General features: G+C 70.3%; 105 protein-coding genes and 2 pseudogenes (2 of these 107 cut by a window edge). 57 read left to right on the top strand and 50 right to left on the bottom strand.

From position 1 onward, the window contains the following. From ABIE45_RS00570 to ABIE45_RS00515, 12 genes are all read left to right on the top strand, one after another. Positions 1-4, top strand: the 3' portion of a protein-coding gene (locus tag ABIE45_RS00570; RefSeq protein WP_192709889.1) for a sensor histidine kinase. It extends 1,415 nt beyond the left edge of the window; the window shows 4 of its 1,419 coding nt (coding positions 1,416-1,419); its start codon lies off the left edge, out of view; the stop codon is at positions 2-4. Positions 5-227: 223 nt separating this feature from the next. Next, positions 228-1,709, top strand: coding sequence for a c-type cytochrome biogenesis protein CcmI (gene ccmI / locus ABIE45_RS00565; protein WP_192709890.1), 1,482 nt, complete (start codon positions 228-230; stop codon positions 1,707-1,709). 181 nt (positions 1,710-1,890) lie between these two features. After that, a complete protein-coding gene (gene ccmE, locus ABIE45_RS00560) occupies positions 1,891-2,403 on the top strand; it encodes a cytochrome c maturation protein CcmE (RefSeq protein ID WP_192709891.1) in 513 nt (170 codons plus the stop codon). Between the two features lie 10 nt (positions 2,404-2,413). Further along, positions 2,414-4,414, top strand: coding sequence for a heme lyase CcmF/NrfE family subunit (locus ABIE45_RS00555; RefSeq protein ID WP_192709892.1), 2,001 nt, complete (start codon positions 2,414-2,416; stop codon positions 4,412-4,414). Further along, positions 4,414-4,878 (top strand): cytochrome c-type biogenesis protein, encoded by a 465-nt coding sequence (locus tag ABIE45_RS00550; protein WP_192709893.1) that lies wholly within the window; start codon positions 4,414-4,416, stop codon positions 4,876-4,878. The genes ABIE45_RS00555 and ABIE45_RS00550 overlap by 1 nt, the downstream gene beginning before the upstream one ends. Before the next feature lie 96 nt (positions 4,879-4,974). After that, the gene (locus ABIE45_RS00545; protein ID WP_192709894.1) at positions 4,975-5,631 is read left to right on the top strand and encodes a glutathione S-transferase family protein; all 657 of its coding nucleotides are present in this window, start codon (positions 4,975-4,977) and stop codon (positions 5,629-5,631) included. 323 nt (positions 5,632-5,954) lie between these two features. Continuing rightward, positions 5,955-6,428: a formate dehydrogenase subunit gamma gene (locus ABIE45_RS00540; protein WP_192709895.1), complete on the top strand. Its 474-nt coding sequence runs from the start codon at positions 5,955-5,957 to the stop codon at positions 6,426-6,428. Continuing rightward, positions 6,425-7,984, top strand: coding sequence for a formate dehydrogenase beta subunit (locus tag ABIE45_RS00535; protein WP_192709896.1), 1,560 nt, complete (start codon positions 6,425-6,427; stop codon positions 7,982-7,984). The genes ABIE45_RS00540 and ABIE45_RS00535 overlap by 4 nt, the downstream gene beginning before the upstream one ends. A gap of 10 nt (positions 7,985-7,994) precedes the next feature. After that, the gene (fdhF, locus tag ABIE45_RS00530) at positions 7,995-10,856 is read left to right on the top strand and encodes a formate dehydrogenase subunit alpha (RefSeq protein ID WP_192709897.1); all 2,862 of its coding nucleotides are present in this window, start codon (positions 7,995-7,997) and stop codon (positions 10,854-10,856) included. 9 nt (positions 10,857-10,865) lie between these two features. After that, complete coding sequence (locus ABIE45_RS00525; protein WP_192709898.1) at positions 10,866-11,159, top strand: formate dehydrogenase subunit delta; 294 nt, start codon at positions 10,866-10,868, stop codon at positions 11,157-11,159. A 200-nt stretch (positions 11,160-11,359) separates the two neighbouring features. Beyond that, positions 11,360-13,021, top strand: coding sequence for an OFA family MFS transporter (locus ABIE45_RS00520; RefSeq protein ID WP_192709899.1), 1,662 nt, complete (start codon positions 11,360-11,362; stop codon positions 13,019-13,021). Positions 13,022-13,100: 79 nt separating this feature from the next. Beyond that, entirely contained in the window at positions 13,101-14,018 is a 918-nt protein-coding gene (locus ABIE45_RS00515) for a LysR family transcriptional regulator (RefSeq protein ID WP_192709900.1), read from the top strand. A 137-nt stretch (positions 14,019-14,155) separates the two neighbouring features. On the opposite strand, the gene rpmG is transcribed toward ABIE45_RS00515, so the two are convergent. The 6 genes from rpmG to ABIE45_RS00485 all read right to left on the bottom strand — a co-directional run bounded on the left by rpmG (position 14,156) and on the right by ABIE45_RS00485 (position 19,829). After that, positions 14,156-14,323 (bottom strand): 50S ribosomal protein L33, encoded by a 168-nt coding sequence (gene rpmG, locus ABIE45_RS00510; protein WP_010684598.1) that lies wholly within the window; start codon positions 14,321-14,323, stop codon positions 14,156-14,158. A gap of 329 nt (positions 14,324-14,652) precedes the next feature. Further along, positions 14,653-15,792: an MFS transporter gene (locus ABIE45_RS00505; RefSeq protein WP_192709901.1), complete on the bottom strand. Its 1,140-nt coding sequence runs from the start codon at positions 15,790-15,792 to the stop codon at positions 14,653-14,655. A 53-nt stretch (positions 15,793-15,845) separates the two neighbouring features. Next, on the bottom strand, positions 15,846-16,589 hold the full coding sequence (locus ABIE45_RS00500; RefSeq protein ID WP_192709902.1) for an NUDIX domain-containing protein: 744 nt from the start codon (positions 16,587-16,589) through the stop codon (positions 15,846-15,848). Further along, positions 16,546-17,010 (bottom strand): DUF983 domain-containing protein, encoded by a 465-nt coding sequence (locus ABIE45_RS00495; protein ID WP_192709959.1) that lies wholly within the window; start codon positions 17,008-17,010, stop codon positions 16,546-16,548. The genes ABIE45_RS00500 and ABIE45_RS00495 overlap by 44 nt, the downstream gene beginning before the upstream one ends. A 23-nt stretch (positions 17,011-17,033) precedes the next feature. Further along, positions 17,034-19,355, bottom strand: coding sequence for a ribonuclease R (gene rnr, locus ABIE45_RS00490; protein WP_192709903.1), 2,322 nt, complete (start codon positions 19,353-19,355; stop codon positions 17,034-17,036). Positions 19,356-19,490: 135 nt separating this feature from the next. Continuing rightward, entirely contained in the window at positions 19,491-19,829 is a 339-nt protein-coding gene (locus ABIE45_RS00485) for a hypothetical protein (protein ID WP_192709904.1), read from the bottom strand. A gap of 116 nt (positions 19,830-19,945) precedes the next feature. Between ABIE45_RS00485 and ABIE45_RS00480 the strand changes: the two genes are divergently transcribed. Together ABIE45_RS00480 and ABIE45_RS00475 are read left to right on the top strand one after the other, a co-directional pair. Further along, positions 19,946-23,032 (top strand): FAD-binding and (Fe-S)-binding domain-containing protein, encoded by a 3,087-nt coding sequence (locus ABIE45_RS00480; RefSeq protein ID WP_192709905.1) that lies wholly within the window; start codon positions 19,946-19,948, stop codon positions 23,030-23,032. Positions 23,033-23,043: 11 nt separating this feature from the next. Further along, positions 23,044-23,935 (top strand): annotated as a pseudogene (locus tag ABIE45_RS00475) (ketopantoate reductase family protein). Positions 23,936-23,956: 21 nt separating this feature from the next. Here the strand turns inward: ABIE45_RS00475 and ABIE45_RS00470 are convergent. The 4 genes from ABIE45_RS00470 to ABIE45_RS00455 all read right to left on the bottom strand — a co-directional run bounded on the left by ABIE45_RS00470 (position 23,957) and on the right by ABIE45_RS00455 (position 28,495). Next, a complete protein-coding gene (locus ABIE45_RS00470; protein ID WP_192709906.1) occupies positions 23,957-24,271 on the bottom strand; it encodes a plasmid stabilization protein in 315 nt (104 codons plus the stop codon). An 18-nt stretch (positions 24,272-24,289) separates the two neighbouring features. After that, entirely contained in the window at positions 24,290-25,906 is a 1,617-nt protein-coding gene (locus ABIE45_RS00465) for a hybrid sensor histidine kinase/response regulator (protein ID WP_192709907.1), read from the bottom strand. Between the two features lie 153 nt (positions 25,907-26,059). After that, the gene (locus ABIE45_RS00460) at positions 26,060-28,033 is read right to left on the bottom strand and encodes an AI-2E family transporter (RefSeq protein ID WP_192709908.1); all 1,974 of its coding nucleotides are present in this window, start codon (positions 28,031-28,033) and stop codon (positions 26,060-26,062) included. Positions 28,034-28,114: 81 nt separating this feature from the next. Continuing rightward, a complete protein-coding gene (locus tag ABIE45_RS00455; RefSeq protein ID WP_192709909.1) occupies positions 28,115-28,495 on the bottom strand; it encodes a response regulator in 381 nt (126 codons plus the stop codon). Positions 28,496-28,681: 186 nt separating this feature from the next. On the opposite strand from ABIE45_RS00455, the gene ABIE45_RS00450 reads away from it, so the two are divergent. After that, positions 28,682-29,329, top strand: coding sequence for a glutathione S-transferase family protein (locus tag ABIE45_RS00450; RefSeq protein ID WP_373622039.1), 648 nt, complete (start codon positions 28,682-28,684; stop codon positions 29,327-29,329). A 7-nt stretch (positions 29,330-29,336) separates the two neighbouring features. Here ABIE45_RS00450 and ABIE45_RS00445 read toward each other — a convergent pair whose 3' ends face one another. Together ABIE45_RS00445 and ABIE45_RS00440 are read right to left on the bottom strand one after the other, a co-directional pair. Continuing rightward, on the bottom strand, positions 29,337-30,254 hold the full coding sequence (locus tag ABIE45_RS00445; protein ID WP_192709911.1) for a pyridoxamine 5'-phosphate oxidase family protein: 918 nt from the start codon (positions 30,252-30,254) through the stop codon (positions 29,337-29,339). An 8-nt stretch (positions 30,255-30,262) separates the two neighbouring features. Then, positions 30,263-30,889 carry a glutathione S-transferase gene (locus ABIE45_RS00440; RefSeq protein WP_192709912.1) on the bottom strand — a complete coding sequence of 209 codons (627 nt, stop codon included), beginning with the start codon at positions 30,887-30,889 and terminating at the stop codon, positions 30,263-30,265. A 97-nt stretch (positions 30,890-30,986) separates the two neighbouring features. Here ABIE45_RS00440 and ABIE45_RS00435 point away from each other — a divergent pair, with 97 nt between their 5' ends. From ABIE45_RS00435 to ABIE45_RS00425, 3 genes are all read left to right on the top strand, one after another. Then, a complete protein-coding gene (locus ABIE45_RS00435) occupies positions 30,987-31,898 on the top strand; it encodes a LysR family transcriptional regulator (protein WP_192709913.1) in 912 nt (303 codons plus the stop codon). Positions 31,899-32,196: 298 nt separating this feature from the next. Then, entirely contained in the window at positions 32,197-33,114 is a 918-nt protein-coding gene (locus ABIE45_RS00430) for an amino acid ABC transporter substrate-binding protein (RefSeq protein ID WP_192709914.1), read from the top strand. 82 nt (positions 33,115-33,196) lie between these two features. After that, positions 33,197-34,438, top strand: coding sequence for an MFS transporter (locus ABIE45_RS00425; protein ID WP_192709915.1), 1,242 nt, complete (start codon positions 33,197-33,199; stop codon positions 34,436-34,438). Between the two features lie 2 nt (positions 34,439-34,440). Here ABIE45_RS00425 and ABIE45_RS00420 read toward each other — a convergent pair whose 3' ends face one another. Beyond that, positions 34,441-35,679 (bottom strand): FAD-dependent oxidoreductase, encoded by a 1,239-nt coding sequence (locus ABIE45_RS00420; RefSeq protein ID WP_192709916.1) that lies wholly within the window; start codon positions 35,677-35,679, stop codon positions 34,441-34,443. Continuing rightward, entirely contained in the window at positions 35,676-36,623 is a 948-nt protein-coding gene (locus tag ABIE45_RS00415) for a LysR family transcriptional regulator (protein ID WP_192709917.1), read from the bottom strand. Before ABIE45_RS00415 ends, ABIE45_RS00420 begins: the two co-directional genes overlap by 4 nt. A 182-nt stretch (positions 36,624-36,805) precedes the next feature. Here ABIE45_RS00415 and ABIE45_RS00410 point away from each other — a divergent pair, with 182 nt between their 5' ends. The 4 genes from ABIE45_RS00410 to ABIE45_RS00395 all read left to right on the top strand — a co-directional run bounded on the left by ABIE45_RS00410 (position 36,806) and on the right by ABIE45_RS00395 (position 40,376). Beyond that, positions 36,806-37,861: a class 1 fructose-bisphosphatase gene (locus tag ABIE45_RS00410; protein WP_192709918.1), complete on the top strand. Its 1,056-nt coding sequence runs from the start codon at positions 36,806-36,808 to the stop codon at positions 37,859-37,861. Positions 37,862-37,884: 23 nt separating this feature from the next. Next, the gene (locus ABIE45_RS00405) at positions 37,885-38,745 is read left to right on the top strand and encodes a phosphoribulokinase (protein WP_192709919.1); all 861 of its coding nucleotides are present in this window, start codon (positions 37,885-37,887) and stop codon (positions 38,743-38,745) included. A gap of 162 nt (positions 38,746-38,907) precedes the next feature. Further along, positions 38,908-39,594 (top strand): ribulose-phosphate 3-epimerase, encoded by a 687-nt coding sequence (gene rpe, locus ABIE45_RS00400; RefSeq protein ID WP_192709961.1) that lies wholly within the window; start codon positions 38,908-38,910, stop codon positions 39,592-39,594. Beyond that, complete coding sequence (locus tag ABIE45_RS00395; protein WP_192709920.1) at positions 39,588-40,376, top strand: HAD-IA family hydrolase; 789 nt, start codon at positions 39,588-39,590, stop codon at positions 40,374-40,376. The genes rpe and ABIE45_RS00395 overlap by 7 nt, the downstream gene beginning before the upstream one ends. Here ABIE45_RS00395 and ABIE45_RS00390 read toward each other — a convergent pair. Both ABIE45_RS00390 and ABIE45_RS00385 read right to left on the bottom strand, forming a co-directional pair. Continuing rightward, positions 40,337-41,311 (bottom strand): MBL fold metallo-hydrolase, encoded by a 975-nt coding sequence (locus tag ABIE45_RS00390; protein ID WP_192709921.1) that lies wholly within the window; start codon positions 41,309-41,311, stop codon positions 40,337-40,339. The genes ABIE45_RS00395 and ABIE45_RS00390 overlap by 40 nt on opposite strands. Positions 41,312-41,415: 104 nt before the next feature. Next, positions 41,416-42,456 carry an SDR family oxidoreductase gene (locus ABIE45_RS00385; RefSeq protein WP_192709922.1) on the bottom strand — a complete coding sequence of 347 codons (1,041 nt, stop codon included), beginning with the start codon at positions 42,454-42,456 and terminating at the stop codon, positions 41,416-41,418. A gap of 195 nt (positions 42,457-42,651) precedes the next feature. Between ABIE45_RS00385 and ABIE45_RS00380 the strand changes: the two genes are divergently transcribed. After that, positions 42,652-43,398 (top strand): YebC/PmpR family DNA-binding transcriptional regulator, encoded by a 747-nt coding sequence (locus ABIE45_RS00380; protein ID WP_192709923.1) that lies wholly within the window; start codon positions 42,652-42,654, stop codon positions 43,396-43,398. 234 nt (positions 43,399-43,632) lie between these two features. Here ABIE45_RS00380 and ABIE45_RS00375 read toward each other — a convergent pair whose 3' ends face one another. Further along, positions 43,633-44,619 carry a hypothetical protein gene (locus ABIE45_RS00375; RefSeq protein WP_192709924.1) on the bottom strand — a complete coding sequence of 329 codons (987 nt, stop codon included), beginning with the start codon at positions 44,617-44,619 and terminating at the stop codon, positions 43,633-43,635. Between the two features lie 184 nt (positions 44,620-44,803). On the opposite strand from ABIE45_RS00375, the gene ada reads away from it, so the two are divergent. Continuing rightward, positions 44,804-45,871, top strand: a complete 1,068-nt coding sequence (gene ada, locus ABIE45_RS00370) for a bifunctional DNA-binding transcriptional regulator/O6-methylguanine-DNA methyltransferase Ada (protein ID WP_373622831.1) — start codon at positions 44,804-44,806, stop codon at positions 45,869-45,871. Positions 45,872-45,974: 103 nt separating this feature from the next. Here the strand turns inward: ada and ABIE45_RS00365 are convergent, their stop codons facing one another. Together ABIE45_RS00365 and ABIE45_RS00360 are read right to left on the bottom strand one after the other, a co-directional pair. Continuing rightward, positions 45,975-47,291, bottom strand: a complete 1,317-nt coding sequence (locus ABIE45_RS00365) for a DUF5666 domain-containing protein (protein ID WP_192709926.1) — start codon at positions 47,289-47,291, stop codon at positions 45,975-45,977. 11 nt (positions 47,292-47,302) lie between these two features. After that, positions 47,303-48,148, bottom strand: coding sequence for a DUF6502 family protein (locus tag ABIE45_RS00360; protein ID WP_192709927.1), 846 nt, complete (start codon positions 48,146-48,148; stop codon positions 47,303-47,305). Between the two features lie 473 nt (positions 48,149-48,621). On the opposite strand from ABIE45_RS00360, the gene ABIE45_RS00355 reads away from it, so the two are divergent. The 3 genes from ABIE45_RS00355 (at position 48,622) to ABIE45_RS00345 (ending at position 50,086) form a co-directional block, all read left to right on the top strand. Next, the gene (locus tag ABIE45_RS00355) at positions 48,622-48,756 is read left to right on the top strand and encodes a hypothetical protein (protein ID WP_373622035.1); all 135 of its coding nucleotides are present in this window, start codon (positions 48,622-48,624) and stop codon (positions 48,754-48,756) included. A 35-nt stretch (positions 48,757-48,791) separates the two neighbouring features. Beyond that, positions 48,792-49,529 carry an outer membrane beta-barrel protein gene (locus ABIE45_RS00350; protein ID WP_192709928.1) on the top strand — a complete coding sequence of 246 codons (738 nt, stop codon included), beginning with the start codon at positions 48,792-48,794 and terminating at the stop codon, positions 49,527-49,529. A 179-nt stretch (positions 49,530-49,708) separates the two neighbouring features. After that, positions 49,709-50,086 carry a hypothetical protein gene (locus ABIE45_RS00345; protein ID WP_192709929.1) on the top strand — a complete coding sequence of 126 codons (378 nt, stop codon included), beginning with the start codon at positions 49,709-49,711 and terminating at the stop codon, positions 50,084-50,086. A 32-nt stretch (positions 50,087-50,118) separates the two neighbouring features. Here the strand turns inward: ABIE45_RS00345 and grpE are convergent, their stop codons facing one another. The 3 genes from grpE to ABIE45_RS00330 form a co-directional block, all read right to left on the bottom strand. Next, entirely contained in the window at positions 50,119-50,733 is a 615-nt protein-coding gene (gene grpE / locus ABIE45_RS00340; RefSeq protein WP_192709930.1) for a nucleotide exchange factor GrpE, read from the bottom strand. A 103-nt stretch (positions 50,734-50,836) separates the two neighbouring features. Next, entirely contained in the window at positions 50,837-53,644 is a 2,808-nt protein-coding gene (locus tag ABIE45_RS00335) for a [protein-PII] uridylyltransferase (RefSeq protein WP_192709931.1), read from the bottom strand. A 61-nt stretch (positions 53,645-53,705) separates the two neighbouring features. After that, entirely contained in the window at positions 53,706-55,124 is a 1,419-nt protein-coding gene (locus ABIE45_RS00330) for a TAXI family TRAP transporter solute-binding subunit (protein ID WP_192709932.1), read from the bottom strand. A gap of 224 nt (positions 55,125-55,348) precedes the next feature. Here ABIE45_RS00330 and ABIE45_RS00325 point away from each other — a divergent pair, with 224 nt between their 5' ends. From ABIE45_RS00325 to ABIE45_RS00295, 7 genes are all read left to right on the top strand, one after another. Continuing rightward, positions 55,349-55,888, top strand: coding sequence for a RecX family transcriptional regulator (locus ABIE45_RS00325; protein ID WP_192709962.1), 540 nt, complete (start codon positions 55,349-55,351; stop codon positions 55,886-55,888). Positions 55,889-55,964: 76 nt separating this feature from the next. After that, on the top strand, positions 55,965-57,176 hold the full coding sequence (locus tag ABIE45_RS00320; protein WP_192709933.1) for a putative DNA modification/repair radical SAM protein: 1,212 nt from the start codon (positions 55,965-55,967) through the stop codon (positions 57,174-57,176). Further along, a complete protein-coding gene (locus ABIE45_RS00315) occupies positions 57,176-58,657 on the top strand; it encodes a UdgX family uracil-DNA binding protein (protein ID WP_192709934.1) in 1,482 nt (493 codons plus the stop codon). Before ABIE45_RS00320 ends, ABIE45_RS00315 begins: the two co-directional genes overlap by 1 nt. Before the next feature lie 213 nt (positions 58,658-58,870). Next, complete coding sequence (gene polA, locus ABIE45_RS00310) at positions 58,871-62,029, top strand: DNA polymerase I (protein WP_192709935.1); 3,159 nt, start codon at positions 58,871-58,873, stop codon at positions 62,027-62,029. Positions 62,030-62,391: 362 nt separating this feature from the next. Beyond that, positions 62,392-64,479 (top strand): PAS domain-containing sensor histidine kinase, encoded by a 2,088-nt coding sequence (locus tag ABIE45_RS00305; RefSeq protein WP_192709936.1) that lies wholly within the window; start codon positions 62,392-62,394, stop codon positions 64,477-64,479. Between the two features lie 53 nt (positions 64,480-64,532). Further along, positions 64,533-65,504: an NADPH:quinone oxidoreductase family protein gene (locus ABIE45_RS00300; protein WP_192709937.1), complete on the top strand. Its 972-nt coding sequence runs from the start codon at positions 64,533-64,535 to the stop codon at positions 65,502-65,504. A 109-nt stretch (positions 65,505-65,613) separates the two neighbouring features. Continuing rightward, complete coding sequence (locus tag ABIE45_RS00295; RefSeq protein WP_373622031.1) at positions 65,614-67,299, top strand: methyl-accepting chemotaxis protein; 1,686 nt, start codon at positions 65,614-65,616, stop codon at positions 67,297-67,299. A 56-nt stretch (positions 67,300-67,355) separates the two neighbouring features. Here ABIE45_RS00295 and ABIE45_RS00290 read toward each other — a convergent pair whose 3' ends face one another. From ABIE45_RS00290 to ABIE45_RS00260, 7 genes are all read right to left on the bottom strand, one after another. Then, positions 67,356-68,369 carry an adenosine kinase gene (locus ABIE45_RS00290; protein WP_192709939.1) on the bottom strand — a complete coding sequence of 338 codons (1,014 nt, stop codon included), beginning with the start codon at positions 68,367-68,369 and terminating at the stop codon, positions 67,356-67,358. Positions 68,370-68,421: 52 nt separating this feature from the next. Next, complete coding sequence (locus ABIE45_RS00285) at positions 68,422-68,997, bottom strand: Uma2 family endonuclease (protein ID WP_192709940.1); 576 nt, start codon at positions 68,995-68,997, stop codon at positions 68,422-68,424. A gap of 349 nt (positions 68,998-69,346) precedes the next feature. Next, the gene (locus ABIE45_RS00280; protein WP_192709941.1) at positions 69,347-70,756 is read right to left on the bottom strand and encodes an MFS transporter; all 1,410 of its coding nucleotides are present in this window, start codon (positions 70,754-70,756) and stop codon (positions 69,347-69,349) included. A gap of 78 nt (positions 70,757-70,834) precedes the next feature. Beyond that, positions 70,835-71,764 (bottom strand): glutaminase, encoded by a 930-nt coding sequence (locus ABIE45_RS00275; RefSeq protein ID WP_192709942.1) that lies wholly within the window; start codon positions 71,762-71,764, stop codon positions 70,835-70,837. 306 nt (positions 71,765-72,070) lie between these two features. After that, positions 72,071-73,840: an ABC transporter ATP-binding protein gene (locus ABIE45_RS00270; RefSeq protein ID WP_192709943.1), complete on the bottom strand. Its 1,770-nt coding sequence runs from the start codon at positions 73,838-73,840 to the stop codon at positions 72,071-72,073. Between the two features lie 205 nt (positions 73,841-74,045). Next, positions 74,046-75,416, bottom strand: a complete 1,371-nt coding sequence (locus tag ABIE45_RS00265; protein WP_192709944.1) for an MFS transporter — start codon at positions 75,414-75,416, stop codon at positions 74,046-74,048. Beyond that, positions 75,413-76,144, bottom strand: coding sequence for a PRC-barrel domain-containing protein (locus tag ABIE45_RS00260; protein WP_192709963.1), 732 nt, complete (start codon positions 76,142-76,144; stop codon positions 75,413-75,415). The genes ABIE45_RS00265 and ABIE45_RS00260 overlap by 4 nt, the downstream gene beginning before the upstream one ends. A gap of 327 nt (positions 76,145-76,471) precedes the next feature. Between ABIE45_RS00260 and ABIE45_RS00255 the strand changes: the two genes are divergently transcribed. Beyond that, entirely contained in the window at positions 76,472-76,879 is a 408-nt protein-coding gene (locus tag ABIE45_RS00255) for a hypothetical protein (RefSeq protein ID WP_192709945.1), read from the top strand. A 31-nt stretch (positions 76,880-76,910) separates the two neighbouring features. Here the strand turns inward: ABIE45_RS00255 and ABIE45_RS00250 are convergent, their stop codons facing one another. The 3 genes from ABIE45_RS00250 to ABIE45_RS00240 form a co-directional block, all read right to left on the bottom strand. Further along, positions 76,911-77,345: a PRC-barrel domain-containing protein gene (locus ABIE45_RS00250; protein ID WP_192709964.1), complete on the bottom strand. Its 435-nt coding sequence runs from the start codon at positions 77,343-77,345 to the stop codon at positions 76,911-76,913. Between the two features lie 148 nt (positions 77,346-77,493). Next, positions 77,494-77,979, bottom strand: coding sequence for a DUF2721 domain-containing protein (locus ABIE45_RS00245; RefSeq protein WP_192709946.1), 486 nt, complete (start codon positions 77,977-77,979; stop codon positions 77,494-77,496). Between the two features lie 59 nt (positions 77,980-78,038). Next, positions 78,039-78,161 (bottom strand): hypothetical protein, encoded by a 123-nt coding sequence (locus ABIE45_RS00240; RefSeq protein WP_283214847.1) that lies wholly within the window; start codon positions 78,159-78,161, stop codon positions 78,039-78,041. A gap of 243 nt (positions 78,162-78,404) precedes the next feature. On the opposite strand from ABIE45_RS00240, the gene ABIE45_RS00235 reads away from it, so the two are divergent. Next, positions 78,405-78,764: an SWIB/MDM2 domain-containing protein gene (locus ABIE45_RS00235; RefSeq protein ID WP_192709947.1), complete on the top strand. Its 360-nt coding sequence runs from the start codon at positions 78,405-78,407 to the stop codon at positions 78,762-78,764. A gap of 289 nt (positions 78,765-79,053) precedes the next feature. On the opposite strand, the gene ABIE45_RS00230 is transcribed toward ABIE45_RS00235, so the two are convergent. The 5 genes and pseudogenes from ABIE45_RS00230 to ABIE45_RS00210 all read right to left on the bottom strand — a co-directional run bounded on the left by ABIE45_RS00230 (position 79,054) and on the right by ABIE45_RS00210 (position 84,852). Further along, on the bottom strand, positions 79,054-79,851 hold the full coding sequence (locus ABIE45_RS00230) for an SDR family oxidoreductase (RefSeq protein WP_192709948.1): 798 nt from the start codon (positions 79,849-79,851) through the stop codon (positions 79,054-79,056). A gap of 83 nt (positions 79,852-79,934) precedes the next feature. Next, positions 79,935-81,340 (bottom strand): annotated as a pseudogene (locus ABIE45_RS00225) (MFS transporter). 208 nt (positions 81,341-81,548) lie between these two features. Then, a complete protein-coding gene (locus ABIE45_RS00220; protein WP_192709950.1) occupies positions 81,549-82,895 on the bottom strand; it encodes a hybrid sensor histidine kinase/response regulator in 1,347 nt (448 codons plus the stop codon). Next, the gene (locus ABIE45_RS00215; RefSeq protein ID WP_192709951.1) at positions 82,892-84,112 is read right to left on the bottom strand and encodes an FIST N-terminal domain-containing protein; all 1,221 of its coding nucleotides are present in this window, start codon (positions 84,110-84,112) and stop codon (positions 82,892-82,894) included. The genes ABIE45_RS00220 and ABIE45_RS00215 overlap by 4 nt, the downstream gene beginning before the upstream one ends. A gap of 155 nt (positions 84,113-84,267) precedes the next feature. Further along, the gene (locus ABIE45_RS00210; RefSeq protein WP_192709952.1) at positions 84,268-84,852 is read right to left on the bottom strand and encodes a c-type cytochrome, methanol metabolism-related; all 585 of its coding nucleotides are present in this window, start codon (positions 84,850-84,852) and stop codon (positions 84,268-84,270) included. A 252-nt stretch (positions 84,853-85,104) separates the two neighbouring features. Between ABIE45_RS00210 and ABIE45_RS00205 the strand changes: the two genes are divergently transcribed. The 4 genes from ABIE45_RS00205 to ABIE45_RS00190 all read left to right on the top strand — a co-directional run bounded on the left by ABIE45_RS00205 (position 85,105) and on the right by ABIE45_RS00190 (position 87,408). Continuing rightward, positions 85,105-85,791, top strand: coding sequence for a transglutaminase-like cysteine peptidase (locus tag ABIE45_RS00205; RefSeq protein WP_373622028.1), 687 nt, complete (start codon positions 85,105-85,107; stop codon positions 85,789-85,791). A gap of 110 nt (positions 85,792-85,901) precedes the next feature. Then, positions 85,902-86,225 (top strand): hypothetical protein, encoded by a 324-nt coding sequence (locus tag ABIE45_RS00200; RefSeq protein WP_192711517.1) that lies wholly within the window; start codon positions 85,902-85,904, stop codon positions 86,223-86,225. Between the two features lie 266 nt (positions 86,226-86,491). Further along, positions 86,492-87,136 (top strand): methyl-accepting chemotaxis protein, encoded by a 645-nt coding sequence (locus ABIE45_RS00195; protein WP_373622828.1) that lies wholly within the window; start codon positions 86,492-86,494, stop codon positions 87,134-87,136. A 35-nt stretch (positions 87,137-87,171) separates the two neighbouring features. Beyond that, positions 87,172-87,408 (top strand): hypothetical protein, encoded by a 237-nt coding sequence (locus tag ABIE45_RS00190; protein ID WP_192711515.1) that lies wholly within the window; start codon positions 87,172-87,174, stop codon positions 87,406-87,408. A 65-nt stretch (positions 87,409-87,473) separates the two neighbouring features. Here ABIE45_RS00190 and ABIE45_RS00185 read toward each other — a convergent pair whose 3' ends face one another. The 5 genes from ABIE45_RS00185 to ABIE45_RS00165 all read right to left on the bottom strand — a co-directional run bounded on the left by ABIE45_RS00185 (position 87,474) and on the right by ABIE45_RS00165 (position 90,834). Continuing rightward, a complete protein-coding gene (locus ABIE45_RS00185) occupies positions 87,474-87,917 on the bottom strand; it encodes a hypothetical protein (protein WP_192711514.1) in 444 nt (147 codons plus the stop codon). Positions 87,918-88,080: 163 nt separating this feature from the next. Beyond that, positions 88,081-88,551, bottom strand: a complete 471-nt coding sequence (locus tag ABIE45_RS00180; RefSeq protein ID WP_192711513.1) for a low molecular weight phosphatase family protein — start codon at positions 88,549-88,551, stop codon at positions 88,081-88,083. A gap of 23 nt (positions 88,552-88,574) precedes the next feature. Further along, positions 88,575-89,072 carry a UPF0262 family protein gene (locus ABIE45_RS00175; RefSeq protein ID WP_373622027.1) on the bottom strand — a complete coding sequence of 166 codons (498 nt, stop codon included), beginning with the start codon at positions 89,070-89,072 and terminating at the stop codon, positions 88,575-88,577. Then, positions 89,069-90,364 (bottom strand): histidinol dehydrogenase, encoded by a 1,296-nt coding sequence (hisD, locus tag ABIE45_RS00170; protein ID WP_192711511.1) that lies wholly within the window; start codon positions 90,362-90,364, stop codon positions 89,069-89,071. Before hisD ends, ABIE45_RS00175 begins: the two co-directional genes overlap by 4 nt. Before the next feature lie 20 nt (positions 90,365-90,384). Then, positions 90,385-90,834, bottom strand: a complete 450-nt coding sequence (locus ABIE45_RS00165; RefSeq protein ID WP_192711510.1) for a DUF2948 family protein — start codon at positions 90,832-90,834, stop codon at positions 90,385-90,387. 221 nt (positions 90,835-91,055) lie between these two features. On the opposite strand from ABIE45_RS00165, the gene ABIE45_RS00160 reads away from it, so the two are divergent. Further along, entirely contained in the window at positions 91,056-91,415 is a 360-nt protein-coding gene (locus ABIE45_RS00160; protein WP_373622026.1) for a hypothetical protein, read from the top strand. A 148-nt stretch (positions 91,416-91,563) separates the two neighbouring features. Here ABIE45_RS00160 and murA read toward each other — a convergent pair whose 3' ends face one another. Both murA and ABIE45_RS00150 read right to left on the bottom strand, forming a co-directional pair. Continuing rightward, positions 91,564-92,853: a UDP-N-acetylglucosamine 1-carboxyvinyltransferase gene (gene murA, locus ABIE45_RS00155; protein WP_192711509.1), complete on the bottom strand. Its 1,290-nt coding sequence runs from the start codon at positions 92,851-92,853 to the stop codon at positions 91,564-91,566. A gap of 86 nt (positions 92,854-92,939) precedes the next feature. Further along, positions 92,940-93,119, bottom strand: a complete 180-nt coding sequence (locus tag ABIE45_RS00150; RefSeq protein WP_373622025.1) for a hypothetical protein — start codon at positions 93,117-93,119, stop codon at positions 92,940-92,942. Between the two features lie 342 nt (positions 93,120-93,461). Here ABIE45_RS00150 and hemA point away from each other — a divergent pair, with 342 nt between their 5' ends. From hemA to ABIE45_RS00110, 8 genes are all read left to right on the top strand, one after another. After that, positions 93,462-94,730 (top strand): 5-aminolevulinate synthase, encoded by a 1,269-nt coding sequence (hemA, locus tag ABIE45_RS00145; protein WP_373622826.1) that lies wholly within the window; start codon positions 93,462-93,464, stop codon positions 94,728-94,730. Positions 94,731-95,039: 309 nt separating this feature from the next. Next, a complete protein-coding gene (locus tag ABIE45_RS00140) occupies positions 95,040-95,837 on the top strand; it encodes an inositol monophosphatase family protein (RefSeq protein WP_192711507.1) in 798 nt (265 codons plus the stop codon). A gap of 229 nt (positions 95,838-96,066) precedes the next feature. After that, positions 96,067-96,612 carry an adenine phosphoribosyltransferase gene (locus ABIE45_RS00135; protein WP_192711506.1) on the top strand — a complete coding sequence of 182 codons (546 nt, stop codon included), beginning with the start codon at positions 96,067-96,069 and terminating at the stop codon, positions 96,610-96,612. A 169-nt stretch (positions 96,613-96,781) separates the two neighbouring features. Beyond that, the gene (gene rpmH, locus ABIE45_RS00130; protein ID WP_039893469.1) at positions 96,782-96,916 is read left to right on the top strand and encodes a 50S ribosomal protein L34; all 135 of its coding nucleotides are present in this window, start codon (positions 96,782-96,784) and stop codon (positions 96,914-96,916) included. A 78-nt stretch (positions 96,917-96,994) separates the two neighbouring features. Next, positions 96,995-97,600, top strand: coding sequence for a ribonuclease P protein component (rnpA, locus tag ABIE45_RS00125; protein ID WP_192711505.1), 606 nt, complete (start codon positions 96,995-96,997; stop codon positions 97,598-97,600). After that, positions 97,590-99,449 (top strand): membrane protein insertase YidC, encoded by a 1,860-nt coding sequence (gene yidC, locus ABIE45_RS00120; RefSeq protein ID WP_192711504.1) that lies wholly within the window; start codon positions 97,590-97,592, stop codon positions 99,447-99,449. Before rnpA ends, yidC begins: the two co-directional genes overlap by 11 nt. 13 nt (positions 99,450-99,462) lie before the next feature. Further along, on the top strand, positions 99,463-100,116 hold the full coding sequence (gene yihA / locus ABIE45_RS00115; protein WP_192711503.1) for a ribosome biogenesis GTP-binding protein YihA/YsxC: 654 nt from the start codon (positions 99,463-99,465) through the stop codon (positions 100,114-100,116). Beyond that, positions 100,113-100,496 carry a DUF423 domain-containing protein gene (locus tag ABIE45_RS00110; RefSeq protein WP_192711502.1) on the top strand — a complete coding sequence of 128 codons (384 nt, stop codon included), beginning with the start codon at positions 100,113-100,115 and terminating at the stop codon, positions 100,494-100,496. The genes yihA and ABIE45_RS00110 overlap by 4 nt, the downstream gene beginning before the upstream one ends. A gap of 125 nt (positions 100,497-100,621) precedes the next feature. Here ABIE45_RS00110 and ABIE45_RS00105 read toward each other — a convergent pair whose 3' ends face one another. After that, a complete protein-coding gene (locus ABIE45_RS00105; protein ID WP_192711501.1) occupies positions 100,622-101,296 on the bottom strand; it encodes a metallophosphoesterase family protein in 675 nt (224 codons plus the stop codon). 55 nt (positions 101,297-101,351) lie between these two features. Further along, the gene (locus tag ABIE45_RS00100) at positions 101,352-102,515 is read right to left on the bottom strand and encodes a mandelate racemase/muconate lactonizing enzyme family protein (RefSeq protein ID WP_192711500.1); all 1,164 of its coding nucleotides are present in this window, start codon (positions 102,513-102,515) and stop codon (positions 101,352-101,354) included. 125 nt (positions 102,516-102,640) lie between these two features. Here ABIE45_RS00100 and ABIE45_RS00095 point away from each other — a divergent pair, with 125 nt between their 5' ends. Further along, positions 102,641-103,561, top strand: a complete 921-nt coding sequence (locus ABIE45_RS00095; protein WP_192711499.1) for a LysR family transcriptional regulator — start codon at positions 102,641-102,643, stop codon at positions 103,559-103,561. Here the strand turns inward: ABIE45_RS00095 and ABIE45_RS00090 are convergent. Both ABIE45_RS00090 and ABIE45_RS00085 read right to left on the bottom strand, forming a co-directional pair. Then, the gene (locus ABIE45_RS00090; protein WP_192711498.1) at positions 103,537-104,184 is read right to left on the bottom strand and encodes an RraA family protein; all 648 of its coding nucleotides are present in this window, start codon (positions 104,182-104,184) and stop codon (positions 103,537-103,539) included. The genes ABIE45_RS00095 and ABIE45_RS00090 overlap by 25 nt on opposite strands. Positions 104,185-104,296: 112 nt before the next feature. After that, on the bottom strand, positions 104,297-104,791 hold the full coding sequence (locus tag ABIE45_RS00085; protein WP_192711497.1) for a pilus assembly protein N-terminal domain-containing protein: 495 nt from the start codon (positions 104,789-104,791) through the stop codon (positions 104,297-104,299). A gap of 300 nt (positions 104,792-105,091) precedes the next feature. On the opposite strand from ABIE45_RS00085, the gene ABIE45_RS00080 reads away from it, so the two are divergent. The 3 genes from ABIE45_RS00080 (at position 105,092) to ABIE45_RS00070 (ending at position 106,849) form a co-directional block, all read left to right on the top strand. Beyond that, the gene (locus tag ABIE45_RS00080; protein WP_192711496.1) at positions 105,092-105,256 is read left to right on the top strand and encodes a Flp family type IVb pilin; all 165 of its coding nucleotides are present in this window, start codon (positions 105,092-105,094) and stop codon (positions 105,254-105,256) included. Positions 105,257-105,453: 197 nt separating this feature from the next. Then, positions 105,454-106,002 carry a prepilin peptidase gene (locus ABIE45_RS00075; RefSeq protein WP_373323743.1) on the top strand — a complete coding sequence of 183 codons (549 nt, stop codon included), beginning with the start codon at positions 105,454-105,456 and terminating at the stop codon, positions 106,000-106,002. A 112-nt stretch (positions 106,003-106,114) separates the two neighbouring features. Continuing rightward, positions 106,115-106,849, top strand: a complete 735-nt coding sequence (locus tag ABIE45_RS00070; RefSeq protein ID WP_192711494.1) for a SprT family zinc-dependent metalloprotease — start codon at positions 106,115-106,117, stop codon at positions 106,847-106,849. Between the two features lie 41 nt (positions 106,850-106,890). Here the strand turns inward: ABIE45_RS00070 and ABIE45_RS00065 are convergent, their stop codons facing one another. Further along, positions 106,891-107,265 (bottom strand): hypothetical protein, encoded by a 375-nt coding sequence (locus ABIE45_RS00065; RefSeq protein ID WP_192711520.1) that lies wholly within the window; start codon positions 107,263-107,265, stop codon positions 106,891-106,893. Between the two features lie 189 nt (positions 107,266-107,454). On the opposite strand from ABIE45_RS00065, the gene ABIE45_RS00060 reads away from it, so the two are divergent. From ABIE45_RS00060 to ABIE45_RS00045, 4 genes are all read left to right on the top strand, one after another. Beyond that, the gene (locus tag ABIE45_RS00060) at positions 107,455-107,997 is read left to right on the top strand and encodes an invasion associated locus B family protein (RefSeq protein WP_238196318.1); all 543 of its coding nucleotides are present in this window, start codon (positions 107,455-107,457) and stop codon (positions 107,995-107,997) included. Positions 107,998-108,077: 80 nt separating this feature from the next. Beyond that, positions 108,078-108,710, top strand: coding sequence for a hypothetical protein (locus ABIE45_RS00055; protein WP_192711493.1), 633 nt, complete (start codon positions 108,078-108,080; stop codon positions 108,708-108,710). Then, complete coding sequence (locus ABIE45_RS00050) at positions 108,685-110,754, top strand: glycosyltransferase family 2 protein (protein ID WP_192711492.1); 2,070 nt, start codon at positions 108,685-108,687, stop codon at positions 110,752-110,754. Before ABIE45_RS00055 ends, ABIE45_RS00050 begins: the two co-directional genes overlap by 26 nt. Beyond that, positions 110,751-112,346, top strand: coding sequence for a glycosyltransferase (locus ABIE45_RS00045; protein WP_192711491.1), 1,596 nt, complete (start codon positions 110,751-110,753; stop codon positions 112,344-112,346). The genes ABIE45_RS00050 and ABIE45_RS00045 overlap by 4 nt, the downstream gene beginning before the upstream one ends. Positions 112,347-112,352: 6 nt before the next feature. Here the strand turns inward: ABIE45_RS00045 and purC are convergent, their stop codons facing one another. Continuing rightward, positions 112,353-113,034: the 3' portion of a phosphoribosylaminoimidazolesuccinocarboxamide synthase gene (gene purC / locus ABIE45_RS00040; RefSeq protein ID WP_010684691.1), read on the bottom strand. It continues 113 nt past the right edge of the window; only the last 682 of its 795 coding nucleotides appear in the window; its start codon lies off the right edge, out of view — the gene reads right to left on this strand; it ends in the stop codon at positions 112,353-112,355.

Raw genomic sequence — 113,034 nt, 5'->3', positions numbered from 1 at the left:
TTGAGAGCGGATGCTCGGCCGCTCCGGTGGCCGGGGTCCGCCGTGTTCAACAAGCTTTGACCGGGGCCGTCGGCGCGCACGCCGAGGGGTGGTTCCCCCTCGGCCCTTGTCATCGCGGTGAAGTTGCGTGACACCGTGCCGCCGCCGGGGGGCGTCGTGGCGTCACGCTGTCGGCTCCACATGGTGTGGAGAGGTGCGGGCCGGTCCGGCCTGCTGGCGAAGGTTCGATGACGGCGATCTGGTTCATCCTGGCGGCCATGACCGCGGCGGCCGTGCTCGGCCTGCTCTGGCCGATGTCGCGGCGCGCCTCCGTGCCGACCGGAGAGGCCGGCGGAAGCGCCATCGCCACCGAGACCGCCTTCTACGAGGACCAGATCGCCGAGATCGGGCGCGACCTGGAGCGCGGGCTGATCGCCCCGGAGGAGGCCGAGTCGGCCAAGGCCGAGGCGGCGCGCCGCCTGCTGCGGGCGAGCCGCGAGTCGCAGCTCGAGGCCGAGGATGCCGGCGTGGTCGAGGCGGCACGCCCGGCCGAGCCGCGGCTGCGCCGTCGCCGGGCGGCCTCGGCCTTCGCGCTCTCGACCATCCCGCTCGTGGCGCTGATCGCTTACGGCCTCTACGGCTCCCCGGAATTGCCCGCCCAGACCGCCGCCGACCGCGCGGCGGCCCGCGGCGGCACCGACGAGCTGATGAAGGCGGTGGGCCAGATCGAGGCACGCCTCGCCCGCGACCCGAACGACGCCCGGGGCTGGGCGGTGCTGGCGCCGGTCTACATGCGCACCGGTCGCTTCGACGATGCCGCCCGCGCCTACGCAAACATCGCGCGGCTGAAAGGCGAGACCGCCGACATCCTCGCCGATCAGGCCGAGGCCCTCACGGCGGCCGGCGACGGCACCGTCACGCCCGAGGCCAAGGCCCTGTTCGAGAAGGCGCAGGCCAAGGATCCGAACGCGCCGAAGCCGCGCTTCTACCTCGCGCGGGCGGCCGAGCAGGCCGGCGATACCGGCGAGGCGATCCGCCAGCTCACGACCCTCGAAGCCGCGAGCCCGTCGGAGGCCCCCTGGCTCGGGGTGGTCCGCCAGACGCTCGCCCGCCTGAAGGGAGAGCCGCCTCCGCCCGCCGCAGAACCCAAGGCGGCCCCCCAGATTCCGGCGGAGCAGCAGGCGGCGATCCGCGGCATGGTCGACGGCCTCGATGCCCGGCTGAAGGCCAGCGGCGGCACGCCCGACGAGTGGCTGCGGCTGATCCGGTCCCGGACTGTGCTGGGCGACCGCGATCAGGCCGTCGCGGCCCTGGCCCGCGCCCGCACCGCACTGGCGAACGATCCACAGGGACTTGCTCAGGTGGAGCAGGGCGCCCGCGATCTCGGCCTTGAGGCCGGTGCATCCGCGGGGGCGCCGGCCGCGTCCGGACCGGTTGCCCAGGCCGAGACGGGGGCCGCGATGGCGGCTGTGCGCGACATGCCGCCCGCCGAGCGCGACGCCGCCATCCGCGGCATGGTCGAGAGCCTCGACCGGCGCCTCGCGGCCCGGGGCGGCACGCCGGACGATTGGCTGCGCCTCGTGCGCTCCTACACCGTCCTTGGCGAGCGCGATCAGGCGACGAAGGCCCTCAACCGCGCGCGGATGGCGCTCGCCGCCAACAGCGAGGCGGTGGCGCGGCTCGACGGGCTCGCCCGGGAGCTCGACTTGCCCGCCAAGGCCAGTCCCTGACCCTGCAACCCCCGGTGCCACAAGGTCGCGCGGTGTCCGCAGCGGCGTCGGCTGTACGACAATCGGTCTCGACGCCTGCCCTTGACCCGCGCCCGTGCGGGGCCGACACCCTGGAGTGTAGAATGAGAACGGTTCGGACCTGGGCGGATCCTCGCCCGCCGAATCGCGGGGTGGACGCATCGTGACGCGTAAGAAACGCCGCCTGATCCTGATCGCCGCCTGCGGCAGCGTGCTGGCGCTCGCCGTGGGGCTGATCCTGTACGCCATGAGCGGGTCGATCGTGTTCTTCCGCTCGCCGTCCGACATCGCCCTGCAGGGCATCACGCCCGGCACCCGCCTGCGTCTCGGCGGCCTCGTGAAGGACGGATCGGTGAAGCGCGGGCCAGACCAGGTCGTGGACTTCGCCGTGACCGACACCAACGCCACCGTCGAGGTCCAGTACAAGGGCCTGCTGCCGGACCTGTTCCGCGAGGGACAGGGCGTGGTCACCGAAGGTGTCTTAGAGCCGGGCGGTCGGTTCCGCGCCGACACGGTGCTCGCCAAGCACGACGAATCCTACATGCCCCGCGAGGTCGCCGACGCCCTGAAGGCGCAGGGGCGCTGGCAGGAGGGCGGCCCGAACAAGGGCGGGCCCGCCCCGAAGCCGGCGACCGCCTCGGCCGACGGGACGCTCGGTCCCCGCAGCGAGCGGTGAGGAAGCCGGCATGATCGTTGAGACCGGCCATTTCGCGCTCGCGCTCGCGCTCGCGATCTCTCTCGTCCAGATGGTGATGCCCATCTGGGCGGCGCGCACCGGCGACCCAGCCCTGCGCCAGACCGCCTCGCAGGCGGCTCTGGGCGCCTTCGGCTGCGTGCTCTTCGCCTTCGCGGCGCTGACCTGGGCGCATGTGACGTCCGACTTCTCGGTCCAGAACGTCGTCGAGAACTCGCACACCCAGAAGCCGCTGATCTACAAGATCTCCGGCGTCTGGGGGAACCACGAGGGCTCGATGCTCCTCTGGGTCCTGATCCTCACGCTGTTCGGCGCCTGCGTGGCGGCGGCCAGGAATTCCGTGCCGCCGCGGCTGCGGGCCAGCACGCTGGGCGTGCAGGGGCTCATCACCTTCGTCTTCCTGCTGTTCATCATCACGACCTCGAACCCGTTCAGCCGCGTGATCCCGGCGCCGGTCGAGGGCAACGACCTCAATCCGCTGCTGCAGGATCCGGGCCTCGCGATCCACCCGCCGCTCCTCTACGTCGGCTATGTCGGCTTCTCGATCAGCTTCGCCTTCGCGGTGGCCGCGCTAATCGACGGGCGCATCGACGCCGTCTGGGCGCGGGCGGTGCGGCCCTGGACGCTGACGGCGTGGTGCTTCCTGACCCTCGGCATCGCGATGGGCTCCTACTGGGCCTATTACGAACTGGGCTGGGGCGGCTGGTGGTTCTGGGATCCGGTGGAGAACGCTTCCCTGATGCCGTGGATCGCCGGAACCGCGCTGCTGCACTCCACCGTGGTGATGGAGAAGCGCGACGCCCTGAAGGTCTGGACGGTTCTGCTCGCCATCCTGACATTCTCGCTCTCGCTGATCGGCACCTTCCTGGTCCGATCGGGCGTGATCACCTCGGTGCATTCCTTCGCCACCGACCCGACGCGCGGCGTGTTCATCCTGGCGATCCTGGTGCTGTTCATCGGCGGCTCGCTGACGCTGTTCGCGTGGCGGGCGCCGCTGCTCCGGCAGGGCGGCCTGTTCGCGCCGATCTCCCGCGAGGGCTCGCTCGTCCTCAACAACCTGTTCCTGGTGGCCGCTTGCGCCACCGTGCTGGTCGGCACCCTCTACCCGCTGGTGCTGGAGATGCTGACCGGCGAGAAGATCACGGTTGGGCCGCCCTTCTTCAACTCCACCTTCGTGCCGCTCGCGATCCCGCTCCTCCTGATCGTGCCCTTCGGGCAGGCGCTCGCCTGGAAGCGCGGCGATGTGCTCGCCGCCGCCCAGCGCCTGTTCGCCGCGCTCGCGGTGGCCCTGGTCGTCGGCTTCGCGGTGCTGGCCCTGACCTGGGGCGGCCCGGTCATGGCGCCGGTGGGAATCGGGCTCGGTGCCTACCTGCTGATCGGCTCCGCGCTGGAGATCGTGTCGCGGGCCCGCGGCTACGGCGCCAGCCGGGCGCGCTCGCTCGGACAGATCGGACGCCGCGCCGTCGGCCTGCCGCGCTCGGCCTGGGGCACCGCGCTCGCCCATGCCGGTGTCGGCGTCGTGGTGCTGGGCATCGCCGCCCAGGGCTGGGCTACCGAAGGGCTGGCGACCCTCAAGCCCGGCCAGAGCCTTGCGACCGGACCCTACGTGGCGACCCTGGACAGCGTCGGTCCACGCCAGGGTCCCAACTACGAGGAGGCCGCCGCCAGCCTGACGATCCGGACCCGCTCCGGTGACGAGGTCGGGCACGTGGACACCGGCAAGCGCTTCTACCCGAGCCGCAAGATGGCGGTGACGGAATCCGGGCTGCTGACGATCGGTGCAAGCCAGGTCTACGCCAGCCTCGGCGAGATGAGCCAGGACGGCGGCGTCGGCCTGCGGCTGTATTACAAGCCGCTGGTGCTGCTGATCTGGCTCGGGGCCGTGGTGATGGCGCTGGGCGGCGGGCTCTCGCTCACCGATCGTCGGATGCGCGTGGGCGTCCCCGCCAAGGCGAAGGCCCGGCCGCTCCCGGCCGCGGTGCCGGCTGAGTGATGGCGAGCCGCTCGATCCGACTCACGGTGCTGGCGCTCGCCCTGCTGGCATCGCTTCCCGCCCACGCCGTCCAGCCTGACGAAGTGCTGAAGGATCCGGCCCTGGAGCACCGCGCCCGGGAGATCTCGGCCGAGCTGCGCTGCCTGGTCTGCCAGAACCAGTCGATCGATGATTCCGACGCGCCCCTCGCCAAGGATCTGCGCCTGATCGTCCGCGAGCGGCTGGAGAAGGGCGACAGCGACACGGCGGTGCGCGACTACGTCGTGGCTCGCTACGGCGAGTTCGTGCTGCTGCGTCCGGTCTTCGCCCTGCACACTTTGCTGCTGTGGCTGACGCCTGTTCTGGCGGTGCTGCTCGGCGGGTTGGGGATCTGGCGCCTTGCGCGCCGTCGGCCGGCGGCGCCGGTCCGGACCCTGTCGCCCTCCGAGGAGGCGGAGGTCGCGGCGCTGCTGCGACGGGAGTAGAAACGGGCGAAATCGTGATGCGCCTGCTCTACTCGGCACGAGTCTTGGATCGGGCTCCGCAGACCGCATGATCGGCGACGCGCCCGGGGTTGGACGATGACGGCCGCTACGCTCACCATTTCGAGCCGCAACTATTCCTCCTGGTCCCTGCGAGGCTGGCTGATCTGCCGGATGGCGGGTCTCGATTTCGAGACCGAGGTCCTGTCCGGCACCGACGCCACCAGCCGGGCCGAGCTGCTGCACCTGTCGCCGTCCTTCCTGGTGCCGCGCCTGCGCCACGGCGACGTGGTCGTCTGGGATACGCTGGCCATCGCCGAGTATCTCGCCGAGACGTTCCCGGAAGCCGGCTTCCTGCCCGGCAACGTCGCGGAGCGCGCCCATTGCCGGTCGATCTCCGGCGAGATGCATGCCGGCTTCGTCAACCTGCGCTCGGCCCTGCCGATGAACCTGCGCGCCTTCCATCCCGATTTCCGGGTGTTCAACGGCGCGAAGGCCGATATCGAGCGCATCATCACGATCTTCGACGATTGCCTCGACCGGTACGAGGGACCGTTCCTGTTCGGCGCCAAGCCGTGCCTGGCCGACGCCATGTACGCGCCGGTCTGCACGCGCTTTCGCACCTACGACATCACGCTGCCGCCCCGGGCCGCCGCCTACCGCGACACGATCCTGCACTGGCCGCTCATGGTCGAGTGGGCCGAGGCCGCCGCCGACGAGCCGGATGAGATCGAGGAACTGGAGATGGAATTCTGACGCGGCCGAGGCTTCGGTCTCGGAGCGCGCCTCCGCTCGCAAGGACGGCAGGCTCAGCCCGGACGGTGAGAACCCGATGCAGAGGAATGCAGTTTCTTGCAGGGCAAAAATTTATGCTGCAATGCACGCAAGAAATTCTGAGGGCTGAGGAGATTTGAAAAACCGCGTTACGGCAACACGTTAACGGAACGTGCCCGTCGCCGACGCCGGCGGGTTACAGCTCGACAAACGTCCTTTGTCGCCCAACCGGACAGCTCGATTGAAGCCATTCGGCATTTCTGTTCCTCTTCGCATTAGAACAGGAACAGACTGGGCTGGGAACCATGGCGCGTCACGAGCCCTGGAGCGCGGAACGCGCCACCGGGATCATCGCCGAACATACGCATCTCGAAGGGGCCACGCTGCCGATCTTGCACGCACTGCAGGAAACCTTCGGCTACGTGGATTCCGGCGCCGTTCCGCTGATCGCGGACGCTCTGAACCTGTCGCGCGCCGAGGTGCACGGCTGCATCACCTTCTACCACGACTTCCGCGCCCACCCCGCCGGCCGCCACGAGGTGAAGCTGTGCCGGGCCGAAGCCTGCCAGGCCATGGGCTCCGACAGGCTGCACCGCGAGATCCTCAGCCGCCTCGGCTGCGGCTGGCACGAGACCACCGCCGACGGCAGCACCACGGTCGAGCCGGTCTACTGCCTGGGCCTCTGCGCCAACGGTCCCGCCGCGCTGGTCGACGGTGAGCCGGTCGCGCACCTGACCGCCGACGCCCTCGAAGCTGCCCTGACGGAGGTGCGCCAGTGAGCGTCACGCTCTACGTTCCGCGCGACGCCGTCGCCCTCGGCCTCGGCGCCAACAAGGTCGCCCGCGCCCTCTTCGCCGGCGCCGAGCGCCGCGGTCTGGACGTCACCATCGTCCGGACCGGCTCCCGCGGCCTGTTCTGGCTGGAGCCGATGGTCGAGGTCGGCACGCCTGAGGGGCGCGTCGCCTACGGGCCGGTGACGGTCAAGGATGTCGACGCCCTGCTGGATGCCGGCCTGACCACGGGCGGCGACCACGCCCTGCGCCTCGGCGATCCGGAGAAGATCCCCTACCTCGCCCGGCAGCAGCGCCTGACCTTCCACCGCTGCGGCGTGATCGACCCGGTTTCCGTCGAGGATTACCGGGCCCACGGCGGCTATCGCGGCCTGGAGGCCGCCCTGAAGCTCGATGCCGAGGGCATCGTGGCGGCGGTGCGCGATTCCGGCCTGCGCGGCCGGGGTGGTGCCGGCTTCCCGGCCGGCATCAAGTGGAACACCGTGATGCTCGCCAAGGCGGACCAGAAATACGTGGTCTGCAACGCCGACGAGGGCGATTCCGGCACCTTCGCCGATCGGATGATGATGGAGGGCGACCCCTTCAACCTCATCGAGGGCATGACCATCGCGGGCGTCGCGACCGGCGCCACCCGCGGCTACATCTATCTCCGCTCCGAGTACCCGCAGGCCTTCGCCACCCTCAAGGAGGCGATCGCCAACGGCGTCACGGCGGGCGTGCTCGGCGACAACATCCTGGGCTCGGACAAGAGCTTCCACCTGGAAGTGCGCCTCGGCGCCGGCGCCTACATCTGCGGTGAGGAGACCTCGCTGCTGGAGAGCCTCGAGGGCAAGCGCGGCATCGTGCGGGCCAAGCCGCCGATCCCGGCGCTCAAGGGCTTCCTCGGCAAGCCGACGCTGGTCAACAACGTCATGACCTTCACGGCCGTGCCGTGGATCCTGGAGAACGGCGCCAGGGCCTACGCCGATTACGGCATGGGCCGGTCGCTCGGCACCCTGCCGATCCAGCTCGCCGGCAACATCAAGCACGGCGGCCTGATCGAGATGGCCTTCGGCATCACCCTCCGGCAGGTCATCGAGGATTTCGGCGGCGGCACCCGCTCGGGCCGGCCGGTCCGGGCCGTGCAGGTCGGCGGGCCGCTCGGGGCCTACTTCCCCGACCATCTCCTCGACACGCCCCTCGATTACGAGGCGATGGCGGCCAAGAAGGGCCTCGTCGGCCACGGCGGCATCGTGGTGTTCGACGACACCGTCGACATGGCCGCCCAGGCCCGCTTCGCCTTCGAGTTCTGCGCCACCGAATCGTGCGGCAAGTGCACCCCCTGCCGCATCGGCGCGACCCGCGGCGTCGAGACCATGGACAAGGTGATCGCCGGCATCCGGCCGGACGCGAACCTGAAGCTGGTCGAGGACCTCTGCGAGGTCATGACCGACGGGTCGCTCTGCGCCATGGGCGGGCTCACGCCGATGCCCGTCATGAGCGCGATCACGCACTTTCCCGAGGATTTCAGGCGCGCCGGCGATCTGCCGGCCGCGGCCGAGTGAGGAGACGTCGATGGGCCTGATCAAGGAGATCGACTACGGCACGCCGATCCGCGTCAGCGAGCAGACGGTGACGCTGACGATCGACGGCATGTCGGTGACGGTGCCGGCCGGCACCTCGGTGATGGCGGCAGCGATGCATGCCGGGACGCAGATCCCGAAGCTCTGCGCCACCGACTCGCTGGAGCCGTTCGGCTCCTGCCGGCTCTGCCTCGTGGAGATCGAGGGACGACGCGGCACGCCGGCCTCCTGCACGACCCCGGCCGAGAACGGCATGGTGGTGCACACGCAGAACGAGAAGCTCGCCAAGCTCCGCAAGGGCGTGATGGAGCTCTACATCTCCGATCACCCGCTGACCTGCCTCACCTGCGCGGCCAACGGCGATTGCGAACTGCAGGACATGGCCGGAATCGTGGGCCTGCGCGACGTGCGCTACGGCTACGAGGGCGATAATCACGTCGCGCCGACGGCGGAAAAGTACCTGCCGAAGGACGAGTCGAACCCGTACTTCACCTACGACCCGTCGAAGTGCATCGTCTGCAACCGCTGCGTCCGCGCCTGCGAGGAGGTGCAGGGCACCTTCGCGCTGACCATCGCGGGCCGCGGCTTCGACAGCCGCGTGGCGGCCGGCCCGACCAACTTCTTCGAGTCCGAGTGCGTGTCCTGCGGCGCCTGCGTGCAGGCCTGCCCGACCGCGACCCTCCAGGAGAAGTCGATCCACGAGTTCGGCCAGCCCGAGCACGCGGAGGTGACGACCTGCGCGTATTGCGGCGTCGGCTGCTCGTTCAAGGCCGAGATGCAGGGGGAGCGCGTCGTCCGCATGGTTCCGTACAAGGGCGGCAAGGCCAACGAGGGCCATAGCTGCGTGAAGGGCCGCTTCGCCTACGGCTACGCCACCCACAAGGACCGCATCACCAAGCCGATGATCCGCGAGAAGATCACGGATCCGTGGCGCGAGGTGTCGTGGGAAGAGGCGATCGACCGCGCGGCCTCCGAGTTCAAGCGGATCCAGGCCAAGTACGGCAAGGATTCGGTTGGCGGCATCACCTCGTCGCGCTGCACCAACGAGGAGGCCTACCTCGTCCAGAAGCTCGTGCGCGCCGCCCTCGGCAACAACAACGTCGATACCTGCGCCCGCGTCTGCCACTCGCCGACCGGCTATGGCCTGATGTCGACGCTCGGCACCTCGGCCGGTACCCAGGACTTCAAGTCGGTCGAGCATTCCGACGTGATCCTGGTGATCGGCGCCAACCCGACCGACGGCCATCCGGTCTTCGGGTCGCGCATGAAGAAGCGCCTGCGTGAGGGCGCCAAGCTGATCGTCGCCGATCCGCGCAAGATCGACCTGGTGAAGTCGGCCCACATCAAGGCCGATTACCATCTGCCGCTGAAGCCCGGCTCCAACGTCGCCTTCATCAACTCGCTGGCGCACGTGATCGTCACCGAGGGGCTGATCGACGAGGCCTATGTCCGCGAGCGCTGCGACCTCGCCGAGTTCGAGTCCTGGGCCCGGTTCATCGCCGACGAGCGGCACTCCCCGGAGGCGCAGCAGCAGTTCACCGGCCTCAACCCGGCGGATGTCCGCGGCGCGGCCCGGCTCTACGCCAAGGGCGGTGCGGCCGGCATCTACTATGGCCTCGGCGTCACCGAGCACAGCCAGGGCTCGACCATGGTGATGGGCATGGCCAACATCGCCATGGCCACCGGCAACATCGGCAAGCTCGGCGCCGGCGTGAACCCGTTGCGCGGCCAGAACAACGTGCAGGGCTCCTGCGACATGGGCTCGTTCCCGCACGAGCTCACGGGCTACCGCCACGTCTCGGACGACGCCACCCGCGAGAGCTTCGAGGCGATCTGGGGTGCCAAGCTCGACAACGCCCCGGGCCTGCGCATCACCAACATGCTCGACGAGGCCGTCGAGGGCAGCTTCAAGGGCATGTACATCCAGGGCGAGGACATCGCGCAGTCCGACCCCGACACGCACCACGTGACCTCGGGCCTGATGGCGATGGAATGCATCGTCGTCCAGGACCTGTTCCTGAACGAGACCGCCAAGTACGCCCACGTCTTCCTGCCGGGCGCCTCGTTCCTCGAGAAAGACGGAACCTTCACCAACGCCGAGCGCCGCATCTCGCGGGTCCGCAAGGTCATGGCCCCGATGGGTGGCTACGGCGACTGGGAGGGCACGGTGCTGCTCTCCAACGCGCTCGGCTACCCGATGAACTACAGCCACCCGTCCGAGATCATGGACGAGATCGCCCGGCTCACCCCGAGCTTCACCAACGTCTCCTACGCCAAGCTCGACGAGCTCGGCTCGGTGCAGTGGCCCTGCAACGAGAAGGCGCCGCTCGGCACACCGATGATGCACGTGGACCGGTTCGTCCGCGGCAAGGGCCGGTTCATGATCACCGAGTTCGTGGCCACCGAGGAGCGGACGGGGGCGAAGTTCCCGCTGATCCTCACCACGGGCCGGATCCTGTCCCAGTACAATGTCGGCGCGCAGACCCGGCGCACCGAGAATTCGCGCTGGCACGAGGAGGACGTGCTGGAGATCCACCCGTTCGACGCGGAGCTGCGCGGCATCGTCGACGGCGATCTCGTCGCCCTGGAGAGCCGCTCGGGCGACATCGCCCTGAAGGCCAAGATCTCCGAGCGGATGCAGCCGGGCGTGGTCTACACGACCTTCCACCATGCCAAGACCGGCGCCAACGTCATCACCACCGACTACTCGGACTGGGCGACCAACTGCCCCGAGTACAAGGTGACGGCGGTGCAGGTCCGGCGGACCAACCGGCCCTCCGACTGGCAGGCGAAGTTCTACGAGGAGGACTTCTCCCTGACCCGGATCGCCCAGACCCTGGATGCGGCAGAGTAAGAGTACCCGATGAGTGCCGTGACACAGGCGGACAAGCTCGTCCGCATGGCCAACCAGATCGCCACCTTCTTCCGGTCCTACCCGGAGGAGGAGGCGGTGGCCGGAATCCAGAAGCACATCAAGGCGTTCTGGACGCCCAAGATGATCGCGCATCTTGAGGCCGCCCTGCCGGAACAGGGCGACCGGGTCGACAGCTACGTGCGGCGGGCGTTGCACGGCGCGGAGCCGGCGGCCGACAGCCCGGTGCGCCCGGCCACCCGGGATCCGCAACTCGCCGGAGCCGGCGCCAGCGACGCGGGCTGAGACCGGAGCCGAAGTACGTAGAGTTCGAGACTTGGGCCCCTCCGCGGGGCCCTTTTCGTTCGCCGCCGTGCATACAAAAGGTTGCAATCAGGATTAAAACTGTCGGCTCAGCGTAGTGCGGCGCTGGTGCCCTGCACACAGATCGCGCATCATCCATTCACGCGCGGCCCATCCACGTGGCTGCCGGAGAGGATGACGTCATGAGTCTTGGGGTTACGGGCGCGGTCGCGCCCGATGTCGCACCGGGTCTGCTCTCGCGCGAGCGTATCGTGGCCCAACCGGGGTTCAACCGATGGTTGGTCCCGCCAGCCGCTCTGGCGATCCATCTCTGCATCGGCATGGCCTACGGCTTGTCGGTGTTCTGGCTACCGCTCACCCGGGCGCTCTCAGTCGGAAAGCCGGCACCCGCCGCCTGTGCGGATATGGGCGTGATGACGGCCCTGTTCACCACCACCTGCGATTGGCGCGTCAGCGACCTCGTCACGGTCTTCTCGATCGGCATCGTCGTGCTCGGCCTCTCGGCCGCCCTGTTCGGCGGCTGGCTGGAGCGCGCGGGCCCGCGCAAGGCCGGCATCGTGGCCGCCCTGTGCTGGGGCGGCGGCTTCCTGATCGGCGCCTTCGGAGTCTACGTCCACCAGCTCTGGCTGATCTGGCTCGGCATGGGCCTGATCGGCGGCATCGGGCTCGGCCTCGGCTACATCTCCCCGGTCTCGACGCTGATCAAGTGGTTCCCGGACCGGCGCGGCATGGCCACCGGCATGGCGATCATGGGCTTCGGCGGCGGCGCGATGATCGGCTCGCCCCTGGCCGACAGCCTGATCAAGAGCTTCCGGACCGTCGACTCGGCCGGCGTCTGGCAGACGCTCGCCGTGATGGGCGTCGGCTACATCCTGTTCATGCTCGGCGGCGCCTTCGGCTACCGGGTTCCGCCGGCCGGCTGGCGTCCGGACGGCTGGACGGCTCCGGCTGCCAAGAACGCCATGATCGCCTCCGGCCACGTCCATCTGCGGGACGCGCACAAGACCTTCCAGTTCTGGATGATCTGGCTCGTGCTGTTCCTCAACGTGTCCGCCGGCATCGGCGTGCTGGCGCTGGCCTCGCCGATGCTTCAGGAGATCTTCGGCGGTGAGCTGATCGGCCTGCCGGGCACCGGCTTCTCGGCCCTCGATGCCGGCCAGAAGGCGCAGGTCGCGGCGATCGCCGCCGGCTTCGTCGGCCTGCTCTCCCTGTTCAACATCCTCGGCCGGTTCTTCTGGGCTTCGATGTCGGATCGGATCGGGCGGAAGGTCACCTACGCGATCTTCTTCGCGCTGGGTGGCGTGCTCTACGCGGCCGCGCCCTGGGCGGCCGGCATCGGCTCGCAGGCGCTGTTCGTCGCCTTCTTCTGTGTGATCCTGTCGATGTATGGCGGCGGTTTCGCGACGGTGCCGGCCTACCTCGCCGACGTGTTCGGCACGCAGTTCGTGGGCGCCATCCACGGGCGGCTGCTCACCGCCTGGTCGATGGCCGGCATCGTCGGGCCCTTCGTGATCACCAAGATCCGCGAGGCGCAGATCGCCGCGGGCGTGCAGGGTGCGGAACTCTACGGCCGGACCATGTACGTGCTCGCTGGCTTCCTGGTGGCCGGGTTCGTCTGCAATCTGCTGGTACGTCCGCTGGCCCAGCGCTGGTTCATGTCGGATTCCGAGCGTGCCTCCCTCGACGTCCGCACGGGTGCGACCGCCTCCGGGCCGTCCGGCTCCTTCGGCATCGGTCGCGGCGGGTTCAGCCCGGGCGCGGCCGTGGCGTGGGCGGTGGTCGGCATCCCGATCGTCTGGGGTATCGGCATCACCCTGTCGAAGGCCTTCATCCTGTTCCGGTGATGGCCCGGAGCCGCCGGTTGTGGCGGGCACGGCGGGTCGCTAGGTTTCGAGCGCCTCGCCGTGCCGGGATGCCTCCGTCGTGATCGACAAGCTGGACTTCCTGCTCGCGCTCGCGCGCGAGCAGCATTTCGGCCACGCGGCCGAAGCCTGCGGGGTGACGCAGCAGACGCTCTCGGCCGGCGTGAAGCAGCTGGAGAACCGGTTCGGCGTCCAGCTCGTGCTGCGCGGCTCGCGCTTCCAGGGCTTCACCCCGGAGGGCGAGCGGGTGCTGGAATGGGCGCGGCGGATCGTGGCCGATGCCCGGGCCATGCACGAGGAGGTCACGGGCCTGCGCCGGGGCCTGACCGGGCATCTGCGCATCGCCGCGATCCCCACGGCGCTGCCGATGATCGTGAACCTCACCACGCCCTACCGCGAGCGGCACCCGGACGTGCGGCTCACGGTCGAATCCGCCACCTCGGCCGACATCTTCTCGCTGATCGAGAACCTGGAGGCGGATGCGGGCCTGACCTATCTCGACAACGAGCCCCTCGGGCGAGTTGTCTCCGTGCCGCTCTACCGGGAACGCTACCGTCTGGTGACGGCGATCGACGGCCCGTTCGACGGCCGGGCCAGCGTCACCTGGGCCGAGACCGGCAGCCTGCCGCTCTGCCTGCTGACGCCGAACATGCAGAACCGGCGGATCATCGACCAGCAGATCCGGGAATCGGGTGCGGACCCAGCCGCCACCCTCGAATCGAATTCGATGATCGTGTTGCTGACCCATGTGCGCACCCTGCGCTGGGCCTCGATCATGCCGGAGATCCTAGTCGATGCCCTGGGGCCGATCGAGGGCGTGCGCACCATCCCGATCACCGCCCCGGATCTGGAGCACACGATCGGCCTCGTCGCCCCGCGGCGCGAGCCCTCGACGCCGATGGTGACGGCTCTGGTCGCCATCGCGCGGTCGCTGGCGCGGACGCTCGATCCCGATCTGGCCGCGTCGACCCCCGCCTGACGGGCCGGGACCGGGGCGTCCCGCTCGAAGCCTCCGCCTTTGCTTCGCTCCGCTCGCTAAGACGAGAGCTCAACAAAAAAGCCGCCCCGTCTCCGGAGCGGCTTCGCACGGGCGAGGCCGGAACGCGGCCTGCGCGCTTACTTGATCTTGGATTCCTTGAACTCGACGTGCTTGCGCGCGACCGGGTCGTACTTGCGCATCGACAGCTTCTCGGTCTGCGTCCGGGAGTTCTTCTTGGTAACGTAGAAGTAGCCCGTGTCGGCGGTGGAGACGAGCTTGATCTTGACGGTGACGGCCTTGGCCATGGCGCGGCGCTCCTGCAGGGTGCGGCATTCCGCGTGAGCGAAACGCAAATGGCCGGGAGGACCCGGCCGAATACGGGCGGGTGAATGCCCGATCGGGCCCGGCAGGTCAAGTGTGAGCGGTCCGCCAGCGGGTCAGGCTTGGGTCGTGTCTTGGCAGCGTCGACGCGGTTTAGGACATCCCTCCGTCGTTCCGGGGCGCCGAAGGCGAGCCCGGAACCCAGAGCCGCCGACGGCGATAAGCCGGACACCCGGTGCGGATCTGGATTCCGGGCCCTGCTGCGCAGTCCCGGAATGCCGGGTTTGGCAGATCCTGGGACCAGACTACCTTTTCACCCAGCGCCTGAAGTCCGCCGCGGCCTCTCCGCCGCGGCGAGCCATCCGGCGAATGCCAGGAACAGGGCAAGCAGCGCCAGCGCGAAGCCGTGCGGCGGCACGAGGTCGAGACCGCCGCCGATTACCGGCGGCCCGAGCATCAGCCCGACATTGTAGAGCACCACGAAGGCCGCGTTGGCGCCTGCGAGGTCGTTTGCCGGCGTGCGGTCGCCGAGCATCGCGAGGCCGACCGTGTAGAGGGTGCCGGCGATGCCGCCCCAGACCAGGAGCAGCAGACCGAGCGCCATCGGGCTGCCGGCCGCGAGCGGGATCAGGGCCGAGCCCGCGGCGCCCGCGAGGCTTGCGCCGAGCAGAACCGCGCTGCGGTCGAGGCGGTCGGCGAGCCAGCCGAACGGAATCTGGAACAGCACGTTGCCCAGCGCGATCAGGCTCACGAGCCCCGCCGCGCCCTGCGCGTCGTAGCCCAGCCGCAAGCCGTAGAGAGGCAGGATCGCGAAGATCCCGGTCTCCACCGCCCCGTAGGCGAGGGCGGCCGCCAGCGCGCCGGGGGCGAGCCGGACATAACCGAGGATGCCGCGGCCGGAGCCCGGCTCGATCGTCGGCGACAGCCCGCGCGCCAGCACGATCGGCAGGCCGCCGGCCAGCATCAGCACGGCGCCGGTCGCGTAGGGCGCCAGCCCCTCGGTGCCGACGAGCGCCAGCAGGAGCGGTCCGACCGCGAAGCCCGCCGCCAGGACGGTGGCGTAGATGCCCATCACCAGGCCGCGGCGCTCCGGCGGGGCGGCGGCATTGATCCAGTACTCGGAGAGGACGAAGAGCGCGCCCAGCGTCGCCGAGAAGACGAAGCGCAGGGGAAACCACAGGGCGATGCCCGGCAGGATCGGAAACAGCGCGAGGCTGATCGCCCCGATGACGAGCGCTAGGCCGAGCAGCGGGGCGACACCGATCCGCGCGGCGAGCCGCGGCACGAACGGCACCGTGCAGATGCTGGCGATGCCCGCCACCGCAGTGTTGAGGCCGATCAGCGTGCTCGACGCGCCGCGCCGCTCCATCTCGATCGACAGGAGCGGGATCGACAGACTCAACCCGATGCCGACAACGGTGACGCAGGTCACGGCCGCCGCGATCGCCGCCACATCCTCCGACCTGATCCCCCGCCGCGCGTCCCGTGCCCGTTCCTCCGGGCGGCTCACAAGGCCACCCGCTCGCGGCGGCCGTAGCGTTCGTAGTGGTAGGGAATCATCCGGTACGGCGCGAAATCAACGGTGATCTGCGCCTCCAGGTCGTCTAGGATGGCGCGGGTTATGTACGGCAGGTCGAGCTTGCGCGCGGCGTCGAGCCGGACCCAGGCGAGTTCCGTGAACTCGGCGTCGGCAGAGATCCGCCCCGGCTCCTCGGCTGCCACCATCCGGCGGTCGATCGCGAAGAAGCGCGTATCGAAGCGGCGCACGCGCTTGGGCGGTGTGATCGCGCGGGCGACGAGGTGCAGCGCCTCGAGATCCGGCAGCACGCCGTGCCGGGCGAAACCCTCCCAGCCCGCCGGGACGTCCTCCGGGGCGCCGTGCTCGGTGGTGCCGAGGAGCAGGCCGGTCTCCTCGTAGGTCTCGCGGATCGCGGCCAGCGCCAGCGCGCGGCCGAGATGGTGCGGCGGCCGGGAGACCTGCCGGGTCAGCGCCGCCTCGGCATAGTCGGGGAGCGCCCCGGCCACCGGCATGTGGCGATCGCCGAGCTCGATCCGGCCGCCCGGGAAGACGAACTTGCCCGGCATGAAGGCGAGCTTCGGGTTGCGCCGCCCCATCAGGACCTTCGGGCCGGCCTTCCCGCGCCGGTCGATCACGATCAGGGTTGCCGCGTCCCGCGGCCGCAGACGCGCCGCAGCGGGCGTCCGCTCAGGAGCTGTGGCGATCTGTGGCTCCTGCTGCGGCAGCGGCAAGGCGTGTCTCCTCTGACCCCGAGGCAGGGCGGCTCCGCGGTAGCGTGGCGAAGCCGTGCATGCCAAGGGCGTATTGCAGCCCGACGACGGCCCCCTTGACCGGCTGGAGGAGGACCAGCGCGAACAGGAGCGTGAAGACCGGCCAGACCCCCATCTCGATCCAGAGAGGCACCTCGTAGGCGCTCTCGGTCTCTAGGATCAGGTAGCCCACGATGTGGGCGACGATGAAGATTACCACGTAGGGGGGCAGGTCGTCGGCCCGATGGTGGTGCAGCTCGAGGCCGCACGCGTCGCATTCCGGCCGGACCTTGAGGAAGCGGCCGAAGATCCGGCCCTGGCCGCAATGCGGGCAGCGGCCGATAAAGCCCCTGGCCATCGCGGGGATCAGGCGGGTGCGGGCCGGGATCGCGTCGGCATTCATGCCAGGGGTGTACATCGGCCCGGTCATCGGCGCGAGCCGCGGTGGCGCGACCCGGTGTTGCGGATGCCGGCGGGGCGGCCGGGCGGCGCGGCCTTGAAGGGGCGTCCGCCGGGCTTCTTGCCCGCACCGGTCTTGCGGGCGCCGGAGCGGGTCCGACCCTCGCTGAGGAGTTCGAAGCGCAGCGCCCCGGCCACCGGCGCGGCCTCCACGAGCCGCACCTCGACCCGGTCGCCCAGGCGGAAGGTCTCTCCGGTCCGCTCGCCCACCAGGGCGTGGCGCCCCTCCTCGTGGCGGAAATAGTCGGCGCCGAGCTGCGAGACCGGCACGAAGCCGTCCGCCCCGGTCTCGTCGAGCTTGATGAACAGGCCGGCCCGGGTGACGCCCGCGATCTGGCCCTCGAAGGTGGCCCCGACCTGATCGGCGAGGTGGTGGGCGATCAGCCGGTCGATGGTCTCGCGCTCGGCCGCCATGGCGCGGCGCTCGGCCGCCGAGATCTGCTCGCCGATCTGCGCCAGCTCACCCATCGAGATCTCGGGCGCGAGCCCGTCGGTGCCCAGCCTGCACGCGGTGATCAGCGCCCGATGGACGATCAGGTCGGCGTAGCGCCGGATCGGCGAGGTGAAGTGCGCGTAGCGACGCAGGTTCAAGCCGAAATGCCCGAGATTCTCGGCGGCATAGACAGCCTGGGCCTGGCTGCGCAGGATCACCTCGTTGAGGAAGACGCCGTGCTCGGTCTCGGCCGCGGTGTCGAGGATCCGGTTGAACAGGGCGGGGCGCAACGCCCCTTCCTTCGGCAGCTTGATCCCGACCGAGGCCAGCACCTCGCCCAGCGCCCGCATCTTCTCCAGCGCGGGCTCGTCATGGACGCGGTAGATCAGCGGCTGGCGCGCCTGCTCCAGGGTCTCGGCGGCGGCGACGTTCGCCTGGATCATGAACTCCTCGATCAGCCGGTGCGCGTCGAGGCGCTCCGGCACGATGACCCGGTCGACGGAGCCCTCCGGGCTGAGCAGGACCTTCCGTTCGGGCAGGTCCAGGGCGAGCGGCCCGCGCCGGTCCCGGGCCGCGCGCAGGGCCGCGTAGGCCGCCCAGAGCGGGCGGAGGGCGCTATCCAGCAGCGGCAGGGTCGCGGCATCCGGCTGTCCGTCGATCGCGCCTTGCGCCTGCGCATAGGCGAGCTTGGCCCGCGAGCGCATCATCACCCGGTGGAAGCTGTGGCGGCGCTTCTCGCCGTCGGCGGAGATGACCATCCGCACGGCGAGTGCCGGCCGGTCCTCGCCCTCGCGGAGCGAGCAGAGGTCGTTGGAGATCCGCTCCGGCAGCATCGGCACGACGCGGTCCGGGAAGTAGACCGAGTTGCCGCGCTCCAGCGCCTCCCGGTCGAGGCTCGATCCTGTCCGCACGTAGGCCGCGACGTCGGCGATCGCGACGGTGAGGATGAATCCGCCGGGATTGGCCGGGTCGGGATCGGCCTCGGCCATGACGGCGTCGTCGTGGTCCTTGGCGTCCGGCGGGTCGATGGTCAGGAGCGGCCGGTCGCGCCAATCCTCACGGCCCTTCAGGGTCGCGGGCTTCGCAGAATCAGCCTCCGCCAGGGTCGCGTCCGCGAAGACATGCGGGATGTTGTGCAGGTGCAGCGCGATCAGGCTCACCGCCTTCTCGGAGCCCAGCGAGCCGAGCCGCTCCCGCACCCGGCCACGCGGCAGGCCGAACCGGGTCTCGCGCTCCAGGGAGACGCTGACGAGGTCGCCGTCCCGGGCCTGACCCTCCTCGCCGGGCGGGATCAGGATCTCGCGGCCCTGCGAGCGCTTCTCGACGGGCACGATCCGGCCACCCTGCGCGCCGACGCGATAGACGCCGATGATCTCGGCCTTGTTCTTTCCGATGACCTTGATGACCCGGCCGGTATAGCCGCCCTCGGCGTCACGCTCGACGCGCACCAGAGCGCGGTCGCCAATGCCTGCCGCGGGACGATTGCCCTTGCGGGGGCCGCGCGGCTGCGTCAGCACGACGGACGGCGGCTTGCCCGCGCCGGTCCACTCCACTGGAACGGCCAGGAAGTCGCCGTGCCGGTCCCGGGAGCGGATATCGGCCAGCACGACCGGCGATAGATGCCCGGCGGGAGCGAGTCCGCCGCGCCCGCGGTCGAGGCCGCCGTCCTCCTCGATCTCCTTCAGGATGCGCTTCAGCTCGATTTTGGCGGCGCCCTTGATGCCGAAGGCCTGGGCGATCTCGCGCTTGCCGACGCGCTCCTTCGACTCGGCGACGAAGGCGAGGATCTGCTCACGGGTGGGGAAGGGCGGCGGAGCGGCGGGCTCGGCCGCCGGGGCGGTGGTGCGTCGTGCCAAACGATGGTGCCGGACAGTTCTCGGAAGACGGAGCCCGCACGCGGGCCTCGGACCGAGGGTTCGGTCCTGTGATCCTAAGATGGGTGCCGGGCCCGCCCGCGGCAACGCCGCGGCAGCCGTCCTCAACAGTCGCGATCAGCCGGTGGAGGCGATCTTCCGGATGTGATCGACCGCTCGATCGACGTCGAAGCCGGGTGCGGTAATCTCCTTCAGGGTGAAGGGGCAGGCCCGCGGCAGCGTCAGGTTTACCTGCCCCTCCAGCGGCGCCAGATCCGGAGCCTCGGCATCGTGGACCGCCAGGGTCCAGGCGCCGTCCATGCGCAGGGTCGCCGGATCGGGCGGGTCGCCGGCGAGCGCCGCGAGCTTCGCGCGGCCGGCTGTGCGGCAGGCGAGGCTTGTCTCGTCGTCCGAGATCAGCGCCGCCTTGATCATCTCGGCCAGGGCGTCCCTGACCCGCTCCACGCTCGCGTTCATGAGGCTTCCGTTCCGAATGTCCCCGCCGCGTGGCAAGCCGGATGCCAGCCGTGACGGCATCCGTGTGACAGAACCGCCGACCTTTCCTCCCGATCCACCGGGTGTAGAAGGCTGAGATGATCCCGGTCCTGACCCGCCATACCGAGGCCGTGCCGCTCTACGAGGCGGCCTGCGCGGAACTGCGCCTGCGCGGTTTCGAGGGCGACCTGACGCTCTCGGATGCCGACCGCACGGTCTTTGCCACCGACAACTCGATCTACCAAGTGGAACCGGGGGCCGTGGCCTTTCCGCGCACGCGCGACGATCTCGTGCGCATCGCCAAGCTCCTGGATGACCCGCGCTTCGCCGAGATCGTGATCCAACCCCGGGGCGGAGCGACGGGCACCAACGGCCAGTCGCTCGGCCACGGCCTCGTGGTCGATACCTCGCGGCACATGACCCGCATCCTGGAGATCGATGTCGCCAACCGCACGGTTCGGGTCGAGCCGGGGGTGGTGAAGGACCAGCTCAATCGGGAACTCGCCAAGCACGGTCTGTTCTTCGCGCCCGAGCTCTCGACCTCGAACCGCGCGACCCTCGGGGGCATGATCTCGACCGATGCTTGCGGGCAGGGCTCGTGCCTCTACGGCAAGACCCGGGACCATGTCCTGGCGCTGACCTGCGTGCTCGTCGACGGCACGGTCTGGACCGCCGAACCGCTGGACGCGGAAGGCCTCGAAGCCGCCAAGGGGCGCAACGACCGGATCGGCGAGATCCACCGGACCGTCGATGCCGTCGTCACCGAGAATGCGGCGCTCATCGCCGAGCGCTTTCCGAAGCTCAACCGTTGCCTCACCGGCTACGATCTCGCGCATCTGCGCGACCCGGAGGGCCGCTTCGACCTCAAGAGTGTGATCTGCGGTTCCGAGGGGACGCTGGCGCTGATCGCCGAGGCGCGGCTCAACGTGCTGCCGATCCCGAAGGCCGCCGTCCTGGTGGCACTGTCCTACGTCGATTTCGACGCGGCGCTCCGCGACGCACAGGCGCTGCTGCCGTTCGGGGCCGCCTCGGTGGAGACCATCGACTCGACCGTGCTGGCACTCGCCCGCAAGGACCCGATCTGGGCCGAGGTGCGGGCCTTCTTCCCCGACGATCCGGCGGGGCGACCGGTGGACGGGATCAACCTCGTGGAGTTCGTCGGCGGCGACGAAGCCGGCGTCGAGGCTGCCCTCGATCGGCTCACCGGGATGCTTGAGGCCGAGCGCGGCACCGACACGAGGCGCCTCGGCTTCACGATCGCCCGGGGCGCCGCGATTGAGCGGCTCTGGACCATGCGCAAGAAGGCGGTGGGCCTCCTCGGCGCGGCCAAGGGCGATGCCCGCCCGATCCCCTTCGTGGAAGATACGGCGGTCCCGCCCGACCGCCTCGCCGATTTCATCGCGGAGTTCCGGGCGCTCCTCGACGCCAAGGGCCTGCGCTACGGCATGTTCGGCCATGTCGATGCCGGCGTGCTGCACGTGCGGCCGGCCATTGACCTGAAGGACCCGGACCAGAACCGGCTGATCCGAGAGGTGACGGAGGGCGTGGTCGCGCTGACCGCCAAGTATGGCGGTTTGCTCTGGGGCGAGCACGGCAAGGGCTTTCGCTCCGAGTTCGTGCCCGAGACCTTCGGGCCGCTGATGCCGGCTCTGGAGGCGATCAAGCGCGCCTTCGACCCGGGCGACCGGATGAACCCCGGCAAGATCGCCTCGGCGAAGGGGCAGGGCCTGACCCGGATCGACGGCGTGCCGCGCCGGGGCGAGCAGGATCGCACCATTCCGGCGCCGGTCCGCCGGGAATTCGACGAGGCGCTCCACTGCAACGGCAACGGTGCGTGTTTCAGCTTCGATGCGGACGAGGCCATGTGCCCGTCCTGGAAGGCGACCCGGGAGCGGCGCCACTCGCCCAAGGGCCGCGCCTCGCTGATGCGCGAGTGGCTGCGGCGCGCTGCGGCGGAGGGCGTCGATCCGGCGGCCGCGCTGGCGCGTCAGCGCGCCGGCTGGCTGCGCGACGTGGCCGCCACCCTGCGGAGCGCCCTTCGGCCACGGGACGATTCGGAGGACTTCTCGCACGCCGTGAAGGAGGCGATGGACGGCTGCCTCGCCTGCAAGTCGTGCACGGGCTCCTGCCCGATCAAGGTCGACGTGCCGACCTTCCGGGCCAAGTTCCTGGCGCTCTACCACACGCGCTACGCCCGGCCCTTCAAGGACCACCTCGTGGCGGCCCTTGAGCCGCTGCTGCCGCTGGCGGCCCGGGCGCCGCGCTTGAGCAACGCGCTCCTGACCAATCCGGTCGTCCGCCTTCTCCTGGCGAAGGCCGGATTGGTGGGGATCCCGGGCCTGTCGCCCGTCAGTCTCAAGGCGCGGTTGGCACATCTCGGCGTGCCCGTGGCGACGCCGGAGGCTCTGACCCGGCTGGACCCTCAGGATCGGGCGTCGGCGGTGCTCATCGTGCAGGACGCCTTCACCAGCCACTTCGACGCGGATGTCGTCGCCGATGCTTGCGCGCTGCTCGTCGCCCTCGGCTTCAAGCCCTGGCTCGTGCCGTACCGGCCGAACGGCAAGCCGCTGCACGTGCACGGCTTCCTGGCCCGGTTCGCGGCCGTCGCCGGGTCGAACGCCGCGATGCTCCGGGACTTGGCGCGGCAGGGCGTGCCCCTCGTCGGGATCGACCCGTCGATGACGCTGACCTACCGCTCCGAATACGCGCAGGCGCTCGGCGGCGGCGACCTGCCGAAGGTCCATCTCCTCCAGGAATGGCTGGCGACCCGGCTCGACCGGATCGCGCCGCGCCAGGGCGGCGGGACGATGCGGCTGCTGCCCCATTGCACCGAGCGCACCAATGCGCCTGGCGCGGTCCGCGACTGGCAGGCCCTGTTCGCCCATCTCGGGCTGCGTCTCGACGTGCCGGCCTCCGGATGCTGCGGCATGGCCGGGACCTACGGTCATGAGGCCCGTCACCGCGCCACCTCGGAGACGATCTACAACGCGAGCTGGGCCCGCCACGTGTCCGAGGCCCCCGGCTGCACCCTCCTGGCCGACGGCTATTCCTGCCGGTCGCAGGCTAAGCTCGTCGACGGCGTGCGGCTGCGCCACCCGGCCCAGGCGCTGCTCGACCATGTCCGCCGGAGCGCCGTGGGTGCGGCGCCGTTCCATCCCGAGCAAGCGGCGGCCGCAGCGCGATGAGCGATGCCGTCATGAACGTGGCCGTCGTGGGGGCCGGCGCGGTCGGGTGCTATTACGGGTTCCTCCTGGCGAAGGCCGGACACGCGGTCACGTTGATCGGCCGTCCCGCGCTGGTCGAGGCGGTGCGGGCGGACGGTCTGGTTCTGGAGAGCGCGGCGGGCGTCGGCTCCGCGCCCGTGCAGGCGACGACCGACGGCAACGGCGTCGCGGGAGCCGACCTCGTGCTGGTCTGCGTCAAGTCCGGCGACACCGAAGCAGCCGGCGCGGTGATTGCGCCGCATCTCGGCCGGTCCGCCACGATCCTCAGCCTCCAGAACGGTGTCGACAATGCCGAGCGTCTCGCCGCTTTCCTCGGGCGGCCGGTCGTGCCGGTGGCGGTCTACGTCGCCACCGCGATGGCCGGGCCGGGTCGTGTGCGGCACAACGGCCGGGGCGACCTGATCCTCGGCGCATCCGAGACGAGCGAGCGGATTGCCACCGCCCTCACGGCGGCCGGCGCCCCCCACGACCGTCTCGGCGCGTGCCCTGGACGCGCTGTGGGGCAAGCTCATCGTGAACTGCGCCTACAATGCTCTCTCGGCCCTGACGCAGCTGCCCTACGGCCGCTTGATCCAGGACGCGGGCGTCGTGGGGTCGATGACCGACGTGGTGCAGGAATGCGTGGCCGTCGCCAAGGCGGCCGGCGTATCGGTGCCGCCCGACATCTTCGACAGCGTCATCGCGCTGAGCAGGACGATGGCCGGCCAGCTTTCGTCCACCGCCCAGGATCTCGCCCGGGGCCGCCCCAGCGAGATCGACCACCTCAACGGCTACGTGGTGCGCAAGGGTGCGGCGCTCGGCGTCCCGACGCCGGCCAACCGGATGCTGCACACGCTCGTCAAGCTCGCCGAGCAGGCGCGCTGAGCTTGTCTCGGGTGTAGGCCGTCACGCCCGCGCCGCGGCGTTGGCCTTCCGGGTCGCCGCAGCCTTCTTGGCGGAGGCGGAGCGCTCGGCGGCCGTCCGTCCGGCGGAGGCCTTGCCGCCGGTTGCGCCACCCTTGTGGGCCGCCGGATGGCCGGTGGACTTTCCCCGGCCCGATCCGCCCGGCTTCTTGCCTCCGCCATCATCCTTGTTGACGGTGGCCCAGGCGCGGGCTTCGGCTTCCTGCTCCGGCACGCCGCGGGCCTCGTAGGAATCCGCGATGTGCTCGGCCTTGCGCTTCTGCTTATCGGTGTATTTCGACTTGTCGCCCTGAGACATCGCCCGTCTCCCGTGAGATCAGCCCACGCCGGTCGGACCGTCGAGGATGGCCCGCACCCGGCGGACCAGCTCCGTGCGCCGGTACGGCTTGTTGAGGAGATCAAACTCCGAGCCGCCGATATCGGTTCGCTCCAGGCTCGCCTCGGCGTAGCCGGTGGCGAGCAGGACCTTGAGCCGCGGCTGGCGACGACGGGCCTCCCGGGCGAGCAGCACCCCGTTCATACCCCCCGGCATGATCAGGTCGGTGAACAGGAGGTCGACCCGCCCGCTGGAATCCAGGATCTCCAGCGCCTCGCGGGCATTGCTGGCCGTCAGGGTCGTGTAGCCGAAGTCCCGCAGGATGGTCCTGGCGAGTTCGGCCACGTCCTCGCGGTCGTCGACGATCAGGATCGTCTCGGTGCCTTGCCGGTCCACGGCCCGAAGCGAGACCTTGGCGGGTGCCTTCACGTCGCCGTCCGTCGCCGGGAAGGACAGGCGCACGGTCGTCCCCTCGCCGAGGGTCGACTCGATCTGCGCCGCCCCGCCCGACTGCTTGGCGAAGCCGTAGACCATCGACAGCCCGAGGCCGGTCCCCTTGCCCTCTTCCTTCGTGGTGAAGAACGGGTCCATCACCCGCGCCAGCACGGCGGGCGGGATACCGGTGCCGGAATCCCGGATGGCGATGCTGACGTAGCGGCCGTCGCGCAGCGGCCCGACCTCGCCGCCCGAGGCGACCTCGCTGTTCTCGGTGGTGATCCGCACGGTACCGCCGTCCGGCATGGCATCGCGGGCGTTGATCAGCACGTTGAGGATCGCGACCTCGGCCTGGGTCGGGTCGACGCGGCAGTTCCAGAGGTCCTCCGCGAGATCGAGCTCGATCTTTACCGCCTCGCCGACGGAGCGGGTGACCATCTCGCCCATGCCCTCGACCAGGGTGTTCAGGTTGACCGCGCGTCCATCCAGCCGCTGCTTGCGGGCGAAGGCCAGCAATTGCTGCGTCAGCGTCGTCGCGCGATCCGCGGCTTGCCGGATGTTCTCGGTGGCGCGTCCCAGCCGGGCGCGGTCGGCATCCGGTTTCTCCAGGCCGGCCGCCAGGATGTCGACGTAGCCGACGATCACCTGCAGCAGGTTGTTGAAATCGTGCGCGATGCCGCCGGTGAGCTGGCCGAGCGCCTCCATCTTCTGGGCCTGGCCCAGCGCATCCTCGGCATCCCGCCGGCGCGAGACGTCGAGCTGCGAGCCGAAATAGTAAACCAGCTCGCCGTCGGCGTTGTAGACCGGGGAGACGAACAGGGCGTTCCAGAACGTCGAGCCGTTCTTGCGGTAGTTCAGGATTTCGGTGGCGAATTCGCGCTTGTCGGCGATCGCCGCGCGGACCTGCGCGATGCTCTCGCGGTCGGTCTCAGGCCCCTGCAGGAACCGGCAATTGCGCCCGATCAGCTCCTCGGGCGTGTAGCCCGTCATCGCCAGGAAGGCGCGGTTGGCGAAGATGATCGGGTTGTCCGGCTGGCGCGGATCGGTGACGATCATCGGCATCCGCGTGGTCTCGACCGCGGCGAAGAAGATGTCGCTCTTGCGGTCGGTGAGGTCGCTCGGGGCGCTGTCCCGGATCGGGGGACTCGGTCCGGAGGGTGGCGTTTCTGGCGTCTCAGACATGCGAGGCGGTCTTCATTCCCCGGGCCGTAGAAGCCGGCCACGTCGGGCCGCTGCCGCTTGGCGCGCGCGACTGTAGTGGTCTGGAACGCGATGTCGACCGCACGGCCTCGTCGGCCGCATCGCGCCTGTTGAGGCGGGGAGAGGTCCGGCCTCTCACGCGGCCGCCGTCCGGGCCGGCGCGGGCAGTGCTGTGGCGGGCGCCGGAGCGACCCGCGCGGGACTTGGCTCGCGGCAGGCATTCAGGACCGCTGAGAGTGCCTCGTTGAGCGACGTCACCAGGAAGTCCGCGGAGGTCGCGCGGCGCAGACGATCCAGGGTGGCCGGATCGCGCTCGCGCCAGAAGCCCACGAGGATCCGGACCCCCGGCACCGCGGCACGGGCCTGCCGAACCGTGAAGCGGATCTGCGACAGGCTCACCGGCTCCAGGTACGAGAAGCAGATTAGCGCCAAGCCCTCCGGGTTCTCGGGCCGCTCGCCGGCGCGGATCGCGGCCATCGACAGGATCTGCGAGGCCAGACCGTGGCGGGCGAGGATCTGGCTCAGCATCAGCGTCGCCGCCTCGTCGAACGGGCCGCGGCTCGACACGCATAGGACCGGTGTCTCGCTCCGCCAGTTGGGTGCAAGATCCTCGCGGGCGAGGACGATGCCCGCGACCTGCCGGTCGGGCCCGATGGCGGCCAGCGCTGCCGCGGTCTCGATGTCCGGCGCCCGCGCCGATCCCCGCCGGCTCCGCCGCGCGACCGGGGCGGTCCCGAGGCGGTCGACCACCGTGCGGATCGCCGCGCCGACCTCCTCCTGCCGCTCGCGATCGAGCGTTCCGCGCGAGAGATCCTCCTGGGCGAGCAGCAGACCCGCCAGGGCGACCTCGTCGTAATAGGTGACGAGGGCGCGTTCCTTGAGGAACTGCCAGCCCTGATCGATCGCCTCGATCGGATCCCCCGCCAGCATGCGCTGGTAGAAGATCTCGGGCGGCGACAGGGCCGGCTGGTCGCCCAGCAGCACGTCGAGATACCAGAGCCGCTCCACGTGCCGCCCGAGCACCACGAGGCAGACCGTGAGCGGCGTAGCGAGCACGAGGCCGATCGGACCCCACAGGAACGTCCAGATCGTCGCCGCCAGGATGACGGCGACCGGCGAGAGGCCCGTCGAGTGGCCGTAGAGCAGCGGCTCGACCACGTGGCCGCAGATGGGCTCAACTACGAGGAACAGGGCGGCCGTGGCGATCACCATGGTCCAGCCCGGATCGACCGCGGCGGCCAGGATCAGCGGCAGCAGCGCGCTGATCGCGGCGCCGATATAGGGCACAAAGCGCAGGATCGCCGCCAGCACGCCGAATAGCGTCGGGCTCGGCACACCGATGATCCAGAGACCGAAGCCGATCACCACGCCGAAGGCGATGTTGAGGGCGAGCTGGGCCAGGAAGAACCGGCTGAGGCGGCTCGTGGCATCGTCGATCGCGGCCGTCGTGCGGCGCAGGTCGCCCGAGCCGCCGGCGAGCTTGATCGCGCGATTCCGGAGATCCTCGCGCTGGAGCAGGATGAAGATCGTGAAGATCAGGATCAGGCCGGTCGTGGCCAACGGATGGACGAGAGGGCCCGCGAACGTCTGGAGCGTCTCGACGACGCTGGCGCGGGCGGGCGTGATCTCCACCGTGAGGGGATGCGTGCGCGTGCCGGGCTCGCCGCGGAGTTCCGCCGCCGGCGGCGGCTGCAGGGTCGCGCTCAGATCCTGGACCATGTCGACGATCCGCGACAGGGTCCCAGTCCCGGCAGTCGCCCCGCGTAGATCCTTGATCTTGGTGCGCATCACCTGCGTGTAGCGCGGCAGGTCGGAGGCGAGCTGGGAAGCCTCGCTGGCGATCAGGCTGCCGATCCCGAACAGGGCCCCGAACACGATCACCACGACCAGGAGCACCGCCGGGGCCCGCGGGACGTGGATCCGCCTGAGCACCCGGACCGCCGGCACCAGGACGAAGCTCAGGAGGATCGCCAGCGTCACCGGCACGAGGATCTCCCGCCCGAGATACAGCGCCGCCAGCGTCGCCACGACGAGGAGGATCGAGGCCAGCGCCACGAAGACCGGCAGCCCCTGACGCAGGCGCTGGGCGGTGACGGGATCCTCGCTCACGGACAGGCTCCACTCTACTCAGGTCAGGAGACGGCCGCGGCTGCGGCGTCGGAAGGGGCGGCTCGCGTGTCCGGAGCCGCGTCAGCCCGCCTGTGCGGTCTCGCCCAGGGCGGCGCTGATCTGGCTGAGCAGCTTCGAGAAATCGACCGGCTTCGGGTGGTAGTCGTCGCAACCGGCCTGGATCGCCTTGTCCCGGTCCCCCGACATGGCGTGGGCGGTGAGCGCGATGATCGGGATCGCCCGGGTGTCGGTTCCGGATTTCAGGGTGCGGGCGACCGACCAGCCGTCGAGAATGGGGAGGTTCATGTCGAGGAGGATCACGTCGGGCTGTGCCGAACGGGCCTGGCGGACACCGGCCTCGCCGTCATGGGCCAGAACGACCTCGTAGCCGCGGCGCTTGAGGCGCCGGGACAGAAAATCCCAGATCTCTTCGTGGTCCTCGACCAGCAAAATCTTCGCCATCAGAACTCGCACCCCCGGCCCGCGTGGTGCCGGACGGCATCCCAACGCGCGGCAACGCACAATCGCCCAACGTTCCTGCCGCGATTCCGGTCCGTGGAGAAATGGCGGCCGGGCGCACGGTTGACCCGGGCGCCCCGCGGTATGAGCGTGCCGCCGCGCGAATCGACAATCCCGGAGCGGAACACAGTGGCGGATAACGCTGACATCGAGTTCTATCATTCGCCCAATACCCGGTCGTCTGGGGTGCGCGTGCTCCTCGAGGAGCTGGGCGTTCCCTACCGGCTCCACGCGCTCAACATGCGCGCCGGCGAGCATCTCCAGGACGCCTACCGCGCCATCAACCCGATGGCGAAGGTGCCGGCGATCCGCCACGGCGAGGCCCTGGTGACCGAGCAGGCGGCCGTCTACCTCTACCTCGCCGATCTCTTCCCCGAGGCCGGCCTCGCCCCGGCGGCAAGCGACCCGGCCCGGGCCGCCTACCTGCGCTGGATGGTGTTTTACGGATCCTGCTTCGAGCCCGCCATCATCGACCGCCACCTGAAGCGGGAGCCGGGGCCGCGCGCCCTGTCGGCCTACGCCGATTATGACAGCGTGATCGCGCGGGTCGTCGAGGCGCTGACGCCGGGCCCCTACTTGCTTGGTGACCGCTTCAGCGCCGCCGATGTCCTGTGGGGCGGTGCGCTCGGATGGACGATGGGCTTCGGGATCGTCGCGCCGGATCCGGTGCTGAATGCCTATGTCGAGCGGATCCGAGCCCGGCCGGCCTCCCAAAAGGTCGCGGCCGCGGACGCGCAGCTCGCCGCGGAGCACGCCGCCGCAGCCGGAGCGGCCTGAGCGCGCCTCAGACCGTCGGCTCCCAGGTGCCGGTGCGCACGAGTTGCGGCGCCGGTTCCGGAGCGCTCCAGCGCAGGGGGATCACGGCCCGGCGGCGCCAGCCGCCCTCGACCGTGAAGGTCCAGGCGCGCTGCGCTCCCATGAGGCCGGTCGCTGCCGTACCGGCCCAATCGATCGCGGTTCGTCCCTGCAGAACCAGGAGATCGCCGCGGTCGAAGTCGAGGAACAGCAACGCCGCCCGTGGTTCGCCGATCAGGTTGCCCAACGTGTTGAAGTAGCGGTTGCCGGAGAAGTCCGGCACCGTCAGCACGTCGCCCTCGAGCCGGACGAAGCCCGGTCGGCCGCCCCGGTGCGAGATGTCGGCGCCGCCATCGGCCAGACCCTCCCGGGCGCGGCTCGCCACGAACAGCGTGTCGGCGCCTCGGATCAGCGCCGCGGCCTCGGGATCGAGGGCCGCGAGGGGTTCGATCGGCCCGACCGTGCGCTGGAACGGCTCGGCGACGCGGCGCTGGATATATTGCGGGCAGTTGCCGAAGCTCTGCGCGACGGCGATCGTCAGGCCGTTCCCGCCACGGCGGACGACACGGCCGTTGGCCCTGTTGCGCCGCCGCGTCGCGAGGTCGAGGCCCAGGATCCCCACCTCTGCACCGGGTATCAAAGCCTGGGCCGCCGGATCGGCGGGATCGAGGGCCGCGGCAATGTCGAGATGAATCGCGTCGGGGGCCTGCACGAAGCCGGGCTGTCCTGTCAGCAGAGTGGCGACCGGCGCGCCGGCCGCGTCGACGGTGCCGACGAACAGGTAGGACAGACCCGCGAAGAAGGTGCGGTGCTGCTCGGGCATCAACGGGCGGATCGCCGGGGTCTCACCGAGGACGTGGCCGGCCCGCGCCTGGGCCACGCGTTCGTCGGCATGGAAGCTGGCCATGATGCACCTCACACCGTTTCGGGGATGGGAGAAGCTGGCATCGGGATGAAGCCCGGCAGCGCCTCGACCCGCGCGATCCAGGCCCGGACGGCCGCGTAGGGCGTCAGCGACACGCCGCCCTCGGGCGCGTGCGCCACGTAGGAATAGCAGGCGATGTCGGCGAGCGTCGGCCGGTCTGCCGCGAGATAGGTGCGGTCGGCCAGATGCGTGTCCATGAAAGTGAGGATCCGGGCCGCCGCGGCATGAACAATCGTCCGATCGCCCGGCGCCCCGAACACCACCATCAGCCGGGCCTGGCCCGGCCCGTGCCGCACCTCGCCGGCCGCGATCGACAGCCAGCGCTGCACTTGCGCGGCCCCGGGCGGATCCGTCGGCATCCAGCCTCCGTCGGGCGCGTAGCGCGCCGCGAGGTAGACCAGGATGGCGTTGCTGTCGGGGATCACGGCCGCGCCGTCGGTCAGCACCGGGATCTGGCCGAGCGGGTTGAGCCGCCGGAACGCGTCCGCGCCCCGCTGGGCGGCGCTCCCAACTTCGACGAAGCGGTATGGCAGTCCCAGCAGGGACAGGAACAGCTCCGCCCGGTGCGAATGGCCCGAGAGGCGCAGGCCGTAGAGGGTCAGGTCGGCATCGGTCATCTGCATGTCTCCTGTGGTGCGTCCGATATCGCCCTTGCGCGGCTCGGGGAAAATCCGGAGACATTGACAGTCAGAATTTCAGTCTCTGCAACAATCGATGGATCGTCTGGACGAGCTCGCCACCTTCGTCGCGATCATCGAGGCCGGGAGCCTCGCGGGCGCGGCGCGCCGGCTGCGCCGCTCCTCCGCTGCCGTGACCCGGGCGCTCGCCAGCCTCGAGACCCGCGCCGGCAGCCGGCTCGTCGAGCGCACGACCCGGCAACTGGCGCCCACTCCCGCCGGGCTGGAACTCGCCGAGCGCGCTCGCGGCCTGCTGTCGGGCTACGACACGGCCGTCTCGGGCGCAGCGCGCGACGCCGTCCGCGGCCTCGTGCGGGTCACGGCCCCGGTCCTGTTCGGGCGCAAGCATATCGCACCGGTCGTGTCAGGCTTCCTCGATGGCTATCCGGAGACGCAGGTCGAGCTGGTGCTCGCCGACCGCAACCTCGATCTCGTGGAGGAGGGCATCGACGTCGCCCTGCGGATCGGGCAGCTCGCGGAGTCGCGGCTCGTCGCACGCCGGGTCGGGCAGGTGCGCCGGATCGTGGTGGCGAGCCCGGATTACCTCGCCGTCCGGGGGACACCGCGCAGGCCCGCGGATCTCGCCGCACACGATGCCATCCTGGGCGCTGTGAATTCGGGGCTCCGGGAATGGCGCTTCGGGACGAACCGCGTGCGCCTCGCGCCGCGGCTCATCGTCAACGAGGTGGAGGCCGCCCTGATCGCCGCCCGCAGCGGGCGCGGCATCGCGCGGGTTCTCTCCTATCAGGCGGCGGAGGACATCGCCGCCGGCCGCCTCATACGGCTGCTCGCCGCCCACGAGCCGCCGCCGGTCCCGGTCCAGCTGGTGACGCCGAGCCAGGACTTCCGGCCGGCGCGGGTGAACGCCTTCCTCGATTATGCCACCGCGGCCCTGCGGGCGCTGGCCGTCCTGCGCCCCGCCGCTGTCGAGGGTGGGACGGTCTCATAGCGGTTCCGCGCTCCGTCATCACGAGCGAAGCGAGGTAACCCAGGGCAGCGCGACATCAGGCGTCGTCGCGCTGACTGGATTGCTTCGCTCCGCTCGCAAAGACGGTGGGCCCGAAGCACGCAACGGAACCGGTCTTACTGCGCACATCGCCATCCGAGGCGGTCTCCGGTCCGGTGAACGCGCCGCGGCCGGACTCTTGCTGATGGGCTTGCCGGGGCACGATCCGGCGCGCGGTCGGGCCCTCGCCGGTCCGGACGGGCCGGGCGCCCTCCGCGCGACGATCGGGACCCGTCAGCCCATGCGTCTTCTCACCCCGCTCCTCGGTGCCCTCGTCCTCATCGTGTCCCAGCTGGCATCGGCGCAGGCCGCCGAACGCACCGGCACCCTCAAGAAGATCCAGGACAGCAACCGGCTGGTGCTCGGCGTCCGCGATACCGCGCCCCCGTTCAGCTACCTCGACCAGAACCAGAAGGTCGTCGGCTTCGCGGTCGACATCTGCCTGAAGGTCGCCGAGGCGGTGAAACGCGAGCTGAACATGCCCGGTCTCGAAGTCGGGATGGAGTTCGTCAATTCGTCGTCGCGGATCCCGCTGGTCACCAACGGAACCGTCGATCTCGAATGCGGGACGACCACCAACAACGCCGACCGCAAGAAGCAGGTCGGCTTCACCAACACGCACTTCCTGACGGCGACCCGCTTCGTGTCGAAGAAGGATCAGAATATCGCCAGCCTCGACGACCTGCGCGGCAAGACGGTCGCGTCGGTGGCCGGCTCGACCAACATCCTGATGCTGATCAAGGCCAACAATGACCGCAAGCTCGGCATCACGGTGATCGCCGCCAAGGACGTGCCCGAGGCCTTCCTCCTGGTCGAGACCGGACGGGCGGCGGCTTTCGTGATGGACGACGTGCAGCTCAGCGTGGTCGCGGCCCAGTCCAAGGATCCGGCGGCCTATGTGGTCAGCCAGGAAACCCTGTCGAACCCGGAGCCCTATGGGATCATGCTGCGCCGGGACGATCCGGCCTTCAAGGCGGTGGTCGACCGCGCGACCGCCGATCTCTACCGGAGCCCCGAGATCATGACGATCTACGATCGCTGGTTCCTGAAACCGGTCCCGCCGCGCGGCCTCAACTACAACGTGCCGCTCTCCTCGGCCCTGCGCTGGGCCTTCGCACATCCGAGCGACGATTCGGATCCGGCGTTCTACGCGCACTGATCTGTCGCCCGGCGGGGTTCCGCTCGGGCGAGGGAGATGCGATGGCGCGGGTCTGGATCAGCCCGCGTCGCGAAGCGTCCCCATGACCGACAGCACAGAGCCGGCTCTCACACCCGCTGCGACGCGTGCGGCGCCGCCGGCCACGTCGATCCCGCGCCTGATCGTGGTGCTGGCCTGCGCGGGGTTCGGCAGCACCTTCGCGCTCCGCTCGGTCGAGCCCCTGGTCGGCGTGCTCGCCCGGGACCTCGCCAGCGACGCGCACACGGTGGCGCTGCTCTCCACCGCCTTCGCGCTGCCCTACGCGTTCATCCAGCCCGTGCTCGGCCCGATCGGCGACGCGCTCGGCAAGGAGCGGGTGATGAGCACCTGCCTGGCGGTGCTCGCCGTCGCGCTCACGCTGTGCTGCGTCGCCCCCGACATCGGCAGCCTGTTCGGCCTGCGCATGCTGGCCGGCGCGGCGGCCGGCGGTTGCATTCCCCTCTCGCTGGCGCTGCTGGGCGACCGCGTGCCGATGGAGAGCCGGCAGGTGGCGATCGGGCGCTTCCTCGTGGCAGTGATCCTCGGCCAGCTCTCGGGCTCGACCTTCGCAGGCCTGATCGAGGCGGCGATCGGCTGGCGCGGCGTGTTCGCGGTCACGGCGGCGGTGGCGGCGTTTGCCTGCGCGGCCACCGTGTTCGGCTTCGACCGGGCCGGCCGACCCGCCGCCCGCCGCCCGGCCTTCGGCGAGGCGGTGACGCGCTACCGGACGATCCTGCGCAATCCCCGGGCGCGGGTGCTGTTCTCGGCGGTGTTCATCGAGGCCATCGCGATCTTCGGCGTGTTCCCGCACCTCGCCCCCCTGATCGAGGCCCGCGGGGAGGGCGGACCGCGCGAGGCCGGGCTCGTGCTGGCGGGGTTCGCGATCGGCGGCCTGGCCTATTCGGCGCTGGTCGGGCTGCTGGTGCGGCTGCTCGGCCTGCCCCGCATGCTCATCGGCGGCGGCCTGATCTGCGGCGCGTCGCTCACGGTGGTCGGGCTCGCCGGAACGTGGCAGGTCGATTGCGCAGCGCTCACCGCCATGGGGCTCGGCTTCTACATGCTGCACAACACCTACCAGACCCAGGTCACCGAGGTCGCGCCGACGGCCCGCGCCTCCGCGGTGGCGCTCCACGCCTTCTCGTTCTTCTGCGGGCAGGCGCTCGGCGTCGCGGTGATCGGGCAGGCGCTGCTCCGGTTCGGCCAGCTCGGGGCGCTCGCCGGCTGCGCCGTCACCATCCTGGCACTCGGGATCGGCACCGCTCTGGCCCTGCGGCAGAAGCCGGCGCCGGTCGCGTTCCCGGGCTGAGGTCAGGGCCGCTGCAGCGCCAGGGCCTTGAGGTCGAAACCCGGATCGGCCGCCTGATCGGGGGTGAGCGGCGTCCCCGCGGCGAGCAGGCGCCGGGCGATCATGTGGTCGCCCGCCCGGTCGACGGATTCCACGGCGCTCAAGCGCCCGTCGCGGAAGCGGAAGATCGAGAAGGCGTTGCCGGAGCCGCGAACCACGCTGTCGTCTCCGGGTCCCGACAGGCCGGCGATCTGAAGCTTGTGCGGACCCTGATCGCTCCAGAACCAGGGTAGCGCGCCGTAGGCCGCAGGCTTGCCGACGAGCCGGGCCGCCAGGCAACGACCCTGGTCGATGGCGTTCTGCACGGATTCGATCCGCACCGTGTCGTCCGCGGTGAGCCTGCGGGCGAAGGGCGTCGGGAACCGGGCGCAATCGCCGATCGCCGAGATCGCCGGATCGGGCGTGCCCAGGAACGCGTCGACCTGCACGCCGTTTTCGGCCGGCAGGCCCGCTTCCGCCGCGAGATCCCCGTTCGGCAGCACGCCGATCCCGACGAGGATCAGGTCGGCGGGCAATTCCCGGCCGTCCGCCAGGGCCACGCCGGTGGCGCGGCCGTCTCGCCCGAGGATCGCCGTCACGCCCGCCCCGAACGCGAAGCGGACGCCAAGAGCCTCCTGGGCGCCGCGGAAGAAGTCTCCCATCTCCGCCGAGACGGCCCGCGCCATCGGACGTTCGGCCGCCTCGATCACCGTGACGGAGAGGCCGCGCGCGGCCGCGACGGCGGCAAATTCGAGCCCGATGAAGCCGGCGCCCACCACCACGACAGCCCGGGCCGCCGCGATACCCGCCTTCAGCGAGTCGGCATCCGCGAGGCCGCGCAGCTGGCGCACGCCCTCCAGATCGGCGCCCGGGACGGGCAGCGGCCGATTGCGGGCACCGGTGGCGAGCACGAGGTGGTCGTAGGGCAGGCTGTCGCCGTCCGAGAGCTGCAGGCGGCGTTCCGCCCGATCGATCGCGACGGCGCGCAGCCCCGGCCGGTGCGTGATCGCATGCTCGGCGAAGAAGCCGGGCGGGCGCAGGAACAGACCCTCCTGGTCGGTCTTGCCGGCGAGATAGGCCTTCGACAAGGGCGGCCGCTGGTAGGGGAGGGCAGGCTCGTCGCCCACCAGGGTGATCGGGTCCTTGAACCCGCTTTCGCGCAGGGAGGCGGCGAGCTGGAAGCCGGCCTGGCCCGCGCCGGCAACGACGATTCCCGCGTTCATGCCCTGGCCCCCGCCTGGGCTAGGCCGCTCTGCGCGACGCCGGGCAGGCTGCGCGCGCCCTCCGCCATCAGGAAGGACCAGACCGCCGAGGCCGCCGGGCCCAGCACCTTGTCGGCGCGGCGGACCGCGTACCAGTCGCGCCGGATCGGCAGGCCCTTCACGTCGAGGAGGACGAGGCGGCCGCTCTCCAGCTCGGCCGCCACCGAGTGCACCGAGAGCAGTGCGATGCCGAGACCGGCCATCACCGCCTGCTTGATGGTCTCGTTCGAGCCGGTGTCGATGTCGAGGGGCGCCCGCTTCACCAGCACGCCGGCCATGAATTCCTCGAACACCATGCGGGTGCCCGACCCCTCCTCGCGCAGGAAGAACGGCTGGTCGGCCAGATCCTCGCGGTTCAGGCCAATCTTGCCCGCCAGCGGATGGCCGGGCGGCGCGATGAGCACGATCGGGTGCGGCCCGAAGGTGGCGGCCTCGATCGGGAAATCCCGGGGCGGGCGGCCCATCAGGGCAAAGTCGATCTCGTAACCGCGCAGGGCCTCGACGGTCTGGCCGCGATTGCGCACCGACAGGCTGATCTCGACGCCGGGGTGCTTCTTGACGAAGCCGGCAATCACCTGCGGGGCGAAGTACTTGGCGGTCGAGACGACGCCCAGAGCCACGCGCCCGCCCTCGGCACCCCGGAGCGTGCGCAGCCGGTCGGTGCAGGTCTCCAGCACGGTGTTGATGCTGTCGATCGCCCAGAGCATCTCGCGGCCGGCATCGGTCGGCTTGAGGCCGCCGGGCGTCCGGTCGAACAGCAGCAGCCCGGCCTCCTCCTCCAGCTGCCGGATGCGCGCGTAGAGCGCGGCCGATGTGACGTTCAGCTCCTGCGCAGCCCGCGTCATGGTGCCGAGGCGGGCCACCGCAGCGACCGCCTGGAGCTGCTTGAGGGACAGATTGCGCATGGCGGACATCTCGTTTTTTTCGTCGTATGGCACAAGATCGCACAGAAATCTTGAAGGCCCCGCCGCGGGTTCCTGTCGATCCGGAGACAGAGACCGCTATCTTGGCAGCCAAGCGGCCGCTACAGAGCCGGCGCGGAACGCGCGATCCCGACGGATGGGATCCGAGCAGGAGGAGTAGGCCGATGGCAATTTCAGCGGCGATCGGGACGCCCCTCGAGACCTGCCTGGCGCAGGCCGTGGACGCCAATCCGGCGCTGAAGGACGCCGCCGCGGTGATCGCGGCCGTGGCGCGGTCCGCTGTGGAGATCAGCGAGCGGATCGGGCGCGGCGCCCTCGGCGGCGATCTCGCGGCCGCGGGCGATCACAACAGCGACGGCGACGTCCAGAAGGCCCTCGACGTCATCGCGCACGAGAGCGTGACCGCGGCGCTGCGGGGCGCTCCGGTCGCCGAGGTCGCCTCCGAGGAGGCCGAGGAGGTGATGCGGCTCGATCCGGACGCGCCGCTGGCCGTCGCCATCGATCCCCTCGACGGCTCCTCCAACATCGGCGTGAACATGGCCGTCGGCATGATCTTCGGCATTCGGCCGTCGATCAAGGATCCGGCGAATCCTCTGGCCTCGTTCACGACGCCCGGCTCGACGCAGATCGCCGCCGGCTTCGTCACCTACGGCCCGGCCACGGCGCTGATCCTGACGCTGGGCGAGGGCACCCAGTCCTACGTGCTCGACCGCGCGGAGGGCCGGTTCAAGCTGACGAGCCCGGCCATGTCGGTGCCGGCCTCGACCAAGGAATTCGCGATCAACGCCTCGAACGCCCGGCACTGGGACGCCCCGGTGAAGGCCTATATCGAGGATTGCCAGCGTGGCACCGAGGGTCCGCGCGACAAGGACTACAACATGCGCTGGCTTGCCTCGCTGGTGGCCGACATCCAGCGCGTGCTGACCCGCGGCGGCGTGTTCCTCTATCCGGGCGATGCCCGGAAGAACTACGCCCGCGGCCGCCTACGGCTGCTCTACGAGGTCGCGCCCGTGGCGATGCTGGTCGAGCAGGCCGGGGGCGCCGCCACCGATGGCCAGACCCGCATCCTCGACATCGTGGCCACCGGCATCCACGAGCGCGCGCCGCTGGTCTGCGGCTCGACCGAGGAGGTGGCGTGCGTCGCCACCTACTATGCCGGCGGCAAGCCCGATGCCGGCCGCTCGCCGCTGTTCGGCCAGCGCGGCCTGATGCGGTCATAGCCGCACCGTGAAGTCGTAAAAGCATGTCGGCGCGGCACCCCATCATCTCGGTGACCGGCTCCTCCGGGGCCGGCACCACCTCGGTGCGCAACACCTTCGAGCAGATCTTCCGCCGGGAGGACGTGCGGGCGGTGTTCATCGAGGGCGACGGCTTCCACGCCTTCGACCGGGATACGATGCGGGCGATGATGGCACGGGAGCCGACGTTGTCGCACTTCGCGCCGCGGGCGAACCTGCTGCCGGAGCTGGAGGCCGTGTTCCGCAGCTACGCCGAATCCGGCACAGGCCGCACCCGCCACTACGCCCACGACGCCCATGACGCGCTGGCCTACGGCATCCCCGAGGGCAGCTTCTCGGAATGGGAGGCGTTCCCGCCGGATTCCGACCTGCTGTTCTACGAGGGGCTGCACGGCTGCGTCGCCGATCAGGACGTCGACATCGCCCGCTACGCCGACTTGAAGATTGGCGTGGTGCCGGTGATCAACCTGGAGTGGATCCAGAAGCTGCACCGCGACCGCTCATTCCGCGGCTACTCCACCGAGGCGGTCACCGACGTGATCCTGCGGCGCATGCCCGATTACGTGCAGACCATCTGCCCGCAATTCTCGTTCACCGACATCAACTTCCAGCGGGTGCCGACGGTCGACACCTCGAACCCGTTCATCGCCCGCTGGATCCCCACCGCCGACGAGTCGATGGTGGTCATCCGCTTCAAGGACCCGAAGGGAATCGATTTCTCATATCTCGTCTCCATGATCCACGACAGCTTCATGAGCCGGGCCAACTCCATCGTGATCCCTGGCGGCAAGCTCGATCTTGCGATGCAGCTGATCCTGACGCCGATGATCATGCAGCTCGTCGAGCGCCGCCGACGGCTGGCGTGATGGAGGAGGCACACCGTGGAACCACCTGGAACGTTGATCCAACCCAGACCCTCATCCTGAGGTGCCGGAACGCCGCTCCGCGGCACCTCAGGATGAGGGCCAGAGTTGATCGGCCTCTTCGCCGACCGTCATCTGAGACCGACCGTTGCTGAAAGACTCGTGATGCTTCCTCCCGTCATAGCCCCGTCCATCCTCTCGGCCGACTTCTCGAAGCTCGCCGACGAAACCCGCGCCATCGATGCGGCCGGGGCCGACTGGGTCCACCTCGACGTGATGGATGGCCACTTCGTGCCCAACATCACCTTCGGGCCGCCGGTGGTGAAGGCGCTCCGGCCGCACACGCAGAAGTACTTCGACGTGCACCTGATGATCGCCCCGGCGGACCCGTACCTCGCGGCCTTCGCGCAGGCCGGCGCCGACGGCATCACGGTCCATGCCGAGGCCGGGCCGCACATCCACCGCTCGCTCCAGACCATCCGCGACCTCGGCAAGCGCGCCGGGGTGGCGATCAATCCCGGTACGCCGGCCGCCCTGGTCGAGCCGGTGCTTGACCTCGTGGATCTCGTGCTGGTGATGACCGTCAATCCCGGCTTCGGCGGCCAGAGCTTCATCAAGAGCGCGATGGAATCGGTGGCGCGGGTGCGGGCGATGGTGGCGGGCCGGGACATCCGCATCCAGGTCGACGGCGGCATCGATGCGGAGACCGTGAAGGCGGCGAGCCGCGCGGGAGCCGACACCTTCGTGGCCGGCAACGCCGTCTTCTCGGGCGGCCCGGACGCCTACGCCGAGCGCATCGCGGCGATCCGCGAGGGCGCGGAGGGCGCCTCCGGCCGCGACCTGTCGTGCTGAAGGCCCTCATCTTCGACGTCGACGGCACCCTCGCCGAGACCGAGGACCTGCATCGGCAGGCCTTCAACCGCGCCTTCGCGGAACTCGGCTTGCCCTGGCATTGGGACGAGGCGCTCTACGCCGACCTTCTCACCGTGATGGGCGGCAAGGAGCGGCTCGCCCACTACATCGACATGCAGCACGCGCCCGAAGCCAAGGCGCTCCGCGGGCTGTCCCCCGAGATCCACGCCCGCAAGACCGTTGCCTACGGCGCTCTCGTCGCGGAGATCGGCCTGCCGCTGCGCCCCGGGATCGCCCGGCTCATCGCCGAGGCCCGGGCGGCGGGCATCCGGCTCGCGGTGGCCACGACGACCAGCCGGCCGAACGTCGACCGGCTTCTCGCCGCCAACTTCCCGCCGGACGCTGCGCCCTTCGACGTGATCGCGGCCGGCGACGAGGCGAAGCGCAAGAAGCCCGCCCCGGACGTGTTCCTCCTGGCGCTCGCCGGCTTGAACGTCGCGGCCTCGGAGGCCGTGGCCTTCGAGGATTCCGCCGCCGGCATCAGCTCGGCCCGGGCTGCCGGGCTCCCAGTCCTGGCGACACGGAGCCGCTACACCGACAGTCACCGCCTCGACGGCGCCTTCTCGGCGGTCTCGGATCTCGGCGAGCCGGATCGGCCGCACCGGCATATCGCGGGGGTCGCATGGCCGGGTGGGGTCGTGGATCTCGCGGGCTTGGTCCGATGGCACGAGACCCAGGACGGTCAGAGCGCGCCGGTCCAGGCGACAGGCACCAGCCGGTAGCCCGGCCCGTCCCGCTCGACATGGCCGAGCGACGGAAAGGGGAAATGGTAGCCCACCACGAGAGCCTTCTCGGCCGCGGCCATGTCGTAGAAGCGATGGCGCGTCGCCTGCGCCTGGTCGGCATCGTAATCGTACATCACGTGCCAGTCCGGGTGCTGCAGGAAGAAGGCCGGGATGTTGGTCACGTCGGACTGGATCAGCAGCCGGTCCGGCCCTGAGGCGACTGCGAAGGCGGTGTGGCCCGGCGTGTGGCCGGGCGCGGCGAGCGCCGTGATCCCGGGGGCGACCTCCTCGTCCCACGCAAAGGTGCCGATCCGGTCCCTCAGATCACCGAGCACCCGGCGGGTGTTGGCAAAGTAGCCCTGCGTCACCGGGTCGGCGGCGCGAGCCATGTTGTCGTCGTTCATCCAGAACGACCAGTCGGGCGCGGCGGCCCGGATCTCGGCCTTGGGGAAGGCGAGGCTGCCATCCGCCGTCTTGAGGCCGTTCGTATGATCGGGATGGAGATGCGAGAGCAGCACGAGGTCGATGTCCTCGGGCTTGATCCCGGCGGCCGCGAGGTTCGCCGTGAGGCGGCCGACGGGCGCGCCCTGCACCGGACCGTTGCCGGTATCGATCAGAATCAGCTTCGTGCCGGTGTTGATCAGCGTCGGGTTGAACGGCACCACGACCTGGCCGGGCGGCATGTAGGCGGCCTGGGCGGCGCCGAGCGCCTCGTCCCGGGGAACGTTGCGGACGAAGCGGTCCGGCATCGGGAAGCTGCGCGCCCCGTCATTGAGGATCGTGATCTCGTAGGCGCCGAGACGGGTCCGGTAGAAGCCCGGCGCCTGTGGCCCGCCGAGGGGTGCGCCGGCGCGCACGGGCCCGCCGAGCCCGAGGGCGGCACCGCCGGCGAGAGCACCCCGCATGAGGTCGCGACGGGTCGATAGCGACATCAGAACCTCCCGAAACACGCACCGCCGAGTGAGGTGCAACGATGCGCGCTCTGTAAGGCCTTTGCGTTCACGTTGTTACGCGAAGGTGCTGCAGAACCGGTGCGCTAGCGTCGGCTCAGCCGCCGATCCGAGCGACCTTCGGTCCGCCCGTGCGCCTCGGTGGCGAACAGCATCGTGCCCGCCACCACGCCGAGCGCCGCCGCGATCCCGAACTTGAGCCAGCGCGGGTCGGCCGCGGTGACGTGGTTGGTCGCACGGGCGTCGAAGCGGCCATGCGCACCGGGATCGGTGTCAACCGGGCCGTAGAGGTTGTCGGGGCGGTTCGTCTGGGCCTTCACGCTGGTCATCTCCCCGCGATAGCCGTGCCGGGCAAGGTAGCCGTCGATCCAACCCGGGATCAGCATGTTTCCGATGATCGCCTTCCAGGCCGAGGCGCCGATCCACAATTCCCGCGGCGCGTCGTGGGCCGCCCGGAAGACGTGCCGGGCGATCGCCTCGGGCTGGTAGATCGGCGGCACCGGCTCGAGCTTGCGCGGCAGCCGCGAGCGCGCCCAGTCGAACTGCGGCGTGTTCACCGCCGGCAGCTGCACCATCGTCAGGCGCACGCGGCTGCCGTCGTGGAGCAGCTCGCTGCGCAGGGAGTCGACGAAGCCGCGCACGGCGGCCTTGGCGGCGCAGTAGCTCGCCTGGAGCGGGATCGACCGGTAGGCCAGCGCCGAGCCGATATGGACGATCGTGCCCCGGTCGCGCGGCACCATGTGGCGGAGCGCCGCCAGCGTGCCGTGGACCTGGCCGAGATAGGTGACCTCGGTGGCGCGGCGGAACTCCTCTGGGCTCGTCTCCTGCACGGGCGCGTAGACCGTCACCATCGCGTTGTTGACCCAGACATCGATGCCGCCGAACCGCTCCGCCAGCGCGTCGGCGGCCTGCGCGACGGCATCCGCGTCGGCGACGTCGGCCGCGAAGGCCAGGGCCCGGCCACCGGCCTGCTCGACGTCCCGGATCGTACCCCGAAGCCCAGCCTTGCCCCGGGCGATCAGCCCGACATTCCAGCCATGCCGGGCAAATTCGTGCGCGACGGCCCGGCCGACACCGGCGCTCGCGCCCGCCACCATGACCGTGTTGCGTCCGTTACGACCCGACATCCAACATCCAGCTGCGCGAGAATCCCTGCGGCAACGCCCGGACGCGGCAATCTTTCCGCTGCAATCCGATGCCGCCTCCGTGAGCGGCCGCGTTGCTTCGCCGGAAGGCAGCGGCCTATAACGCGGCGACCTCACAGCCGCGACGGCGGGGTCCCGGACGCCCGCCCTCGCCAACGAACAAAAGTCTGAACCGTCATGGCAGGCCATTCGCAGTTCAAGAACATCATGCACCGGAAGGGCCGGGTGGACGCGGTCCGCTCGAAGGTGTTCGGCAAGCTCGCCCGCGAGATCACCGTGGCGGCCAAGCTCGGCACGCCCGACCCGGCGATGAACCCGCGGCTGCGGGCGGCGATCCTGGCGGCCCGCGCCGAGAATATGCCCAAGGACAATATCGAGCGCGCCATCAAGAAGGCCGCCGGCGCCGACGGCGAGAATTACGAGGACATCCGCTACGAGGGCTACGGGCCGGGCGGGGCCGCGCTGATCGTCGAGGCGCAGACCGACAACCGCAATCGCACCGCCTCGGACGTGCGCTCGGCCTTCACCAAGTCTGGCGGGAGCCTGGCCGAGACCGGGGCCGTCGCCTTCATGTTCGACCGCGTCGGCGTGATCGCCTACCCGGCCGCTGTGGCCGATGCCGACACGATGCTGGAGGCCGCGATCGACGCCGGCGCCGACGATGTCAGCTCCGGTGAGGACGGGCACGAGGTGATTTGCGCCCAGGATTCCTACGGCGAGGTCGCCAAGGCGCTGGAGGCCCGTTTCGGCGAGCCGAGCCGCACCGGCCTGATCTGGAAGGCACAGAACACGATCGATGTGGACGACGAGACCGGCGAGAAGCTGATCCGCCTCGTCGAGGTGATCGAGGACCAGGACGACGTCCAGAACGTCTACGTCAACTTCGCCCTGTCGGACGCGCTGGTGGCGAAGCTTCAGGCGTAAGAGGCGTTCGCTCTCCCGGGTCTCGCCGCCCGTAAAGCGAACGCACGGTCATTCCGGAGCGCCGCAGGCGAGCCCGGACCCGATGGGGTATGCCGGAAGCGGGCAATCCAGAGCCGCCGACGGAGCCAGGCTGGACCACGGCGTGGATCTGGATTCCGCACCTGCTGTTCAGTCCCGGAATGACCGGGCTCCCGCGCCGGGACGCGAGACGTTCGTGAAGCTTACGTCCGGCGCTCAGGCACCCGCGGCCGCGAGTTCGGTGCCGAAGCGGTCCTGCGCGTAGCGTTCCACCGAGAAGGTGTCGTCGGGCAGCTGGACCATGAAGCGCTCGGCCACTTCAGTCAGCACGATGTCGGGCCTGACGCGCTCGATATACGGCCAATCGAGCGAGGTGCTCCAGATGAAGTGCACCTCGCGGAACGTCTCGGCCAGCATGATCGTCAGCATGTACGGCATGACGTGCGAAAAGGAATCGCCGAACAGCGCCAAGCGGCGCGGGTCGGTCGCCTTGGCGTTGCCGTAGACCACATGCGCGCCGACATGCAGGGTGTGCAGGAGGCCGGCCTTCTCCCGGGCCTCGACGATCGGGCTGCCATAGGTCCGCACTGCGTCCTGCTGCATCAGGACGGTGCGTGAGCGCGCCCGGCGGGGCGGATCGAACGCGCTCCCGAGGTCGCCATCGTGATCGGACTCGAAGGAGGGCCGGTCCCGGAGATCGACCCGGGGCTCGGCCCCCAGCGCCCTGCAGATCTCCGCGTAGGCGAGGTAGCAGCCGTCGGGAGACCAGTGGGTATCGGTCCGGCAATAGAGGTCGCACAGATCGCGCTGAGCGCGCATCGGTGTCACCAGATCGATGCAGGTCTCGCGCCAGCGCTTCCGCCGACGCCACGCGGTATAGAGGCCGAGAGGCCCACGACGACTGGCCAGCGGCGGCTCGCTGTTGAGCAGCCGGTAGGCCGGCGATGCGGTCGGTCGGATCGTGATGCCGTCGAGCCGGTGATCGTAGATCATCAGCTTCTCCGGCGCGACCACGTGCCGGTACAGGAGGCCCATGGCTCGCAGCCGCCGCTCGCGGGTCGCCAAGAGACTCCGCCATTGCCAGACAAGCTCGGTGGTCTCCTCCGGCCTCTCGTACTGGCCGAGGACGTCGTTGGTCCCGGTCTTGAGGAACAGCCACCCGTCCTTGCCGACATGGATGTGGTCGGGCGTGCTCGAAGCCATGGCGCACTCGTGAGACTGATCGGCCGCTCAGGCTGCTTCCGCCGCGGACGGCGGATTCGACAGCAAGGAGCGGGATGCCGGACTTGTGGCAGGCGGGCAGAGTGGCGCGAACGTCCTCTCCGGCCCGTCAGGTTCCGTCATGCCCCTCCCCATCGCCGACGCCAAGACGCATAGTGCCGTCGCCATGAGCAACCGCCCGCCGATCGACACCGCCGAGGCCGTCCGCTGGGCCGCCGTGACCGATCGCGACGGGCGGGCGGACGGCACCTTCGTGTACGCGGTCCGCACCACGGGCGTGTATTGCCGCCCGAGCTGCGCGTCCCGGGCGGCGCGGCCGGAGAATGTGAGCTTCCACGCGACCTGTGAGCAAGCGGAGGCCGCCGGCTTCCGGCCCTGCCGGCGTTGCCGGCCGAACGAGGTCGGGCTGGCCGAGCGCCGCGCCGAGGCGGTGGCCCGGGCCTGCCGTGCCATCGAGGCGGCCGAGACGATGCCGCCGCTCGCGGAACTCGCCCGTGTCGCCGGCCTGAGCGCCTTCCACTTCCACCGCATCTTCAAGGCCGCCACGGGCGTCACCCCGAAAGCCTATGCCGCCTCCTGCCGCGCCGCGGCGCTCACGGCCCGGCTGCCGGGCGCCGAAACGGTGACGGAGGCACTCTACGATGCCGGCTACAGCACCGCGAGCCGGTTCTATGCCGGGGGCGCCCCGCGCCTCGGCATGGCGCCCGACCTCTATCGGAAGGGCGCTGCCGGCATCCGCATGCGGTTCGGCATCGGCGCCTGCTCCCTCGGGGCGATCCTCGTCGCCGCCACCGAGGCGGGCGTCTGCGCGATCCTGCTCGGGGACGAACCCGACGCCCTGGCGCGGGATCTCCAGGATCGCTTCCCGGGGGCGGAGATCGAGGGCGGTGATCCGGCCTTCGAGACCTGGATGGCGCGGGTCATCGGCCTCGTCGAGGCGCCGGGCGGCGGGCTCGATCTGCCGCTCGACATCCGCGGCACCGCCTTCCAGCAGCGAGTCTGGGAGGCGCTGAGGAAGATCCCCGTCGGCGCGACGGCGAGCTACGCCGAGGTCGCCCGCGCTATCGGCGCGCCGGCCGCGATGCGGGCCGTCGCCCAGGCCTGCGGCGCAAACCCCATCGCGGTCGCGATTCCCTGCCACCGGGTGGTCCGCTCGGACGGAGCCCTGTCGGGTTATCGCTGGGGCGTCGCGCGCAAGCGCGCCCTGCTTGCCCGCGAGACCGACAGTTGCTGAGGCCCGTCATCGCGCGCAGCGCAGCGAGCCTGGGCGACGCGACCGCGGTAAGCGCGACGCGACACTGGATGGCTTCGCTGTGCGCGCAAGGACGATCGTGCTTCTAGCGCCGGCCTCCGCCCGGGCCGCCGAAGCCGCCGGCTCCGCCGAATCCCCCTCCGCCGGGGCCAGGGCCAGGCCCCCCGGGCGGACCGCCGAAGCCGCCTGGGCCGACCGGGAACGCTCCGGGACCTGACGGCGGCGCGCCGCCGAAGCCGCCGCGGGGCGCCCTGAATCCATCAGCGCCGCCCGCGCCTGGGACGACCGCGCCCCCCGGCCGAGTGTCGATCGCGGGGGCGTGCGGCTCGCCGATGCCGCCCGGACCGCCCTGCCGACCGCCGGGCTCGGCGCCGAACCGGCCGGGCATCTCGTCGGGCAGGTTGCGCAGGTCGAGCCGGTCGCGCTCCCGCTCGAACCGGGGCGTATCCGGTTGCGGAGGTTCGGGCGCGATGCGGTTCTCGATCCGCAGCCGCTCGACAGTCAGATCGCCGTCCCGCGCGATGGTCGCGGTCAGCACGGCCCGCGCGCTCCCCGTGCGCGGCACCTGGACATTCGGACGGCCCGCGACGGCGTAGCCCGAGCCGACATCCAGGCGCGTGCCGGTCCGGCCGATATAGGCTTCGATGGAGACCTGCTTCAGGCCTGGCGGAAACGGCAGCCCGACCTGCGCGGCGTTCGTCACGCGCAGCGCGCCGTCCGCTTCGGTGCCGGTCACCAGGGCGCGTTTGCCCGGCGGCAGCGCCTCCGCGCCCGTCAGGCGCAGGGCTCCGATGGTGAGTGCACCTCCAGCGTCGCGCTGCACCGGCCCGGCGACGCGATCCGGTCCGGACGTGCGCGGCTCGATCAGGCTGGCGACGATCACGCCGTCAGGCCGCCGCAGGCCGCTCACCGCGACCCGAGCGCCAGTCTGCCAGGTGCCGGTCAGACCCGCGGTGGAGACCCGCTGCCCGAGCACGATCATTCGTCCCGGCGAGACCGACTCGACCCGTCCCACCACCTCGCTCGTCACGTCGATCCGGCGGGTGGCGAGGCTGCCGCCCTCGGGCCGCGCGACCACATGGACGACATGACCGATTTTCAGATCGGCCGCCGTCCCGGCTTCGCCGTCGATCCGGACCTCGACCCCGGGCGGGTAGGCAATGCGCAGGTCGTTGACGATGATCGAGCCGAAGCGGCGGATCGTCCCGATCACGCCGGTGCCGCCGATGCCCCGGTCGCCTTCCCCCAGCGAGCCGTCGCGCGGCTCGTCGGTCCTCATCATGCCGGTGCCGCCGATGCCCTGGTCGCGTGGGGCCTCCTGCGGGCGGACGGCACCCGGGTGCAGGGCTGCGGCGCCCGCGAGCAGGCGGAGGACGAACCGGCGGTTCGGCAAGGATCGCACCGGCCGGCTCCTCAGCGCCCGTCCGTGGGGGGCGCCGACGCTGCGGCCTCCGTGTAGATGTAGAGCCCGAAGTTCCAGCGGTGATCGCCGCCCGGATCGGTCTGGCAGGCGGCGTGCGCTTCCCGGTTGGCCTGCTGCAGGGCCTCCATGGCGATCTCGCGCGCCCGCGCCTCAAGTTTGGTCGCGAGGTCCTTGGAGAGCCCGTCGTAGTGGACGGCCCGCTCCAGGAAGCGCGGCCTGTCGCCGACGATATTGGCCACGGCTGCCGCGATGTGGTCGTGCAGGTTGCGGCCGAAATAGTAGAGCTGCGGTCCCTCCGCGCCGTCGCCGCGCGGCACGTAGGCCGCTTCCGCCAGCACGATCCGGTCCTGCGCGTCCGTGAAGGCGAGGCCGCGGTCGAGCCATTCGTCGAGGACGGCACGCGGCCGCACGTCCCGGGTGATGCCCGAGACCAGGGTCTCGAAGGAAGACGCGCTGCCCTCGGCGGTTCGCGGCAGCGGCAGGGGGTGACCCTGCGGATCGGTGAAGGCCGGGTCGGCGATCCAGCGGGCGATGATGCGGCTCGTGCGCGAGACGACGGCCGGCACGGCGCTGACCGGGGCGCCGGCACCGCGCAGCCGCCGCACTTCCTTCCGGTGGATGCCGGTGAGGAGGGAGACGCGGCTGTCCGTCTGCTCCTTGCCGGCGAGGGCAAAATCGTACTCGGCAACGTTCACGTAGAGCTCGCGCAGCAGATCCGTGAGCGCCGGGAAGGTGATGCCGCGCGCCACCAGCAGGCGCACGAGCGGGCGCAGGAGCCGCGCCAAGGGCGCGTGCAGACTGGCGCCCTCGCGCGGGGGATCGGCAGACTCGGACATGGGCTCATCGTTAGCGCATGCGCCGTGGGAGACAATCCCACAACGTGCGGATCCGCACACCGATATGCGCTTTCCGAATTGACGTGGGAAATTTGCACACGTAGATGAAGTGTGTGGTCAAATTTCCCACGGAACAGGAGCGTGCCGATGAAGGTGGATCCCTGCAGGCCCGTCGCCGACGCGCTGCCGCCTCTCACGCTCACCTCTGCGTCGACCCGCCGGAGTCGCCAGGCCAACCCTATGCCGCGGCTCGGACGCATCGCCTGCGTCCTCGCCGCCCTCGCGCTGCCCGCCATCGGGATCGCTGTCGCGGATACGGTCCACCGCGGCAACGGACCGAAGGCGCCGCAGGCCGCCGCTCCCGTCACCCCCTCAGACGGGGCGGCGGTACCCTCGGGTACCGTCACGCCCGCGTGGACCCTGCGGGCCATGCGGACCGCCGCAACCTCCGTTCGGCACGGGGGGGTCCGGTCGTGATCGCCCTGTCCGGGACGGGCCGGGACCGGGTGCGTCCGGTGCCCAGCTGTGGCGGGGGCCCGATCCTCGATCTGGCGCTCTGCCTGATCCTCTCCGTGACCGTCGTCGGCCTGCTCCTGCTGGCCCTGTAACCCCGCGGCTCGGCCGCTCCACGCACGAGACCACTATGACGACATCGTTCCGCGCCGCGCTCCTCGGCGCAGCGGCTGGCTGCCTCGCGCTCAGTGCGCAGGCCGCGGATCTGCCGCGCCGCGCGCCGCCGCCATCTCCGCCGCCGCTGCCGATCTTCACCTGGACAGGGTTCTACGCCGGTCTGAATGCCGGCTACGCCTTCCGCACGGACAGCAGCGGCTTCACCGACCCGACCTACGGCATCGTGGCCGGCGGCAAGAGCTCCGGCGGCTTCGCGGGTGGTGGGCAGATCGGGTACAACTACCAGTTCACGCCGGGCTCCGGCTTCGTGCTCGGCTTCGAGACCGACATCCAGGGGGCGTCCTTTGCCAAGGCGGACGCCGCCTATCTCGGCACGACGCCGTATTACAGCCTCCGACCGAGCCTCGACTACTTCGGCACCGTCCGTGGCCGCCTCGGCTACGCCTTCGACCGCGTCCTCGTCTACGGAACCGGCGGTTTCGCGTATGGCGGCGGATCCCGCACGTCCTCCGCGGCGTCCTATCCTTACACCCTGCCCGGAACCGATCGGACCGGCTACGCGGCGGGCGGCGGCATCGAGTATGCCTTCACCGAGAAGCTCTCCGCCAAAGTGGAGGCGCTGTACATCCATCTCGGTCGTGGCTTCACTGGATCGACATATTACAATGCCAGCGTTCCAGCGTATTACGGTGCCGGCAAACAGGATTCAGGGTTTGCTCTGGTCAGGGCTGGGGTGAATTACCGATTCTAGTCAATATTAGCTGCGGCGGACCTTGACGGCTTGGCTGTGGTGAGGCGCTATGCCCGGCATTCGGCTCCGCGAATCCTTCGGCCGGTCGATCGCGTCCACGGCTGGTTCGGGTCGTCGGGGCCGGATGCCGCACGGGTGTCGCCGCGCGGTGTCAGGAGACATTTCCGACAGGATCGGCCGTGATCGCTCCCAGCCCGACCTTCACCAAGTTGGCCGTTCTCGTCCTTGGACTCGCAGCCTGTGCGGCGGGCGCGCAGGCACAGGATATCGTTCCGCCGAGCGCATCCAGCCGAGGCGCGATCCTGATCTACGGGAACTATTGCGGGCCGGGGAACCGCGGCCCCGGCTATGCGCCGATCGACGCGCTGGATCTCGCCTGCGCGCATCATGACGCCTGCTCGACCGACCCGGCTTCGGGCGTCCTGACGAGCTGTGCCTGCAACCGGCGCCTTGAGGTCGAAGCGGGCCTGGTCGCGCGCGATCCGCGTGCGCCGGCCCAGACCCGCCAGACGGCGCAATTCATCGCGAGCTTCGCCACGGCGCTGCCCTGCCGGTAGGGAGCGCCGCGGTTTCGATCAGGTGACCGCGATCAGGCGGCGTCGGCCGGGTTGGCGGCCGCCTTCGGGCCGCCCTTGGCGACGCCGACCAGGGCGGGACGCAGCACGCGCTCGCCGATGACGTAGCCGGCCTGCACAACCTGGACGACGGTGCCGGCCGGCACCTCCGGGTTCGGCACCTCGAACATGGCCTGATGCCGGTTCGGGTCGAACTTCTGGCCCTGCGGCTCGACAATCTTCACCCCGTGGCGCTCCAGGGTCTTGCCGAGATCACGCTCGGTGAGCTCGATCCCGTCGATCAGGCCTTTCAGCGCGCCGTCGGCCGTGGCCTTCGCGTCGGCTGGGACGCTGTCGAGGGCGCGGCGGATGTTGTCGGCGACGTTGAGCACGTCGCGGGCGAAGTTCGTGACCGCGTAGGCGCGCGCATCCGCGACCTCGCGCTCGGTCCGGCGGCGCAGGTTCTCCATCTCGGCAAGCGTGCGCAGCATCCGGTCCTTCAGCTCGTCGCGCTCGGCGGTGAGCAGGGCCAGGGCCTCCGCGACAGGATCGACGGAGGCCGCCTCGGCGCCCTGACCTGTGGGCGCCGTATCCTGGGCCGCGCCGGCACCGGCTTCGACCGTGGTCTGGCGCTGGTCATCCTGGGGCATGTCGTTGCTCGTCATCGTGTTTCAGTCGTCAGGGCAGGGTGGTTCGGGGCAATCGGAGCCGGCGCTGATATCTGGCCCGGAGGCGGCGAAATCAACCCGGCGCTCACGCCTCGCGGGGGGGCGGGGCGGCAACCAGGGCCTCCAGCCCCTCCGCCTTGAGGGCGGCGACGTCGCCGGCGAACACATCCATCACGGCGCCGCGGATCGCGGCCTGGCGATCGGGCTGAGTCACCCGGGTGCCGGTGAGGTCGGTGACGTAGAAGACGTCGACCGCCCGCTCGCCGAAGGTCGCCACATGCGCCGAGGTGATGTTGAGCGACAGCCGGCCGAAGGCGGTGGTCAGCTCGTAGAGCAGACCGGGCCGGTCGAGGCCCGTGACCTCGACGACGGTCTCCCGGCTCGACAGGGCGTTGTCGATGATCACGTCCGGCGGCACCGGGAAGGTCTTGGCGCGCGTGCTGGTCGACGGGTGCTTGTCGGCGACCAGGTCGGCGATCTTGATCTCGCCCTTCAGCGCCCGCTCGATCGCCGCCGTGATGCGCTTGGTCCGGCGCAGCTCGTCCTCGTCGCGCTCAAAGGCGCGGGAGATGAAGATCGTGTCGAGGGCGAAGCCGTCCGTGGTGGTGAAGATCTGCGCGTCGACAATGTTGCTGCCGGCAGCCGCGCAGGCTCCGGTGACGATCGCGAGCAGCCGCGGATGGTCGGGCGAGTAGACGGTGATCTCGGTCACTCCCCGTACGGGGTCGAGGGCGACGTCGGTCGCGCTGGTGCGGCCATCGGCCAGTGCGTCGCGCAGGAACACCGCGTTCTTGAGCTGGCGGGTGCTGTCGACCTTGAGCCAGTAGGCCTGGCCATGGCGGGCCGCGTAGGCGTCGAACTCCTCCGACGCCCAGCCCGGCAGCTGCTCGCGCAGGCTCATCTGGACGAGGCGCACCCGGTCGGTACGGGCGATCTCGGAATGGCCGCCCGACAGGTAGACCTCGGTCTCGTCGTAGAGCGTGCGGAGCAGCGTGCCCTTCCAGGCCGTCCAGACGCCGGGGCCGACCGCCGTGATGTCGGCCACCGTCAGGATCGTCAGGAGCTTCAGCCGCTCCAGGCTCTGCACGCTCGCGGCGAAGCGCTCGATCGTCTTGGCGTCCGAGAGGTCGCGGCTCTGCGCTGTCATGGACATCAGCAGGTGATGCTCGACCAGCCAGCACACCGTTTCGGTCTCGGCCTGGTTCAGGCCGAAGCGGGGGCAGAGCTTCTCGGCGATGGCGGCGCCGGCGATCGAGTGATCCTCCGGCCGGCCCTTGGCGATGTCGTGCAGCAGGATCGCCACGTAGAGCGCCGTGCGGTTGTGGATCGAGTGCACGAGGCGCGAGACCAGCGGGTAGGTCTCCTGGACCCGGCCCGACTCGATGTCGGCCAGCACGCCGACGGTGCGCAGCAGGTGCTCGTCCACCGTGAAGTGGTGGTACATGTTGAACTGCATCATCGCGACGATGCGGCCGAAATCCGGGATGAACCGGCCGAGCACGCCCGCCTCGTTCATCTCGCGCAGGGCCTCCTCCGGGGCGTTCCGGGAGGTCAGGATGTCGAGGAACAGGCGGTTCGCCTCCGTGTCCCCACGCAGCGACGGATTGATCAGCCGGAGCGACCGGTTGGCCAAGCGCTTGGCGTCCGGGTGGATCGCGAGGTTGTGCCGGTCGGCGAGCCAGAACAGGCGGATCAGGTTGACGGGATCGCGCTCGAAGGCGTCCTCGGCCCGCAGGTTCACCCGGCCGTGGTCGATCCAGAAATCCTCAGCCTCGATGGCGGTGGCGCGGAACCGGTCGCGGAACCGGCCGATCCAGCGGTCGAGCACCGGCGTGCGCTTGGCGTGGCGCGCTTCGAGCTCGGCGCAGACGATCGCGGTGAGATCGCCGACATCCTTGGCGATGCGGAAATACGCCTTCATGAAGCGCTCGACGCCCGACAGGCCGCCGCGCGCCTCATAGCCGAAGCGCTCAGCGATCCGCGGCTGCAGGCCGAAGGACAGGCGCTCCTCGGCGCGCTTGGTCGCGAAATGCATGTGGCAGCGGACCCGCCACAGGAACTCGTCGCAGCGCTCGAACAGCGCGTATTCCTCCGGCGTGAACAGGCCGGCGCTGACGAGCTCGATCTGATCGCGCACCCGGTAGGTGTATTTGGCGATCCAGAACAGCGTGTTCAGGTCGCGCAGACCGCCCTTGCCGTCCTTGACGTTGGGCTCGACGAGGTAGCGCGAGGAGCCGGCCTTCGAGACGCGCAGGTCACGCTCGCGCAGCTTCGCGTCCACGAACTCGGCGGCCGAGCCGACCACCAGCTCGGCGTCGAAGCGCGTCACCAGCTCCTCGTACAGGACCCGCGTGCCGAACAGGTACCGCGCCTCCAAGAGGGCGGTACGGATCGTCATGTCGGCCCGCGCCTCGCGCAGGCACTCCTCCACGGAGCGCGTGGCGTGCCCGACCTTCAGCTTCAGGTCCCACAGGACGTAGAGCATCCCCTCGACGACGCTCTCGGACCACGCGGTCTGCTTGTAGGGCAGCAGGAACAGCAGATCGATGTCCGAGCCCGGTGCCATCGTGCCCCGGCCGTAGCCGCCGGTGGCGACCACCGCGAGCTGCTCGCCGGTGGAGGGGTTGTCGTTCGGATAGAGCCGCCAGACCACGGCGTCGTGGATCGCCCGGACCACCGCGTCGGTGAGCGCCGAGAGGCTCTGGGCGCAACGCAGCCCATTGCGGTCCTCGAGGAGCTGCGCCTCGGCGGCGCGATGGCCCTCCTCGATCACCCGGCGCAGCTGCGGCACCAGCGCGGCCCGGAGCTTGGTGGGCTCGCGAGCCTCGCGGTCGAGGTTCTCCAGGACCGTATCGAGGGCGGCGACGGGATCGAACATGGCTCCCGTTAGCATGATATGCCTACGCCGCCAGCCATGCGGCGCGGCGCCTCCGCGGTCCGCGCGGGGCGGGTCACTATTCCGCAGCCGGCAGATCAAGGGCCAGCAACCGGGCCGTCCGCCTGCGGGTGGTCGCCGGCGGTTCCGCCTCGCCGGTCTGCCGCCGCGCGTCGGCGATGGCGGCGTGGACTCCGTCGACCGCCAGGATCAGGGCGCTGACCGTGCGGGCGTCGATGCTGCGCTCCCGGGCGTAGCAGACCACGTCCGCCACCAGCCCATCGGTCTCGATCGCGATGGCGTCGAGTTCGGCGCTGCTGGTCGCCGCGCGGACCTCGCGCATGATGTCGAGCAGGCGGTCGAGGACGAAATCGACGCGCTCCCGGCGCTTGCGGGCGAGCCGCTGCCCGATCCAGGCGAAGCCGGAGCCGATCGTGCCGCCGAAGAACGCGAAGAGGTAGATGTAATCCTCGTAGCGGTCCAGGAAGGTCTGCTGCTCGCGCTCGAAATAGTCGACGGCGCCGGGATGGTTTGGCAGGCGCGCGGAGGTCGCCGCCACCGTCGTGTCGAAGTCCGGCGCCTTCATCAGCTTGGCCACCGGGGCCGCGGAGGCGAGGCGCGAGCGCCACTCGAACAGGTGCTGGGTGGCCGAGGCGACCGCGACGCGGCTCACCGTGCCGCGCGCCATCAGGCGGTACGAGGCGCCGACGGTCTTGACCTCCTCGTCGGGGCGCTTGGGCCGGCCGCCGAAGGTCCCGGCCGGGATGGTGACCGATTGCAGTTCCGGGAAGCGCTGCAGGATCGCGTCCCCGTCGGGGATCGAGACGAATCCGACCTTGTGCTCCGGCGCGCCGAGTTCGACGGCCCGCACCACGGCGCCCGCGACCTTGGAGGCCGGGCTGGCAATCACCGCCACCGCGTCGACGCGCTTCTCGTTGAGCGCGGCGGTGACCTCGCCGACCTTCAGAGGCACCACGACGACGTGGCCGACTTCCGCCTCGGCGGCGTGACCGTCCTCCGGCGCGTCCTCGCCCAGGTTGTCGGGCACGAGGTCGTAGAAGGAGAGCAGATTCGTGAGGAAGGGCAGGTCGGCGCTGTGGCGCACGACGATGCCGAGGCGCTTGCGGGCGAGCGCCGGGATGTCGTCGATATCCGCCGCCTCGGGCGCGGTGATGACGAGGGCCTCGTCGTGGAGGATCGCCAGCGTCAGGCCATTCTCGGGCAGGAAGACGTCCGGCCGCACCACCGCGAGGTCGGCCTTGTTCCGCTGAAGGGCCATGGCGCTGTCGCGGACGTCGCCATAGCGCACGACCTTGAGGCGGACATCCTCGCGGGCCCGGTCGAGGGCCCCGGCATAGGCCTCGATCAGCGCGGCTTCCGGCCCGTCCTGAGGGCCGACCGCGACCACCAGCGTGTTCGGCCGCGACAGGTAGACGATCGCGGCCGCGACCGCGGCCAGCCCCAGGGCCACCAGGACCAGGAGCCATTCGCGGCGCATCAGAGATGTCGCCGCGGCGTGAAGTCGCCGCCGCCACGGTCCCCGAGAGCGGCCGGGCGAAGGACGGGGGGTCGGACCATGGCCGAGCCTGTCGCGTTGCGCGCGTTCCATACCCAAGTCATGAAACGCAAACCTGTCGAGATCGTGAAGAACCGGTGAAACCTTCAAACGTTGCAGGATCCGCGCCAGAACGCCGCAAGGCCGATGCGCCGCCGCCGAAGCCGATCAGTCCGACATGGCTCGAGCGGGCGGCGCTGCACTACCTCGAGCGGTATAGCGCCTCCACCGAGATGCTGCGCCGGACCCTGGCGCGGCGGGTGGAGAAGCGGGCGCGCCTGCGCGGGGAAGATCCGGCCGCTTTCGCCGAGATGATCGCCGCGACCGTGGCGCGGGCGGTCTCGGCCGGCCTCGTGGACGATGTGCGCTTCACCGATACCCGCCTCGCCACGCTCCGGCGCCGCGGCACGTCGAGCCGGGGCGTTTCGGCCAAGCTTGCCGCCAAGGGCGTCCCGCGGGACGTGGTCGAGGCCGCCATGCAGGCGGAGCGCGAGGCGATGCCGGACGGAGCGGCGGAGGAGATCGAGACGCAGGCCGCGCAGGCTTACGCCAAGCGGCGGCGGCTCGGACCGTATCGCCGGCCGGACTTGCGGGCGGCGTATCGCGACCGGGATCTCGCCGCGCTGGCGCGGGCCGGGTTCGCCTTCGGTCTTGCCCGCCAAGTGATCGACATGGAGATCGACACCGAGCCGGACGCGGCGGAGTGACGGGTGCGGCATCGCGGCTCGGGGCGAAACGCCGGACGGCCTTGCACCTTCGACCGCGTCGTTCATTGTCTGTTCGATGGACGAGACCCTCGCCAAGAAGCTGCGCATCCTGGCCGATGCCGCGAAGTACGACGCCTCCTGCGCCTCGTCGGCCGCGCCGAAACGGGCCGCCGGCAAGGACGGTCTCGGCTCGACGACCGGGGCCGGGATCTGCCACGCCTACACGCCGGACGGGCGCTGCGTCTCGCTGCTCAAGATCCTGCTGACCAACTGGTGCCTGTTCGACTGCGCCTATTGCGTCAACCGGCGCTCCTCGAACGTCCGGCGGGCGAAGTTCACCGTGGAAGAGGTCGTGAACCTCACCCTGAACTTCTACCGACGCAACTACATCGAGGGTCTGTTCCTCTCCTCCGGCATCATCAAGTCGCCGGACCACACGATGGAGCTGCTGACCCGGGTGGCGAAGTCGCTCCGGCGCGATCACGGTTTCGCCGGCTACATCCACCTCAAATCGATCCCGGAGGCGAGTCCCTGGCTGATCGAGGAGGCGGGCCTCTACGCCGATCGGCTCTCGATCAACGTCGAGCTGCCCACCGAGGCGAGCCTGGAGCGCCTCGCCCCCGAGAAGGACGGTGCCGCGATCCAGGGGGCCATGGCGCAGATCGGCGAGCGCATCGTGCAGGCCAAGGCCGAGAAGCGGCGATTCTCGCCGGCCGGACACTCGACGCAAGTGATCGTCGGGGCGGATGCCACGACCGACGAGGCGCTGATCCGCAAGAGCGCGCTGCTCTACGGCAGCGTCGGCCTGAAGCGGGTCTACTACTCCGCCTTCAGCCCGATCCCGGACGGCTCGGCGATCCTGCCGCCGAAGCCGCCGCCGCTCCAGCGCGAGCACCGGTTGTACCAGGCCGATTGGCTGCTGCGGTACTATGAATTCACCCCTGACGAAGTTGCCGACGCGTCGGAGGGCGGGATGCTCGCCCTCGACATCGACCCGAAGCTCGCCTGGGCGCTGAAGCACCGGGACAAGTTCCCGGTGGACGTGAACCGGGCCGACCGGGAGTGGCTGCTGCGGGTTCCGGGGCTCGGCGCGCGGGCGGTCGACAAGATCGTCAAGGCGCGCCGCCACGCGACCCTGCGCCTGGATGACGTCGCGCGGCTGACCTCGGGGCTGAAGCGGGCGCGGCCGTTTCTCGTCGCCGCGGACCACCGTCCGGTCGGGCTGACCGACCGGCTCGACCTGCGCGCGCGATTGGTCGAGCCGGCGCAGCAACTGAGTTTGTTTTGATGGGGGCCGGAAACGCGACCCTCCCTTCCCCCTCTGCGGGGGGAGGGAATGCGCACCGGCCACGCGCCATCACCTTACGCCCCGGCGCCGATCTCGACGGCTTCCGCAAAGCCGCCCGCAGACTCGTCGCGCAGGGCGTCCCGCCCGAGGCCGTGACGTGGTCGGTGTCGGACGCGCCCGGCCTGTTCGGTGCCGATGCGGATGATGCCCCCGCCGCGCCGCTTGCCCTGCCCAAACCCGTCGCCGCCCTGATCCCGCAGGTGATCCCCCACCGCGATCCGGAACGCTACGGGCTGCTCTACGCGCTGATCTGGCGCGTCTGCCTCGGCGAGCGGCACCTGATGGAGGTGGGCAGCGATCCACTGGTCTACCGCCTGCACCGGATGGCCAAGGCGATCGGGCGCGACCTCCACAAAATGCACGCCTTCCTGCGCTTCCGCCGGGCCGAGGACAGCGGCGGCGAGCATTACGTCGCGTGGTTCGAGCCGGATCACCACATCCTCGAGGCGGCGGCTCCCTTCTTCGTCAACCGCTTCCGCGGCATGCGTTGGTCGATCCTGACCCCCGAAGGCTCGGCCCATTGGGACACCGAGACCCTGACTTTCGGGCCGCCGGGGGACCGGGCGCAGCTCCCCGAGGGCGACGGGTTCGAGGCCGGCTGGCAGACCTATTACGAGAGCACCTTCAACCCGGCCCGCACCAACCTGAAGGCCATGCGGGCCGAGATGCCCAAGAAGTACTGGCACAACATGCCCGAGACCGCCGCAATCCCCGCTCTGGTCCGGGCGGCGGCCGGGCGCACCGAAGCCATGATCGAGAGGGAGCCGACCATGCCCACACGCCGCGATCCCGTCCGCGCCGTCGCCGCCATGGCCGACCAGGATCCCAAGAGCCTCGACGAGCTGAACGCCATCATCCGCCGCACCGAGCCGCTGGTGCCGGGCGCCACCCAAGCGGTTCTGGGCGAGGGGCGGGTCGGCGCGACCGTCGCCTTCGTCGGCGAGCAGCCGGGCGATCAGGAGGATCGGCAGGGCCGCCCCTTCGTCGGGCCCGCGGGGCAACTGCTCTCCCGCGCCATGGCGGAGGCCGGGATCGACCGTGGGGCGAGCTACCTCACGAATGCGGTCAAGCACTTCAAATTCGAGGAGCGCGGCAAGCGCCGCATCCATCAGAAGCCGACGGCCGGCGAAGTCAGCCACTATCGCTGGTGGCTGGATCGGGAGCTCGAGTTCGTCGCTCCGAAGCTCGTGGTGGCGCTCGGCGCGACCGCCGTGCTGGCGCTGACCGGCAAGGCAATCCCGATCACCCGGGCGCGCGGGCCGTTCCGGTTCGACCGGCACGACAACCGCTTTCAGGGCTTCATCACGGTACACCCGTCCTACCTGCTGCGCCTGCCGGACGAGGCGAAGGAGGAGGCCTACGCGGCCTTCGTGGATGACCTGCGCCGGGTGGAGGCGCTGGGGCGCGAACTCGCCGCGTGAGCTTGAGCCGGCCGCCTGTTCGGCGGTGCTGATACGATGCGGACGCGGCCGCTTTCTATGGGGTGTCGATCGGCTGCCGGCACGACACGGGACGGGTGAGGCTGGACATCGTCTGGCTCACCGTCCACCACGAGTTGCCCGTTCTCGTCGCGGCCTGCCGCGCCGAGCCGGACCGCGCGCCCGACCCCTGATCGCCCCGAGCCGCCTGAGCCCATGACCGACGCGAAGCCCGACGCGAGCCCCGAGACCAAGCCTGTCGGCCCCGGTGATCAGGTGATCCTGGTCGATGGCTCGTCGTTCATCTTCCGGGCCTATTTCCAGTCGATCAACCAGGACCAGAAGTACAATTCGCGACCCTCCGACGGGCTGCCCACCGGCGCCGTGCGGCTGTTCTGCACGAAGATCGCCCAGTTCCTGCAGGAGGGCGCGGCCGGCACGATGCCGACCCATCTCGGTATCGTCTTCGACAAGTCGGAGGGCTCGTTCCGCAAGGAGATGTTCCCCGACTATAAGGGCCACCGCCCCGACGCGCCCGACGACCTCAAGCGCCAGATGCCGCTGATGCGCGACGCGGTGCGCGCCTTCGGCCTGCACGCGGTGGAGCTGGAGCGCTACGAGGCCGACGACCTCATCGCCACCTACACCCGCCAGGCCGAGGCGCGGGGCGCGGGCGTCATCATCGTCTCGTCTGACAAGGACCTGATGCAGCTCGTCGGGCCGCAGGTGCGGTTCTACGATTTCGAATCCGGCGCTAAGGGCAAGGCCGGCTACCGGCCCGAGCGCAACCTCGATGTCGAGGCGATCGTTGCCAAGTGGGAGGGCCTGCAGCCGAACCAGATCGGCGATGCTCTGGCGCTGATCGGCGACACCTCCGACAACGTGCCGGGCGTTCCCGGCATCGGCCTCAAGACCGCGGCGGCGCTGATCAAGGAGTTCGGCAGCCTCGAAGCCCTGCTGGAGCGGGCCGGCGAGATCAAGCAGCCCAAGCGCCGCGAGACCCTGCTGGCCAACGTCGATCAGGCCAAGCTCTCGCGCAAGCTCGTTGCGCTGATGGAGGACGTGCCCGTCCCGGTGGCGCTTGACGATCTCGGCGTGCCCAAGCCCGATCCGGAGAAGCTCGTCGGCTTCCTGAAGGCGATGGAGTTCAACACGCTCACCCGCCGCATCGCCCAGATGCTGCACGTCGACCCGGAGGCGGTGAAGCCCGATCCGCGGCTCCTGCCCGGGGCCCGTCCGCACGGCTACGGCAACGCGGCCGGCGGCAGCGACGCGGTGCCGTTCTTCGGCGATTCCGTGCCGCCGGACCCCGAGACCGCCGCGGCCGGGGCCGAGCGCCCGCCGGGCGCCGCACCGCCCGAGGGCGGCGAGATCGACCCCTTCGCGGATCTCGACCTGCCGGACGCGCCGGCCAAGCCCCGGGCGCCTGTCGAGGCGACGCCGGGCAATGTGGTGGCGGCGCGCGCCGCCGAGGCGGTCGCGCCGTTCGACACCGCCGCCTACGAGACGGTGTCGTCCCTGGAGCAGCTCGACGCCTGGATCGCGGAAGGCCAGGAGGCGGGGGTGATCGCAGTCGATACCGAAACCGACGCCCTGGACGCCCACAAGGCCGGCCTCGTCGGCGTCTCGCTGGCGGTGGCGACCGGCAGGGCCTGCTACATCCCCCTGGCCCACGTGCAGGCCGCCAAGGTGCAGGCCGACGCCACCGACCTGTTCGGCGAGGGCGCTGCCGCCTCCGACGTCGCCGAGCCGGTGCCGGGCCAGATCCCGCTCAAGGAGGCGCTCAGTCGGCTGAAGCCGCTCCTTGAGAATCCGGGTGTCCTCAAGGTCGGCCAGAACCTGAAATACGACTGGGTCGTGCTGGCCCGCTACGGCATCGAGATTGCGCCCTTCGACGACACGATGCTGATCTCCTACGTGCTCGACGCCGGCAAGGGCGGGCACGGCATGGACGAACTGGCCCGCCGCCATCTCGGCCACCAGCCGATCACGTTCTCCGATGTCGCCGGCACCGGCCGCAACAAAGTGACCTTCGACCGGGTCGCGATCGACAAGGCCACCGCCTACGCGGCCGAGGACGCGGATGTCACCTTACGCCTGTGGCGGATGATGAAGCCGCGCCTCGTGGCCGAGCACCGGGTCGCGGTCTACGAGACCCTGGAGCGGCCGCTGCTGCCGGTGATCGCCCGGATGGAGCAGCGCGGCATCCGGGTCGACCGCGAGATGCTGAGCCGCCTCTCGGGCGATTTCTCGCAGATCCTCGTCCGCCTGGAGGAGGAGATCCAGGAGGATGCTGGGGAAAAATTCTCGGTGGGCTCACCGAAGCAGATCGGCGACATCCTCTTCGGCAAGATGGGCCTGCCGGGCGCCAAGAAGACGCCATCGGGCCAGTGGGCCACACCGGCCACGCTCCTCGAAGAACTGGCTCAGGCCGGGCACGCCTTGCCCAAGAAGATCCTGGAATACCGCCAGCTCTCGAAGCTGAAATCCACCTACACGGATTCGCTCCAGACCCATGCCGACCGCGAGACCGCGCGGGTCCACACCTCGTTCTCGCTGGCGGCGACCACCACGGGACGGTTGTCCTCGTCCGAGCCGAACCTGCAGAACATCCCGATCCGCACCGAGGAGGGTCGGCGGATCCGGCGCGCCTTCGTGGCCGCGCCCGGGAACCGGCTGATCTCGGCCGATTATTCGCAGATCGAGCTGCGGCTGCTGGCCCACATGGCCGACATCCCGGAGCTCCGGAAGGCGTTCGAGGACGGGATCGACATCCACGCGGCCACGGCCTCGGCGATGTTCGGCGTGCCGCTCAAGGAGATGACCCCCGACCTGCGGCGTCGCGCCAAGACCATCAACTTCGGCATCATCTACGGCATCTCGGCCTTCGGCCTCGCCGACCGGCTCGGCATCGGCCGCGAGGAGGCCTCGGCGTTCATCAAGCAGTATTTCGAGCAGTTCCCGGGCATCCGCGACTACATCGACACGACCAAGCGGAGCTGCCGCGACAAGGGCTACGTCACCACCCTGTTCGGCCGGGTCTGCCACTACCCGCAGATCCGCTCCAACAACCCGTCCGAGCGTGCCAGCGTCGAGCGGCAGGCGATCAACGCGCCGATCCAGGGCTCGGCCGCCGACATCATCCGGCGGGCGATGACACGGATGGAGGCGGCGCTCGCCGCCAAGAAGCTGAACGCCCGCATGCTGCTGCAGGTGCACGACGAACTGGTCTTCGAGGTCGCCGAGGATGAGGTCGACCGCACGATCCCGATCATCGCCTCGGTTATGGAGGAGGCGCCGGCGCCGGCCCTGACGCTGAAGGTGCCGCTTGTCGTAGAGGCCAAGGCGGCGGGGAACTGGCAGGAAGCGCATTGAGCCGGGCTGCCGCGCAGGTCGTGCCGGCGGCATGAGCAGCGCGGATCGGAGCTCGGTCCATCTCCGTCTTCGCGAGCGCAGCGAAGCGACCCAGGGCGGCGCGACGTCTGAGACTGTGGCGCTGACCGGATTGCTTCGCTGGGCTCGCAAGGACGGCAGTGCCTTGATCCGGGTTGTTTCGATGGCCCGTGAAGCGAAATCTGCGAGCGGGCCGGCGAAGGGGTGATCGGGACATCGGCGATGATGGCCGCTGCACGATCGCCACTCGGAAGTCCGGCCCGGCCGATCGGCCCGGCAGGCTTGGAGATGCCGCCAAAGACCGTCATACGCGGGGCGCCCATGATCTGCACCGCTCGCAGCCCTTGACCGATCCTCTCGCCTTCCTCGCCGGCGGCGGCGAAGCCGCGGGCATGATCTGCGCGCGCGACTGGTCCGGCCATCCCCTCGGCGCCCCGGAAACCTGGCCTGCGGAGTTCCGCGCGGCCCTGTCGCTCGTGCTCAACTCGCCGGAATCGATGATCCTCGCCTGGGGGCCGGATCTCCACTTTTTCTTCAACGATACGTATTTCCCGCTGCTCGGACCGCGCCTGCCCTGGGCCATGGGCGCGCGGTTCGACGAAGTCTGGGCCGATGCCTGGGCGCAGGCGAAGCCGATCATCGATGCCGCCATGGCGGGCCGTTCGGAGCGGTTCGTCGATCTGCCGTGGCAGCTCGATACCGACCGGGGCGCCCAGGAGACGTGGTGGACGTTCTCATACTCGCGGGTCCTCGATGCCGAGGGCCGGGTCGCCGGGCTGTTCATCCTCACCAACGAGACCACCGGGCGGGTGCTCGCCGACGCCGCCCTCCAGGAGAGCCAGGCCGCGCTGGAGGCGGCCCTCGGGGAGCTGCACAAGCTCAACGGCACCCTGGCCCAGCAGGTCGAGGAGCGCACCGCCGACCGCAACGCCCTGTGGACGCTCTCGTCCGACATGATGCTGCGCTGCCGGTTCGACGGAACGATCACCGCGGTGAACCCGGCCTGGACCGAGGTGCTCGGCTGGCGCCCGGACGAACTGGTCGGGACGAGGCTGATCGATCTCGTGCATCCGGACGATCTTCCCCGCACGGTCGAGGGCGCGCGGCGGCTGTCGGCGGGCGAACGCCTCGCACGCTTCGACAATCGTTACCGCCACCGGGACGGCAGCTACCGCTGGATCAGCTGGGCGGCGCGGCCGGGCGATGGGGTGATCGCCGCGGTCGGCCGCGACTTCACCGCGGAGCGCGAGCAGGCCGACGCCCTGGCGGCCGCCGAGGAGGCCCTGCGGCAATCCCAGAAAATGGAGGCGGTCGGCCAGCTCACCGGCGGCCTCGCGCACGACTTCAACAACCTGCTCGCCGGCATCTCCGGCTCGCTGGAGCTCATCCAGACCCGGCTGGGCCAGGGCCGCGTCATGGACGTGGACCGCTACATCACGGCCGCCCAGGGGGCTTCGAAGCGGGCCGCCGCCCTGACCCACCGTCTTCTGGCCTTCTCGCGGCGCCAGACCCTCGATCCGAAGCCCACCGACGTGAACCGGCTGGTTGTCGGCATGGAAGACCTGATCCGGCGGACCGTCGGCCCTTCGGTCGTCGTCGAGGTTCTGGGTGCGGCGGGTCTCTGGCCGGCCCTGGTCGATCCGCCGCAGCTCGAGAACGCGCTGCTCAACCTCTGCATCAACGCCCGCGACGCGATGCCGGACGGTGGCCGCCTCGCCATCGAGACCAGCAACGCCTGGCTCGACGAGCGCGCCGCGCGCCGGCACGACATGGCGCCGGGCCAGTATCTCTCGCTCTGCGTGACCGATACCGGCACTGGCATGCCGCCGGAGATCGTCGGCAAGGTGTTTGAGCCGTTCTTCACCACCAAGCCGCTCGGCCAGGGCACAGGCCTCGGCCTCTCGATGATCTACGGCTTCGCCCAGCAATCCGGCGGGCAGGTGCGGATCTACTCGCAGGTCGGGCAGGGGACCACGGCCTGCCTCTACCTGCCGCGCCATCGCGGCGCGGTGGCGGAGGAGGATCCGCAGGCCGGGATCGGGGCGCCTCCGCGGGCCGCCCCGGGCGAGACCGTGATGGTGGTCGACGACGAGCCGACCGTCCGCATGCTGGTCACCGAGGTGCTGGAGGATCTCGGCTACACGGCCATCGAGGCCGCCGACAGCGGCGCCGGCCTCAGGGTCCTGCAATCGGACGTGCGCATCGACCTGCTGGTCACCGATGTCGGGCTGCCGGGCGGCATGAACGGGCGCCAGATGGCGGAGGCCGGCCGGATTAAGCGCCCGGGGCTGAAGGTGCTGTTCATCACCGGCTACGCGGAAGCGGCGGTGTTCGGCAATGGCCCGCTCGATCCCGGCATGCAGGTGCTCACCAAGCCGTTCGTGGTGGAGGTGCTCGGCGCGCGCATCCGCGAGATGATCGGAACGGCTTGACCGCGCCGCCGGTTCGGGCCTGATCGGCGAAACTGCCGGGGAGGGGACACGTCATGCGGGCGCTGCTGTGCACGAGGCTCGACGGGCCGGAGCATCTGGAGATCGTCGAGCGTCCCGATCCGGTGCCCGGTCCCGGGCAGGCCCTGGTCCGGATCCGGCTGGCGGCGCTGAACTTCTTCGACACGCTGATTACGGCCGGGCGCTACCAGGTGAAGCCGCCGCTGCCGTTCTCCCCGGGCGGCGAGGGGGTCGGTGTGGTCGAGGCTCTGGGCGAGGGCGCCTCCGGCGTTGCGGTGGGGGACCGGGTGATCGTCCATGCCGGGCACGGCTGCTGCGCCGAACGGATCGCCGTCGATGCCGCTCGGCTCACGCCGGTGCCGGACGCGGTGCCGGACGAGCAGGCGGCCGGCCTCACCATCACCTACGGCACCTCGCTCCACGCCCTGGCGAACCGGGCGCGCCTACAGCCGGGCGAGTGGCTCGCGGTGCTCGGCGCCTCCGGGGGTGTGGGTCTCGCGGCGGTGGAGCTCGGCCGGCTGATGGGCGCCCGGGTCATCGCCTGCGCCTCCTCGGAGGAGAAGCTCGCGGTCGCCCGCAGCCATGGAGCCGAGGCGACGCTGGTCTACGATCCTGCGACCCTCAAGGATGAGTTGCGCCGGATCAGCGGCGGCGGCGTCGACGTGATCTACGACGCGGTCGGCGATGCCTACGCGGAGCCGGCCCTGCGGGCGCTCGGCTGGCGCGGGCGCTACCTCGTCATCGGCTTCGCCGCCGGCGCCATCCCGCGGCTGCCGCTGAACCTGATGCTCCTCAAGGAACTCGACGTGCAGGGCGTCCACTGGGGCGCCTTCCTGGATCGCGACCCGGAGGCGCACCGGGCCGACCAGCGCCGGCTCCTCGGCTGGGTCGCCGAGGGCAAGCTCACCGCGCAGGTGCACGGCGTCTACCCGCTGGCGGCGTTCCCGGAGGCGTTCGGCCTGCTGACCCGCCGGGCCGCCATGGGCAAGGTGCTGCTGCGGCCCTGATCGACCGATTCCCGGATCGCCGGTTTGATCAGGTCAAAGCAACGGGACGTTCATGCTCAGTCGTGATGGTGTCGCCTTCTGATTCGCGGCATGCGGCTGAGGTGACGGTATGATGATCTGGAGCAGGAGCATCACATTTCGGCTGATTCTTATTTCGACTGTTGGTCTAATTATTCTTGTCGTGAACTCTGCGGTCAACATAGCGCAGATCAACTCAGTCAACAATTCCGCCCGGGAAATGCGCGACGTTTGGATGCGCAAGGACGACCAGCGCGCCGAGCTGCAGTTCCTGGCGCTCCGGTATCACACGACGACGATCCGCAAGGTCGTCGCGGTCGACGAGACCGAGAACCGCGATCTCGATTCCGAATTCACCGAGATGAATGCGTCGGTCCCGGAGGCATTCGGGCGATATCGGGCCCTCGTCGGGTCTTCGCGCGAGCGGACGTTGTGGGAGGCGTGCGAGACGCGGTGGCAGGCCTACCTGGTGGCGCGAGAGCCGATCATCGCGGCCCTCAAGCGCGGTGATCGGGCCGGCGCGCGCGACGCCATCGCACCGGCGCGCCAGCCGCTGGTCGACGTGTTCGGCGCGCTGTCGGATCTCGCCAAGTTCAATGCCGAGGGCACCGAAGCCTCAACGATCCATGCCGAAGACGCCTACTGCACCGCCTGGACGGTCACGCTCGGCCTGCTCCTCGCCGGGCTGGCCGTGACGGGCGCGACGCTCTGGGACGTCCTACGCCACATCGCACGGCCGATCCGGAGCATGACCGCCGCCATGAGCCGACTGGCCGCGCAGGATCTCACCGTCGTGATCCCCGGCGCCGAGCGGCGCGACGAGATCGGCGCCATGGCGGCCTCGGTCCAGGTGTTCAAGGAGGGTCTGATCCGGGCTCGGGCATTGGAGGACGAGGCGGCCCGCGCCCGCGCCGAGGCCGAGGCACAGCGCAAATCCGGCCTGCGCCAGATGGCCGATGGCTTCGAAGGTGCGGTGGGCGGCATCATCGGCACCGTCGCGACGGCCGTCGCGGCGCTGCAGGACACGGCCTCCCGCATGACTAAGGCGGCGTCGGGCACCGCCGGGCGCTCCACCGATGTGGCGCGCGCGGCCGAACTCGCCGCCGTCAACGTCAACACGGCGGCTTCCGCCGCGGAGGAGCTTGGCAGCTCCGTCCAGGAGATCGGCCGGCAGGTGTCGGGGTCTGCCGCGCTGACTCAGGCTGCCGTCGAGGAGGCCGAATCGACCGCCCAGCTCGTCCAGGACCTGAGCGGCGCGGCGGCGCGGATCGGCGACGTCGTGACGATGATCACCACCATCGCCGAGCAGACCAACCTCCTGGCGTTGAACGCGACGATCGAGGCAGCTCGGGCGGGCGACGCCGGCCGCGGCTTCGCGGTGGTCGCTGCCGAGGTGAAGGAGCTGGCCGGCCAGACCGCCCGGGCGACCGAAGAGATCTCCGGCCAGATCGGCCGGATCCAGGCCTCCACCGGCGACGCGGTCTCGGCGATCGGCCGGATCGGCGGCCGGATCTGGGAGATCAGCGCGGTTGCCACACGGATCGCTGCCGCGGTCGAGGAGCAGGGCGCCGCCACCCAGGAGATCGTCCGCAACGTCTCGCAGGCCGCACTGGGCGCCGGCGAGGTGACCACCACGATCACCGAGGTGGCGGGGGCGGCGAACGAGACCGGGGCCGCAGCCGAGCAGGTTCTCGCCTCGGTCGCCGAGCTGGCGCTCCACGCCGAGCATCTCAGCGGCGAGGTGACCCGGTTCCTCGCGACGGTCCGGGCCGCCTGAGACCGGTCGGGCGGCTGGAACGCCGCCCGACCGGTCTCAGGGCTGTGCCGAGCGTGTCAGAGAAGCCCGCGCGCCTTCGCCAAGCCGACCAGGTCCGCCTGCGGACGGGCGCCGATATGCTGGATCACCTCGGCGGCCGCGAGCGTGCCGAGCCGAGCGCTGGTGACGTAGTCGAGGCCGCGGGCGTGGCCGGCCAGGAAGCCGGCCGCGAACAGATCGCCCGCGCCGGTCGTGTCGACCACTTCGTGCACCGGGCTCGCCTCGACCGAACGGACCTCGCCGCCCTGCACGACAAGCGCACCATCCGAAGAGCGCGTGACGAGGCCGAGGAGGTGGCGGCCGCGGGCATTGCGCTCGTCCCTGAGCGCCGCCACGGCGGCCTCGGGATCGTCGGTCTGATAGAGGCTCTGCAACTCGCCGATATTGGCAAACAGGATGTCGACGCTGCCATCCCGCACGAGCTCCAGGAACTCGTCACGGTAGCGGCCAACGCAGAACGCGTCCGACAGGGTCAGCGCGACGGCATTTCCGGATGCGTGGGCGATCTGCGCGGCCTTGCGGAACGCGTCCTTGGCGGCCGGCGGGTCCCAGAGATAGCCTTCGAGGTAGACGACGCGGGCGGAGCTCACGAGCGCCTTATCAACATCGTCGGGCGTCAGGCCCTGGCAGGCGCCCAGGTAGGTGTTCATCGTGCGCTCGCCGTCCGGAGTGACGAGGACGAAGCAGCGGGCGGTCGCCGGCCCCGCGCTCGCCGCCGGGACGGTGAAGCCGACGCCGGTCGCCTTGAGGTCGTGGCTGAAAAGGCCGCCGAGCTCGTCGTCCCGGACCTTGCCGACGAAGCCGGTCTTGGTCCCCAGAAGCGCTGCGCCGACCGCGGTGTTCGCGCCCGAGCCGCCCGAGACGATCGTGGCCGGCCCCATCGCCTGGAACAGCGCCTCGGCCCGCCCCTCGTCGATGAGCTGCATGGCGCCTTTGGTGACGCCCTGCGTGGACAGGAAGGCGTCGTCCGTGCGGGCGATCACATCGACGATGGCGTTGCCGAGCACGAGGAGATCGAGGGGGGCGGTCATACGGGCGTCCTGATTCGCGTTCGCGCGGCTGTGGCATCCGTGCCGGTTCGGATCAAGCGTCGTCGGAGGCTGGCGGGAGATCGGCGAACAGGTCCGGCACGGGTAGGCTCAGGCCGGGCGGGGTTAGGTCAAGCGTGCCGGCTATCGCAATACGCGTCTCGATCAGGCCGCCCTCGGCGCGTTGGTGATGGATGACGAGGCGCTTCACCGGATCCACGATCAGATAGTGCATCACGCTCGCGAGGCTGAAGTAGCGGGCGAGCTTGAGGCCCGAATCGACGGCACGCGCGCTCGGCGACTGTACCTCGACGACGATGATAGGATTGGTGATCTCGGTCGCATCGGGATGGGCACGCGCGCCGCAATAGCCGAGAGCGTCGGGCTCGAAAACGGTATCCGCATCGATGCGGACACTGATACCGTCCGGCAGTGCGAAGCAGGCACGTTGCGCCTGATTCAGCGCTGATCGGAGAGCCAGATAAGCTGCAGCTTTGACCTCGGCATGCCGGACCCGCTCCGGCGACATCGCGAACACCTCGCCGTCGACCAACTCGAAGCGTCCGGGCCGATCCTCGGCCCAGGCCAGGAATTCGTCGACGTTCATCCGCAGCTTAGGCTGTGCGACCATGACTCCCAGCGTAGCACAGGTCCTAGGTGCTGAGAGCCGGCCCGAGGTCTAGACGGTGCCGGTATTTGCGCAGGATCCCTCAAGCAAAGCGCGATCTGGTGCAGCGATGGAACCTGCCCGGCCGCGTCTTCTTCACCTGCGGAGCCTGCCATAGCCCGGCCTATGCTCGGCTCTGGGTGGCCCGGCTGGCCGGCCGAACTGATCCCGCTTCCGCCGATGTCCTGATCGCGATGAAGCGCTCTCGGCAATCGAGCACCTCCGACTTCGGGAGCCCGGCCAAGTCCTGCACGGCGCGCTGCCCCGGGCGCGCCGCGACCGCCTCGTTCCGCCGCCGAGCCCGAGAGGAGCCTCACCCGGCAATCTTCTCCAGGGCCACATCCCGCGTCCGCGGGCCGAGGAGGCCGACGAGCAGGCCTGCCGCCAGCATCGCCGCCGAGATGAACAGGAACACCCCCGGCGTGCCGGTCTCGCGCAGCACGAACGCGATGACGAAGCCCGTGAAGATCGCCGAGAAGCGGCTCCAGGAATAGACGAAGCCGACCGCCCGGGCGCGGATGCCGGTCGGGAACAGCTCGGCCTGATAGGCATGGAAGCTGTAGGACATCACGTTGGAGGCGAGCGTCAGCCCGATCCCCAGCACGACGATAGCGGTGACGTCGCGCGTCTGCGCGAAGGTCAGCCCGCAGGCGATGTAGACGAGGGCGGCGGCCACGATGACGTGCTTGCGCTCGAACCGGTCGGCGATGGCCAGGCCGATCAGCGGCCCGATCGGGGCGGCGAGCGCGATCAGCGCCGTGTAGGCGAGGCTCGACGTCACGGTGATGCCCTGCGCGACCAGCAAGGTCGGCACCCAGTTGGCGAAGCCGTAGAAGCCCACGGTCTGGAACACGTTGAACCCGGCCATCATCAGCGCCCGGCGCCGATAGGGTTGGACCCACAGGTCGCGGAACGCGCCGCGCGGCGAGACCGGCTCCGGCGCGGCGGGGGCCGGCAGCGGCCGACCGTGTTCGGCCGCGATGCGCGCTTCCAGCTGCTTCAGGACCGCGTCGGCCTCCGCGAGCCGCCCGTGCTCGACCAGCCAGCGCGGGCTCTCCGGCAGGCCCGCGCGCATCCACCAGACCACGATGGCGGCAGAGGCGCCGATCAGCACCACCCAGCGCCAGCCGTCGATCCCCAGCGGCGCGAGAGGGATCAGCAGGTAGGACAGGAACGCCACCACCGGCACGGCGGTGAAGCCGATGCCTTGGCACAGAGCGAAAGCGCGGCCGCGGATCGCCTTCGGCACCAGTTCCGAGAGGTAGCTGCCGATCGTCACCATCTCCAGCCCGAGCCCGATCCCCGCGATGAGTCGCCAGAGGTTGAGGCCGAAGGCGTCGGTCTGGCAGGCCATCACCACGTTGGCCGCCGTGTAGGCGAGGAGCGACCACGTGAAGATCGCCCGGCGTCCGAAGCGGTCGGCGAGCCAGCCGCACGCGAGCGTGCCGATGAACAGGCCGGTGAACAGGGCGGCCACGAAGCTCGCGACGCCGCTGGCGCCGAATAGGCCGGGGGTCGTCGGGGTCAGGATCCCGGCCTTGACGAGGCCCGGGGCCACGTAGCCGGTGAACAGCAGGTCGTAGAGCTCGAAGAAGAAGCCGAGGCCGAGCAGGGCCACGAGCTGCCAGACCGTGCGGGTGGCCGGCAGGCGGTCGAGACGCGCCAGGATGGCGCTGGCATCCGGAACCTCAGCGGTAGCCCGGACCGCCATACGCGTCGCCATGCTTCTAAATCCTGTTCCGCCGCTGCGGCGCCCGGCCGGCGCAGTGCCGCGGAAGCGAGCGCCGCGCAAGGGATCCGCTCACGCCCCGAAGACCGACCAGCCCATGCGCTGCGTCAGCCGCTCCAGTGCGATCCGACCGAGATGGGAATTGCCCGCCGCGTCGAGTCCTGGCGACCAGACCGCGATGGAGGCCTTGCCGGGCGCGATCGCCAGGATGCTGCCGCCGACCCCGCTCTTGCCCGGCAGGCCCACGCGATAGGCGAACTCGCCCGACCCGTCGTAATGACCGCAGGTCAGCATGATCGCGTTGATGCGGCGCGCCCGCTCCGCCGAGACCACCGAGTGGCCGGTCGACGGGTTGATGCCGTTATGAGCGAGGAACCGGCCCGCCATGGCGAGCTGGCGGCAGTTCATCGCGATGGCGCAGTGGTGGAAGTAGACGCCGAGGGTGAAGTCCACCGGATTGTCGATGACGCCGAACGATTTCATGTAGTTGGCGAGCGCGGTGTTGCGGAAGCCCGTGCGCTTTTCCGAGGCCGCCACGGTCTCGTCGATGGCGATGCTCGAATCCTGGGCCAGGAACTGCAGGAAACGCAGGATCTCGCCGAGCGCCTCGCGCGGCGCGTGGCCCGAGAGGATCACGTCGGTGACCGCGATCGCGCCGGCGTTGATGAACGGGTTGCGCGGCACCCCGCGCTCGCGCTCCAGCTGGACGATGGAGTTGAACGGGTTGCCCGAGGGTTCGCGGCCGACGCGCTTCCACAGCCGGTCGCCGACCATGCCGAGCGCCAGGGTGAGGGTGAACACCTTCGAGACGCTCTGGATCGAGAACGGCGTCTCGCTGTCGCCGCCCGCGAAGACGCGACCCTCGGCGTCGATCACCGCCATGCCGAACTGGTTCGGGTCGATCCGGGCGAGTTCGGGGATGTAGTCGGCGACGGCGCCCCGGTCAGGGCGCAGAGCCATCTCCTCGGAGATGTCCCGGATGACGAGGGCAAGATCGGGCACGGTGAAGCTCACGCGTCGCGATGCGTCGGAACCGGGCCGGTTGGCGACGTCTCGGGCGATGCAAGGTCCGGTCCGGCCGCCGCGTGATCTAGCAGCGCGGACCAGAACTGAGAACCGGAGCGGCCGAGTTTATGCGACGATCAGCCGGCGAGCGTCGGCCGCCGGGCCGTCACCTGATCCGCACCGTCATCGCGCGCGCAGCGAAGCGACCCAGAGCGGCGCGACCTCGGCAAGCGTGGCGGAACGGGATTGCTTCGCGACGCTCGCCAAGACGGCTGCGGTGCGTCCGCCCGACGAAAAGGATTATCAGGCGGCGGCAAGCGCCGTGCCCATGGATTCCTTCTTCATCAGCTCCCGGAAGAAGCCGTCGAGATGGGTCAGCTTGTCGGGCGACCCGTCCTGGGCGATGCGGCCGCCCTCCAGCACGACGATGCGGTCGAAATCCTGCAGCGTCGACAGCCGGTGGGCGATGGCGATGACGGTCCGGCCCTTCATGAGATTGGCCAAAGCGTGCCGGATCGCCTGTTCCGACTCGGCGTCCAGCGCCGAGGTCGCCTCGTCGAGGAGCAGGATCGGCGAGTTCTTGAGGATGGCCCGCGCGATGGCGATGCGCTGGCGCTGGCCGCCCGAGAGCTTGACGCCGCGGTCGCCGACCATCGTGTCGAACCCTTCCGGCAGGGCCTGGATGAAGTCGGTGCAGTGGGCGGCTTCGGCGGCCTGCCAGACCTCCTCGTCGGTGGCGTCGGGCCGGCCGTAGCGGATGTTCTCGCGCAAGGAGCGGTGGAACATCGACACGTCCTGCGGGACCACCGTGATCGCCTCGCGCAGGGATTCCTGCGTCACCCGGTCGATGTCCTGGCCGTTGATGCGGATCGACCCGCTCTGCACGTCGTAGAAGCGCTGGATCAGCGAGAACAGGGTCGACTTGCCGCCGCCCGACTTGCCGACGAGGCCGACGCGCTGGCCCGGCTCGATCACGAGGTCGAAATCCGTGAAGACCGGGCGCCCGTCCGGGTAGCTGAAGGCGACGTGCTCGAAGGCGATCTGCGCGCCCTGGCCGGTGAGGGGCTTCGCTTCCGGATGGTCCACAAGGTCGTGGGGCTGGAGCAGGGTGTGCAGCGCCTCGGACAGGCGGGCGGTGTGCTGCGTCGCGTCGACCAGCGCGACCGCAAGGTCGCGGGTGGCGGCGAGGATCCGGATGCCGAGGGTGCAGACCAGCACGACCTGACCGTTGGTCGCCTGGCCGGCTTCCCACATCTGGATCGCCCAGTAGAGCAGGCCGAACACGGCGAGCACGGTGAGCACCGCGTGCACGATGCGCAGCTTCTCGAGGTAGAGCAGTGACGACCGGCGAGCCCGCATTTCGGTGGCGATCGTGCCCTCGAAACGCTGGCCCTCGCGCTTGAACGCCGAGAAGGCGCGCACCAGCGACATGTTGCCGACGAGATCGACCATCTCGCCGTCGACGGAGGCCGCCTTGGCGGCGAAGTCGTGGTGCAGCGGCTTGCCGGCGGACGCCATCTTGAACATCAGCACGACGACCGCAGCGAACACGCTGGCCAGGATCGCCGCCATCGTGGTGTTGACGGTGGCGATGTAGGCGATCGACCCGAAGGCCGCGACCGTCGGCGGCATCACGTTGAACACGAACATGTTCTCGACCGTGAAGATCGCGTTCGAGGTCGCCGTGATGCGCGACGCCAGGGTGCCCGGCTGGCGGTCCGAGAAGAAGGTCGGGGAATGGCCGGTCAGGTGCCGGAACAGGTCACGCCGGATGTCGCCGGTGATGCCCACGAAGGTGAAGGCACCGGTCAGGGCCGCCACGCGCCAGAGCATGTTGTCGGCGGCGATGAAGCCGATCAGGACCGCGAGCGCGCTCCAGACCACGGTGTTGCCCGGGCCGGGTCCCTTCGTGAGCGCGTCGACCACGCCCTTGAGGGCGTAGTCGGTCGAGACCGAGAAGCCGACAGCGCCGAGCACGGAGATCAGGATGACCAGGTGCGGCAACCAGCGCCGGCGGAGATACCGCCCGACGAAGGCGAAGGGCCTGTCGGCGTATCGGTGCAGCTCTTCCATCGCGGTGACCATTCCGTATTCGCGCGGCGTGGGCTTGCGGGTTAAGGCGGCGTGCAGCGCGGGCGCAAACTGACCCGCAGCGGCAACGCGAGAGCGTTGCCATTGTTGCACCGTCCCGCCTCGTATCGCGCGCCTTTTATCGCTCCAACCTGAACGCCGCTTGAGCGGTTCAGACATACACAAGCGAAACCGATGCCGCGGCCGCTCAGGCCGCGGGATCGGTCTGGCGCGTCTCGGGCATAATGAGCGCCACCAGCATGAAGGCCGCAAATCCCATGCAGGCCAGCCCCAGGAAGGCGCTGTGGCTGCCGAGATGGTCGGCCATGATCCCGGCGAGCGAGGTCGAGAGGGCGGCGCCGATGCCCATGGCGGTTCCGACGGCGCCGAGGGCGAGGTTGAAACGCCCGGTGCCGCGGGTGAGATCCGAGACGATGAGCGGCACCATCACGCCGAGGACGGAGGCCGAGACCCCGTCGAGCACCTGGATGGCGACGAGGCCGTACGGATTGGTCGTGTAGGCGAGCAGCAGGCCGCGGACGGGCAGGGCGCCGAAGCCGAGGAGCAGCACCGGATAGCGCCCGAATCGCTCGGCCGCCCGGCCGACCGCCGGGGCGCTGACCGCCAGGACCGCCTGCGGGATCATGATGCAGGCGGCGATCAGCGCGGTCGCCGTCTCGCTCGTGCGCAGCGTCAGGACGCTGCCCACGAGCGGCAGCATCGCGGCGTTGGCGAGGAAGAACAGCACCATGCAGGCCGAGAAGCACAGCAGTCCGCGGTTGGTCAGCAGGGAGCGGATGCCGTCCTGCCCGGACGGGCGCGGCGCCTGCTGCGGCGCGGCCGGCTCCTTGAACACGCTCGGATCGATGTCCTGGGCGCGGATGCGCGACAGGGCGATGACCGCCGGGAGCCCGAGCGCGGCCGTCAGGTAGAACACGGCGCCGTTCGACAGGTAGTAGCCGATCGCGCCCATACCGGCCGCGCCGAGGGCGTTGCCCAAAGCTGCGAAGCTCGCGTTCCGGCCGAGGCGCTCGCCCGCATGGGCGCGCCCGACCAGGCCGATGCTGATCGCTGCGATGGCCGGCGTGAGGACGCAGCTCGCCCCCGAATGGACCGCCATCGCCAGCAGCACCACCAGGAAGCTCGGCCAGACCGCGAGCGCGAAGGCGCTGCCCGCGATGCCGATCACCGCCACGGCGGCGGCGAAGCGCTTCGAGCGCACCACGTCGACGAAGGCGCCGCCCGGCACCTGCCCGAGCAGGGCGACGAGGCTGCCGACGGTCAGAGCGAAGCCGATGTCGGACTGCGTCCACTTGGCCTGCGAGAAGTAGACCGCCAGGAACGGCCCGAAGCCGGTCTGTAGATTGGCGACAAAGAACGCGAAGCCATCGAGGCCGTAGCGGCTCGCCGGCGCGATCGCGCGCCCGGCAGGATGCGCCTCGGTCATCGGCATCGGCTCGCGCGCGCTCTCGGCCGCCTGATCCTTCAGGCGCAGGGGGCGGGAGCGGATATCTTGCCGGGACACCTCGCGCTCGCGGGTTGAGGTGGCGGTTCGAACCTTCAATCGGGCCACCGTCACTTATCCGGCGCCTTCTCCGGCGGGCTGGCGGCCGTGGTCGGGGCGGCGCCCGTCGGCGCGGGCGGGGGCGCTGCCGCAGGGCTGGCCGGAGTGGTCGCCGGTGTGGCGGGCGGAGCGACCGCGGCCGGCGCAGGCTGCGCGGCGGGCACGGCCGCGGTGGCCGCCTGCTCGCTCTCGCTCCCGGGCGCCGCCGGGCTGGCGGGGCCGAGCACCACGATCGGCTCGCCGGCCTTGTATTCGGGCGACACGCGGACCTGGTTGCGGGTCAGCGCGACGGACAGCTTGCGTTCCTTGCCGCCGTCCGGGGCGAAGCGCAGGGCGCGCCAGTCCACCGCGATCTTGCGGGTGCCGACGCCCAGGAAGCCGCCGAAATCGATGATCGCGGCGCGCGGATGCCCGTCCTTGTCGATGATGATGTCGATGACCCGGCCCAGCTCGTCGCCGCCGGCGCTGCGCACGCTGCGACCGAGCAGGCTCTCGTAATCCTGGGTGTCGAGGACCGTGGCCGGCGTGCCCTGCTGCTGGGCTTGCGGCGGGGGAGCCGGGGGAGGTCCCGGCGGGGTTGGGGCGGGCGGAGCCGCGGGGGCCGGCGCGGCGGTTAGGCCCGGGGTCGGGTTCGCCGCGGGGGCCGAGGGCGGAGCTTGACCGGATGCGCCCTCGCTGCCGCTGGACTGGGCCTGCGCCGCGGCCCCCGATGCCCAGAGGGCAAGCGTCACGACCGCGATCATCCGGTTGGTTCTGAACACGCTTCGTCCTCTGAGGAAGGGTCGGGCCCAGCCGGCACGCCGGCGCAACCGCGACCGTATCGGCTGGTTCGAGGTCCGCCGCCGGCCGGACCCCGCCTGCGATGGGCTCTCGTGCCGCAGGACCTGGGCGAAGTTATGGATCACGCCGGGCGGGCCGCAAGGATCGGACCGTTGCGGAAGGCGGGCGCCGGTCGGAGACGGTACTGTCTGGTTTTCGCCGCATCCCCGGCGTAGAAACCCGCGCACAAGCTCATGCGAGAGCTCATGCGAGCCGTGGACAGCACCGCGGCCCCTTGCGAGGACTGCACGATGTCGACCCTCCCCTCGTCGCGACGCGCCGCTGCGCGCGGCCTTGCGCTCGGCGTTGCCCTGGCCGGCCTCGTGGCAGGTTGCCAGGCGCTCGGTGGCGGCGGCGGCGTGATGCCGGCCACGGAGGTTGGGCTCCCGCCGTCCCTGCGGGGATCGCTGCCGAACCGCGAGCCGCGGAACGCCGCGGTCGATGCCGACGGCCAGCCGCTGCAGACCGCGCCGACGAAGCAGCTCGCGATCCCGAAGAGCGCCGGAGCCTCGACCCGCAGCGCCGATAACGGCGAGCGCCGGATCCGGCGCGAGGATCTCGATGGCGGCAACGCCGCGGTCGGCGGCAGCGGCGGTAGCGGCTCGATGGGTCCGATGCTGTCGCCCGGCGGCAGCGTCGGCCTCGGCGGGAAGTTCTGAGCGCGCGGCGCGACGCGGGCCGCCCGACCGCTCAGGCGGTCGGCGCACGCCGTCCGTAGTAATCCTCGATCCGGCCGCCATAGGCCGGATCCGCGAAGCCGTCCTCACCCGGCCCGTGGCTCGGCGCCCCGGCGAGGACGCCCGGATCGATATCGACCACGTAGCCCCCGAGTTCGGTGCTGTAGGTCAGCGCCTTCCACGGCAGGGGATGATGGTTCTCCCCGAGCCCCAGGAAGCCGCCGAAGGCCAGGACCGCGTAGGCGACCTGCCCGGTTATCTTATCCACCATGAAATTGTGGACGGCGCCGAGATGGCGGCCGGTCCGGTCATAGACGGCCGTGCCCTCGACCTTGTTGGAGCCGATCAGCCGGCTGGTCTCGTCGATGGCGATGCCCTCGCCCATGGGATCGAGTTCCAGCGTGCCCGGCTTCCGCACGGCGCGTTCTTTGGGTAGGTCCGTCGGCATGGTCACTCCCGGTTCGTCGACGCGGCAGGGGCCGCATCCGGTCATCCCTGCGGACCAAGCGGGTCGATGCGGACGGGTTCCGTGCGCCCCGCGCCGTGCATGGTTGCGGCGCGGTTAGACGTGCGTTTCGGCTCGGCCCGCGGAGCGCTCAGAGATCGGCCGGCAGGCCGGCGCTCGCCCGCCGCTGGTTGATCCGGTCCCGAACCGAGCGGCTCGCCAGGAGCATCTCGAAGCCGAAGGCGACGAGGGCGCACAGCGTGCACAGGATCGCCGCACCGAAAAGGCCGAACAGCAGGGTCGCCACCGTGTTGTCGCGCAGCGCTCCGACGAACAGCGTCAGCACCGAGCCGCAGGTGGCCACGCCGCCGAGGGCGGCCAGGAACACCGCGGCGTCGAGGGCGAGCGAACGCTGGTGCAGGCGGTCGAGGCGCCGGCCCAGGAGGATGCGCTCCGCCTCGCCCGCACCGGCCAGCAGGCCGGAGACGCGGTCGGCCTGATCCGCCACCCGGGCGAGCCGGGCACCGAAGACGTTCAGCAGCGTCGCGATGCCGGACAGGAGAAAGACGGGGCTCAGCGCCACCTGAACGATGTGCGCGGTGCTTTCCAGGGCCGTGAGTGCGGTCGGATCAGTCATGCCGGCCGGCAGATGCACCGGGCAGGCCCGGGCCGCAACAGCGATGCGCCGCGCTCAGTTCAGATGAGGCCGCGACCCGGCTCCATGCCGGAAGCGGCCGGTTCGGCCCGGATGCTGAGCCCGAGACCAGTGATCAGCCCGGTGGCGAGCAGCAGCGCGAGTGTGAGGGCGGGGGCGATCATGACTGTACTTCAGCGGCAGGATCATTAAGAGCAGGTTTCATCGGCGTGAATTCGGTGAATAATCTTCCCGCTCGCGCCAATCCGGCCGCTCCGGCGTGGATTCTGGCGCCTGCCTTGTGGATGAGGGGGGCGCGAAGGCGATTTCCCCTTGGAACGGCAGCGGCACCGCTTAGTTGCTGCTATGCTGGCTCGGCCGTGGGGCGATCATGCCCCGGCCTGCGGCCCGAGAACCGGAGGAATTTTATGGCCACAAAGACCGAGAAGGCTGCGCCGAAGGCAGCCAAGACCACCAAGACTGCAGAGAAGGCCGCTCCGGCCAAGGCTGCGAAGCCCGCTGCGACTAAGTCCGCCAGCACCAAGCCGAATGCCCTGCAGCAGCCGCTGAAGCCTTCGGCCGAGCTCGGCGCCATCGTCGGCACCAGCCCGCTGCCGCGCGGCGAGGTGGTCAGCAAGGTTTGGGATTACATCAAGAAGAACAACCTTCAGAACCCCGAGAACAAGCGCGAGATCGTCGCCGACGATAAGCTCAAGAAGGTCTTCGGCAAGGACAAGTGTTCGATGTTCGAGATGAACAAGCATCTCGCGGCGCACCTGAAGGCCTGATCTTACCCTAGAGCCAAGCCCGGCCCTTCACCGGGCCGACGGCTCTAGGAGTTTCGTCGCTTCGTTTGCGTGCGGCAGCCGCCCGTCACGAGGATGCCCAGCGCACGGTGAGCCGCCGTCATTCCGGGCTCGCCTGCGGCGCCCCGGAATGACGGGGTGAAAGCGGCTGCGACGCCTTCATACAGCGAAGCGGATTGCGCGGGCGGCCGAGGACGATCGCGCGATGCGCCTTCTGTCGCCCGCACGGGAACTGCGGCCCTTCACGCCTGTCCCGTGATCCGAAGCCGCTCTAGGCGAGGCCCTGGAGGACACCGCCATCCACCCGCAGGGCGGCGCCGGTCGTGGCGCTCGCCGCCGGGCTGCAGAGATAGGCGACGAGGTTGGCCACCTCCTCCACCCGCGCGAGGCGCTGGATCAGGGAGGTGGGGCGATGCTCGGCGACGAACTTGCGGCCCATGGCCTCCAGGTCGGCATCGGCTTGTCCGCCGGCCATCTGAGTCATGAATTCCGCGACGCCCTCCGACAGCGTCGGTCCGGGCAGGACGCTGTTCACGGTGACGCCGCTGCCCGCGACCGTCTGGGCGAGGCCGCGCGAGACCGCGAGCTGTGCCGTCTTGGTCATCCCGTAATGGACCATCTCGGTCGGCGTGTTGATGCCGGACTCGCTGGAGATGAAGATCACCCGGCCCCAGCCCCGCTCCGCCATGCCCGGCGTGTAGGCCCGTGAGAGGCGCACGCCGCTCATCACGTTGACGTCGAAGAAGCGCTGCCAGTCCGCGTCGGGGATTTCGAAGAACGGCTTCGGCTCGAAGATCCCGGTGTTGTTGACCAGGATGTCGACGGTCGGCAGATCCCGCACCAGCGCGGCGACGCCCGCGTCTGTCGACACGTCGCCCGCCGCCGCGAAGGCGCGGCCGGCCCTCGCCTCGCCCCGCAACTTGGCGAGGGCCGCCTCGACCCGCTCGGGCGTGCGGCCGTTGAGGCCGACTTCGGCGCCGAGGTCGCACAGCTCCTTGGCGATGGCGTAGCCGATGCCGGCGGTCGAGCCGGTGACGAGGGCCTTCCGGCCTGTAAGATCGAGATCCATGGGATACTCCAGCACGTGACGATCGAGCGACTGAACTTGGGCGTCAACGCAGGCCCGCCCGGTCGGTGGCATGCCGGAGCCGTCTAGCCGCTCCGGCTCCGCCGCAGGACGCTGGCGCAGCCGCCGATCACGGCGAGCGCCACCGCGCAGGACAGGGAGAGGCTCACCGCCCGATCGGCCCCGAGCCCGTGGGTCAGGCCGAAGATCACCGCCACGAGGGCGGCGCCGAGCGACTGGCCGGTGAGGCGCGCGGTCGATTGCATCCCGCTCGCCCCGCCCGCCCGCTCTCGGGGGGCCGAGGTCACGATCACCTTGTTGTTCGGCGACTGGAAGAGGCCGAATCCGAGGCCGCACAGGGTGAGGCGCCAGACGATGTCGAGGGTGGCGGGCGCGGCGGGCAGCAGCGTCATGCAGACGAGGCCGGCGGCCATCATGGCCAGCCCGATCCCGCCGAGGATCCCGGGCGGATAGCGGTCGGCGAGCCGCCCGGAGACCGGCGCCATGGCGGCGACCGCGATCGGCCAGGGCGTCAGCAGGAAGCCGGTCTGGGTGCTGGAGAGGTGCAGCACGTCCTGGAAGTAGAAGGGCAGCGCCACGTAGGAGACCATCTGGGCGCAGAACGAGGCCACCGAGGTCGCCATCGACAGGGCGAAGGCGGGGATCCGCAGGAGGTCGACCGGCAGGAGCGGTGCGGGCAGCCGGATCTGGCGCCGCACGAACACCGCACCGATCACGAGGGCGCCCGCCAGTTCCGCGACAGCGATCCGCTGGCCCTCCGGGTCCCCGAGGCCGTCGATGCCGATGATCAGGAGGCCGAAGGTCAGCGCGTTGAGGATCGCGCTCACGAGATCGAAGGGCCGTCCGCTCGCCGGCGTCACCGGCAGGGTGCGCGAGGCCACCGCCAGCGCCAGCAGGCCGACCGGGATGTTGACCAGGAACAGCCAGGGCCAAGTCGCCACCGACAGGATCGCGGCCGCCACGGTCGGGCCCGCGGCCGAGGCCACGGCGACCACCAGCGCGACGTTGGCGACGCCCTGGCCGATCATCCGGTGCGGGTAGATGAAGCGCACGAAGCCGATATTGACGCTCATGATCGCCGCGGCGCCGAGACCCTGGACGATCCGGGCCGCGATCAGCAGCGGCAGGCTCGGCGCGACCGCGCAGGCAAGCGATGCGGCCACACGAAGATCGCGAGGCCCGGCAGGTAGACCTTCCGGAAGCCGAAGATGTCGCCGAGGGAGGCGAGCGGCAGCAGACTCGCGGTGACGGCGATCTGGTAGGCGTTGACGACGAAGATCGCGTCGGCCGGCTTTACCGCGAGGTCCTTGGCCATGACCGGCAGGGCGACGTTGACGATGGCGCCGTCGAGCACCGCCATGGTCATGGCGAGCCCGACCGCCGCCATGGCGAGGACGCGCTCCCGCGGCGGCAGGCCGTCGGTGCTGCTGCCCTGTGCGGCGGCGCCTGAACCGGGCGGGACCTGCGCCATGATCGCGCGCGCTCCTGCGGCGTCCCGGACGGCCGTGACGTCGATCGTTGGGAAAAATCCGGGCGCGGTCGCGCCACGAAGACTGGCTTCCTGTCGCGCAGCGCCGGCGGCCCGTCGAGGGGCGCGGTGTGTTGTATGTCACGGCGCGGGCGGGTTTGTTCGCCTCGGGCGGCCGATCGGCGCGTCCATGTGCGGCCCGGGGCGCCGCTCAGGCGAGCATGTAGGTCAGCAGCGAACGGAGCTGCGCCGGCTTGATCGGCTTGCGCACGAGCTCGGCCCCCGCCGCCACGACCCGCGCCTCGACGTCCTCGGTATGATCCGCGGTCGTCACGATGACCGGGAGCGGATCGGCACGCCCGACCCGCAGGAAGGCGGCGACTTCGAGCCCGCACGCGCCGTCGTCGAGGTGGTAATCGAGCACGAGGATGTCCGGCGCCGCTGCCCCGGCCTCGACGGCCGCTTGAACGCCGGCGAGATCGCGGAAGGTCGAGACCCGCGCGTCCCAGTTCTGGAGCAGGCGCGCGAGGGCGTCGGCCGTGGAGGCGTCGTTCTCGACCACCAGGACATGCGCCCCCGACAGCCGGGTCGCCACGGGAGCGGGCGGCGCGGCGGCGGCCGGGACTGCGCTCAGGGGCAGGGACAGCGCGACGCGGGTGCCGTGGCCGGGCCGGGAGGCGAGGCTCAGCGGATGGTCCAGCGCCTGGGCCATGCGCCGGACGATCGACAGGCCGAGGCCCAGCCCCGGCTCCTCCCCGGTGGCGGTGCGCGCGCCGCCGCGGAAGAACTCGTCGAAGACGAGGTCGCGTTCCTCGGCGCTGATCCCGCAGCCGGTATCGGTCACCTCCACCCGGACGCCGCCGGCGCGCCGCCGCGCGGCCAGGACGATGCCGCCCGCGCTCGTGTACCGGACCGCGTTCGAGACCAGATTCTGAAGGATGCGCTGCAGCAGGACCACGTCGCTCGTGACGGTCAGGTCCGGGCAGCGCACCGAGAGCCGCAGGCCCTTGCGCTCCGCGAACGGCTTGAAGCTCTCCGCCAGCTCGGCCAGCAGGTCGGGCAGGAACACCGGCTGCAGCTGCGGCCGGACGATGCCTGCATCGAGCTTGGAGATGTCCAGGAGTGTCTTGATCAGGTCCTCGATCGTCTGGAGCCCGCGCTCCACCTGGCCGGCGATGGTGCGCGCCTCCGGCGGCACGTCGAGGTCGGCCAGCGCCGAGATCGACAGGCGGGCGGCGTTCACGGGCTGCAGCAGGTCGTGGCTCGCCGCTGCGAGGAAGCGGGTCTTGGACCGGTTCGCGGTCTCGGCCTCCTCCTTGGCGGCGCCCAGCGCCGCGTTGGAGCGCTCCAGCCGGTGCATCAGCCCGGTGAGCTCCTCGGTCCGGGTGCGGACCCGGCCTTCCAGCATGATGGCGGTCTGGAACAGCGAGTAGGCGCTGCCCCGCTGGTCCATGGTTCGCTCGACATGGGACATCAGCGCGGCGTTGATGCGCTCGAGCTTCTCGATCCGCCGGTGCAGGGACGCGTCGGTCTCGAGCCCGCCGGCATGGACGGTCACGAGGCCACCGGGGGCAGGGCGTCGCCGGGTTCCGCCACGGCCAGGCTCTTGCCGATGGCGATGCCCGTGAAGGTCTGGTTCAGGTGCATCGCCCGGTACTGCTCGCCGAAGGTCTCGAAGCCGACGACGTTGTAGCGGCGGTAGAGGTCGGTGATGCCGTGGCGCACCTGGCGGCTCTCGGCGTCGAGGCGGCGCAGCACGCATTCGAAGCCGATGATCAGGTCGACCCCGCCGAGCGCCGCGTCGAGCCGGGTCAGCTCCGCCCGCGTCGAGGCGACGATGTCGCGCGGCTCGGCCAGCGTCAGCACGACGCCCTCGTCGACGGCGCAGAAGAAGCTCAGCGAGCCGTCCTCGTTCATCCGGCGGATCGACCGGCAGAAATACTCGCCCCCGACCTTCACGGCGAGCGGGTAGGCGGCGAAGCTCATCGGTGACAGGCCTTCGGGATCGAGGCCGATCGCCATCGCGTATTCGCGCGCCGCCGGCTCGGCATTCAGCTCGTGCACGGTGCGCCGCTCGCCGTCCGACGCCGTGACCACGAACTTGGTCCGCGTCGGCTCGAAATTGTCGCTCTTGAAGATCTCCACCGAGAAATCCGTCTCGACCAGCACCAGGACCGCCGCCTTGCGGTGGATCTTGCCGCCGTGGAGCAGGACCGCGTCCCGGAAGCGCAGGTCGTCGCCGGCCGAGCCGCCGACGATCGGGATCCCGTCGAGCGCCCAGGCGATGGCCGAGACCACGGTCTCCTCGGCATTGGTGAGGCCGTCGATCAGCGAGAGCGCGAAGCGCCGCCCGGCCGCGGCCGGGTCACCCTCGCGGCAGCGCTCCGACGGATCGAGCGTCCGGCGCAGCGAGCGGACCGCGGACGCGGTCCGCTCGACGTCGAGATGGTCGATGGCATCCAGCACCGTCGAGACGATGCGGAAGCGTTCGGCTGGAAACGCGATGGCGACGAGGCCGCGGTCTAGACCGCCGGCCGGCGCGATGCCGCCCGACATCGAGCAGCCGGCCACTGGAACGCCGGGAAACCGGGTCTCCAGCTCGCGGGCCAGCATCTCGGCATCGTAATCGGCGGAGAAGAACACCACGATCTGCGACAGGGCGGAATCGCCGACGGCCCGGGCCACGTCCCCGACCGCGTCGGTGGCCGAGGCCGCCTCCGTCCAGGCCGTGCAGATGCCGCACAGATGGCGGCGAACCCCCGATCCCTGAGCCACTTTCCACCCCCTGCGACCCCCTCGGCGAGCTTGGCGCCCGCTCTTCAGCGTCTTGCGCGGAGTATGTCGTGCGCAACCGAACCGCGCAACTTTGCGGCTCGATGCGCGCTCAGGTTCAGTCGGTCAGGACCGCCCCGTCAGGTTCATTTGGACCGTCACTTCATGCAGGCATCCTCGGCCTTCTCGAAGGCCGCCGGCTTGGGCTCGTGCTCGGGGGGACGGTTGCGGCCCAGCGCGCCGTCGGAGCGGGCACGCAGATACGTGTAGATGTCGGGCATGTAGCACATGACGTTCCGGTTATCCCCGAAGGCCGGCATGACCAGCTCCTGCGAGGCGTTCACGTCCTTCTTGCCGCCGACGATGATCCCGGCGAAGTGCGCGTAGTCCATGCCCTTGAGGGCATCGACCAGCGACGGCGCGTAGGTCGAGCCCATCCCGTCCGGCCCGTGGCAGACGATGCAATTGGCGTTGTACCGGAGGTAGCCGGACATCGTGTACCAGTCGACTTTCTTGCCGTTGTCGGTGACGTGGTAGGTCGGGTCGCCGTTCTTGTCGGTGTACTGGCCGTCCTGGACCTTGGCCGGCTGTGTCGGACCGTCGCTCTTCAGGTCGGCGGCGCTCGTCCCGCCGGACGCCGCGGGCGGCGTGGTCGGGGCCGCGAAGGCCGCGACCGGACCGAGAGCACCTGCTGCGAGTCCGGCCAGGACGATCCCGGTAACCCTGCTTGCTGCGCACCGCATGAGATTTCCTCCTGCCGCACACAGGCTGTTTCTCGGGGATGCGGCGCGGGGATAACGACCTTCGCCGATCAGGAAGGTCTCGGTGTTCATTCACGTTTTCGCGCAGGCGGCGAACCCGCGATCACAACGATGTGGCCGTCTTGCATTATCCGCGTTGCGCACAGCATTAACCTTTTGTTAATCGGCGGATTGCCGCCGGCCCGCCGGCGTGAGAGCTTTCGTTAACGAGAGCTTAACGGTTGGGTCACGGCGATGCGGTTCGCGGTTTCCAAGGTGCAGGGACTGGTCTCCGGCTCCGCATCGCGTCGGCTCTCCGGCCCTCGCCGCGCGGTCTTCGGCCTGGCCCTCTCGGTCCTCGGCCTGGCCGGGCTCGCGCTCCCTGCGGCGGCGCAGACGCTGGCGAGCCTGCCGTCCGAGGCCGGTGCCAAGGTGCAGGGTGATGCTCGTCCGATCGCCGCGTGGGTGACGTTCTGCCAGAGCTACGCGGCGGAATGCGCGGTGGACCGGACCGAGCCGTCGCGGATCAGCCTGACGCCGGCGACCTGGGCGACGATCGTGTCGGTGAACCGTCGGGTGAACAAGGCGGTCGAGCCGATGACCGACCAGGACCACCTGCACGTGGCCGACCGCTGGGACCTGGCCGAGGACGGCATCGGCGATTGCGAAGACTTCCAGCTGCTCAAGCGCCACCTCCTGGCCGAGGCGGGCCTGCCGCGGCGGGCAATGCGCATGACCGTGGTGATCGACGAGAAGGGTGAGGGCCACGCGGTGCTGACGCTGGTCACCGACCGGGGCGACCTCGTCTTGGACAACAAGACCAACGCGATCCTGCCCTGGCACCGGACCGGCTACGTGTTCATCAAGCGCGAGAGCCAGGACGCCGTCGCCTGGGTGTCGCTCGGCGGCGTCACCTCGCCCGTCACAACCGCCAATCGCTGAGGCTGCCGCGTCGGGCGCCGCCCGCGGGTGCCTCTCGCCTCCGAGCCGATATCTTAACCGGTTGCTAACCCTGTCGGTGGCATTCTGTCCGGGGACGGAGTGCCTGATCGATGCTGCCAGCCCGCCACCTGTCGCCGGTCCTGTCTCTCGCGGCGCTGCTGGTCGTCGGCTGCGGTACGGCACGGGCGAGCGGCGACGCCGCGATGCGGCACGACCTCTGGCGCGACTGCCTCAACCGCAACTTCGAGATCCAGGCCGTGCTCACCGAGCGGGAACTGGCCGCCGACGCGGCCTTTCGGGCCTGTCGGGACACCGAGGACGCGTATCTGTCGGCCCTGGCGGGCTCGCCGCTCCTCGCCGACGACGACGTGGTTCGCGCCCGGCCAATGCTTGCCAGCCGCTTCCGCGCCTGGTTGATCGGCGGCCGCGGATAGGTCCCCGACCCGGTGATGGGCCCGGGACCGTGTCCGTCGCGCGATGACCCCCGGCCGGGCGAGCCGAAACCCTGCCTTTCCCGCCACGCTGCCAGGCGCATGCGTCGTTGCGAGGACGACCGGCCCGCAACCGTCAACCCGCGGAATCCCGACCTCGGATGTGCGGATGCGCCCGACGATCGCGCGTCAGATCTGCCGAGCCCTCCGCGTCGGCTCGGATTGTCCAGGGGCGGATTTGAAAAATCGCCCGGCGAAAAAATCTATAGATTTCAGATAGATGTGTTCTGTGCCCGGTTGCTGGAAGACGAGTCCGCCGAGGCGCGCCGGTCGGCGGAGGCGCGGCGCCGGGCGGGCACCCAGGAGATGGCCGAACGCTTCGAGCGCGCCGTCGCCGGGATCATCGCCCGGGTCGCATCCGCGGCCGCTACGCTTCAGGCGACCGCGCGGCAGATGGCCGATACGGCCCAGGGGACAGCTCGGGACTCCAACTGGGTCGCCGCCGGGCAGGCCGAGGCCAACATCACCACATTCGCGGCCGCGACCGGGGAACTCGAAGGCTCGACCAGGAGATCCGCCGCCAGGTCAGCGCCTCATCCGACATGGCCCAGCTGGCCGTCGCCGAGGCCGATCAGACCCCGGCCCTGGTGACGGAGCTGCACGAGGCGGCGGAAGCGATCGGCACCGTGGTCCGGCTGATCGCCGCGCTCGCCGAGCAGACGAACCCGCTGGCGCTGAACGCCGCGATCGAGGCCGCTCGTCCCGGCGCCGCCGGGCGCGGCTTCGCGGTGGTGGCCGCCGAGGTGAAGGCGCTCGCCGGGCAGACGACGGCGGCACGGAGGATATCGCCGGGCAGATCGGCCGGATCCAGCGTGTCACCGGCGATGCGGTCGGTGCGATTAGCGCGATCCTGAGCCGGATCCGTGAGATCGCCGGGATAGCGGAATCCGTGGCGGCTTCGGTAGCGGGGCAGGGCACCGCAACGCGGGACATCGTCTGCCATGTTGCGGACGCGACGGCAGGCACCCGCGCGGTCACCGTCACGATCACGACCGTGGCGCAGGCTGCCGCGCAGACCGGCATTGCGGCGGCGCACGTGCTCGCTGCCGCGTCGGACCTGTCGCAGCACGCCGACGCGCTCAAGACCGAGATGGACAGGTTCTTCGCCACCGTCTGGGCGGCTTGAGCGGTCCCGCCTGCGTCATTCGGCGCCGATGCAGGCCTCGCCAGGGCGGCCGGCCGCGTTCCGGCCTACGCCCCGCAAGCACAACAGCTGCGTACGTTCGAGATCCGCTGTTCGCGTGCGCCGTAGATCGGGTCCGGGGTCCCGTAGATCCGCCAGTGCTTGATCCACTGCTTGACGTAATGCGGGCCATTTGGCGTCGTCGCGAGCGCGTGGGCGGCCCAGCAATCGGCCAGCTTCTTGGATGTGGTATGGATGGCGAGCGATCCGTATGCCTGGACGAAATAGAAATGACTGGCATCGGCGACCTGGGCATCGACGGCGGCGGCCCGCGAGGGACAGTAGAAGATGCCGTCCGGTCTCGCGGACGCGACTTCTCCGCCCGTCATCGCGCATTGATTCGTCAGCATGACGTCAAGTAGTCCACCTGTGGGACGCCATTGCGCCAGACTTTGGTGTGTCAGTCCAGCGTAGTTCGTGGCAACCGCGACGAACAGGATCGTTTTATTCATGACGTTCTCCTCCGGATCGAGCCGCGGAGGAACTTTACATCATGAAGGCTGCCGTCGATCACTTGCCAGGCAAGGCCGAAATCTGGGTACATGACAAAATGAGCCGCGCTTTGCGAGACCGTGCGCTCGGCCTGCCCCGGCCGCGCGCCGCGATCCCGTCCCGCTACGGCTTCAACCGGGCCTTGATCCGCCGGGTGAGCCCGTCGCGGACGTCCCGATAGGCGTCGAGGCGCTGCTCGCGGGAGGCGTCCTGCACCAGCGTCGGATCCGGGGTCGGCCAATACTCGACATCAGCGGCGAGCGTGTGCGTCAGGGCGAGGGCGCGGTGATGCGCCTCCGGAGCGAGGGTGATGATCAGGTCGAAGTTCAGACCCTCCCAATCCTCCAACTCCTCGATGGTGCGCGGGCGATGCCGGCTCGCATCGATCCCAATCTCGTCGAGAGCGGCGATCATGAACGGGTCCGTGGGCTCGCCGGAGCGCACGCCCGCCGATTGCACGTAGGTCGACTTGCCGAAATAGGCGCGCGCGATCGCCTCCGCCGCCACCGAGCGCACGGCGTTGTAGTTGCACATGAACAGGACGGACTGGACCCGTTGCTTCTTCGGTGTGGTCTCGGGGAGGGGCTCAGCCATCGCGCGCAGGGCCGAACGGCACCCTAGCCCTTCCAGTGCAGGGCGAAGATCAGGGTGAACAGGCGGCGCGCCGTATCGTGGTCGAGGTCGACCTTGCCGTCGAGGCGCTGCTTGAGCGTGTCGGACGCCTCGTTGTGCAGGCCCCGCCGACCCATGTCGATCGCCTCGATCTGCGACGGCGAGGCGGTGCGGATCGCGTTGTAGTAGCTCTCGCAGATCATCTCGTAGTCGCGGATCACCCGCCGGAACGGCGTCAGCGACAGGAGGTGCGTCATCACCGGCTCGCCATCCACCGTGCTGATCGCGAAGGACAGCTTGTTCTCGACGAGGCCGAGCGTCAGCGCATAGGGGCCCTCCCGGCCGGGGATGGTGAAGGAATTGTCCTCCAGGATGTCGAACAGCGCGATCGCCCGCTCATGCTCCTGATCCGGGTTGCCGCGGGCGATCGACGCCTCGTCCAGGCTCACCTTCGCGAGGCGGTTCCGGCCCGCGCTGCTTCTCCGCCATCCCCAAAACCTCACAGGTTCAGCCGGATCGCGACGGAGCGGGCATGCCCCTCAAGGCCCTCCGACCGGCCGAGGTTTATCGCTGCCGGGCCGAGCGCCCGCAAGCTCTCCGGCGTGCAGGCGAGAATCGTGGTCCGCTTCATGAAGTCGAGGACCCCGAGCCCGGAGGAGAACCGGGCCGAGCGGGCCGTCGGCAGGACGTGGTTGGGGCCGCCGACATAGTCGCCGATCGCCTCCGGCGTGTGCGAGCCGAGGAAGATCGCCCCGGCATTGCGCACCTTGGCGGCCAGCGCCTCGGCATCCTGCGTCTCGATCTCCAAGTGCTCCGGGGCGAGGCGGTCCACCAGCGGCACGGCCTCGTCGAAGGTCCGGACCCGGATGATCGCGCCGTAATCGCGCCAGCTCGCCCGGGCGATCTCCTGGCGGGGCAGGGTGGTCAGCGCGCGCTCGACGGCGGCCTCGACGGCGCCGGCGAGTTCGGCGCTGTCGGTGATCAGGATCGCCTGCGCGGCCACGTCGTGCTCGGCCTGCGCAAGCAGGTCGGCGGCGATCCAGTCCGGGTTGGCGTGGCCGTCGGCCAGGATCAGCACCTCGGACGGGCCGGCAATCATGTCGATGCCGACCTGGCCGAAGACACGGCGCTTGGCCGCCGCCACCCAGGCGTTGCCGGGCCCGACGATCTTGGCGACCGGCGCGATGGTCGCGGTGCCGTAGGCCAGCGCCGCCACCGCCTGGGCGCCGCCGACCCGGTAGACCTCGTGCACGCCCGCGAGCTGCGCGGCGGCCAGGACCAGCGGGTTCATCTGGCCGTCCGGGGTCGGCACCACCATGACGAGGCGCGGCACGCCGGCGACCCGGGCCGGGAGCGCGTTCATCAGCACGGAGGACGGATAGCTCGCGGTGCCGCCCGGTACGTAGAGGCCGACCGATTCCAGGGCCGTCCAGCGCCAGCCGGCTGTGACCCCAAGGGCGTCCGTGGCGCGGTGGTCCGTCGGGCGCTGCGCCCGGTGGAAGCTCTCGATCCGATCGGCGGCGAGGCGCAGGGCGTCCAGGGATTCGGCCGGACAGGCCGCGACCGCCGCGGTGATCTCCGCGTCGGTCACCCGGAGGTTCTCCGCGGAAAACCCCGCGCCGAGGCGGTCGAACCGCCGCGTGAATTCGACCAGGGCCGTGTCGCCCCGGGCGACGACATCCCCGATGATGCCGCGCACGGCCTCGTCCACGTCCTCGGCGATCTCCCGCTTGACCGTGAGCAGGCGCGCGAAATCGGCGGTGAATTGCGGATCGCTGCTGTCGAGCCGGACCATCGGATGCCTTCTGTCTCTCGTCAGGCCGCCGTGCCGGCGGCCGTATCCCGCGTGTCGATGTCGTGGCCGGGACGGGTCGCCGCTTCCCAGACCGGGCCCAGATCCTTCATCCGGACCTCGATGCATTCGACCTCCAGCCGCACCGCCGCACCGCCGGAGAAGACCAGATCGACGTGGCCCGAGGGGGCGTTCGTGGGCGTGAAGGTCAGGGCCAGCAGGCTCATCGGCGTCGCGTCGCCAGGTGTCAGGCCGCGCGTCTTCACGGTGAGGACGCGCTCGAAATGGACGCCGGCGAGGCGCCGCCTCGGCGGGACGTCCGGCGTCCAGTCGAAGCGCCGCGCGACCATCAGGAACCGGTGCTCGCCGGCCAGATAGGTCAGATCCTCCGGGCGCAGGATCGCGTCCTGGAGGTGCGCGGAGATCACGGTCAGGTCCTCGGCGTCGAGGGCGGCGAGCCTGAGCAGCTCCATGAAGGTGTCCTCGGGAAACGTCAGCGCGGATCGGATCAGACGGGAGCGGCCCGCGGCAGGGCGTAGGTAGCGGCACGCTCCCGTTCGGGCAACGGCCTGAGCCGCTTGGCGATCCGGATCCGGCCCAGGTTCGGCCCAGCGCGGCCGCGTAACATTGCCTCTCCAACGCGTCGAGGCAGGATCGGGGATGGGCAAGCGCCATCACGCAGGCGGGGCTGATCGTGCTGACGCTGGGGATGGCGGCCGGAGGTCCTGCCGCGGCGCAGGTCGGCCCGGACGCGCGGCCCTACGTGTTCGGCCGTCCCGACCCGGACCGGTTCGACGAGCCTCCGCCGCGGTGGGGTCGCCGGCCGCCGCCTCCGGACGACGCGTATGACTGGCCGCGGCGCCCGCCTCCACCTCCGCCGGATGACGACGGGCCGCGCTATCGCGGGCGCTATCGCGACGAGCGGCCGCTGTGGCGCGACAGCGTCTGCGTGACCGCCCGCGGAACCTGCGTGACGGCGCCAGCGCCACCCAATGCGCCGTGCGGCTGCGAGATCCCGGGCTTCGGCTACAAGTGCGGGCAGATCGGCGACTGACGGGCGCGCTTGCCGAAAGACGCCTGCGGTGGACGGGCTTCGCTCCGTCATCACGCGGGTAACGACGTGGGACCCTGGGGGTGCGCGACGTCGAGAGGCGTCGCGCAGCCCGGATCGCGAAGACGGCCGGTCGGCCGTGTCCCTGGGCTCAGGCCCGTACGCGCTCGATCAGCGCCCCGCAGCGGCCCAGCTTGGCCTCCAGGGCCTCGAAGCCGCGGTCGAGATGGTAGACCCGGTTGATCTGGGTCTCGCCCTCGGCGGCGAGGCCCGCGATGACCAGGGAGACCGAGGCGCGCAGGTCGGTGGCCATCACGGGCGCGCCCTTCAGCCGCTCCACGCCCTCGACGATGGCGAGGTCGCCCTCGAGCCGGATCTTCGCACCGAGGCGGGCCAGCTCCTGCACGTGCATGAACCGGTTCTCGAAGATCGTCTCGCGGATGTGCGACTGACCCTTGGCCAGCGTCATCAGCGCCATGAACTGCGCCTGCAGGTCGGTGGGGAAGCCTGGGAACGGGTCGGTGGTGATGTCGACCGCCGCGATGCCGGCGCCGTTGCGGCGCACCCGGATCCCACCCTCGACCTGACTGATCTCGGCCCCGGTGGTCGACAGGACGTCGAGCGCGGAGTGCAGCAGGTCGGCCCGCGTGTCCTTCAGGACCACGTCGCCGCCGGCCATGGCCACGGCCATCGCGTAGGTGCCGGTCTCGATCCGGTCGGGCAGGACCTCGTGGCGGGCGCCGCCCAGCCGGGCCACGCCCTCGATCTCGATGCGCGGGGTTCCAGCGCCGCGGATCTTGGCGCCCATCTTGTTCAGGCACTCGGCGAGGTCGACCACTTCCGGCTCGCGGGCGGCGTTCTCGATCACCGTGGTGCCGTAGGCCAGCGACGCCGCCATCAGCGCCACGTGGGTGCCGCCGACCGTGACTTTCGGGAAGTCGATCCCAGCCCCGCGCAGGCCGTTCTTGGTCCGGGCGACCACGTATCCGGCATCGATCTCGATCTCGGCGCCGAGTCTCTCCAGGGCCATGATCAGCAGGTCCACGGGCCGCGTGCCGATGGCGCAGCCGCCGGGCAGCGACACCTTGGCCTCGCCGAAGCGGGCGAGCAGCGGCGCAATCACCCAGAAGCTCGCCCGCATGGTCGAGACCAGCTCGTACGGCGCGGTGGTGTCGATGACGTTCGAGGCGGTGAGCCGGACGGTCTGGCCGGTCTCGGTGGTCTGGCCGGGCCGCTTGCCGACGACCATGTGGTCCACACCGTGGTTGCCGAGGATCCGCGTCAACGCGGCGATATCGGCGAGCCGCGGCACGTTGATCAGCTCCAGCGTCTCGCCGGTGAGCAGGCTGGCGATCATCAGCGGCAGCGCCGCATTCTTGGCGCCCGAGATCGGGATGATGCCGTTGAGCGGCACGCCGCCGGTGATGTGGATGCGGTCCATCGTGTGTCCTCGGGCGACGCACCCTTACTGGCGCGCGGCCGGCCGTACTGCTCGCGGGCGCGGAAGCGCCCAGGCTTAGCCGTGCCCTATAGACCGGATTTGTCGGAATCAGGACCGCTTCCGTCAGGCTTGCGCGCGCAGGACTGGTCCGCATCCGGAGCCGGACTCGCCTCCGCCCGGCCGCGGCCCTGGGCCTTGCGGCGGCGCAGGTTCTGGCGAAGCGCTGCCTTGAGCCGTTCCGCGCGCTCGACGTTCGGGTCGGTCATGGCGCGACCCTTGGTCGCCGCAAGGTTGGGGCGGGCACATCCCGGCCGGACGAGCGATCTGCGGGTGGTGCCATGGGCTGTTACAGGGCGCTGGAGCCAAGTTCGGACCGGACGATCCTTGGGGACGCTAGCGGGTTCGCGCCGGCCTCTCAACGGATGCAACGCAGCGATGCCCGAACCTTACCTTGAACCAGTTCCAGATCCGCGCGTATCTTGCGCCCCTCACGCGAAGGACTGACCGAGGCCGGACCTTGATCGCGGGACCCGGGCGCTCGACGGCGCCGCCCGCGCGGCCGAACACGCGAAGGACGCTCGATGACCGTGACCCGGATGCCCAGCACGATGCTCGCCTCAGCGGGATCGACGCGCGCGGGTTCTGGCTACGAGCGCTACTTCCGCGGTGCCCTGGATCAGCTGCACGGCGAGCGCCGCTACCGCGTCTTCGCCGACATCGAGCGGATCTCCGGGCGGTTTCCGACCGCGAAGTGGCGCCAGCCCGAAGGCAAGACCACCGAGATCACCGTGTGGTGCTCCAACGACTATCTCGGCATGGGGCAGCACAAGGAGGTCGTGGCTGCCATGACCGACACCGCCGCGCGCTGCGGCGTCGGGGCCGGCGGCACCCGCAACATCGCCGGCAACAACTCGCCCCTCGTCGATCTCGAGCGCGAACTCGCCGACCTGCACGGCAAGGAGGCAGGCCTCGTCTTCACCTCGGGCTACGTGTCGAATCAGGCCGGCATCTCGACGATCGCCAAGCTGATCCCCGACTGCCTGATCCTCTCGGACGCCTTCAACCACAACTCGATGATCGAGGGCGTGCGCCATTCCGGCTGCGCGAAGAAGATCTTCCGCCACAACGATCTCCAGCACCTCGAGGAGCTGCTTCAGGAGGCCGGCGACCGGCCGAAGCTGATCGTGTTCGAGTCGGTCTACTCGATGGACGGCGACGTGGCGCCGATCGGCAAGATCTGCGACCTGGCCGACCGCTACGGAGCGATGACCTACCTCGACGAGGTTCACGCCGTCGGCCTCTACGGCCCGCGCGGCGGTGGCATCGCCGAGCGCGACGGCGTGATGCACCGGGTCGACGTGATCGAGGGGACGCTGGCCAAGGGATTCGGCTGCGTCGGCGGCTACATCACCGCCTCGGCGGCGATCTGCGACGCGGTGCGCAGCTTCGCGCCCGGCTTCATCTTCACGACGGCCCTTCCGCCTGCCGTGGCGGCTGCGGCCCGGGCGTCGGTGCGGTATCTCAAGCGCTCGAGCGCCGAGCGGGAGGCGCATCAGCGCCAGGCGGCGGCCACCAAGCTGGCCCTGAGCGCGGCGGGCCTGCCGGTCCTGGAGACCGAGACCCACATCGTGCCGGTGATGGTCGGCGACGCCGAGCTGTGCAAGGCGGCGGCCGACCACCTGCTGGAGCACCACGCCATCTACATCCAGCCGATCAACTACCCGACGGTGCCGCGCGGCACCGAGCGTCTGCGGATCACGCCGTCGCCGTTCCACGACGCGGAGCACATCGCGCACCTGGCCGCGGCGTTGACGGAAACCTGGGAGGCGCTGGACCTGCCGCGGGCCGGGACGGTGTTCGTCGAGGCGGCGGAGTAGACGTTTTCGACGCAGCTGACAGAGCGCGACCTACTCCCTTTCCCGTGCGGGAGAGGGTTGGGGTGAGGGATGATCAGCTTCAGAATGGGGCAGGCTCTCGACGCGCGCTGAAGGGCGCGTTTCTTCCGGCGAGGCCTGATACCTCATCCTGTCCCCCCCCCGCCCGGAAGAGGGGACCCGGGCCTCGCCGGTCAGCCGGTAGGGCTCGTTCAGGCTGGCACCCAGCCCATCCCCCGTCCCCATCTCGTCTTTTTCGGCGCCGGCCTGTAACGACTGCGCCAACCCGTCCTCGCGAAAAGTCTCGAAAAGATGATCTCCTCACCCCTCATGACCGTCATGGTCGATGCCGTGCGCAAGGCTGCGCGCGGCCTGCGCCGCGACTACGGCGAGGTCGAGAACCTGCAGGTCTCGCGCAAAGGTCCGGGCGACTTCGTCTCCGCGGCCGACCGCAAGGCCGAGGAGGTGCTGCGCGACGCCCTGATGAAGGCGCGTCCGGGCTACAGCCTCGTGCTCGAGGAGAACGGGATCATCGAGGGCACCGACAAGAGCCACACCTGGCACGTCGATCCCCTCGATGGAACCTCGAACTTCCTGCACGGCGTGCCGCATTTCGCGGTCTCGGTCGGCCTGGAGCGCGAGGGCCAGATCGTGGCCGGCGTGATCTTCGACCCGATCAAGGACGAGCTGTTCGTCGCCGAGCGCGGCAAGGGCGCCTACCTCAACAACCGGCGCCTGCGCGTCTCCGGACGCCAGGACATGGCCGACGCGCTGGTCGGGTACGGCACGCCCTATCTCGGCCGCGGCAGCCATCCGCGCCTCCTGCGCGAACTCGGCGCCGTGATGGCGGTGGCCGGCGGCACGCGCCGGATGGGTTCGGCGGCCCTCGACATGGCCTACGTCGCCTGCGGGCGCCTCGACGCCTACTGGGAGCGCGACCTCCAGACCTACGATTTCGCCGCCGGCGTGATCCTGGTGCGCGAGGCGGGCGGCTTCGTGAGCTCGGCGGACGGCGCGGCCGAGCCGCTGGCGCCTCGGTCGGTCGCCGCTGGCAACGAGGGGCTGCACCGGGAGCTCGTCGCCATCCTCAAGAAGGTCCAGGCGGCCTGAGCCGCCCTGTCATCTCGGGGCCGCGCAGCGGAGCCCAGGATCCAGAGCCGCGACAGCGACACATCCTGCGCCGTCGGTGTTTCTGGATTCCGGGCTCGCCTGCGGCGGCCCGGAATGACGGCGCCGCCTATGCCGCCCGCAGCCTGAGTCGGCCGCCACGCCGCCACCAACTGGTCAGCACCGCAACCTTCTGCTTTAAGCCCGCTCGTCTCCACGGAAGGCCGAACGCATGGAAGCCCGCCGCCACGTCGCGCTGAAGGAATCGGTCCGCTCGATTCCCGACTACCCGAAGCCCGGGATCATCTTCCGCGACATCACCACGCTGCTCAGCGACCCGCGCGCCTTCCGGCGGGCGGTGGACGCGCTGGTGCATCCCTATGCCGGCGGCCAGATCCATCAGGTGGCTGGCATCGAGGCGCGGGGCTTCATCCTGGGCGGGGCCATCGCCCACCAACTCTCCTGCGGCTTCGTGCCGATCCGCAAGAAGGGCAAGCTCCCGCACAAGACCGTGTCGATGGCCTACGCCCTCGAATACGGCACCGACGAGGTCGAGATCCACGTCGACGCGGTCAGGCCCGGCGACAAGGTGCTGCTGGTCGACGACCTGATCGCCACCGGGGGCACCGCGACCGCGGCCGTGAACCTGCTCCAGAAGATCGGGGCCGAGATCGTGGCCGCCTGCTTCGTCATCGACCTGCCCGAGATCGGCGGGGCGCAGCGCCTGCGCGACATGGGTGTCGAGGTGCGCGCCCTGATGCAGTTCGAGGGCCATTGAGACCGGCGAAACGTTGACTTCGCGGGGTCCATCCGCCATAAGCCCGCCACTCGCGACGTGGCGCCCCGCATGGGCGCCCTTCGTGTTTGCAGACAACCAAGGACGCGTGAAGGTCGGGTGCGGCGTCAGCCGCCCGCGAGCGCGCCTCGACCTTTGAAGGCTCTGAGCCATGAAGAGAACCTACCAGCCGAGCAAGCTCGTCCGTAAGCGCCGTCACGGCTTCCGTGCGCGCATGGCCACCGCCGGCGGCCGCAAGGTGATCGCGCGTCGCCGCGCCCACGGCCGCAAGAAGCTGTCGGCCTGAAGCCGGATCCTCGCGGGCGCGGCCGCCGTCAGGCCTCGCGCCACGAGGCAAGTGGTATCGGCCGGGATCGAACCATCGATGGCGACGATCGAGCGGCTCAAGAAACGACCCGACTTCCTGGCGGCAGCCGAGGGGCGTCGCTTCCACACCGAGCGCATGACCGCGCAGGGGCACCTCCGGAACCCAGAGGCCTGCCCCGGCCTCCGTCTCGGCTTCACCATCACGAAGCGTGTCGGCCACGCGACGGAGCGCAACCGCATCCGGCGCCGCCTGCGCGCGGCCGTCGGGCTGGTCGCGGCCGAACTGCCGGGCGAGCTCGCTGGCCTGCCGGCCGACATCGTGCTGATCGCCCGGCGCCCCGCGCTGGACGCCTCCTTCGAGGCCCTGGCCGAGGACCTGCGGCGCGCGATCCCGGCCGTGACCCGCCCGGCGGCGCCCCGCGGCGATCGGTCCCCCCATCGCTCTGGCGGCCGGCGGTCCAAGACCACACCTCAGACAGCATCTCTCCCGCGCGATGCGGACCGCGCCTCCGCGCAGGCCGTGCCGCGCGGAGAAGCCGACATCGGCCCGTCGCAGCGGTGCGACAGAGATCCCCGAATCACCGGCGCGCACAGGTCCCCCGGGGCCGGCGCCGGTCCTGATGCCACTCCGAACGCGTGCGGCGGTGTCCCTGATGGGCAATGACAAGACGAACATGTTCGTGGCCATCGGCCTGTCGCTGCTGGTGCTGCTCGGGTGGCAGTACTTCGTGGCCGGCCCGCGCATGGAGCAGCAGCGGCTGATCGAGGCGCAGAACAAGGCCGCGCAGCAACAGCAGCAGCCCCCGGGCGTGACCCCGGACGGCGTGCCCTCGCCGTCGCCGAAGGAGGGCGGCCCGGCCGCACCCGCGCCCGGCACCCTGCCGACCGCGCAGGGAGGCCCGGTCTCCCGCGAGGCGGCGCTCGCCCGCTCGCCGCGCATCCGGATCGAGACCCCGGCGCTCTCCGGCTCGATCGCCCTGAAGGGCGGCCGCGTCGACGACGTGTCGCTCAAGAACTACCACGAGACCGTCGATCCCAAGAGCCCCGAGATCGTGCTGTTCTCGCCGGCCGGCAGCGAGACGCCCTACTATGCCGAGTTCGGCTGGGTCGGCGCCAATGCCGGGCCGCTGCCCAACAACGACACGCTCTGGACCAGCGACGGCAAGACGCTCTCGCCCGGCATGCCCGTGACCCTGACCTGGGACAACGGCGCCGGCCTCGTGTTCAAGCGGATCTTCGCCGTCGACGACAAGTTCATGTTCACGGTCCGCGACGAGGTCGAGAACAAGGGTTCGGGAGCGATCACGCTCTACCCGTACAGCCTCGTCTCCCGCTGGGGTAAGCCGCACACCCAGGGCTACTACGTCCTACACGAGGGCATGATCGGCTACCTCGGCAACGACGGCCTCCAGGAATTCACCTACGACAAGCTCGCCAAGGAGGGCGCCTATGGCGGCGCCAACACCAAGGGCCGGGCCTGGACCGGCGTGAACGGCGGCTTCGTGGGCATCACCGACAAGTACTGGGCGGCGGCCGCGATCCCCGATCAGGATACGCCCTATACCGGCGCCTTCACCGACCGGACCGACGGCACCACCAACGTCTACCAGGCGAGCGTGCGCGGCGACGCCGTGAACCTGGCGGCGGGCGCCTCGGCGACCGCGACGCAGCGGCTGTTCGCGGGCGCCAAGGAAGTCAACCTGATCAACAACTACGAGAAGGACCTCGGCATCAAGCACTTCGATCTGATGATCGACTGGGGCTGGTTCTTCTTCATCACCAAGCCGATGTTCCGGGCGCTGGACTTCTTCTACCACCTGTTCGGCAATTTCGGCGTCTCGATCCTGGTGGTGACCTTCTGCCTGAAGCTCCTGTTCCTGCCGATCGCGAACCGGTCTTACGTCTCCATGGCCAAGATGAAGGCCGTGCAGCCCGAGATGGCCGCCATCCGCGAGCGCTACAAGGATGACCGCCTGAAGGCGCAGCAGGCCACGATGGAGCTCTACAAGAAGGAGAAGATCAATCCGGTCGCCGGCTGCTGGCCGGTGCTGATCCAGATCCCGGTCTTCTTCGCGCTCTACAAGGTGCTGTTCATCACCATCGAGATGCGCCACGCGCCGTTCTTCGGCTGGATCCACGACCTCGCGGCGCCGGATCCGACGAGCATCGTCAACCTGTTCGGCCTGCTGCCCTTCCCGGCGCCCGACTTCGTCCACCTGGGCGTCTGGCCGCTGATCATGGGCGTGACCATGTTCGTGCAGATGAAGATGAACCCCGCGCCGCCGGACCCCGTCCAGGCGCAGATCTTCACCTTCATGCCGATCGTGTTCACCTTCATGCTCGGCTCGTTCCCGGCCGGCCTCGTGATCTACTGGGCCTGGAACAACACCCTGTCGGTGATCCAGCAATACGTCATCATGCGCCGCAACGGCGTGAAGGTGGAGCTGTGGGACAACCTGCGGACCACGTTCCGGCGCGGCAACGGCACGAAGGCGGCCGCCACCAAGAGCTGACGGGCGAGACACCGTGACTGAGACCACCGACGACGCGGCCGACCTCCTCGAGGCCGGCCGCCTCCTGTTCGCAGGCGCCGCCGATTTCTACGCGGCCGCCCAGACCCTCGACCGCCTGCCGCCCATGGAGGGCGTCGAGATCGCCTTCGCGGGTCGCTCGAATGTCGGCAAGTCGAGCCTGATCAACGCGTTGACCGGGCGGAACACCCTGGCGCGGACCTCGCACACGCCGGGTCGGACGCAGCAGCTCAACTTCTTCCGGATCGGCGAGCGCCTGTCGCTGGTCGACATGCCCGGCTACGGCTACGCGGCCGTCGAGAAGGCCAAGGTTGAGGCCTGGACCCGGCTGATCCATTCCTACCTCAAGGGCCGCGCGAGCCTCGCCCGGGTGTTCATGCTCATCGACGCCCGGCACGGCTTCAAGTCGATCGACACCGACGTGCTCGACGGCCTCGACAAGGCCGCGGTGAGCTATCAGGTCGTGCTGACCAAGGGCGATTCCCTCAAGAAGGGCGAGGTCGCGAGCCGTATCGCCGGGATCGAGGCGGGGCTCGCCAAGCGTCCGGCGGCATATCCGCAGGTGATCCTGACCTCGAGCCGCGACGATTCCGGCGTGCCGGAGCTGCGGGCGGCCATCGCCAAGCTTCTGGTGGAGCGCGGCGCGTGAGGCTCTCAGCCCTGGACCGCGCTCTGGCGGCGCTCGCCTGCCTCGCCGGCCTGCTCGGCGTCGCGCTGAGCGCGGCCGCCGCGCATATCCCCGGGGCGGATTCGCTGAAGACGGCGGCGCAGTTCCTGCTGTTCCACGCCCCCGCCATCCTGGCGCTCGTCGGCTTCGGGGCGGCGAGTCTCGCCCGGGCCGGTCTCGCCCGCGTCGCGGCGGGGCTGCTGATCCTGGGGCTGATCCTGTTCTGCGGTGACCTCGCGGTGCGCACGTGGCTCCAGCACCCGCTCTTCCCGATGGCGGCGCCCATCGGCGGCTTCGCGCTGATGGGCGGCTGGCTCGTCGGGATCCTGGGCGCGCTCGTGCCGGCGCGGCGCGGGGCCTGACAGTCCGGCTCGCGACCTGAGCGCCGCTGTCGTTGCGAGCGCAGCGAAACAATCCAGGGCAGCATGACATCGATCAGCGCAGCGCCGGCTGGATTGCTTCGCTCCGCCCGCAAGGACGTTGCGCCTCAGCCGGCCCGAACCTGCAGGAATTTTACCGGCGGCCCCTGCGTGTCGGAAAAAACCCCCGCGGTAAGCGCCCCGCCATAGACCGCGGCGGTGTCGAGGTTCGTTCGAAACCGGCGGATCTCGGGACGCCCGTTTCGCTGCGGCGAGTGACCGTGGACCACGTGGCGGCCGAAATCGTGGTCGCCGTCCAGGAACGGCTCGCGGATCCAGAGGCGGTTGTGATCGTCCGGATCCGGGATCTCGGCGCCGGGCCGGAAGCCGGCATGGACATACCAGCGCGCTTCGTCCTCGTGCAGGGTCGGCAGGCCCTCGAGCCAGTCGAGGGTGTCGCGCGGCAGATCGCCGACCTCCCGCGCACCGAAGGCGGCGAGCGTCGCTTCCCCGCCGTTGTAGAGCCAGTGCTCCGCCGCCTGAAGCGTCTGCAGGGCGTCGAGCAGCATTCGCTCGTGGTTGCCCATCAGGCAGACGACGCGCTCGGGCTCGGCCCAGTTCAGGCGGCTGACGGTGCGGAGCACCGCGGCGCTGTCAGGGCCGCGGTCGATGTAGTCCCCGAGAAAGACCAGCCGGTGCGCGCGGCCGCCGGCGTGGTCCTCGATCCGCTTCAGCAAGGCGTCGAGGAGGGCGGCGCAGCCGTGGACGTCGCCGATTGCGTAGGTGAGGGGGCCGGAATCCATGGCGCCATCGTCCATCGCGGCGCCGCGCTCCGCAAGACCGCGCGGGGCCGGCGGGCTACTCAGCCAGGGCGCGCATCACCGCAATCAGGTCCGCCTTGCCCTCGAAGCCGATGCCCGGCAACTCCGGCATGGTGATGTGGCCGTCCTCGACGCGGACTCCGTCCGGGAAGCCGCCATAGGGCTGGAACAGGTCCGGATAGCTCTCGTTGCCGCCGAGTCCGAGGCCGGCCGCGATGTTGAGCGACATCTGGTGCCCGCCATGCGGGATGCAGCGGGACGGTGACCAGCCGAACTCGACCAGCACGTCGAGGGTGCGCAGATACTCCACCAGCCCGTACGACAGGGCGCAGTCGAATTGCAGCCAGTCGCGGTCGGGCCGCATGTTTCCGTAGCGCAGGAGATTGCGCGCATCCTGGTGCGAGAACAGGTTCTCGCCGGTGGCCATCGGCCCGGGATAGTAGGGCGCGAGCGCCGCCTGGAGCGCGTAGTCGAGGGGGTCGCCCGCCTCCTCGTACCAGAACAGCGGATAGTCCCGGAGCATCCGGGCATACGCGATGGCGGTCTCGAGGTCGAAACGGCCGTTGGCGTCCACCGCGAGGCGGCCTCGGCCTTCGATCTCGGCGAGCACCGCCTCGATCCGGCGCCGGTCCTCGTCGATCGGCGCGCCGCCGATCTTCATCTTCACGACATTGTAGCCGCGGTCCAGGTAGCCGCGCATCTCGGCCCGCAGGGCGGAATCGTCCTTGCCGGGATAGTAGTAGCCGCCCGCCGCGTAGACGAAGACGCGAGGGTTGGCCGCGACGCCGTTCCGCTCCGCGAGCATCCGGAACAGCGGCTTCCCGGCGATCTTGGCCGCCGCGTCCCAGATCGCCATGTCGAGGGTGCCCACCGCCACCGAGCGCTCGCCATGGCCGCCGGGCTTCTCGTTGCGCATCATCGCGGCCCAGATCCGGTGCGGATCGAGGTTGTCGCCCGCATCGGTGAGGAGGCTCGCCGGATCGGCCTCTAGGATCCGATCGCGGAAACGCTCGCGGATCAGGCCGCCCTGGCCGTAGCGGCCGTTGGAGTTGAAGCCGTAGCCGACGACCCGCCGCCCGTCCCGGACCTCGTCGGTCACCACCGCCACGAGGCTCGTGGTCATCTTCGAGAAGTCGATGTAGGCGTTGCGGATCGGCGAGGCGATCGGCTTGGTGACCTCGCGGACGTCGACGATGCGCATGGCTCTCTCCTGGCAGGGGCGGTGATCGCGCTCTAACCCCGGTGGCGGCCGGGAGGCCAATGCCGATTCCGGGTCGCGCGATGCGCGGCCGGCATCGGCCGTGCGCCACCACCAGGGAGTCCCGCATGGACCTGGACTGGCTGAGGGATTTTCTGGCGCTCGCCGAGCATCGGACCTTCTCGCGGGCCGCGGAGGCCCGGCACGTGACGCAGCCGGCCTTCAGCCGGCGGATCCGCGCCCTGGAGGATTGGATCGGGACGTCCCTGTTCCTGCGGGGCGCGCAGGGCGCCGACCTGACGCGCGCCGGTGACCGGTTCCGCCCGGAGGCGGAGGATCTGGTCCGCGGCCTGGAGCGGGCCCGCCGGGAGACCCGGGCGGCCGGCGACCGCGCCGGGGCGAGCCTTGCCATCGCCGCCACGCACGCCCTGTCCTTCACCTTCTTCCCCGGCTGGATCCGGAGATGCGTGCAGTTCGACGCGCTCGGCGCGCTGAACCTGATCTCGGACAGCATGGAGGCCTGCGAGGCGATCATGCTGGCCGGCGAGGTGCAGTTTCTTCTCTGCCACTATCGCGCCGACGCCCAGACCCGCCTCGACGACGGACGGTTCGAATCCGTCCGCGTCGGCGCGGACAGCCTCGTCCCGCTCTGCGCGCCGACCGACGGCGGTGCACCGCTCTGGCCGCTTGCTGCGCCGGGCCGTCCGGCACGCCATCTCGCCTACGGAAGCGCCTCGGGTCTCGGCCGTATCCTGGCGGCGACCGGCATCGCGGGCGACCGGGAGGCGGTCTTCACCTCGCACCTCGCGGCGACGCTCATGACCATGGCCCGCGAGGGCTACGGCGTCGCGTGGCTGCCGCTGACGCTCGCCGAGGCCGCCCTGGAGCAGGGCCATCTCGTCAGGGCCGGGCCCGACAGCCTGGACGTGCCGGTCGAGATCCGACTGTTCCGCGCGCCCGAGAGCCGGACCGTCGCCGCCGACGCGCTGTGGCAGCGGCTCACCGGGCGCGAGCCCACCGGATCTCAGTCCTTCGCGACCCGGGCGTAGCGCCCGTCGTACCGTCCGGCCCGGATCTGCGCGAGGACCTCCGCCTCGCGGGCGGCTTGGGCGCGCACGGCTTCGCGCAGCGTCGGCACGAGGGCGGGCGGGAAGGTCACGACGCCGTCCGCGTCGCCGATCACCACGTCGCCCGGATTGACGGTCCAGCCGCCGACGCAGACGGGTACGTTGAGCGCGCCGGGTCCAGTCTTGAACGGGCCGCGCGGGGTGGCGGCCCGGGCGTAGCAGGGGAAAGCGCCGTCGGCGAAGGATTCGGTGTCGCGCACGGCGCCGTCGACCACGAATCCCGCCACACCGCGGCTCTCGGCGATCGCCTTCATGATGTCGCCCACGAGCGCCCGGCTCGTGTCGCCGCCGCCGTCGACCACGATCACGTCGCCGCGACGGACCTCCTCAAGCGCCTGATGGATCGCGAGGTTGTCGCCCGCCCGGACGCGCACCGTAAAGGCTGTGCCGGCGAGCCGCGCGCGTCCGTGGAAGGCGCGCAGGCCCGCGAGGACCGGCATCCGGTCGAGGCAATCGCTGATGGTCGCGGTCGGAACGCCGTCGAAGGCCGCGAGCAGCGCGGGATCGACGGGGGGCGGCGGCGGATTGCGTGAGATGGCAGTCATCGGCCCCGACATATCTCTGCCGCCACGGCCGTCGGGACCAGGACGGGTCACAAGAAGACCCGGTGATCCTGCCTCAGGACGAGCTCGGTGTCGCGGTCGAAATCCGGGCCTGTCAGTGATCGGCGGCCGGTACCGCCCCGCCGCCGCTCGTCGCGAGCTTGCGGCGGGCATCGGCCTGGCCGCTGGTCGCCCCGAAGAAGTTGGCGGAATCGCCGAGCTGAACCGAGGGCTGGCAATTCGGCGTGCAGGACAGGGATTCCCGCTCGAGCCCGCGCTGGACCGTGATCGTCGAATCCCGCGACGCCTCGACCCGGATCGTGGTCTCGGCGATCATCGCCCCGGCATTGTCGAGGGCGATCAGGTTCGTCGACCCGAAGCTCTTGCCGGTCAGCACGAGGACGCCGTTCTTCTGCGGCGTGACTTCCGCGATGATCGGGTTGCCGACGATGACCGTCGACGTCTTCTCGGGCAGGCGGATGACCTTGGCATTGTCCACCAGAATGGTCACCACCGGCAGGGGATCGGGCTGGCCGGCGGCCGCGGCGGCTCCCGCCATCAGGCAGAGAATGAGGCCGGTTCGGCCCGCATGCGACAGAGTGCGGCGCATCGAAAGTCCTCGGGAAAGGGCCGGCGGAGTCCGAGACGCCGCCTCATCGCGCGACACTACGGGGCACCGGTGAAGGAAGCGCTAAGCAAGACCGGAAGTCCGGCGCGTCGGGCGTCAGGGAAACCCAACCTTCACCAAGCTCGCACTCGGTCGGCCTAATCGACCCATGCGCAATCGATTTAACCGATTTTCAAGGCGTAATTGGCAGTCTGCGCAGGCCGCCGATCGAGACCTGAAAACTCTTCATCGGTCATCGCGCAAGCATTTAGTCGCACTGTGTTGATCGAAGGATCTCTCCTCATGAAGACCCTGTTCTCGCGCTTCGCTTCGGACGAGTCCGGCGCCACCGCCATCGAGTACGGCATGATCGCCGCCCTGATCGCGGTCGTCATCATCGCCGCGCTGAAGACGCTGGGTAATAACCTCGGCAACAAGTTCAACCAGATCTCCACGAACATGAACTGATCGCGACCTCGACGGCCACGATCTGCGGCAGGTCTGAGACTCCCTGGCTGTCAATGGACAGACGGGGATGTCTCGACCGGCCGGCGCGGCCGTTGGTCCAGGTCTGAGTGCGCGGGGGCAGGCTGGGCCCGGCCCCGTTGGATCGATCCTCCGCAGCAAGCAACGTCAAGGTTGGTCCCGCGATGGTCGGCGCAGGCATGGCAAGTTCCGTGGCGGTTTCAGGGATCCCGGGTCTCGGCCTCGCCGGCTTCGGATTGCTGGTGCTGTTCCCGTTCCTGATGGCCTATGCTGCGGCGAGCGACCTGCTCACGATGCTGATCCCGAACCGCATCTCGCTCGCCCTCGTCGCCGGTTTCGCGGTCCTGGCCCTGACGGGGCCGATGAGCTGGACCGAGATCGGCTTCCATCTCGGCGCCGGCGCGGCCGTGCTCGTGGCGACCTTCACGCTCTTCGCCTTCGGAATCATCGGCGGCGGCGATGCCAAGCTGGCGGCCGCCACCGCCCTGTGGCTCGGCTTCGACGGTCTCGGCGACTATCTCCTCGTCGCCTCGGTCTTTGGGGGAGCCCTGACCCTGGGCATCCTGTTCGCGCGGTCGCATCCGCTGCCCGGCCGGATCGCCCGCATGCCGTTCGCCCTGCATCTGCACGATGCCAAGACCGGCATTCCCTACGGCATCGCCCTCGCGGCCGCGGCCCTGCTCGTGCTGCCCGAGACCGAGGTGTGGACCCGGGCGCTGGCGGGCTGACGCGACGGGACGTCGCCGGACGAGCGCTTGTTCCCCGCCTGCACCGCTCCGCCGCGTGAATTCCTCGGTTCGGGATCTGGAGCCGCGGTCCCCGCCCGGATAAAAGTCGAGCATGCCCCTCGCGCTGCTGCGTCGCCCCGATCCGGAACACCTCGAGGTTGAGCACGAGGGGGCGAGCCTTCACATCGCGCTCCGTCGGCGCCCGACCGCGCGCCGCATCACCCTCCGGGTCTCGGCCGCCACCGGCGAGGTGGTGATCACCCTGCCCAGCCGGACCGCCGTGAACACCGCGCAGCGTTTCGCCGCGAGCCATGCGGGCTGGATCGCCGCGCGGCTCGCGCGCGTGCCCGCGCGCGTGCTCTTCGAGCCGGGGGCCGAGGTGCCCCTGCGCGGCGAGGCGCACCGCATCTGCCTGCGCGACACCCGCAGCGGCGCGGTGCGCGTCGTGCGCGAGAACGACGCGTCGGTGATCTCGGTCTCCTGCGACCCGGCCCATGTGGCGCGCCGGGTCCGGGATTTCCTCACCCGGGAAGCGCGGCGCGACCTCGCGGAGGCGATCGAGCGCTACGCACCGCGTCTCGGCCAGCGGCCGACTCGCATGACCCTGCGCGATACTCGCAGCCGCTGGGGGTCTTGCACGGCGCGCGGCGAGCTGAACTTCTCCTGGCGCCTGATCCTGGCACCGCCGATGGTGCTCGACTACCTCGTCGCCCACGAGATGGCGCACCTGCGCGAGATGAACCATTCGCCGCGGTTCTGGGCGCTCCTGGGCGACCTCTGCCCGAACGTGGAGGCCGCCGAAGCCTGGCTCAAGCGCAACGGCAGCAGCCTGCACCGTTACGGCTGAGCGGCCGGACGGGCCGGCATCAGGATAGCGTCAGCCCGTCGTCAGCCTTTGGCGCGCAGCACGCGCTGGCGGACCACGACGTCGGCCGGCCATGCTGGCCGCGGATCGACCTCGCCCGGCATGAGCGTGCGCGGGGCGACGCTGTCGCAGACCTCGCGCTGGCGGATGATCACCGGGTTGCCGAACGTGTCGCGCCGGCGGATCACGCCGCCGTCCCGGCAGAAGCCGGCGATCGCCGCCTGGCCGTTGCGGCGGCCGTACGGGTTCGCCGCGACCGGCGGATGCTCGACCACCAGCGTGTCGCTGCGGTTGAGCGAGCGCTCGACATAGGTGGTCTCGTCGACCGGCAGGGACTGGGCCCCGGCCTGCGCGAGGGTGGCCATCAGGCAGGCGGCCGAGAGGGCGAGCAGGCGCATCACGGGTTTAGGATCCGGCGCTGGAGGACTGACGGAGATTTATCTAGGCCGGGACTGCCCGCCCGGATAGCGTCGAGGCGCAACACCGCGCCCGCATCGCTTGACAGCGCGGGTCCGGCCATGGTCGGAACACGCCCGATTGTACGGCTCCCGCCGGTCCTCGGCCGGAGCGTTCCGAAGGGATCGTCGGTGCCGCTTCACGCGAGGCTCGTTCGTTTCCGGCGCGCTGCCCGGCGCGTCGCGCTGCCAGTCTTCCTCGCCCTCGTCGCGGCAGCGCTTGCGCCGGCGGGGCCCGCGGCCGCCCAGGGCATGGTGCGCAAGACTTTCGAGGACTGGCAGCTGCGCTGCGAGACTCCGGCCGGCGCCAAGGCCGAGCAATGCGCCCTGGTGCAGTATCTGGCTGCCGAGGATCGCCCGAACCTGACCCTCGTGGTGATTGTGCTGAAGACGGCGGACAACCGCGGCTATCTCCTGCGCGTGGTCGCGCCGCTCGGCGTCCTGCTGCCCTCGGGCCTCGGCCTGAAGATCGACCAGACCGATATTGGCCGGGCTGGGTTCGTCCGCTGCCTGACCACCGGCTGCGTCGCCGAGGTCGTGATGGACGACGGGCTGATCCGCCAGTTCAAGAACGGTTCGCAGGCCACCTTCATCGTGTTCCAGACGCCCGAAGAAGGCGTCGGCATCCCGCTCTCGATGAAAGGCTTCGCGGCCGGGTTTGACAGCCTGAAATGACGATGCCGGCCGGGAGGCGCGCGATGTTGGGATATCGGCACATCTCTCTGAAGCTTTCAGCGAAGACGCCGCGGAACGCGTTGATCTCCCGCTCGGCCGCCCCACTCGGCTTCAGCAGCCTTCTGCTGGCCTCTGTGCTGGTCGCTGTCCCGGCTAGGGCCGAGGAGGGGAGCGTCTTCTCCAACCTGTTCAAGTTCGGCGGCACCACGGTGCCGCCGTCACAGGCGGAGAGCCTCGATCCGGCCTATTGCCCGCCCGTCGAGGTCGCCGAGGGCGGCGCGGCCTCCCGAACCCTGGCGGGCGAGGCGGTGCGCACACAGTTCTCTCTCGGCCGCCTCGCCCGCGAATGCACGCGGCGCCAGGATGGCTCGATCACCGTGAAAGCCGGGGTGGAGGTGAACGTGCTGCTCGGCCCGGCGGGCGCACCCGGCCGCTTCGACGTGCCGGTGACGTTCCAGATCCGCCACGAAGGCAAGGTCGTGACGAGCCGCGTCGAGCGCGCCAGCGTGACCGTCGGACCCGGCGAGGCCCAGGGCTTCGCCACCATCGTCGCCGACGAGCTCCTGGTCCCGGTCGCCCTGACGGCGGATTACGACATCGCGGTGGGCGTCGGCACCGCAAAGGGCGGTGGCGGAAAGGCCGCCGCGAAGCCGCGGCGGCGCAAGCCCGCGGTCGCTGCAGCCCCCGATGGCGGAGGCGACGCTGCCCAGTGACGCCGCGGCGCGCCTCGGCGATCCCCTTCTCCCACCCGCGATCCTGAGAGCGCCGGCCGTCCGCGGCCGGCTCTGGCTCGGCCGCGAGACGCAGTTCCGCCTGGAGCCGACCGACGATCCGGTCTTCGATCGCCGCATTGTCCTGCCGGACGGCACCACCGGCTGGATCGTGCTGAGCTACGGCGGCGATCCCGCGCCGGCACAGCCTCGCCCGATCCTCCGAGTTCTGCGCGGCCCTGAGAACGTCCCGCAAGACTTCGTCCTCCCGGGGGCGTCGTCCGGCATCGCCCATTGGCTCGGCCTGATCCCGTCGGATGCGACGGAGATCCGCCTCTGCGCGGCACCCGACTTCGTTCTGGAACGGGTCGGATCGCGGCGCGAGATCGGGGTCCTCGCCCAATGTCTCTTGCGCCGGCCTTGGCGCTTCGTCGGTGCCCTCTACGAGCGCGCGCGGGGATCTAAGCGCCGCTACCGCGACACGCTGCGCGGTGCTTGCGCGGTGACGTCGATGGCACAGTTTCCGTCCTGGCTCTCGGCACGGGCGCGGCCGGCGCGACTCCCCGTCAGCGGCTTGCGGATCCGCTGCCTCGTCCTGGCGCGGCCCGGCGAGACGGCGGCCTTATCCGCAACGCTCGACGCGCTTCTCGCGCAGACGCACCCCACACAGGCTCTCTGCGTCGCCTGGGATGGGGACGGTCCCGAAACGCCGGATCCGCGAGCCCTCCATCGAAGCTGGGACGCGGACGCATCCGCGGACAACCTGATCGCTGGCGCCGAGGCCCTGTGCCTACTGCGGCCGGGCGACATTCCGGCCCCCGATGCCCTGGCGCTGCTGGCGCAGGCTCTGCCTCAAGCGGATCTCGCCTACGGCGACGCCATCGGCCTCGACGGGACACCGCAGCTGAAGCCGGATTGGAGCCCGGATCTCGCCCTGGCGACGGGCTATTCAGGGCGGCCTCTTCTCCTGTCACGCGCGTTTCTCGTCGCATCGGGGCTGGGGCCGGTCGGTTCGATGGCGCAGTTCGCCCTGGCCATCGATCTTGCCGCGACGTCGGCGCGCGCGGCGCATGTCCCACGTGTCCTCGCCCACACCGTGAATGACCTCCTCGAGCCGGCCGCCCGGGCGGAGGCGCTTGGGGCTCGCCTGAAAAGCCAGGGCTCACCCATTCGTGCCGCTTTCCGCGACGGCGCCGTCCGCCTGGCCTGGCCCCTGCCGGATCCGGCACCGAAGGTCAGCGTCGTGATCCCCTCGCGCGACGGTCTCGACCTTATCACGCGGGTCTGCCGCGGCGTCCTGCACGAGACGGCCTATCCGTCCCTGGAGCTGATCATCGTCGACAACGGCTCGACCGATCCCGCCGTTCTGGCCCATTACGAGACCCTGCGCCCCGATCCGCGCGTGCGCATCCGCATCGATCCGCAGCCCTTCAACTTCGCCGCCATGGTCAATGCCGGCGTCGCCGAGGCCTCGGGCGCGGTGATCGTGCTGCTCAACAACGACGTGGCGGTGCTCGAGCCCGGCTGGCTGGAGGCGATGGTCCGGCTGGCCTGCCGGCCCGAGGTTGGCGCCGTGGGCGCGAAGCTCCTCTACGGCGACGGCACCCTGCAGCATGCCGGCGTCGTCGTCGGCCTCGGCGGCCGCGCCGGTCACATCCTGCGCCGCCGTCCAGGCGACACGCCGGGCCATCTCGGGCGCCTGCGCGTCGCCCACGAGGTGTCCGCTGTGACGGCCGCCTGCCTCGCCGTCGCGCGGGAAAAGTACCTGGCGGTGAACGGCTTCGACGCCGAGGCCTTCCCGGTCGACTTCAACGACGTCGATTTCTGCCTGCGCCTCGGCGCCGCCGGCTGGAAGACGGTCTGGACGCCGGACGCGACCCTCGCCCATCTCGAATCGGTCAGCCGCGGACCCTCCGTCGGCGCGAAGCGCGCGCGCTTCGAGGAGGAGGCGGCCCGGTTCTCCGAGCGCTGGCGCGCCGTGATCCGCCACGATCCGTTCTACCATCCCGCCCTGTCGCTCACGACCTTCGGCGAGGATCTGGAATGAGGCCGGAGCGCCCGACCTCCGGTGGCAATCTGCGTCTTGGATCTCCCCGCCGATCCTGGCGCCGGCTCGCCGCCGCGCTGCGCATCCTTCTGAGCCGGCCGCGGGCCGCCGCCGCGATCGCCGCAGCCCGGTTGACGGGCAAGCGTTTGCGCGCCCGTCAGAGTTTCGCATCGCTCGTCGGGATCGATCACCGGCTCGCGCTCTCGCCGCGCCTCCTGAACCGCTTTCTGCCCGCATCCGAGGACCTGAGCCCCGCCTTCCGCCTGATCGGCGACGGCCAGCTCGTCGCCGGTGCCTCCGACCGTATCGAAGCTGCGTTCGCCGCCCATCCGGACGTTCAAGCCATCTACGGCGACGCGCTTATCCAGGATCGGCCCGGCGGGCCTGTCCTGCCGCTGCTGCCGCCGGTCTTCGACGCCGACCGGCTGGTGGCCTTCGACTATCTCGGACCCGTCCTTGCCTATCGGAGCACTGCCCTCGATCCGGGGGCCGAACCTGTCAGTCCCGCCGAGGCGGCGTTCCGCATCGCGGAGCGGTTCGGCTCCAGCGCGGTCGGTCACCTTCCGGAGGTCCTCTCGGTCCGGCGCACGGTAGGGGAGGGGGCACAGAATCCCCATGACGCGGTGGCGCGCGGTCATCTCGACCGGACCGGCCGCGCCGAAACCCGCCTCGCATTCGGGGCGGACGGGCTGGTGCAGGTGCTGAGCCCGCTCCCCGATCCGCGACCGCTCGCCAGCGTCATCGTCCCGACCCGCGACCGCCTTGACCTGCTCCGCCCCTGTCTCGACAGCCTGCGGCGCTGCACCGACTGGCCCCGTCTCGAGATCCTGGTCTGTGACAACGACAGCCGTGAGCCGGAAACCCTGGCCTATCTATGCTCCCTTGAGGACGAGGGATTGGGGCACGTCGTGCCCTGTCCCGGGCCGTTCAACTTCGCAGCCATGAACAACGCCGCCGCGGCCCGCGCCCGCGGCGACCTGCTGGTGTTCGTCAACAACGACGTCGAGGCGTTCCGGTCCGACTGGCTCACGCTCATGGCCCGGGAAGCGCTGCGCCCGGATGTGGGGGCGGTGGGCGCCAAGCTCCTCGACGGCGAAGGCCGGATCCAGCATGGCGGCATCGTGCTCGGCACCGGCGGCCTCGTCACCCATGGCCACCGCCACTTCCCGGGCGACGCCCCCGGCTATCTCGCGGCGTTGCGCGTCACGCACGCGGTCTCGGCAGTGACGGCCGCCTGCCTGGTCGTCGCGGCGGACAAGTTCCGGGCGGTCGGCGGCTTCGACGAGGCAGTCTTCGCCGTCGATTTCAACGACGTCGATCTATGCCTGCGCCTCAACGCGGCCGGCTTTCGCACGCTGTTGGTCCCCGAGGCGGTCCTGCATCACCGCGAGGCGGCGAGCCGCCACTGGACCCCGGAGGCCCGTGCCCGGCACGCCCGCGAGATCGCGGCGCTGAAAACGCGATGGGGGCCGCTGCTGGTGCAGGACCCCCATTATCATCCGGGCTTCGACCCGGACCTCTCGACCCATGGCCGCCTGCAGCCGGGCTTTCCGGAGGCCGGGCGGGCGCCCCTGCGCCGCCCGCCCGCCTGAGCGTGCCTACTGGACCAGGCGCGGGCCGCCGCCCTGGACCTTCTCGTTCTCCGACATGATGCCGAGCCGCTTGGCGACCTCGGTATAGGCCTCGATCAGGCCGCCGAGATCCTTGCGGAACCGGTCCTTGTCGAGCTTGTCGGAGGACTTGATGTCCCACAGGCGGCAGGAATCGGGAGAGATCTCGTCGGCGACCACGATGCGCATCATGTCGCCTTCCCAGAGGCGGCCGGTCTCCATCTTGAAGTCGACGAGGCGGATGCCGACGCCGAGGAAGAGGCCCGACAGGAAGTCGTTGACGCGGATCGCCAGCGCCATGATGTCGTCGATCTCCTGCGGCGTCGCCCAGCCGAAGGCGGTGATGTGCTCCTCCGACACCATCGGGTCGTTCAGCGCATCGTTCTTGTAGTAGAACTCGATGATCGAGCGCGGCAGCTGGGTGCCTTCCTCCAGGCCCAGCCGCGTGGCCAGCGACCCGGCCGCGACGTTGCGCACGACGACCTCGAGCGGGATGATCTCGACCTCGCGGATCAGCTGCTCGCGCATGTTCAGCCGGCGGATGAAGTGCGTCGGCACGCCGATATCGTTGAGGTGCTGGAAGACGAACTCGGAGATCCGGTTGTTCAGCACGCCCTTGCCGTCGATGACCTCGTGCTTCTTCGCGTTGAAGGCCGTCGCGTCGTCCTTG

Source organism: Methylobacterium sp. OAE515 (assembly GCF_041806315.1).
Taxonomy (GTDB): Bacteria; Pseudomonadota; Alphaproteobacteria; order Rhizobiales; family Beijerinckiaceae; genus Methylobacterium; species Methylobacterium tardum.
The sequence above is the reverse complement of the archived record's forward strand: the minus strand, read 5'-3'. Positions and strand labels throughout refer to the sequence as shown.

Bases quoted from the DNA above. Each gene is read 5' to 3' on its own strand.
- ABIE45_RS00415 (WP_192709917.1), bottom strand. From the start codon at position 36,623: ATGCGCAATCTGTCCCTCAAGCAGCTCCAGGCGGTCGCTGCGGTGGCC.
- ABIE45_RS00245 (WP_192709946.1), bottom strand. From the start codon at position 77,979: ATGACTGATCCGACCGCACTCACGGCCCTGGAAAGCACCGCGCACATC.
- ABIE45_RS00425 (WP_192709915.1), top strand. From the start codon at position 33,197: ATGACCGACAGCACAGAGCCGGCTCTCACACCCGCTGCGACGCGTGCG.
- ABIE45_RS00545 (WP_192709894.1), top strand. From the start codon at position 4,975: ATGACGGCCGCTACGCTCACCATTTCGAGCCGCAACTATTCCTCCTGG.
- ABIE45_RS00375 (WP_192709924.1), bottom strand. From the start codon at position 44,619: ATGGCTTCGAGCACGCCCGACCACATCCATGTCGGCAAGGACGGGTGG.
- rnpA (WP_192711505.1), top strand. From the start codon at position 96,995: ATGGCGACGATCGAGCGGCTCAAGAAACGACCCGACTTCCTGGCGGCA.
- rpmH (WP_039893469.1), top strand. From the start codon at position 96,782: ATGAAGAGAACCTACCAGCCGAGCAAGCTCGTCCGTAAGCGCCGTCAC.
- ABIE45_RS00100 (WP_192711500.1), bottom strand. From the start codon at position 102,515: ATGCGCATCGTCGACGTCCGCGAGGTCACCAAGCCGATCGCCTCGCCG.
- hisD (WP_192711511.1), bottom strand. From the start codon at position 90,364: ATGGTCCGGCTCGACAGCAGCGATCCGCAATTCACCGCCGATTTCGCG.
- ABIE45_RS00540 (WP_192709895.1), top strand. From the start codon at position 5,955: ATGGCGCGTCACGAGCCCTGGAGCGCGGAACGCGCCACCGGGATCATC.
- ABIE45_RS00405 (WP_192709919.1), top strand. From the start codon at position 37,885: ATGTCGGCGCGGCACCCCATCATCTCGGTGACCGGCTCCTCCGGGGCC.
- ABIE45_RS00445 (WP_192709911.1), bottom strand. From the start codon at position 30,254: ATGGCCAGCTTCCATGCCGACGAACGCGTGGCCCAGGCGCGGGCCGGC.
- ABIE45_RS00140 (WP_192711507.1), top strand. From the start codon at position 95,040: ATGATCTCCTCACCCCTCATGACCGTCATGGTCGATGCCGTGCGCAAG.
- ABIE45_RS00050 (WP_192711492.1), top strand. From the start codon at position 108,685: ATGGCGGAGGCGACGCTGCCCAGTGACGCCGCGGCGCGCCTCGGCGAT.
- ABIE45_RS00470 (WP_192709906.1), bottom strand. From the start codon at position 24,271: ATGTCTCAGGGCGACAAGTCGAAATACACCGATAAGCAGAAGCGCAAG.
- ABIE45_RS00090 (WP_192711498.1), bottom strand. From the start codon at position 104,184: ATGACTGCCATCTCACGCAATCCGCCGCCGCCCCCCGTCGATCCCGCG.
- ABIE45_RS00315 (WP_192709934.1), top strand. From the start codon at position 57,176: ATGGGGGCCGGAAACGCGACCCTCCCTTCCCCCTCTGCGGGGGGAGGG.
- ABIE45_RS00065 (WP_192711520.1), bottom strand. From the start codon at position 107,265: ATGCGCCTGCTCGCCCTCTCGGCCGCCTGCCTGATGGCCACCCTCGCG.
- ABIE45_RS00280 (WP_192709941.1), bottom strand. From the start codon at position 70,756: ATGGCGACGCGTATGGCGGTCCGGGCTACCGCTGAGGTTCCGGATGCC.
- ABIE45_RS00525 (WP_192709898.1), top strand. From the start codon at position 10,866: ATGAGTGCCGTGACACAGGCGGACAAGCTCGTCCGCATGGCCAACCAG.
- ABIE45_RS00070 (WP_192711494.1), top strand. From the start codon at position 106,115: ATGCCCCTCGCGCTGCTGCGTCGCCCCGATCCGGAACACCTCGAGGTT.
- ABIE45_RS00205 (WP_373622028.1), top strand. From the start codon at position 85,105: ATGCGGTTCGCGGTTTCCAAGGTGCAGGGACTGGTCTCCGGCTCCGCA.
- ABIE45_RS00320 (WP_192709933.1), top strand. From the start codon at position 55,965: ATGGACGAGACCCTCGCCAAGAAGCTGCGCATCCTGGCCGATGCCGCG.
- ABIE45_RS00350 (WP_192709928.1), top strand. From the start codon at position 48,792: ATGACGACATCGTTCCGCGCCGCGCTCCTCGGCGCAGCGGCTGGCTGC.
- ccmI (WP_192709890.1), top strand. From the start codon at position 228: ATGACGGCGATCTGGTTCATCCTGGCGGCCATGACCGCGGCGGCCGTG.
- ABIE45_RS00335 (WP_192709931.1), bottom strand. From the start codon at position 53,644: ATGCTAACGGGAGCCATGTTCGATCCCGTCGCCGCCCTCGATACGGTC.
- hemA (WP_373622826.1), top strand. From the start codon at position 93,462: ATGCTCGCCTCAGCGGGATCGACGCGCGCGGGTTCTGGCTACGAGCGC.
- ABIE45_RS00465 (WP_192709907.1), bottom strand. From the start codon at position 25,906: ATGTCTGAGACGCCAGAAACGCCACCCTCCGGACCGAGTCCCCCGATC.
- ABIE45_RS00380 (WP_192709923.1), top strand. From the start codon at position 42,652: ATGGCAGGCCATTCGCAGTTCAAGAACATCATGCACCGGAAGGGCCGG.
- ABIE45_RS00555 (WP_192709892.1), top strand. From the start codon at position 2,414: ATGATCGTTGAGACCGGCCATTTCGCGCTCGCGCTCGCGCTCGCGATC.
- ABIE45_RS00260 (WP_192709963.1), bottom strand. From the start codon at position 76,144: ATGATCGCGGTCGTGACGCTTGCCCTCTGGGCATCGGGGGCCGCGGCG.
- grpE (WP_192709930.1), bottom strand. From the start codon at position 50,733: ATGCCCCAGGATGACCAGCGCCAGACCACGGTCGAAGCCGGTGCCGGC.
- murA (WP_192711509.1), bottom strand. From the start codon at position 92,853: ATGGACCGCATCCACATCACCGGCGGCGTGCCGCTCAACGGCATCATC.
- ABIE45_RS00210 (WP_192709952.1), bottom strand. From the start codon at position 84,852: ATGCGGTGCGCAGCAAGCAGGGTTACCGGGATCGTCCTGGCCGGACTC.
- ABIE45_RS00235 (WP_192709947.1), top strand. From the start codon at position 78,405: ATGGCCACAAAGACCGAGAAGGCTGCGCCGAAGGCAGCCAAGACCACC.
- ABIE45_RS00240 (WP_283214847.1), bottom strand. From the start codon at position 78,161: ATGATCGCCCCCGCCCTCACACTCGCGCTGCTGCTCGCCACCGGGCTG.
- ABIE45_RS00410 (WP_192709918.1), top strand. From the start codon at position 36,806: ATGGCAATTTCAGCGGCGATCGGGACGCCCCTCGAGACCTGCCTGGCG.
- ABIE45_RS00095 (WP_192711499.1), top strand. From the start codon at position 102,641: ATGGACCTGGACTGGCTGAGGGATTTTCTGGCGCTCGCCGAGCATCGG.
- ABIE45_RS00230 (WP_192709948.1), bottom strand. From the start codon at position 79,851: ATGGATCTCGATCTTACAGGCCGGAAGGCCCTCGTCACCGGCTCGACC.
- ABIE45_RS00150 (WP_373622025.1), bottom strand. From the start codon at position 93,119: ATGACCGACCCGAACGTCGAGCGCGCGGAACGGCTCAAGGCAGCGCTT.
- ABIE45_RS00290 (WP_192709939.1), bottom strand. From the start codon at position 68,369: ATGACCGCCCCCCTCGATCTCCTCGTGCTCGGCAACGCCATCGTCGAT.
- ada (WP_373622831.1), top strand. From the start codon at position 44,804: ATGAGCAACCGCCCGCCGATCGACACCGCCGAGGCCGTCCGCTGGGCC.
- ABIE45_RS00480 (WP_192709905.1), top strand. From the start codon at position 19,946: ATGATCCCGGTCCTGACCCGCCATACCGAGGCCGTGCCGCTCTACGAG.
- ABIE45_RS00435 (WP_192709913.1), top strand. From the start codon at position 30,987: ATGGATCGTCTGGACGAGCTCGCCACCTTCGTCGCGATCATCGAGGCC.
- ABIE45_RS00255 (WP_192709945.1), top strand. From the start codon at position 76,472: ATGTCGACCCTCCCCTCGTCGCGACGCGCCGCTGCGCGCGGCCTTGCG.
- ABIE45_RS00135 (WP_192711506.1), top strand. From the start codon at position 96,067: ATGGAAGCCCGCCGCCACGTCGCGCTGAAGGAATCGGTCCGCTCGATT.
- ABIE45_RS00200 (WP_192711517.1), top strand. From the start codon at position 85,902: ATGCTGCCAGCCCGCCACCTGTCGCCGGTCCTGTCTCTCGCGGCGCTG.
- fdhF (WP_192709897.1), top strand. From the start codon at position 7,995: ATGGGCCTGATCAAGGAGATCGACTACGGCACGCCGATCCGCGTCAGC.
- ABIE45_RS00075 (WP_373323743.1), top strand. From the start codon at position 105,454: ATGGCAAGTTCCGTGGCGGTTTCAGGGATCCCGGGTCTCGGCCTCGCC.
- ABIE45_RS00330 (WP_192709932.1), bottom strand. From the start codon at position 55,124: ATGCGCCGCGAATGGCTCCTGGTCCTGGTGGCCCTGGGGCTGGCCGCG.
- ABIE45_RS00045 (WP_192711491.1), top strand. From the start codon at position 110,751: ATGAGGCCGGAGCGCCCGACCTCCGGTGGCAATCTGCGTCTTGGATCT.
- ABIE45_RS00250 (WP_192709964.1), bottom strand. From the start codon at position 77,345: ATGCCGACGGACCTACCCAAAGAACGCGCCGTGCGGAAGCCGGGCACG.
- ABIE45_RS00085 (WP_192711497.1), bottom strand. From the start codon at position 104,791: ATGCGCCGCACTCTGTCGCATGCGGGCCGAACCGGCCTCATTCTCTGC.
- ABIE45_RS00455 (WP_192709909.1), bottom strand. From the start codon at position 28,495: ATGGCGAAGATTTTGCTGGTCGAGGACCACGAAGAGATCTGGGATTTT.
- ABIE45_RS00485 (WP_192709904.1), bottom strand. From the start codon at position 19,829: ATGAACGCGAGCGTGGAGCGGGTCAGGGACGCCCTGGCCGAGATGATC.
- ABIE45_RS00390 (WP_192709921.1), bottom strand. From the start codon at position 41,311: ATGTCGCTATCGACCCGTCGCGACCTCATGCGGGGTGCTCTCGCCGGC.
- yidC (WP_192711504.1), top strand. From the start codon at position 97,590: ATGGGCAATGACAAGACGAACATGTTCGTGGCCATCGGCCTGTCGCTG.
- ABIE45_RS00300 (WP_192709937.1), top strand. From the start codon at position 64,533: ATGCGGGCGCTGCTGTGCACGAGGCTCGACGGGCCGGAGCATCTGGAG.
- ABIE45_RS00295 (WP_373622031.1), top strand. From the start codon at position 65,614: ATGATGATCTGGAGCAGGAGCATCACATTTCGGCTGATTCTTATTTCG.
- ABIE45_RS00420 (WP_192709916.1), bottom strand. From the start codon at position 35,679: ATGAACGCGGGAATCGTCGTTGCCGGCGCGGGCCAGGCCGGCTTCCAG.
- ABIE45_RS00385 (WP_192709922.1), bottom strand. From the start codon at position 42,456: ATGTCGGGTCGTAACGGACGCAACACGGTCATGGTGGCGGGCGCGAGC.
- rpmG (WP_010684598.1), bottom strand. From the start codon at position 14,323: ATGGCCAAGGCCGTCACCGTCAAGATCAAGCTCGTCTCCACCGCCGAC.
- ABIE45_RS00430 (WP_192709914.1), top strand. From the start codon at position 32,197: ATGCGTCTTCTCACCCCGCTCCTCGGTGCCCTCGTCCTCATCGTGTCC.
- ABIE45_RS00080 (WP_192711496.1), top strand. From the start codon at position 105,092: ATGAAGACCCTGTTCTCGCGCTTCGCTTCGGACGAGTCCGGCGCCACC.
- ABIE45_RS00495 (WP_192709959.1), bottom strand. From the start codon at position 17,010: ATGAATGCCGACGCGATCCCGGCCCGCACCCGCCTGATCCCCGCGATG.
- ABIE45_RS00270 (WP_192709943.1), bottom strand. From the start codon at position 73,840: ATGGAAGAGCTGCACCGATACGCCGACAGGCCCTTCGCCTTCGTCGGG.
- ABIE45_RS00165 (WP_192711510.1), bottom strand. From the start codon at position 90,834: ATGGAGCTGCTCAGGCTCGCCGCCCTCGACGCCGAGGACCTGACCGTG.
- ABIE45_RS00360 (WP_192709927.1), bottom strand. From the start codon at position 48,148: ATGTCCGAGTCTGCCGATCCCCCGCGCGAGGGCGCCAGTCTGCACGCG.
- ABIE45_RS00285 (WP_192709940.1), bottom strand. From the start codon at position 68,997: ATGGTCGCACAGCCTAAGCTGCGGATGAACGTCGACGAATTCCTGGCC.
- ABIE45_RS00440 (WP_192709912.1), bottom strand. From the start codon at position 30,889: ATGACCGATGCCGACCTGACCCTCTACGGCCTGCGCCTCTCGGGCCAT.
- ABIE45_RS00185 (WP_192711514.1), bottom strand. From the start codon at position 87,917: ATGAATAAAACGATCCTGTTCGTCGCGGTTGCCACGAACTACGCTGGA.
- ABIE45_RS00550 (WP_192709893.1), top strand. From the start codon at position 4,414: ATGGCGAGCCGCTCGATCCGACTCACGGTGCTGGCGCTCGCCCTGCTG.
- rpe (WP_192709961.1), top strand. From the start codon at position 38,908: ATGCTTCCTCCCGTCATAGCCCCGTCCATCCTCTCGGCCGACTTCTCG.
- ABIE45_RS00105 (WP_192711501.1), bottom strand. From the start codon at position 101,296: ATGGATTCCGGCCCCCTCACCTACGCAATCGGCGACGTCCACGGCTGC.
- ABIE45_RS00520 (WP_192709899.1), top strand. From the start codon at position 11,360: ATGAGTCTTGGGGTTACGGGCGCGGTCGCGCCCGATGTCGCACCGGGT.
- polA (WP_192709935.1), top strand. From the start codon at position 58,871: ATGACCGACGCGAAGCCCGACGCGAGCCCCGAGACCAAGCCTGTCGGC.
- ABIE45_RS00180 (WP_192711513.1), bottom strand. From the start codon at position 88,551: ATGGCTGAGCCCCTCCCCGAGACCACACCGAAGAAGCAACGGGTCCAG.